At 60.2% G+C, this 111,339-nt stretch carries 113 protein-coding genes and 2 pseudogenes (2 of these 115 running past the window's edge); 83 read left to right on the top strand and 32 right to left on the bottom strand.

Annotated elements, in window-relative coordinates; all coding sequences use genetic code 11:
* Nucleotides 1–170 carry the end of a phosphoethanolamine transferase gene (locus tag FDG13_RS18665; protein ID WP_255435325.1) on the top strand. Its footprint begins 1,495 nt before the window's first position, so 170 of the gene's 1,665 nt are visible here — the last part of the coding sequence; its start codon lies beyond the left edge, outside the window; the stop codon is at nt 168–170.
* A 7-nt stretch (nt 171–177) separates the two neighbouring features.
* Here FDG13_RS18665 and FDG13_RS18660 read toward each other — a convergent pair whose 3' ends face one another.
* Nucleotides 178–792: a YceH family protein gene (locus FDG13_RS18660; RefSeq protein ID WP_370528267.1), complete on the bottom strand. Its 615-nt coding sequence runs from the start codon at nt 790–792 to the stop codon at nt 178–180.
* 112 nt (nt 793–904) lie between these two features.
* Here FDG13_RS18660 and purN point away from each other — a divergent pair, with 112 nt between their 5' ends.
* Together purN and FDG13_RS18650 are read left to right on the top strand one after the other, a co-directional pair.
* Nucleotides 905–1,495, top strand: coding sequence for a phosphoribosylglycinamide formyltransferase (gene purN, locus FDG13_RS18655; protein ID WP_180131981.1), 591 nt, complete (start codon nt 905–907; stop codon nt 1,493–1,495).
* 299 nt (nt 1,496–1,794) lie between these two features.
* Entirely contained in the window at nt 1,795–2,658 is an 864-nt protein-coding gene (locus FDG13_RS18650) for a PEP-CTERM sorting domain-containing protein (RefSeq protein ID WP_180131979.1), read from the top strand.
* A gap of 169 nt (nt 2,659–2,827) precedes the next feature.
* Here the strand turns inward: FDG13_RS18650 and FDG13_RS18645 are convergent, their stop codons facing one another.
* Genes FDG13_RS18645 through FDG13_RS18630 form a run of 4 tightly spaced genes read right to left on the bottom strand, consistent with a single transcriptional unit; the run spans nt 2,828 to nt 7,542 of the window.
* Complete coding sequence (locus tag FDG13_RS18645) at nt 2,828–4,033, bottom strand: ABC transporter permease (RefSeq protein ID WP_180131977.1); 1,206 nt, start codon at nt 4,031–4,033, stop codon at nt 2,828–2,830.
* Nucleotides 4,033–4,779 carry an ABC transporter ATP-binding protein gene (locus FDG13_RS18640; RefSeq protein ID WP_180131975.1) on the bottom strand — a complete coding sequence of 249 codons (747 nt, stop codon included), beginning with the start codon at nt 4,777–4,779 and terminating at the stop codon, nt 4,033–4,035. Before FDG13_RS18640 ends, FDG13_RS18645 begins: the two co-directional genes overlap by 1 nt.
* Nucleotides 4,776–6,089 (bottom strand): efflux RND transporter periplasmic adaptor subunit, encoded by a 1,314-nt coding sequence (locus FDG13_RS18635; RefSeq protein WP_180131972.1) that lies wholly within the window; start codon nt 6,087–6,089, stop codon nt 4,776–4,778. Before FDG13_RS18635 ends, FDG13_RS18640 begins: the two co-directional genes overlap by 4 nt.
* 49 nt (nt 6,090–6,138) lie before the next feature.
* Nucleotides 6,139–7,542, bottom strand: coding sequence for an efflux transporter outer membrane subunit (locus FDG13_RS18630; protein WP_180131970.1), 1,404 nt, complete (start codon nt 7,540–7,542; stop codon nt 6,139–6,141).
* Nucleotides 7,543–7,741: 199 nt separating this feature from the next.
* On the opposite strand from FDG13_RS18630, the gene FDG13_RS18625 reads away from it, so the two are divergent.
* Both FDG13_RS18625 and FDG13_RS18620 read left to right on the top strand, forming a co-directional pair.
* On the top strand, nt 7,742–9,013 hold the full coding sequence (locus FDG13_RS18625; protein ID WP_180131967.1) for an RsmB/NOP family class I SAM-dependent RNA methyltransferase: 1,272 nt from the start codon (nt 7,742–7,744) through the stop codon (nt 9,011–9,013).
* A 129-nt stretch (nt 9,014–9,142) separates the two neighbouring features.
* Nucleotides 9,143–10,276 carry a fatty acid desaturase gene (locus tag FDG13_RS18620; RefSeq protein ID WP_180132581.1) on the top strand — a complete coding sequence of 378 codons (1,134 nt, stop codon included), beginning with the start codon at nt 9,143–9,145 and terminating at the stop codon, nt 10,274–10,276.
* Between the two features lie 421 nt (nt 10,277–10,697).
* Here FDG13_RS18620 and FDG13_RS18615 read toward each other — a convergent pair whose 3' ends face one another.
* The 13 genes from FDG13_RS18615 to FDG13_RS18555 form a co-directional block, all read right to left on the bottom strand.
* Nucleotides 10,698–11,318 (bottom strand): phage virion morphogenesis protein, encoded by a 621-nt coding sequence (locus FDG13_RS18615; protein ID WP_180131965.1) that lies wholly within the window; start codon nt 11,316–11,318, stop codon nt 10,698–10,700.
* 87 nt (nt 11,319–11,405) lie between these two features.
* Nucleotides 11,406–12,710, bottom strand: a complete 1,305-nt coding sequence (locus FDG13_RS18610; RefSeq protein ID WP_180131962.1) for a PBECR2 nuclease fold domain-containing protein — start codon at nt 12,708–12,710, stop codon at nt 11,406–11,408.
* A complete protein-coding gene (locus FDG13_RS18605; protein WP_180131960.1) occupies nt 12,703–13,212 on the bottom strand; it encodes a DNA N-6-adenine-methyltransferase in 510 nt (169 codons plus the stop codon). Before FDG13_RS18605 ends, FDG13_RS18610 begins: the two co-directional genes overlap by 8 nt.
* Nucleotides 13,209–14,768 (bottom strand): DUF935 domain-containing protein, encoded by a 1,560-nt coding sequence (locus FDG13_RS18600; protein WP_180131958.1) that lies wholly within the window; start codon nt 14,766–14,768, stop codon nt 13,209–13,211. The genes FDG13_RS18605 and FDG13_RS18600 overlap by 4 nt, the downstream gene beginning before the upstream one ends.
* A complete protein-coding gene (gene terL, locus FDG13_RS18595; RefSeq protein WP_255435324.1) occupies nt 14,758–16,518 on the bottom strand; it encodes a phage terminase large subunit in 1,761 nt (586 codons plus the stop codon). The genes FDG13_RS18600 and terL overlap by 11 nt, the downstream gene beginning before the upstream one ends.
* Nucleotides 16,508–17,008, bottom strand: a complete 501-nt coding sequence (locus FDG13_RS18590) for a DUF1804 family protein (RefSeq protein ID WP_180131955.1) — start codon at nt 17,006–17,008, stop codon at nt 16,508–16,510. Before FDG13_RS18590 ends, terL begins: the two co-directional genes overlap by 11 nt.
* Before the next feature lie 9 nt (nt 17,009–17,017).
* A complete protein-coding gene (locus FDG13_RS18585) occupies nt 17,018–17,392 on the bottom strand; it encodes a hypothetical protein (RefSeq protein ID WP_180131953.1) in 375 nt (124 codons plus the stop codon).
* A 55-nt stretch (nt 17,393–17,447) separates the two neighbouring features.
* Complete coding sequence (locus FDG13_RS18580) at nt 17,448–17,984, bottom strand: hypothetical protein (protein ID WP_180131951.1); 537 nt, start codon at nt 17,982–17,984, stop codon at nt 17,448–17,450.
* Nucleotides 17,984–18,577, bottom strand: a complete 594-nt coding sequence (locus tag FDG13_RS18575; RefSeq protein WP_180131948.1) for an N-acetylmuramoyl-L-alanine amidase — start codon at nt 18,575–18,577, stop codon at nt 17,984–17,986. The genes FDG13_RS18580 and FDG13_RS18575 overlap by 1 nt, the downstream gene beginning before the upstream one ends.
* A gap of 1 nt (nt 18,578) precedes the next feature.
* Nucleotides 18,579–18,932, bottom strand: a complete 354-nt coding sequence (locus FDG13_RS18570; RefSeq protein WP_218942789.1) for a putative holin — start codon at nt 18,930–18,932, stop codon at nt 18,579–18,581.
* A 125-nt stretch (nt 18,933–19,057) separates the two neighbouring features.
* The gene (locus FDG13_RS18565) at nt 19,058–19,519 is read right to left on the bottom strand and encodes a zinc ribbon domain-containing protein (RefSeq protein WP_180131945.1); all 462 of its coding nucleotides are present in this window, start codon (nt 19,517–19,519) and stop codon (nt 19,058–19,060) included.
* 42 nt (nt 19,520–19,561) lie between these two features.
* Nucleotides 19,562–20,005: a PBECR2 nuclease fold domain-containing protein gene (locus FDG13_RS18560; protein WP_180131943.1), complete on the bottom strand. Its 444-nt coding sequence runs from the start codon at nt 20,003–20,005 to the stop codon at nt 19,562–19,564.
* Entirely contained in the window at nt 20,002–20,334 is a 333-nt protein-coding gene (locus tag FDG13_RS18555) for a helix-turn-helix domain-containing protein (RefSeq protein ID WP_180131941.1), read from the bottom strand. Before FDG13_RS18555 ends, FDG13_RS18560 begins: the two co-directional genes overlap by 4 nt.
* Before the next feature lie 109 nt (nt 20,335–20,443).
* On the opposite strand from FDG13_RS18555, the gene FDG13_RS18550 reads away from it, so the two are divergent.
* The 39 genes from FDG13_RS18550 (at nt 20,444) to FDG13_RS18360 (ending at nt 48,293) form a co-directional block, all read left to right on the top strand.
* The gene (locus FDG13_RS18550) at nt 20,444–20,680 is read left to right on the top strand and encodes a helix-turn-helix domain-containing protein (RefSeq protein ID WP_180131938.1); all 237 of its coding nucleotides are present in this window, start codon (nt 20,444–20,446) and stop codon (nt 20,678–20,680) included.
* The gene (locus tag FDG13_RS18545; protein WP_255435323.1) at nt 20,677–21,138 is read left to right on the top strand and encodes a helix-turn-helix transcriptional regulator; all 462 of its coding nucleotides are present in this window, start codon (nt 20,677–20,679) and stop codon (nt 21,136–21,138) included. The genes FDG13_RS18550 and FDG13_RS18545 overlap by 4 nt, the downstream gene beginning before the upstream one ends.
* Nucleotides 21,139–21,211: 73 nt before the next feature.
* Nucleotides 21,212–22,153, top strand: a complete 942-nt coding sequence (locus FDG13_RS18540) for a hypothetical protein (RefSeq protein ID WP_180131936.1) — start codon at nt 21,212–21,214, stop codon at nt 22,151–22,153.
* Between the two features lie 3 nt (nt 22,154–22,156).
* Nucleotides 22,157–23,890, top strand: a complete 1,734-nt coding sequence (locus tag FDG13_RS18535; RefSeq protein WP_180131933.1) for a DDE-type integrase/transposase/recombinase — start codon at nt 22,157–22,159, stop codon at nt 23,888–23,890.
* Nucleotides 23,887–24,831 carry an AAA family ATPase gene (locus FDG13_RS18530; RefSeq protein ID WP_180131930.1) on the top strand — a complete coding sequence of 315 codons (945 nt, stop codon included), beginning with the start codon at nt 23,887–23,889 and terminating at the stop codon, nt 24,829–24,831. Before FDG13_RS18535 ends, FDG13_RS18530 begins: the two co-directional genes overlap by 4 nt.
* Before the next feature lie 28 nt (nt 24,832–24,859).
* Nucleotides 24,860–25,249, top strand: coding sequence for a hypothetical protein (locus FDG13_RS18525; protein WP_180131928.1), 390 nt, complete (start codon nt 24,860–24,862; stop codon nt 25,247–25,249).
* On the top strand, nt 25,246–25,704 hold the full coding sequence (locus FDG13_RS18520) for a hypothetical protein (protein ID WP_180131925.1): 459 nt from the start codon (nt 25,246–25,248) through the stop codon (nt 25,702–25,704). The genes FDG13_RS18525 and FDG13_RS18520 overlap by 4 nt, the downstream gene beginning before the upstream one ends.
* Nucleotides 25,705–25,714: 10 nt before the next feature.
* A complete protein-coding gene (locus tag FDG13_RS18515; RefSeq protein WP_180131922.1) occupies nt 25,715–25,951 on the top strand; it encodes a hypothetical protein in 237 nt (78 codons plus the stop codon).
* Nucleotides 25,952–25,970: 19 nt separating this feature from the next.
* On the top strand, nt 25,971–26,480 hold the full coding sequence (locus tag FDG13_RS18510) for a host-nuclease inhibitor Gam family protein (RefSeq protein WP_180131919.1): 510 nt from the start codon (nt 25,971–25,973) through the stop codon (nt 26,478–26,480).
* 2 nt (nt 26,481–26,482) lie between these two features.
* Nucleotides 26,483–27,349 (top strand): hypothetical protein, encoded by an 867-nt coding sequence (locus FDG13_RS18505; RefSeq protein ID WP_180131916.1) that lies wholly within the window; start codon nt 26,483–26,485, stop codon nt 27,347–27,349.
* A gap of 2 nt (nt 27,350–27,351) precedes the next feature.
* Complete coding sequence (locus tag FDG13_RS18500; protein WP_180131914.1) at nt 27,352–27,735, top strand: hypothetical protein; 384 nt, start codon at nt 27,352–27,354, stop codon at nt 27,733–27,735.
* Nucleotides 27,732–28,127, top strand: a complete 396-nt coding sequence (locus FDG13_RS18495) for a hypothetical protein (protein WP_180131911.1) — start codon at nt 27,732–27,734, stop codon at nt 28,125–28,127. The genes FDG13_RS18500 and FDG13_RS18495 overlap by 4 nt, the downstream gene beginning before the upstream one ends.
* Nucleotides 28,127–28,555 (top strand): zinc ribbon domain-containing protein, encoded by a 429-nt coding sequence (locus tag FDG13_RS18490; protein ID WP_180131908.1) that lies wholly within the window; start codon nt 28,127–28,129, stop codon nt 28,553–28,555. The genes FDG13_RS18495 and FDG13_RS18490 overlap by 1 nt, the downstream gene beginning before the upstream one ends.
* Nucleotides 28,552–28,758 (top strand): hypothetical protein, encoded by a 207-nt coding sequence (locus tag FDG13_RS18485; protein WP_180131905.1) that lies wholly within the window; start codon nt 28,552–28,554, stop codon nt 28,756–28,758. Before FDG13_RS18490 ends, FDG13_RS18485 begins: the two co-directional genes overlap by 4 nt.
* Nucleotides 28,759–28,760: 2 nt before the next feature.
* A complete protein-coding gene (locus FDG13_RS18480; protein ID WP_180131903.1) occupies nt 28,761–28,928 on the top strand; it encodes a hypothetical protein in 168 nt (55 codons plus the stop codon).
* Nucleotides 28,925–29,398, top strand: coding sequence for a phage protein GemA/Gp16 family protein (locus tag FDG13_RS18475; RefSeq protein ID WP_180131900.1), 474 nt, complete (start codon nt 28,925–28,927; stop codon nt 29,396–29,398). The genes FDG13_RS18480 and FDG13_RS18475 overlap by 4 nt, the downstream gene beginning before the upstream one ends.
* 4 nt (nt 29,399–29,402) lie before the next feature.
* Nucleotides 29,403–29,891, top strand: coding sequence for a DNA-binding protein (locus FDG13_RS18470; RefSeq protein WP_255435322.1), 489 nt, complete (start codon nt 29,403–29,405; stop codon nt 29,889–29,891).
* A 226-nt stretch (nt 29,892–30,117) separates the two neighbouring features.
* Complete coding sequence (locus FDG13_RS18465) at nt 30,118–31,107, top strand: phage protease (protein ID WP_370528253.1); 990 nt, start codon at nt 30,118–30,120, stop codon at nt 31,105–31,107.
* 36 nt (nt 31,108–31,143) lie between these two features.
* Entirely contained in the window at nt 31,144–32,043 is a 900-nt protein-coding gene (locus FDG13_RS18460) for a Mu-like prophage major head subunit gpT family protein (protein ID WP_180131897.1), read from the top strand.
* A gap of 15 nt (nt 32,044–32,058) precedes the next feature.
* Nucleotides 32,059–32,586, top strand: a complete 528-nt coding sequence (locus FDG13_RS18455) for a hypothetical protein (RefSeq protein WP_180131894.1) — start codon at nt 32,059–32,061, stop codon at nt 32,584–32,586.
* 1 nt (nt 32,587) lies between these two features.
* Complete coding sequence (locus tag FDG13_RS18450) at nt 32,588–33,091, top strand: phage protein Gp36 family protein (RefSeq protein WP_180131891.1); 504 nt, start codon at nt 32,588–32,590, stop codon at nt 33,089–33,091.
* A complete protein-coding gene (locus FDG13_RS18445) occupies nt 33,088–33,603 on the top strand; it encodes a hypothetical protein (protein WP_180131888.1) in 516 nt (171 codons plus the stop codon). Before FDG13_RS18450 ends, FDG13_RS18445 begins: the two co-directional genes overlap by 4 nt.
* On the top strand, nt 33,600–35,072 hold the full coding sequence (locus FDG13_RS18440) for a phage tail sheath subtilisin-like domain-containing protein (RefSeq protein ID WP_180131885.1): 1,473 nt from the start codon (nt 33,600–33,602) through the stop codon (nt 35,070–35,072). The genes FDG13_RS18445 and FDG13_RS18440 overlap by 4 nt, the downstream gene beginning before the upstream one ends.
* A 60-nt stretch (nt 35,073–35,132) precedes the next feature.
* Nucleotides 35,133–35,489: a phage tail tube protein gene (locus tag FDG13_RS18435; RefSeq protein WP_180131882.1), complete on the top strand. Its 357-nt coding sequence runs from the start codon at nt 35,133–35,135 to the stop codon at nt 35,487–35,489.
* 2 nt (nt 35,490–35,491) lie between these two features.
* Nucleotides 35,492–35,971, top strand: a complete 480-nt coding sequence (locus FDG13_RS18430; protein WP_180131879.1) for a hypothetical protein — start codon at nt 35,492–35,494, stop codon at nt 35,969–35,971.
* Between the two features lies 1 nt (nt 35,972).
* The gene (locus FDG13_RS18425) at nt 35,973–37,322 is read left to right on the top strand and encodes an SGNH/GDSL hydrolase family protein (protein WP_180131876.1); all 1,350 of its coding nucleotides are present in this window, start codon (nt 35,973–35,975) and stop codon (nt 37,320–37,322) included.
* A 20-nt stretch (nt 37,323–37,342) separates the two neighbouring features.
* Nucleotides 37,343–38,269 carry a tyrosine-type recombinase/integrase gene (locus FDG13_RS18420; RefSeq protein ID WP_180131873.1) on the top strand — a complete coding sequence of 309 codons (927 nt, stop codon included), beginning with the start codon at nt 37,343–37,345 and terminating at the stop codon, nt 38,267–38,269.
* Nucleotides 38,270–38,481: 212 nt separating this feature from the next.
* Nucleotides 38,482–38,853 (top strand): phage tail assembly protein, encoded by a 372-nt coding sequence (locus tag FDG13_RS18415; protein WP_180131869.1) that lies wholly within the window; start codon nt 38,482–38,484, stop codon nt 38,851–38,853.
* On the top strand, nt 38,850–38,987 hold the full coding sequence (locus FDG13_RS18410; RefSeq protein WP_180131867.1) for a hypothetical protein: 138 nt from the start codon (nt 38,850–38,852) through the stop codon (nt 38,985–38,987). Before FDG13_RS18415 ends, FDG13_RS18410 begins: the two co-directional genes overlap by 4 nt.
* A 92-nt stretch (nt 38,988–39,079) precedes the next feature.
* Complete coding sequence (locus tag FDG13_RS18405) at nt 39,080–41,143, top strand: phage tail tape measure protein (protein WP_180131865.1); 2,064 nt, start codon at nt 39,080–39,082, stop codon at nt 41,141–41,143.
* On the top strand, nt 41,140–42,297 hold the full coding sequence (locus FDG13_RS18400) for a DNA circularization N-terminal domain-containing protein (RefSeq protein ID WP_180131862.1): 1,158 nt from the start codon (nt 41,140–41,142) through the stop codon (nt 42,295–42,297). The genes FDG13_RS18405 and FDG13_RS18400 overlap by 4 nt, the downstream gene beginning before the upstream one ends.
* On the top strand, nt 42,290–43,351 hold the full coding sequence (locus FDG13_RS18395; RefSeq protein WP_180131859.1) for a phage tail protein: 1,062 nt from the start codon (nt 42,290–42,292) through the stop codon (nt 43,349–43,351). Before FDG13_RS18400 ends, FDG13_RS18395 begins: the two co-directional genes overlap by 8 nt.
* Entirely contained in the window at nt 43,348–43,797 is a 450-nt protein-coding gene (locus tag FDG13_RS18390) for a phage baseplate assembly protein (protein WP_180131856.1), read from the top strand. The genes FDG13_RS18395 and FDG13_RS18390 overlap by 4 nt, the downstream gene beginning before the upstream one ends.
* Nucleotides 43,794–44,201, top strand: coding sequence for a phage GP46 family protein (locus tag FDG13_RS18385; protein WP_180131853.1), 408 nt, complete (start codon nt 43,794–43,796; stop codon nt 44,199–44,201). Before FDG13_RS18390 ends, FDG13_RS18385 begins: the two co-directional genes overlap by 4 nt.
* A 22-nt stretch (nt 44,202–44,223) precedes the next feature.
* Complete coding sequence (locus FDG13_RS18380) at nt 44,224–45,270, top strand: baseplate J/gp47 family protein (protein WP_180131850.1); 1,047 nt, start codon at nt 44,224–44,226, stop codon at nt 45,268–45,270.
* A 4-nt stretch (nt 45,271–45,274) separates the two neighbouring features.
* On the top strand, nt 45,275–45,844 hold the full coding sequence (locus FDG13_RS18375; RefSeq protein WP_180131845.1) for a hypothetical protein: 570 nt from the start codon (nt 45,275–45,277) through the stop codon (nt 45,842–45,844).
* Complete coding sequence (locus FDG13_RS18370; protein ID WP_255435321.1) at nt 45,831–46,766, top strand: hypothetical protein; 936 nt, start codon at nt 45,831–45,833, stop codon at nt 46,764–46,766. Before FDG13_RS18375 ends, FDG13_RS18370 begins: the two co-directional genes overlap by 14 nt.
* Before the next feature lie 6 nt (nt 46,767–46,772).
* The gene (locus FDG13_RS18365; RefSeq protein ID WP_180131842.1) at nt 46,773–47,135 is read left to right on the top strand and encodes a hypothetical protein; all 363 of its coding nucleotides are present in this window, start codon (nt 46,773–46,775) and stop codon (nt 47,133–47,135) included.
* A 291-nt stretch (nt 47,136–47,426) separates the two neighbouring features.
* Nucleotides 47,427–48,293, top strand: a complete 867-nt coding sequence (locus FDG13_RS18360) for a methylglyoxal synthase (RefSeq protein ID WP_180131840.1) — start codon at nt 47,427–47,429, stop codon at nt 48,291–48,293.
* 99 nt (nt 48,294–48,392) lie between these two features.
* Here FDG13_RS18360 and rpmG read toward each other — a convergent pair whose 3' ends face one another.
* From rpmG to trxB, 3 genes are all read right to left on the bottom strand, one after another.
* Entirely contained in the window at nt 48,393–48,563 is a 171-nt protein-coding gene (gene rpmG / locus FDG13_RS18355) for a 50S ribosomal protein L33 (protein WP_180131837.1), read from the bottom strand.
* A gap of 18 nt (nt 48,564–48,581) precedes the next feature.
* Complete coding sequence (gene rpmB / locus FDG13_RS18350) at nt 48,582–48,815, bottom strand: 50S ribosomal protein L28 (protein WP_180131834.1); 234 nt, start codon at nt 48,813–48,815, stop codon at nt 48,582–48,584.
* 145 nt (nt 48,816–48,960) lie between these two features.
* Nucleotides 48,961–49,914, bottom strand: a complete 954-nt coding sequence (gene trxB / locus FDG13_RS18345; RefSeq protein ID WP_180131830.1) for a thioredoxin-disulfide reductase — start codon at nt 49,912–49,914, stop codon at nt 48,961–48,963.
* 137 nt (nt 49,915–50,051) lie between these two features.
* On the opposite strand from trxB, the gene FDG13_RS18340 reads away from it, so the two are divergent.
* The 5 genes from FDG13_RS18340 (at nt 50,052) to FDG13_RS18320 (ending at nt 56,836) form a co-directional block, all read left to right on the top strand.
* Nucleotides 50,052–50,735 (top strand): Crp/Fnr family transcriptional regulator, encoded by a 684-nt coding sequence (locus FDG13_RS18340; RefSeq protein WP_180131827.1) that lies wholly within the window; start codon nt 50,052–50,054, stop codon nt 50,733–50,735.
* Entirely contained in the window at nt 50,732–53,077 is a 2,346-nt protein-coding gene (locus FDG13_RS18335; RefSeq protein ID WP_180131823.1) for a DNA translocase FtsK, read from the top strand. The genes FDG13_RS18340 and FDG13_RS18335 overlap by 4 nt, the downstream gene beginning before the upstream one ends.
* A gap of 11 nt (nt 53,078–53,088) precedes the next feature.
* Complete coding sequence (lolA, locus tag FDG13_RS18330; RefSeq protein ID WP_180131814.1) at nt 53,089–53,745, top strand: outer membrane lipoprotein chaperone LolA; 657 nt, start codon at nt 53,089–53,091, stop codon at nt 53,743–53,745.
* Nucleotides 53,746–53,984: 239 nt separating this feature from the next.
* Entirely contained in the window at nt 53,985–55,427 is a 1,443-nt protein-coding gene (locus FDG13_RS18325) for a diguanylate cyclase domain-containing protein (protein WP_180131811.1), read from the top strand.
* 104 nt (nt 55,428–55,531) lie between these two features.
* Nucleotides 55,532–56,836, top strand: coding sequence for a replication-associated recombination protein A (locus tag FDG13_RS18320; protein WP_180131797.1), 1,305 nt, complete (start codon nt 55,532–55,534; stop codon nt 56,834–56,836).
* A 103-nt stretch (nt 56,837–56,939) separates the two neighbouring features.
* Here the strand turns inward: FDG13_RS18320 and FDG13_RS21215 are convergent.
* Nucleotides 56,940–59,354 (bottom strand): annotated as a pseudogene (locus FDG13_RS21215) (AAA family ATPase).
* 85 nt (nt 59,355–59,439) lie between these two features.
* On the opposite strand from FDG13_RS21215, the pseudogene FDG13_RS18310 reads away from it, so the two are divergent.
* From FDG13_RS18310 to FDG13_RS18290, 5 genes and pseudogenes are all read left to right on the top strand, one after another.
* A pseudogene (locus FDG13_RS18310) lies at nt 59,440–59,826 on the top strand (recombination factor protein RarA); the annotation flags it as partial.
* Between the two features lie 322 nt (nt 59,827–60,148).
* Entirely contained in the window at nt 60,149–61,078 is a 930-nt protein-coding gene (locus FDG13_RS18305) for a branched-chain amino acid ABC transporter permease (protein ID WP_180131793.1), read from the top strand.
* Between the two features lie 11 nt (nt 61,079–61,089).
* Nucleotides 61,090–62,172, top strand: coding sequence for an ABC transporter ATP-binding protein (locus tag FDG13_RS18300; RefSeq protein WP_180131789.1), 1,083 nt, complete (start codon nt 61,090–61,092; stop codon nt 62,170–62,172).
* Between the two features lie 26 nt (nt 62,173–62,198).
* A complete protein-coding gene (locus FDG13_RS18295) occupies nt 62,199–62,969 on the top strand; it encodes an ABC transporter ATP-binding protein (protein WP_180131786.1) in 771 nt (256 codons plus the stop codon).
* Between the two features lies 1 nt (nt 62,970).
* Entirely contained in the window at nt 62,971–63,687 is a 717-nt protein-coding gene (locus tag FDG13_RS18290; protein ID WP_180131783.1) for an ABC transporter ATP-binding protein, read from the top strand.
* Between the two features lie 67 nt (nt 63,688–63,754).
* On the opposite strand, the gene FDG13_RS18285 is transcribed toward FDG13_RS18290, so the two are convergent.
* A complete protein-coding gene (locus FDG13_RS18285; RefSeq protein WP_180131780.1) occupies nt 63,755–65,197 on the bottom strand; it encodes an 8-oxoguanine deaminase in 1,443 nt (480 codons plus the stop codon).
* Between the two features lie 182 nt (nt 65,198–65,379).
* On the opposite strand from FDG13_RS18285, the gene FDG13_RS18280 reads away from it, so the two are divergent.
* Nucleotides 65,380–66,003, top strand: a complete 624-nt coding sequence (locus FDG13_RS18280; RefSeq protein WP_180131776.1) for a Crp/Fnr family transcriptional regulator — start codon at nt 65,380–65,382, stop codon at nt 66,001–66,003.
* Between the two features lie 78 nt (nt 66,004–66,081).
* Here FDG13_RS18280 and xdhB read toward each other — a convergent pair whose 3' ends face one another.
* Together xdhB and xdhA are read right to left on the bottom strand one after the other, a co-directional pair.
* On the bottom strand, nt 66,082–68,400 hold the full coding sequence (gene xdhB, locus FDG13_RS18275; protein ID WP_180131773.1) for a xanthine dehydrogenase molybdopterin binding subunit: 2,319 nt from the start codon (nt 68,398–68,400) through the stop codon (nt 66,082–66,084).
* Complete coding sequence (xdhA, locus tag FDG13_RS18270; protein WP_180131770.1) at nt 68,397–69,863, bottom strand: xanthine dehydrogenase small subunit; 1,467 nt, start codon at nt 69,861–69,863, stop codon at nt 68,397–68,399. The genes xdhB and xdhA overlap by 4 nt, the downstream gene beginning before the upstream one ends.
* Before the next feature lie 210 nt (nt 69,864–70,073).
* On the opposite strand from xdhA, the gene FDG13_RS18265 reads away from it, so the two are divergent.
* The 5 genes from FDG13_RS18265 to FDG13_RS18245 all read left to right on the top strand — a co-directional run bounded on the left by FDG13_RS18265 (nt 70,074) and on the right by FDG13_RS18245 (nt 76,041).
* Complete coding sequence (locus FDG13_RS18265) at nt 70,074–71,651, top strand: ABC transporter ATP-binding protein (RefSeq protein WP_180131767.1); 1,578 nt, start codon at nt 70,074–70,076, stop codon at nt 71,649–71,651.
* Nucleotides 71,638–72,705 carry an ABC transporter permease gene (locus tag FDG13_RS18260; RefSeq protein ID WP_180131764.1) on the top strand — a complete coding sequence of 356 codons (1,068 nt, stop codon included), beginning with the start codon at nt 71,638–71,640 and terminating at the stop codon, nt 72,703–72,705. The genes FDG13_RS18265 and FDG13_RS18260 overlap by 14 nt, the downstream gene beginning before the upstream one ends.
* Nucleotides 72,705–73,625: an ABC transporter permease gene (locus tag FDG13_RS18255; protein ID WP_180131761.1), complete on the top strand. Its 921-nt coding sequence runs from the start codon at nt 72,705–72,707 to the stop codon at nt 73,623–73,625. The genes FDG13_RS18260 and FDG13_RS18255 overlap by 1 nt, the downstream gene beginning before the upstream one ends.
* An 80-nt stretch (nt 73,626–73,705) precedes the next feature.
* Nucleotides 73,706–74,872, top strand: a complete 1,167-nt coding sequence (locus FDG13_RS18250) for a BMP family ABC transporter substrate-binding protein (RefSeq protein WP_180131758.1) — start codon at nt 73,706–73,708, stop codon at nt 74,870–74,872.
* Nucleotides 74,873–75,000: 128 nt separating this feature from the next.
* Nucleotides 75,001–76,041, top strand: a complete 1,041-nt coding sequence (locus FDG13_RS18245; protein WP_180131755.1) for an adenosine deaminase — start codon at nt 75,001–75,003, stop codon at nt 76,039–76,041.
* Nucleotides 76,042–76,098: 57 nt separating this feature from the next.
* On the opposite strand, the gene FDG13_RS18240 is transcribed toward FDG13_RS18245, so the two are convergent.
* Nucleotides 76,099–76,644, bottom strand: a complete 546-nt coding sequence (locus FDG13_RS18240) for a VUT family protein (protein WP_255435320.1) — start codon at nt 76,642–76,644, stop codon at nt 76,099–76,101.
* Nucleotides 76,645–76,721: 77 nt separating this feature from the next.
* Here FDG13_RS18240 and guaD point away from each other — a divergent pair, with 77 nt between their 5' ends.
* The 5 genes from guaD to FDG13_RS18215 all read left to right on the top strand — a co-directional run bounded on the left by guaD (nt 76,722) and on the right by FDG13_RS18215 (nt 82,252).
* On the top strand, nt 76,722–78,044 hold the full coding sequence (gene guaD / locus FDG13_RS18235) for a guanine deaminase (protein ID WP_180131751.1): 1,323 nt from the start codon (nt 76,722–76,724) through the stop codon (nt 78,042–78,044).
* Between the two features lie 126 nt (nt 78,045–78,170).
* Nucleotides 78,171–78,851 carry an AraC family transcriptional regulator gene (locus tag FDG13_RS18230; protein ID WP_180131747.1) on the top strand — a complete coding sequence of 227 codons (681 nt, stop codon included), beginning with the start codon at nt 78,171–78,173 and terminating at the stop codon, nt 78,849–78,851.
* A gap of 56 nt (nt 78,852–78,907) precedes the next feature.
* The gene (locus FDG13_RS18225) at nt 78,908–79,816 is read left to right on the top strand and encodes a DMT family transporter (RefSeq protein WP_180131744.1); all 909 of its coding nucleotides are present in this window, start codon (nt 78,908–78,910) and stop codon (nt 79,814–79,816) included.
* Nucleotides 79,817–80,009: 193 nt separating this feature from the next.
* Nucleotides 80,010–80,582, top strand: coding sequence for a dCTP deaminase (gene dcd / locus FDG13_RS18220; protein ID WP_180131741.1), 573 nt, complete (start codon nt 80,010–80,012; stop codon nt 80,580–80,582).
* 227 nt (nt 80,583–80,809) lie between these two features.
* Nucleotides 80,810–82,252 (top strand): DEAD/DEAH box helicase, encoded by a 1,443-nt coding sequence (locus FDG13_RS18215; RefSeq protein WP_251140597.1) that lies wholly within the window; start codon nt 80,810–80,812, stop codon nt 82,250–82,252.
* Nucleotides 82,253–82,258: 6 nt separating this feature from the next.
* Here the strand turns inward: FDG13_RS18215 and FDG13_RS18210 are convergent, their stop codons facing one another.
* On the bottom strand, nt 82,259–83,107 hold the full coding sequence (locus FDG13_RS18210) for a symmetrical bis(5'-nucleosyl)-tetraphosphatase (protein WP_180131734.1): 849 nt from the start codon (nt 83,105–83,107) through the stop codon (nt 82,259–82,261).
* Nucleotides 83,108–83,131: 24 nt separating this feature from the next.
* On the opposite strand from FDG13_RS18210, the gene FDG13_RS18205 reads away from it, so the two are divergent.
* Nucleotides 83,132–84,430 carry a hemolysin family protein gene (locus FDG13_RS18205; protein WP_180131731.1) on the top strand — a complete coding sequence of 433 codons (1,299 nt, stop codon included), beginning with the start codon at nt 83,132–83,134 and terminating at the stop codon, nt 84,428–84,430.
* Between the two features lie 11 nt (nt 84,431–84,441).
* Here FDG13_RS18205 and FDG13_RS18200 read toward each other — a convergent pair whose 3' ends face one another.
* On the bottom strand, nt 84,442–85,212 hold the full coding sequence (locus FDG13_RS18200; RefSeq protein WP_180131728.1) for a YdcF family protein: 771 nt from the start codon (nt 85,210–85,212) through the stop codon (nt 84,442–84,444).
* Nucleotides 85,213–85,409: 197 nt separating this feature from the next.
* Here FDG13_RS18200 and FDG13_RS18195 point away from each other — a divergent pair, with 197 nt between their 5' ends.
* Genes FDG13_RS18195 through FDG13_RS18180 form a run of 4 tightly spaced genes read left to right on the top strand, consistent with a single transcriptional unit; the run spans nt 85,410 to nt 88,958 of the window.
* Entirely contained in the window at nt 85,410–86,963 is a 1,554-nt protein-coding gene (locus FDG13_RS18195) for an acyl-CoA carboxylase subunit beta (RefSeq protein WP_180131723.1), read from the top strand.
* A gap of 24 nt (nt 86,964–86,987) precedes the next feature.
* On the top strand, nt 86,988–87,314 hold the full coding sequence (locus FDG13_RS18190) for a hypothetical protein (RefSeq protein ID WP_180131720.1): 327 nt from the start codon (nt 86,988–86,990) through the stop codon (nt 87,312–87,314).
* Nucleotides 87,315–87,328: 14 nt separating this feature from the next.
* Nucleotides 87,329–87,727: a biotin/lipoyl-containing protein gene (locus FDG13_RS18185; protein ID WP_180131717.1), complete on the top strand. Its 399-nt coding sequence runs from the start codon at nt 87,329–87,331 to the stop codon at nt 87,725–87,727.
* Between the two features lie 25 nt (nt 87,728–87,752).
* On the top strand, nt 87,753–88,958 hold the full coding sequence (locus tag FDG13_RS18180; protein ID WP_078363735.1) for a sodium ion-translocating decarboxylase subunit beta: 1,206 nt from the start codon (nt 87,753–87,755) through the stop codon (nt 88,956–88,958).
* Between the two features lie 15 nt (nt 88,959–88,973).
* Here the strand turns inward: FDG13_RS18180 and pbpC are convergent, their stop codons facing one another.
* The 4 genes from pbpC to argH all read right to left on the bottom strand — a co-directional run bounded on the left by pbpC (nt 88,974) and on the right by argH (nt 99,371).
* Nucleotides 88,974–91,277, bottom strand: coding sequence for a penicillin-binding protein 1C (gene pbpC, locus FDG13_RS18175; RefSeq protein ID WP_180131714.1), 2,304 nt, complete (start codon nt 91,275–91,277; stop codon nt 88,974–88,976).
* A complete protein-coding gene (locus FDG13_RS18170) occupies nt 91,274–97,255 on the bottom strand; it encodes an MG2 domain-containing protein (protein ID WP_180131711.1) in 5,982 nt (1,993 codons plus the stop codon). Before FDG13_RS18170 ends, pbpC begins: the two co-directional genes overlap by 4 nt.
* Nucleotides 97,256–97,296: 41 nt before the next feature.
* Nucleotides 97,297–97,821, bottom strand: a complete 525-nt coding sequence (locus tag FDG13_RS18165; protein WP_180131707.1) for an anti-sigma factor — start codon at nt 97,819–97,821, stop codon at nt 97,297–97,299.
* A 98-nt stretch (nt 97,822–97,919) separates the two neighbouring features.
* Complete coding sequence (gene argH, locus FDG13_RS18160) at nt 97,920–99,371, bottom strand: argininosuccinate lyase (RefSeq protein ID WP_180131704.1); 1,452 nt, start codon at nt 99,369–99,371, stop codon at nt 97,920–97,922.
* Nucleotides 99,372–99,476: 105 nt separating this feature from the next.
* Here argH and FDG13_RS18155 point away from each other — a divergent pair, with 105 nt between their 5' ends.
* The 13 genes from FDG13_RS18155 to folE all read left to right on the top strand — a co-directional run.
* Nucleotides 99,477–100,526: a histidine kinase gene (locus tag FDG13_RS18155; protein ID WP_180131701.1), complete on the top strand. Its 1,050-nt coding sequence runs from the start codon at nt 99,477–99,479 to the stop codon at nt 100,524–100,526.
* A 19-nt stretch (nt 100,527–100,545) separates the two neighbouring features.
* The gene (locus FDG13_RS18150; RefSeq protein ID WP_180131698.1) at nt 100,546–101,289 is read left to right on the top strand and encodes a LytTR family DNA-binding domain-containing protein; all 744 of its coding nucleotides are present in this window, start codon (nt 100,546–100,548) and stop codon (nt 101,287–101,289) included.
* Nucleotides 101,290–101,419: 130 nt separating this feature from the next.
* Nucleotides 101,420–102,151 (top strand): bifunctional demethylmenaquinone methyltransferase/2-methoxy-6-polyprenyl-1,4-benzoquinol methylase UbiE, encoded by a 732-nt coding sequence (gene ubiE / locus FDG13_RS18145; RefSeq protein WP_078363729.1) that lies wholly within the window; start codon nt 101,420–101,422, stop codon nt 102,149–102,151.
* 41 nt (nt 102,152–102,192) lie between these two features.
* On the top strand, nt 102,193–103,182 hold the full coding sequence (locus tag FDG13_RS18140) for a Tim44 domain-containing protein (RefSeq protein ID WP_180131695.1): 990 nt from the start codon (nt 102,193–102,195) through the stop codon (nt 103,180–103,182).
* Nucleotides 103,183–103,218: 36 nt separating this feature from the next.
* Entirely contained in the window at nt 103,219–103,770 is a 552-nt protein-coding gene (locus FDG13_RS18135) for a hypothetical protein (protein WP_180131692.1), read from the top strand.
* Nucleotides 103,767–105,332, top strand: coding sequence for a ubiquinone biosynthesis regulatory protein kinase UbiB (gene ubiB, locus FDG13_RS18130; RefSeq protein ID WP_180131689.1), 1,566 nt, complete (start codon nt 103,767–103,769; stop codon nt 105,330–105,332). The genes FDG13_RS18135 and ubiB overlap by 4 nt, the downstream gene beginning before the upstream one ends.
* Before the next feature lie 54 nt (nt 105,333–105,386).
* Complete coding sequence (locus FDG13_RS18125) at nt 105,387–105,707, top strand: FmdB family zinc ribbon protein (protein ID WP_180131684.1); 321 nt, start codon at nt 105,387–105,389, stop codon at nt 105,705–105,707.
* 19 nt (nt 105,708–105,726) lie between these two features.
* Nucleotides 105,727–106,368, top strand: a complete 642-nt coding sequence (locus FDG13_RS18120; RefSeq protein WP_370528252.1) for a DUF502 domain-containing protein — start codon at nt 105,727–105,729, stop codon at nt 106,366–106,368.
* Between the two features lie 48 nt (nt 106,369–106,416).
* Nucleotides 106,417–108,231, top strand: a complete 1,815-nt coding sequence (gene aspS, locus FDG13_RS18115; RefSeq protein WP_180131678.1) for an aspartate--tRNA ligase — start codon at nt 106,417–106,419, stop codon at nt 108,229–108,231.
* 71 nt (nt 108,232–108,302) lie between these two features.
* The gene (gene nudB / locus FDG13_RS18110; RefSeq protein ID WP_180131676.1) at nt 108,303–108,779 is read left to right on the top strand and encodes a dihydroneopterin triphosphate diphosphatase; all 477 of its coding nucleotides are present in this window, start codon (nt 108,303–108,305) and stop codon (nt 108,777–108,779) included.
* The gene (locus tag FDG13_RS18105; protein ID WP_180131673.1) at nt 108,776–109,522 is read left to right on the top strand and encodes an endonuclease/exonuclease/phosphatase family protein; all 747 of its coding nucleotides are present in this window, start codon (nt 108,776–108,778) and stop codon (nt 109,520–109,522) included. The genes nudB and FDG13_RS18105 overlap by 4 nt, the downstream gene beginning before the upstream one ends.
* Before the next feature lie 9 nt (nt 109,523–109,531).
* Nucleotides 109,532–110,731 carry a cardiolipin synthase ClsB gene (gene clsB / locus FDG13_RS18100; RefSeq protein ID WP_180131670.1) on the top strand — a complete coding sequence of 400 codons (1,200 nt, stop codon included), beginning with the start codon at nt 109,532–109,534 and terminating at the stop codon, nt 110,729–110,731.
* Nucleotides 110,732–110,835: 104 nt separating this feature from the next.
* Nucleotides 110,836–111,339 carry the 5' portion of a GTP cyclohydrolase I gene (folE, locus tag FDG13_RS18095; RefSeq protein WP_214938297.1) on the top strand. The gene runs 198 nt beyond the window's last position, so the window shows 504 of its 702 coding nt (coding positions 1–504); the start codon lies at nt 110,836–110,838; the stop codon falls past the right edge of the window.

The following is a 111,339-nucleotide window of genomic DNA, read 5'->3' as shown; positions in this document are numbered from 1 at the left end:
CCCTGCAGCAGGAGCGTGGCCTGCAAATGGCTTGCGCCCAGGCCCAGGCCAGCAAACCCTGGTCACACGACAACCTGTTTCACACCGTGCTGGATCTCTCGGGCGTACAAACCCGGGTCGCCCAGGCCAAGCTCGACATGCTATCTGCGTGTGAGCACAAGCTTTTATAGCGTTTGATCAATCCGCTGTGGGGGTGGTTGCCATCCCCAGCTCCGCACACAGCCGGTTGACTGTGGCCCGCAGGTCGGCCACCTCGGCCTCCAGGCGTGCCACACGTTCCAGTGCCAGGCCCTCGGTCTGACGTGCTGAGCCCGCGCTGGCCCACAAAGCCTCATCCACCGGCCCACACAGCAGATGCGCCCAGCGTTGTTCCCGCGCGCCCGGGGCCTTGGCCAGTTTCACCACCAGCGGGCCACCTTTTTCGGCGGGGCGGTCCTGCAGTTCTTCCAGAAAACCCTCCACCGAGGAGATGTCGGCAAACTTGTACCAGCGCTCGCTGTTCAGGCGCAACTCGGCGGCGGTTTGTGGGCCGCGCAGCATCAGCAGGCCTAGCAGCACCGCCGACTGTTCAGGCACACCCAGGCCACGCTGGGCGTTGTGCTCAAAACGGGTGACCCGGCTGCCACTATTTTCTCGCACCAGCTGGTGTTCTTTGAGGCTGCTGACCGCGTCGGCCACCTCGGCCTCGCTCAGGTTCATGAGCGGGTCGCGGCTGCTTTTCTGGTTGCAACCGAGCATCAGCGAGTTGAGCGACAGCGGGTAACTGTCGGGCACGGTGCGGGCTTTCTCCATCAAGGTGCCGAGCACACGTGCCTCGGTCGGGGTGAGCAGGACAGCAGGCGCAGGTGGGGTGACCGGTGCGCTGCCAAAGGGGGGAGGGGTCAAAGTCATAATTCAGCCAAGTATGAAAAACATCGTTATTTTGATCTCAGGCGGCGGCTCCAACATGTTGGCCATCCTTAAAGCCGCACAGCGCGAGCACTGGGCCACCCAGTATCAGGCCCAGGTGGCGGCGGTGATCAGCAACAAAGCCAGCGCGGGTGGGCTGGCTCTGGCACGATCGCATGGCGTGGCCACCGAGGTGCTTGACCACACCAGCTTTGCCAGCCGCGAGGACTTTGATGCGGCGCTGATGCAGCGTATCGACAGCTACGCCACCCCCGGCAACACGCCGCTGGTGCTGCTGGCGGGCTTCATGCGAATTCTGACGCCTGGGTTTGTCAACCACTATGCCGGGCGGCTGGTCAACATCCACCCCTCGCTGCTGCCCGCTTTTGCCGGGCTAAACACCCACCAGCGCGCGATTGATGCGGGCTGCCAGGTGGCCGGTGCCACGGTGCATTTGGTGACCCCCGAGCTGGACCACGGCCCGATCCTGGCGCAAGCGGTGGTGCCGGTGTTGCCGGGGGACAGTGCGGACACACTGGCGGCACGGGTGCTCACGCAGGAACACCTGATCTACCCACGGGCGGTGGTGAAGTTGCTACAAGAATAGTAGTTCTTTGCGAGTATTGCTTTTGTGCAGCATGCTTAGCCACTTGACGCTCCGGCTCACAGTAATTCTGTTTCAGACATTTGATGGGTGTTTTTTTTGTCGAAGAATTTGACAGTTGGCGTCTTGGTCTTCAGCATGTAGGGTGCCCCATTTGTTGTAACTTGTTGATCTGGATTGGATTTACCACGGGTTGAAGGTTCGTGGCTTAAAAAGTGCTTTGTCCTTCAATGTGGTGTGGTTAATAGCATTGTTTACACCACATCATGTGTGAATCAACAACTTGCAGGGAACTACTCAACATGTCAAAACAACTCACATGTCGCGCCATCAGTGCGACGATCACCACACTGGCCGCTGCGGTCATTTGGTCGCCAACTGCATCAGCGGATGTCATTTTTTCTAATCTTCCAACCGTTTTACCAGGCAATCAGGCCAGCATTGGCTACCAAGCTACTGGCACATCTGAGATGGGTGACCATATTCAGTTTGCCGGTGGCGCGCGCAATCTGACTTCGGCCACTGTGACGATGAGCAATTGGGCGCTTGCGTCCACTTACAGCTCCAGTGCTTCGGGCTATGAAAAAACGCTGACTTTTAACATATACCAATATTTGGATGACACCGGTCCTGGCCCACTGATCGCTAGTAAAACCATCACTACGCTGATTCCGTGGAGACCTGAGGCTGATGGCGTAAATTGTTCAGGTACAACGCGGTGGTACTCGGTGCAGGATAAGCAGTGTTACAACGGGTTGGGTTTCAATGTCACGTTTGACTTTTCCGGACTTGGCGTAGTACTTCCTGACGATATCGTTTTTGGATTGGCGTTCAACACACAGAGTTACGGCGCAAATCCAACCGGTACTGGCGGGCCATCCAACTCTTTGAACTATGCCCTTGTTGGCGATCCAAACGACCCTATAACCGCAGAGCCCTCCACTGGCACAGATGTTGATCCAGACAGCTGGTTCTGGAAGACTGCGAACGGTGGCAAATGGCTAACAAATGAGGACAATGCCAATAAATTTGCTCCTGATGCAGGCTGGTCGGGCTGGGGCACTCCGGCAGTCGCTTTTGAGGCAGTTCCTGAGCCCACAGCGCTGTCACTTTTTGGTCTTGCTTTGGCTGGTTTGGCGATATCACGCCGACGCAAGTTGCTTTGATCATCTCCACCTTGATTGCGGCACCTTCTGGTGCCGTTTTTACGTCTGCTCAGGGTATCCAGGCTGACGTTGAACTGTCATGTTTTCCGACAGCTCAACCGTTTTCATACTAAAAAGTGCTTCCATCCCTTATGAAATATCGGTGTATAGCTATCAATATCGAAACGCTTCATTCGTGCCGAAGCGCCTCGATCGGGTCTAACCGGGCTGCGCGGCGGGCCGGCACGTAGCCAAATAAGACCCCAATCGCCGCTGAAAACACGAAGGACAGCAGGTTGACGCCCACGTTGAAGACGTAAGGCACATCCATCAGTCGCGCCAACCCGATGGAAGCACCTGTGGCCAGCACAATGCCGATCAGCCCACCCAGGGCGGACAGAACCACCGCTTCTATCAAAAACTGCAGCAGCACCTCGCCCTCCAGCGCGCCAATCGCCAGGCGCAGGCCGATCTCGCGGGTGCGCTCGGTCACACTCACCAGCATGATGTTCATGATGCCGATGCCACCCACCAGCAGGCTCACGGCCGCCACCGCACCCAGCAGCATGGTCATCACCTTGGTGGTGCTGGCAAAAGTCTCGCCGAGTTGTTTGGTGTCAAGCACATTGAAGTTGTCTTCATCGGCCTCGGCCAGTTTGCGCCGCTCGCGCAGCAGCTCGGTCAGGGTGGCTTTGACGCGTTCGGGGTCGGCGCCGTCCACCATCGACACCAGCAAGGTGTTGATACGCAGGTTGCCGGTGATGCGCCTCTGCAGCGTGTGCAAGGGCACCAGCACCACATCGTCCTGGTCGTTGCCAAAAGCACCCTGGCCCTTGGACGCGAGCACACCAATGACCTCGCAGGTGATCTGTTTGACCCGGATGAAGGCGCCCAGCGCGCTGTTGCCGGAAAACAGCTCGCGTTGGATCGTTTGGCCCACCAGACAGACCGAGGCGCCGCCGCGTTCTTCGTCGTCGCTGAAGCTGCGACCCTCGCTGAGTTTCCAGTTGCCGGTGACCAGCCAGTCGTTGGTGCTGCCAATCACGCTGCTGCCCCAGTTGCGCCCGTCGGCGACGATGGTGGCCGAGGTACGGCCCTCAGCGGCCACCGCCAACAGGCCGCTGACCTGGCTGCGGATGGCGATGGCATCCGCCTCGCGGAACGACGGTGCACCACCGCCTCCGGGTGAGCCCATGCGCTGGCCGGGCCGGATTTGCAGCAGGTTGGTGCCCAGCCCGGCGATCTGGTTCTGCACCGACAGGGTGGCGCCGTTGCCCACGGTGACCATGGTGATCACCGCGCTGACACCAATCACAATGCCCAGGATCGTCAAAAACGAGCGCATCAGGTTGCGCCGGATCGAGCGCAGCGCCAGCAACAAGGTGTTGAGCCACATCAGATGCTCTCCTCGGTCTGGGTGACAGTCGTTTCGGTCAGTGCCAGCGGATGCGGGTTGCGCACATCACTGGCCACCAGACCGTCGACAAAACGCACGATGCGTTTAGCGTAGTCGGCCATATCGCTCTCATGGGTGACCATCAGCACGGTGATGCCGTGGTCCACATTGAGCTTCCAGAGCAGGTGCATGATCTCGTGGCTGCGTTTCGTATCCAGGTTGCCGGTGGGTTCGTCGGCCAGCAACACGGCGGGCTCGGTGACGATGGCGCGGGCAATCGCCACGCGTTGTTGTTGACCGCCCGAGAGTTCCGCCGGCGTGTGGTGCTCCCAACCCGCCAGGCCGACCGAGGCCAGCGCCTTTTTGGCGGCGGCATGGCGCTTTTGGGCGGGTTCACCCCGGTACAACAGCGGCAGTTCGACGTTTTCTTGTGCTGAGGTGCGCGCCAGCAGGTTAAAACCCTGGAACACAAAACCCAGGTAGTTCCGCCGCAACAACGCGCGCTGGTCGCGCGAGAGGTGTTCCACATGCACACCGTTGAAGATGTACTCGCCCGAGGTGGGTGTGTCCAGGCAACCAAGGGTGTTCATCGCGGTGGATTTGCCTGAGCCGCTGGGGCCCATGATGGCCACAAAATCACCCGCCTCGATGGCCAGGTCCACCCCTTTGAGGGCGAGCAGGGCGGTGGCGCCCTGGCCGTAGACCTTGGTCACCTGTTTGAGCTGGATCAGCGGCTCGCTGCTCATGGTTTTTTGGCGCTGGCGTTGCTGCGTTGTTCGGTGATCACCGCCAAACCTTCGGTGAGGGCACCATCGGTGATCTCGGTCATACGACCGTCGCTGATGCCGGGGGTGACCGTCACCGCCTCGGGCACACCGTCACGCAGCACCCACACCTGTTTGGTCGCGCCGCCCGAGACACTTTTGCTGCGCCCCGGTGGCATACGCGGCATCATGCTCGACATGATGCCACCACCCGATTTGGCCGCTGCTGTGTTGGTCTTGGCCGGGTTAAAACGCAGCGCGGTGTTGGGCACCAGCAGCACCCCCTTGCGTTCAACCGCGGTGATGGTGCTGGTGGCGGTCATGCCTGGGCGCAGGCTCAGGTCGGCGTTGGCCACATCGAGCTGGGTCACATAGGTGACCACGTTGTCGGTGATGGTTGAGCCATAGGACACCGTGGTGATGGTGGCCGGAAAACGCCGCGTTGGGAAGGCGCTCACCGTGAAGCTGGCTTTTTGCCCGACCTTGACCCGGCCCACATCGGCCTCATCCACATTCACTTTCAACTGCAGCTGGCTCAAATCTTCGGCAATGGTGAACAGGGTCACCGCTTGCAGCGAGGCCGCCACCGCATTGCCCGGGTCGACACTGCGGGTCAGCACCACACCGTTGATCGGTGAGCGGATCGAGGCTTTGGACAGGTTGGTCTCATCGGTGGATAACGAGGCACGGGCCGAGTCGACACTGGCGCTGGCACTCAGTTCGGCGGCCACGGCGCGCTCCATGCCCGCACGCGCGGTGTCGAGTTCGGTGGCCGAGGGCACTTTGCCACCCGACAGCCGGGCCACTTCTTCGAGCCGGGCCAGGCTGGCGCGGTTTTCCTTGACGGTGGCCGTGGCCTGGGCCAGTTGCGCCTGCGCCACCGCCAGTGCGGCGCGTGAACGAGTCACCTGGTCACCCAGCTTGGCGGTGTCGAGCTCGACCAGCACCTGGCCCTGTTTGACCCGGTCGTTGATGTCCACCAGCACGCGGCGCACGGTGCCCGAGAGTTCACTGCCAATGCTGACCGAACGTGTGGGTTGCAGGGTGCCGTTGGCGGTGACGTTGAGCGTCAGGTTGCCTTTGGTGACTGGCTCGGTGATGTAACTGGGTGCCGCATTTTTTTGCTGATTGAGGCTCCAAGCCCAATAACCGCCTGCCCCTGCAGCTATCAATACAACAGCAGCCCAGAGGCTGCGGCGCTTCCACCAGGTCGGTTTGGGTTTGGCGGCCAGCAAGGCCTGCAGCGCGTTGGGCTGGGGTGTGGTTGGGGTGGGGGAGATAGGGGTGTTCATATCGGTGCAGATAGGGGATCAGATTCGGCGGCCTGGGGTTCGCGCAGTGTCAGGGCTGTGTCTGCCAGCCGCCACCCAGCGCCTTGACCAGTCGGACATGGTCGGCGCCCAGGGTTGCCTGTTGGTTGGCCACACTGTCCTGGGTGCTGAGCAGGGTGCGCTGGGTTTGCAGCACGGTCTGGAAGTCGATCAGGCCGCTGGCAAAGCGGTTTTGCGCCAGCAGGTCGGCGTTGCGCGCAGCGGTCGCGGCCTGTTGTAACAAGACCAGCCGCTCGCGGTCATTTTTGAGGGCCATCAATGCGTCTTCCACTTCTTTGAGGGCGGTCAACACCGTGTTCTGGTAGCTCGCTCGGGCCTGCTCCAGTGCGGCTTCCTGCGCCAGCACCCGGCTTTTGGCGGCACCGCCGTCGATCAGCGGCACCGAGACCGAGCCCAACAGGCTGCTGACCAGCGTGGCGCCATTGCCCAGGCCCGCCAGGGTCAGCGCGCTTAATGACAGCGAACCGCCCAGCTTGAAGCTGGGGTAACGCGCGGCATCTGCCGCATCCACCCGAGCCAGTGCGGCGCGGATGCGGTACTCGGCGGCACGCACATCGGAGCGCTGGCGCAGGGTCTCGGCGGGAATCTGTTGGGTCATTGTGCTGTTGGCTTGGGGCACAGCACGCTCTGGCAGCAGCAGGGCATCCAGATCCAGCGGACGTTGGCCGGTCAACACCGCCAGGCTGTGGCGGGTCTGGGCCAGGCTGGTCAACAGTGAAGGGATTTGCGCGGCGGTCTGCGCGGCGGCGGTTTGCGCCTGCTCCACCTCAAGCGAGGTCACCAGACCGGCCTGAGACCGCCACTGGGTGATCTGCAGGGTTTGTTGCTGGCTGGCCAGGTTGTTCTGGGCAATGGTCAGCTGGCTCTGGGTGCCACGCAACTGCAAGTAAGCCAGCGCTACCTCGGCCGTGATGCTGACCTGCACATCGCGCAGGCTGGCTTGGGAGGCGAGTGCGTCGGCCTCGCTGGCCCGGATGCTGCTGCGGTTGGCACCAAAAATATCAACTTCCCATCCGGCGTCCAGGCCTGCCTTGAAACTGTTGCTGGCGTCGTTGCCCTCAGATTTGCTGCGTTGGCCCGAGCCCGACAGGTTCACATTGGGGCCCGCCGTGGCCACACTCACGTCACGCAGGGCGCGCGCTTGCTGCAAGGCCGCTTGCGCCGAGCGGATGCTGGTGTTGGCCTGCAAAGCCTGGTTCACCAGTTGGCTCAACAAGGGGTCGTGAAAATCGTCCCACCAGGCGCTGAGCTGCTGGGTCGTTGCGCTGCTTGCCTCCCAAACCGGCTCTGGTGAATCAGGAGTTGTGCTCAGATTGGCGCATCCGGCCAATGCCAGGCAGGTGGTCAGTGTGAGCAACAGGCTGGGGCGGGCAGACGGGCAGAAGCGGGCGGTGCGAAGCGGTGTGGGGTGCATCAAAAAGGGATGTGTGGGTGGCAGGCGGAGCCGGACGGGCGGATTGTGCGACATCTTGATGAAAGCTTGGTCTCAGAGCAGTGAAGCTGTGTAAAGTTCCCGCTGGGGCCTACCGCCACCGGCTTGACAAGGCGTGATCTGCGGGTGATATGGCGGCTTTGCACCGCTTGACAGTGGCTCATGGGACAATGCGCGCCCTATGCATCCAAAAGCCCTGCTTGACGCCTGTTCTGAACTGGTGCGTCTCACCCTCAAATTTGATCACCCGGCGGACGCCATTGTGTCGCGCTTTTTCCGCGACCACCGCGGTCTGGGGCCGCGTGAGCGAGCCACCCTGGCCGAAACCGTCTACACGGTACTGCGCAAAAAAAACCTGTTTGACCATTTCGCGCCTTCGGGCAGTGGCCCCAAAGAGCGGCGCCTGGCGATTCTGGGCTTTTACGGCCCGGGCGACTTCCTGCGCAGCGCCCTGAGTGATCAAGAAATCAACTGGCTCGACCAGTGTGAAAAGATCCAGCCACAAGATCTGATGGATCGCCACCGTCACAACCTGCCCGAGTGGTTGGTGCAGCCGCTCAAGGACCAGCTCGGTGACGGTTTCTGGCCGCTGGTGGAGAGTTTTAACAAAGGCGCCGGGCTTGATCTGCGCGTCAACACCTTCAAGGCCAAACGGACCGATGTGCAAAAAGCGCTGGCCGAATCCGGCATCAAGGCGCTGCCCACACCGTACTCCCCCTGGGGCCTGCGTATTTCGGGCAAACCAGCGCTGAACAAACACCCTGCCTTTGTGGCTGGCGACTTCGAAGTGCAGGACGAAGGCTCGCAACTGCTGGCGATGCTGCTGGACGCCAAACGCGGCGAGATGGTGGTCGATTTTTGCGCCGGTGCCGGTGGCAAGACGCTGGCGATTGGTGCGGCCATGCGCAGCACCGGTCGGCTGTATGCGTTTGACACCTCGGCCGGGCGGCTGGATGCCTTCAAGTCGCGCCTCGCCCGCAGTGGGCTGTCCAATGTGCACCCGGCTGCCATTGCGCACGAGCGTGACGACCGCGTCAAACGCCTGTCAGGCAAGATCGACCGGGTGCTGGTGGATGCACCCTGCACCGGCATGGGCACGCTGCGACGCAACCCGGACCTCAAATGGCGCCAGGACATGAAGGCCGTCGACGAGATGGCGGTCAAACAGACGGCCATTTTGCAAAGCGCCGCACGCTTGGTGAAGTCCGGTGGCCGCTTGGTCTATGCCACCTGCAGCGTGTTGCCGCAGGAAAACGAGGTCATTGCCCAAGCATTCTCCGAGGCCAACAAGGACTTTGAACCGCTGGATGTGGGTGAAGTGTTGACCCAGCTTAAAGTCGAGCAAGCGGCTACCTTGTGCAGCGGTGGGGACAACGGCCAGCGGTATCTGCGCCTGTGGCCTCACCAGCACCAGACCGACGGCTTTTTTGCCGCAGTCTGGCAGCGTAAATAAGCCGCGCTGTCGCAACCCGGTGCCAGTGATCCACTGGTAGCGCGGGATATTTATAAAGAGGGACAAAGCTTGACGACTTTTTTGCTCGATTGGGCCAGTGTGGGCCTGTGGGACATCAGTGCCTGGGCCATGGTGCTTTTCACGCTGGTGATGACCCACATCACCATGATTTGCGTCACCATCTTTTTGCACCGGCACCAGGCGCACCGCGCGCTGGATTTGCACCCGGTGGCCTCGCATTTTTTCCGCTTCTGGCTCTGGCTGACCACCGGGCAGGTCACCAAGGAATGGGCGGCCATCCACCGCAAACACCACGCCAAGTGTGAGCAGAGCGACGACCCGCACAGCCCCCAGGTGTATGGCATCCGCACCGTGCTGCTGCAAGGTTACGAGCTGTACCGCAAGGAAGCACGCAACCTCGACACCCTGGCGCGTTATGGCCACGGCACACCCGACGACTGGCTGGAGCGCAACGTCTACAGCCGGTTTTCGTCGGCCGGTGTGATCCTGATGCTGCTGATTGATCTGACTTTGTTTGGTGCGGCCGGGTTAGCCGTGTGGGCGGTGCAGATGATGTGGACCCCGGTGATGGCGGCCGGCATCATCAATGGCGCGGCGCACTACTGGGGTTACCGCAACTTTGAGGCGCCCGACGCCAGCACCAACATCTCGCCCTGGGGTGTGCTGATTGCGGGTGAGGAGTTGCACAACAACCACCATACCTACCCGACCTCGGCCAAGCTGTCGGTCAAGCCTTATGAGTTTGACATCGGCTGGATGTACATCAGCCTGCTGCAGCGCCTGCACCTGGCCAAGGTCAAAAAGACGCCGCCCCGGCTGGCGCTGGGCAGCGTGCGGCCCGTGGCGGACGAACAAACGCTGGAGGCGCTGATCCACAACCGCTTCGAGCTGATGGCGCGTTACGCCCAGGGCATGCGCAGCGCGTTCAAGCAGGAGGTCAAAGCCCTGCGCGCGCGCCAGGCCGATGCCAGCATGATCCGCGCCGCCAAAAGCTGGTTGCACCGCGATGCCGAGAAGATCCCTGCGGCGATGGCCGCGCAGCTGGCGGCAGCCCGTGCGGCCTCGCCGGTGCTCGACAAAATGGTGGTGATGCGGGAAGAGCTGCGCCAGATGTGGCTCAACCGTTTGCACACGCGCGAGCAACTTGCCACCGAACTGCAGGCCTGGTGCCAGCGCGCCGAGGCCAGCGGCATTGCGGCCTTGCAAGAGTTTTCAAAAAAGCTGCGCGCCGTGCAAGCCTGAGGCTGCTGCAAAAATAAGCAAGGAAATAGCCTTCTGGCCCTTTTTCTTGTTGGGTAGAATGCTTCTCTATTCATAGCGTCCATTGGTCCTCTGATCTGAGTCACCCCGCCCATGCACCCTCCGCACCAGGGCTGTGTGTCCTGCGGTCAGTGCCGCATGTCATACTGGGGTTAACCCTTGGATGCAGTAGGGGGGTACGGGAAATAGGATGAAAGTGGGTGGGTCAAAATGAACGTAAACCCGCGTGGCATATAGAAAAATTGGGATTTGAGGAAAACTCTGAATTCAGGACAGTTTCGGGGTATTTCTGGGGGTTCTGAGGGGATAAATTGCGGGAAATTCGGTTTGGGTGTGCGGAATTTCCCGTACATGGGGCCTTCAATTGAGCCTCAAGCGTTCTTTAAACGGGCTTTGAAGAACGCTACTTACTGCTGGCCTGTTGGGCCACATGCGTGATGTGATCGGATACGACCTCACTCACAACGTCGCGATCAGAATCGGGGAAGCCGACCAGCTGCCGGGCTGGTACACCGGGATGCATCACACGCTTTCTGACCAGGCCACCAAAAGCCAGAGCTTTGGCCGCCTTGGGCCGAATTTCGTAACTTGCACCTTTGGGGCCATGTGTGCCGGTGCCGAAGTGGTGCCACGCGGCCTTGCGTTGATCCATGGTGCTGATGATCACCTCGGAGCCATTGGCTCGGTAGTAGAAGCGCAACAAATCACCGCGATCAAGCAGGATCCGTTTACCGGCCATGATCTTTTGGGCAGCTCTGAAGTCGGAACGTGCACCGTCGCGCTTGCCTGCCACTCGGGTGATTTGATGCTGCCGCCGCTCAACAATTGCATGCACCGTAGACTTTGCCAGTGGCGTCCAGCTGGAGCCGTCCGGCGCTTGGCCCACATCGTGGCGCTGCTGGTTTAGGCGTAGCACAGTCGCGCCAATGGTGCCCATCAAGGCGTGGGGCCGCTTCACCGTGCCATTGATGGCACGTAGGGTTGCATACAGATGACCTGCTTGGACATCGGCGGTGAATTGCATATACTTGCCCTGTGGTGAGGTCAGACGGCGCGAAAGTGCTACTGCACAGTATCCGAATCACACTCGCGGCCCTCTTGAGGGCCGTGTTTATTTCTTGCCATATACCAGCCTGCCAACGCGTAATTTTTCAAAGTAGCGCAGGCGGGCTTCGTTGTTTTTGGGGCTGGCGGTGAAGGTTGTGGCGCCGGTCCAGCCTTTGTCGCTCCATTCAAAAATGGCAATGCCGTATTCTTTGGAGTCGTCGATCTCAAACGACCGCAGGTAACGGCGTTTAAGACGCCAGCGGCCTGTTTCCTTGCCTTCTGGCGTGGCGTCTTTGACCCACTCCCACCAGATTTCGTCCGGCTGCGCCAACGTCATGGCCAGCAGGTTGATGTTCTCCAGGCGCTTGGCCTTGTCGGGCGCGGATAGCCACTTGAAGTTGTCGCCGCCCTTGTCCTGGCCTGAGACAAACAGGGATTTGCTGACGGCCAAGGCAGTGTCTGCCGCGTCAAAAAACACAGAACCTTTGTCGAGCGTGGCATCAAAAACAGACAGGAAGTCGGTGACCGCCTGGATGGGGGGCGTGTCTGCAGGCAGGCGCACGCTGCCAGGCACTCGGGTGGGGGTGGGCAACGCTGGGCGCTGCACACCAGTTGGCCATGGTGTGGCGCGTTCTTTCAGCACCGCTTCGTAACCGGTGAGTGGCGGCACGCTGTGCGGATCCAGGTAGGCGCGGCCTGGGTTGTGGGCAAAGCCAGGGTCTATGCCTTTTGGGGTGCGCACGGTGCGCGGGTTGCTGCCGTTCTTGCCAACGGTGACCTCCTCCCACTCAATCACCGGTTCGGAATCTGGGCCGGTTTTACCGGCGGCTTTCCAAAGCGCCTCGGCTTGGGATTGGGTCAGGCTGTCAGTGCGGCACTTGCAGCCGTAGCCATTGGGTGTGTAGTGGGTGATCCACCAGTCGGACGTGATGGGCAAGATTGTGCCGTTCCATGCCTGGTGCCAGGGGCGCGGATGCTCCAGGCTGGTGTGCACGTATTTCAGATACGGCATCTCGTCACGTAGGGCCCATTGCTGTTGCCAGCGGCCCGAGTTGTAGGCCGCCTGCATGTTGGTGTCGTAGATCACCCGGCTGCGCCACCCTGGTGAGCCGTTGTGGGCCCACTTGTTTTTGGCGACGATGCTGTCGAATTCGCTTTGAAAGGCGGCGTAGCCGGTGCCCTTTTCCTTGGCTGTCAGCAATGCGTTGTAAAAGTCGGTGACTAAGGCATCGGTTTGGCCTCCGGCCACGACAAACGCCAGGCTGTGCTGCTCCTGCCAGACATCGGTATAGCCGGAGGTCGGCAGCTTGATTTTCTTCTTGAAAAAATCAATGGCCTCGGAGAAAGGGAGCTGCGCCGGGTCAGTCATTCACTGCTCTCGGAATAAACACACCAAAGCTTTCCATTTTTTTAAGCGCTAGAACGCACTCATTTCCAAATGCAAACAGCACGGTACCGGCGCCGCATCGGCTTTTTTTATGCTGATTTTCACGGCCTGGGACAAACTCAATCCGACCTCTCACAAATAACATCGCATCAGCAAATTGCATCGCAATTTGACACCAGCGCGCGTCGGTACGGCTAAAAACCAACGCGATGCCATTTCCATGATTTACCATTCTTTCCATCCACTTGGGAGTCTCTGGACCATAAGGTGGGTTGAGCCAAACACGCCCTGACCATGGGCTGTTTAGCCCATCATCAAAAACGGTGTATTTCTTCAGGGCTGGCACTGCGGACTCCATGTCATGGGGACTTGCTGGGTCCAGATCAAATGTGATGTCCAGCGCTTCAAAGATCCATGAAGGCGTGTACCACTCGACACTCTTGTGAGTAGATACCTGGCGCACCTCACCGAACATGCCACTCATACGCTGGCCTTCCCCGCCAGATTCGCAGTGGCCAGGCCCAGGGCGATGGTTTCGGCCAGGGCCTTGGGTCTGGTGGTGATGGCGAGTTGCTCCAGGGCTTCGATGGCTTCGTCGTAGCCACCGGCATCAGCCACCAGGGCGGCGATCTGCTGGACCATGGCTTGCTCATGTGGTGCGGCCAGGGCTGTGAGCTGGGCAATGTAGGCGGGCATGGGGTCGGCCTCGCCGCTGTCTTTGGCCTTGTTGTTGGCCAGCGCCACCAGGCGTGTCAGTGCGGCACCTGCGCCGCCAGCGTTGCCCCTGGTCGACCCTTTGAGCAGGGTTGCACCTTCTGCAGCTTTGGGGATCTGCAGGGCCTGGTGGGCAAATGACACGTCAATATCCAGCCCCATGTCAGCGGCCTTGCTGAGCACCTCGACCATCATTTTTTGGTCGACGGTTTCAGCTGTGTCAAAGGCAAAGCCGGGCATCCGGTCTGGCGTGAACATGCCGTTGTAAGAGGCCATTGGCGTGAGCCACTGCTGGCCAATGGTGGGCTCCAGTTGGCGAACGTCATGCAGCATGATCTCGCGGCGAACCTTGTCATGCACCACGCCCAGCGCGTTGGTCGCTGTTTTGCCGTCGGCCTGGCTGGTGAGTGTGCCGCCCAGGATGGCCATGCTCTGCTTGCGCTCCCAGTAAAGGATGGCGCTCAGAAAGTCGTCAATGGTGCCGCTCTTCATGGCTTGCACAAATTCGATACTCATAGTATCAGGCACCACGCCTGCACCGTCAGAGCCGATGTTTCGCACAGCCTTCAACAAGGTGGCTTGCTGGTCTTTGCCAATGCCAGAAGGGAACCTGCCAAGCCTCAGGGGCATGCCGTATTTCTCCAGGAACTTCTGCATGTCCATGGTGTTGTAGGCCTTGTAGGCATACGTCCAGGCCAGCACCCGAAACAGCGCGGCCTGTTCGATGTAGCCGCTTTTGCTGCGGTGTTCGTGCACCACCCACCCCGACGGTCGTAAGGGCTCGGGTATGCCGTTTTTGAGGTACAGCATCTGGCCAGTGGTGCGCTCAATACGCATCAGCCGCTGGGGCACCCAGTGCATGGCCTTGGGTGTCCACTCTGCACCCAGCCGCCACTCAATCTCCAAGGCTGCAAAGCCTTTGCCAATGCCATCGGTCAGGTCATACAGCGCATCTTCAACGCGCGGAATGGCGCGGAACATGTCGGTGAGTTCTTTGCACCTGTCCAGCTCGCTTTGTGGCGCATCGTCCTTTGGGTGCAGCTGCCAGCCCAGGCCAGTGACGGCCCGGCGGCGCTTGGCCAGCTCACTGAAGATGTGCGGGTCATGCTCTTCAATCAACTCAAACAGCGTGGCCTGGTGGGTGATGTCGCCCTGGTCGGCCGCTGCAAAGGCGTTGGCCAGGCGAGCTGGATCCAGCGTTTGCACCGACATGTAATTGAGCGCCCCATCCTGGCCTGCGCGGGGCCCCGCCTGGGTGTTGGTGTCTGGTTTGCCAAAGCCAGGCAGCTTGGCAGCCAGCGCGGCCAGAGTGGATTTAATCGTCATCGTCGTCCCATCCAGAATCGTTTGAAAAGCCTCCACGGCCCGTGTTGCGGCGCTGACCGCGTGATGAGCCTGCGCCGGTGTAGCTCCACTCCCCGCCGTATTGGCGGGAGATGTTCCACAACATCTCCAGCGCATCCGGCCCTTCGTCGTGGTCGGCTTCGGGCCAGAATTTCACATGCTCAATCAGCGTGGTTTGTGAGCGGTGCAGCCGAATTTGGCCGTTGTTGGTGTACGGCTGCAGCGACAAGATGGCCAGGTCTTTAATACGCCCAGTTGGCCCAGGCACACCTGGGAAGGCGATGCCAGCCAGCGCCGCACGCTTGATCAGCTCGGTGTGTAAGAACTCTTGAAACGCCACCGTTTCCACCTGCCAGGCCAGGCAGTTGTATTCACGCTGCAGCTCAATGGCACGCATGATGATGATGTCGGGCACGCGGCGGGCAATCTCGGCCTCTACCACGTCCAGAACCATCGTCTCTCGGTTGAGGCCACCCACCAAAATAGCCGATGGGTCGCGCGATTTGGCCTGCTTGCCCATGGATGGGTCGATGGCGCCAAAAAACAGCCAGTCGGCACGCCGGTCTATCCAGAAATGCAAGGTTTTGAACGGCGCACTGTCGTCATTGCCCGCCTCGTTCTGATATTCCTGGTTAAACGAGTCGTGGTTGGTGGCGCGGATGCACATCAGCCGGTACAGCGGGCGCACCTGGGGCCAGCTCACCACGGCGCCCGCATCCATAGCGGCTTTGTTGGCCTCGTAAAAGGCCTTTGCAGCGGCTTCAAACTCGACTTTTTCTTCATCGGTGCCGGTGCTGGTGTACAGCGCCTCCCAGCGCTCCCACAGGGCCATGTCATCGGGCCATTGCATGATGGCCTTGAACACACGCCTACGCCAACCAGGCGCACGGCTCACCCGGTTGATGGCCGCGTCATAGTGCAGGCTGGTGCCGGGCCAGAACACATCCATGCCACCCTGTGGCGGGGCCAAGCCCAACACGGCCGACAGCACAAAGTTTTGCGTCTTGGTGCGCTGCGCTGGCTGCTTGACCTGTTCATCATTCTCCAGATCATCCAGAAAAATCAGGTCAGGCCGGTAGGGGCCATGCTTCATACCGCGCAGCTTTTTGCCTGTGCCACCAATGCGCAATTTAATGTTGTTGGCGGTCAGAACCGTGGTAGCCTGCCACACGCGGCCCTGGCCCACGGCCTCGGGGAAGTCTTGCGCCAGGCGGGGGTTGCTGTCCAACTCGGCCTTGATGCTCTCCAGCATCTCGGCGGCCTGCTCTTCGGTGTTCATGACAATGCCGATCAGGTGCTTGCGCGCCTTTTTGGCAATGCCATGTTTGGAGCCGTGTTTGTCCAGCCAATTGGCCCGGCAAATGCACCACAAGCTGCCAAGCTGGGTCTCGTAGGTGGACTTTGCCTCGCCACGGGGGGCCTGGTGCACTTCACGCCCATCGGCAGCGCCGTCTATGACCTTGGGCAGGCGTTCAAAAATGAACTGCTGAAACAGCGAAAAGTGCGGCGTGGGCACATAGTGTGGAAAGTACGTCTGGCAAAAAAACTGGTAGTCCAGCATTGCCCGTTCGCGCCTGGCCTGGCTGGCCTCGGGGTCAGTGGGAAAGGCCTCGCACTCCAGCTCAATCGTCTGGCGCAGCTCTTCACCCAGCTTGGCCAGCTCGCGCTCAAATTCGCGCCAGGTGCGCACGTCCTGGATGTCCAGCGGCTCGTCCCACTCATCATTTGCCATAGCGTTTACCCAGCACGGCGCCGATGCCGTCGATGTGCGGCTGCAAGGCGCGCAGGCCAGCAGGGTCATTGACCTTGAGGTACTCAATGATGGTCTTGAGCGTGTCCAACGCCACAGACAGGCCGCTGTACTGTGGATTGAGTCGGCTGAAAGACTTGCTGAACTTGCTGTATGCATCGGCCAGCTGGGCCAGCATCTGAGCCTTGTCGGCGGCCTGGATGGTTTTGGAGCCCTCCAGCTCGCGGGTGGTCACAATGACTTGTCGGGCAAAGTCCTCTACCAGCTGCTTGTTTAGGTCATCAATGCCCTGGTCGCTGACCCGGTAGGCGGCGCGGGCGGTGTCCCAGTTGTCGCCCTTGGCACGGGCTTTGGCCGACCAGTCGCGGGCCGTGTCGTAGCTCACGCCACAAGTGGCCGCTGCGCCAGACAGAGGCAAGCCCTCAATGTAGAGCTGGCGAACACGGTCTCGGGTTTCTTGGCTGTGGGCCATGTGGGTGCCCTAATTGCCGATATGTTTGAAAGCTTCAACGGCACCGGCAATCAGCGCGCCAGAGATACCCCCGCCCATCGCGGACACCTTAGCCACCTTTTCAATCAGGCGCTTGTCTTCGGCCTCCAGGTCTTTCACACGCTTGTCGATACCGTCGACGCGGTGTTTGAAATGTTCACCCTGTTCGCGAATCTGGGTGGACAGCGCTTGCTCAGTGCGGTTCATACGCTCATTACCAGCCTGTTCCAGGCGTGCAATGTCGCGGCGGATGTCTTCAATGCGGGCGGTGGTGCCTTCGTGCATGGCGCGCACTTCGCCGGTGAGCTTGCCGATGCTGTGCATGATTTGCGACAAGTCGCTGGAAGTGGGGGTTTCTGGTGGCATTGCTTGGCACTCAAAGGTAGTTGGCTTGAAAAGCGGGGATGGGTACAGGTGGCCGTTACTTGGTGGCCTGGGGTTTTTGTATGCCTGCAAGCAAATCATCTTTGTCGCGGCTGCCCCGGCTGGACCCAAATTCAAATTGATGAGCGTCGCGCAGACACAAACCGAAGATGCTGGCAACGCTTGAGAGCAAGCCGACCACCTCGCCCGGGATGTCCTTGCGAAACAACGAAAGCACCACCAAACAGGCAATCAGACCGACCACGTCACACAGCACCATCAAATCGGCGCGCTTGTTGGTGCGCCCGGATGTAACGTAGGCAATGTCACGGGCCCGCGCGCTTTGGCGATCTGTCAGGTACGCCTTTTCCAGGTCTGTATCAGCAGCCAGCACAGCCAGGTTAAAGGCCTGGGCCAGCTCGGCCTTGGCGCGGATGGCAGCCAAAGCTTCTTGAGGGTCAGCGGCACCGGTCAAGTTCTGGGCGATGTCAACCACCTTTTGCGCGGTGTCTACCGAGCTGGAACCAGCGCCCATGTATTTCATGATGGACGGCGCAAACTGAGCCAGCGCCAGAGCTATGGAGATGGGGTCCATCAGACGGCACCTCCCAGCACGTTTTTGGCGGCAGGCGCCAGATTGGTCGACAGCCAGGCGCCAACGTCGAAGCCAGGGCAGGTTTTGAGCCACTCGACGGCAGTGACCTGGCCGTCTCCATTGGCATCGGGCGATAGATCGCGGTGCCCACAGACGCCGCCAGAGACTGTGTCCCCGTTGCGGGTGGGCAGCTTGAGCTGGATGGCGTAGGTGTCGGTCAGCTCGCGCACCACGTATGCCAAGGCCCGCCATTGGGCGGTTGTGTATTTGCCGTCGCGCTCGGTACCGCCGATCATGCAGATGCCGATGCTGTTGGCGTTGTGGCCTTGGGCGTGTGCCCCCACCTCGGCCACTGCGCGGCCACTGTGGATGGTGCCGTCCAGGTCAATCACGAAGTGGTAACCAATGGCCGACAGCTCCGGGTTCTGGGCCCGGCGGGCCTGGAAAGCACGGTGAAACCCGCGTGCCGAGTGCCACTCGTCAATGATCTGCACACAGTTTTTGAAGCCGGGCTGACCAGGCAGACCGCGCGTAAGTGGCCGCCCGGATGGCGTGGCAGAGCAGTGGATAACCAGCAGGTCAATCAAGCGCATGCTAGGCCCCCAGTGCCACGCAAATCAGGCAGGCTGCCACCACAATGGCGCGCCGTAGCGTAGCCTGTCCGAATGAGCCATATTGAAAGAACCCCGTGACATATTCACCGGGCAGTCCATCAGACTCGGTAGGGTCTTCTATCTCCTCAATTTCCCGGTACTTGTGGGGCCTGTCATAGGGGAAAAGCATCCGGTCAAGCCAGTAACCGCCCCAGCCGCCCAACGCCATCAAGTGCGCTTTGTAGAGGGTAATGGTCAGCAAACTGCCTGGCATAACCTGCTGCAACACCAGACACAAAACCAGCGCTGCCAAGCCCAGCACCAGGCACAACACCATTCGGGGAGAAGTAAACATACCAACGCTCCTAAAGCCCGGCATACGCCGAAAAGACACCGCGCGAAGATGCGGTGAACAGGCTTTAGTGTGTTGATTTAAGGCGCGTGGGAAACCGCGCGAAACGCTTCAGGGGGGTGCGTGGCTCAGTTGCTCGGTTGGAATAAAAACGTATGAACGGGCAGCCAAAACTTTTCGTTGGATGACTCCCAGGAACCCGTCACAAGGTTCGCGCGAAAAGTCTCCTTCTTGGCTGTGCTGCGCCAATAAATCACCATGCCAACACCGCCCAGAGCAGGACCAAAAATCGACGTAAACAATGAGGAAAACAAGATGGCCACCAGGATGCCAACCATGACGAGGTAGGCCACTGGGGAGTGGTACACGGACTCACCCCACACCTCTGCACCCTTACCCCAATATTGAAACCGCCGCTCTACAGTGAGCTTGTCCGCACTGCTCATTGCCTTTGCAACCACTGGATGCATCCAGCTATTCGGTGAGCCGCATTGCGGGCATGTTTCAGCCTGCGGGCCAATGAGGTGCTGGCAAGTCTGGCACGGGATTAACTGGGCGGGTTTTGCTATTTGCTGAGTGGACTCGTTCATCCGCATGCTCCCTTTTTGGGGTGATTAAAACTGGCTATTGAATCATTGCGTGCCAAGCGGGTGCTTGGCTTTTTCAGCGGAGTACATCAAATCACCCTGCCGGAAAACTTCATCCATATTGCCTGATACATTGACCAAAGAACTCGGCAAAAGATGTACGCCGCTAAGTTCCCAGCGCATGGAGTAGATGAACTCAACAGCGATGCCTAAGGCGTCCCCTGTCAACTCCTGCTCAACTGTCCGAAGAACACGCAAGTAGGTTCGCTTCTTTACCCAGCCATCCGAGTTTTTCGGGTCGCGTACCCACTGCTGCCATATTTCTGAAGGTGTGGTGATAGTTTCGGCTACGACGCGAAGCTCTCGCCTTTGCTCTGGCTCCATGTTATTTGCAAGTCTAAAAATGTCTTGCTGGGTGAAGTGCACCAGTACACCAGTCACATCACGGTGCTTGATGAGGTCTCGGGCACCCTCCAGGCTGGAGGTCATTTGATTTCGATTCCCTTGGACTGGCGAAGAAACGTCAAACCATCAAGCCCCAGCTTTGCCATTTTGTGCTCAGCCAGCGCACGGCAGTTGCGCAAATAGGCCAACTCGGTTGGCGTAGACGCAACGTTCTCAACCCGCTCACCGGTAATTACATAGGCCACATCCACCCCCCACTTAGCCACCTCAGCTAAGTAATTTGCCTTTGGCGGTGTTCGGTCCGTCTCGTAATCAATTTGAGTCTTTTTGGTTGTGCCTGCAGCTTCGGCTAAGGATGTCTGGCTGAGGGTGAGGCGCTCACGCTCCTCTTTCAATCGTTTTCCAATGGTCACGAAATATTCTCCAAAAACGTATTGCAAGGTAACAAAATAGTGACTATGATTCACCTAACGCACTCGCCATGTGCGGATACCAAAAAAGTTAGGCGAAAGGTTAACAGATATGCATCCAGAACAAATTAAGGCAGCCATGCGAATGAATGGCGTCACGTCCGCTGTACTCGCTGACGAACTCGGCGTGGCTAGTAGCACTGTCAGCCAGGTGATCAGCGGGCGCGCCACATCGACGCGTATCGCCAAACGAATTGCGCAGATCGTTGGCCAGCCGGTGGAAGTGCTGTGGCCACCAAAACCTCGCCTGGTGTTGCGCCGCAACAAGTCGGCGGGAGCACTGGCATGACCCCGAACACTGAGTTTGAAAACACCGCTTTGCGTCTGAAGTTAGCGCTGAGCGTCTATGACGACAAAGACCTAGCTTCGATGCTTGGCCTAAGCCAGGCGGCGTTCTTTGACAGAAAAAAGAGAGGGTCCTTCCCAGTGAAAGAACTATGGGCTCTCAAGGGTAAGAGACCTGATTTGAACTTGAATGTTGACCACATCCTGGGCAAAGCCACGCCGAATCAATCAGTCATTCCCGCGCCGGCTGACTTGATAGACCCCCACGGATTTGGTGAGCGACTCAAGGTGGAACGCTCCCGACTTGGGTTGCGCCCGGAGGAACTTGCCGAGCTATGCGGCGTGGGCAAAAGCTCGCAGTTTCGGTACGAAACAGGCGAAGCATCCCCCAATGCTGACTATTTGTGCAAAGCACGAGCCGCTGGTGTGCGCTTGGAGTTCCTTTTCGCAGAAACAAACTGAGGACTGAATCGTGAGTAAAAAAGATACAACACCGACAGAAATTTCAAATGTCCGAACTGTGCGGACATTTGACTTGACGGTTGAAGACACCGAAGCCGCTCAATCAATCGGTGTGGTGATGACCGGGCCAATTGGTGATCGCATTACCCGCGCCGTACAGGCACACAACATGGCGGCGCGTCTGGCGGTAGAGGCCGGTTACTTGCTGCTGGGAATCAAAGCAGAGTCGGCTCACGGTGAGTTTGAGCGCGGGATTGAGGCGATGGGTCTATCACGGCAGCGCGCAGCCGAACTGATGACTACAGCCAAATTCGTCACCAGCCTGCCCGCAGCACAGCGCGCTGAGCTTCTGATGCTGCCAAAAACCAAGGTGTTGGCACTGGCCAGCGCAGACCCCGAAGTGTTGATTGATTTGCTGGATATGCCAGACGCGGACCTATGCAACTTGTCGGTGCGCGCGCTGCGGGCCCGCATCAAGGAACTGGAGGAAGAAGCGGGCAAACGCACCAAGCGCCTTGAAGCCGAGCTGGAACACCGAGACGCCGTGATCCAGAAGCTCAAAAAGAAAGACGTACAGCGCGACTTTGACCCGCTGACCCACATGGTGCGTGATGAATGCCTGGCCTACCAGGCGGGCGTAGAGATCAACCTGCAGAGCCTGTCCGCCCTGTTTGACGAAGTTGTGGCAGATGATCCACAGGCTCCCGAATGGACTTTGCGCCTGGAACAAATCTGGTTTGCAACCCACGCCGCAGCGGCACGCGTCACGGCCCTGCTTGACAAGGTGCGCACCACCATGCCCCGGCAGATGCCCCAGCAAGCTGCCACGCCCAACATGCTCACGCCCGACGAGGTGATGCACTGGACGCTGGAGTGGGAAACCATGGTGAGCCAGGCCAAGGTATCTGCAGCCACCCGTGCCGATCTGCGCGCCCAAGAAGGCCCGCGCGGTGTGGGTCGGCCAAAAGGGGCCAAGACTGGCGCCAAGCTGGACGGGAAAGCCAACAAGGCATAAGCCATGGCACGCACCGCAACCGCATTTATGCAGCCCCTTGACCCTGCCCAGCCGCTGGCACTGCGCCCAGTGGGCCAGGTGGTGGCTCTACGCCAGCGCGACCCCTGGCGTGAGGCCAGTGACGCGCAGCGCACTGTAGCCATAGCCCGCCATGATGTGGTGAGCTATGTGCTGGAGCTGGAGCGCACCGGCTTGTCTGCCAACCGCTCCATAGAACTGATGCTGACCCGCCACGAGCTGGGTCAACTGCACCCACACATGGTGCTGGCCCTGAAAGCTTGCGCCAAGGCCGGGCGCACTGCACCCACCCGCAACCCGATTTTTGAGTGGCGCAAGGTCATTCAAGACGGTGGCTCACGGGTGGACTTGATAGAGCACCACAAAGGCAAGGTCACCAACGTGCAGCCCGCCTGGTGGGGGCCAGCGCTGGAGTACTTCAACAACCCGAGTAAGCCCGACATGAGCACCGTGTGGCGCAGGCTGACCGAGGTGGACGGCTTTGCCTGCACCTATGAGCAGGTGCGCGGCTACCTGACCAGCGTGCCCGCCATGGTGGGGCGCAACAGCCCGGCGCGCATTGGCCGCAACCTGTACCGCTTAACCGAAAAAGCGTTCATGAAACGCAGCACCCAAAACGCCCTGCCGGGCGACGTGTACGTGGCCGACGGCTACCGCGCTGACGTGTATCTGGCGCACCCGGTCACTGGCAAGCTGTTCCGGCCAGAGCTGACCGTGGCCATTGACCTGCGCAGCCGCATGGTGGTGGGCTGGCGGGCTGATGAACACGAAGGCACTACTGCAGTGCAAAACATGTGGGCCGAGTGTTTTAGCCGCCACCGGCATGTGCCGCTGTTCCTCTACATCGACAACGGCTCTGGCTACAAGAACAAGCTGATGAGTGACGAGGTGGTGGGCTTCTACAACCGCGCAGGGGTGCAGCAGATCATTCACGCCATACCGGGCAACCCGCACGGTAAAGGATGGGTGGAGCGGTTTTTCAGGATCGTCAAAGATGATTTTCTGAAGCTGTGGATGCCGCAGTTTTACTGCGGTACCGACGCGGCCCCTGAGGCACTTAGCCACACGGTGAATGAGGTGCGCGCTGGGCGCATGCAGCTACCCAGCCTGGCGCAGTTCACCGATGCGTTTAACCAGTGGCTGAGCCGCTACGCCCAGCGCCCGCACCCAGAGGATGCCAGCCGCACCCGCGCCAGCCTGTGGGCTGAGCTGGTGCCTGTGGCACCGGCTGGCGATGTGAGCGAACTCAAACGCCAGGCCGCACTGCTGACAGTGCGCCGGGGCATGCTGCAGCATGGCAAGTGGCGCATTTACCGCCACCCGGATCTGCAGGCCTACAACGGCACCAAGGTGCTGCTGGAATACGACCTGATGGACAACACCGTGGCCGTGGTGCGCACCGAGCAAGGCCGCTGGATCTGTGATGCCCAGCTGGTCACAGCCATTGACGCTGTGGACACCACACGCATGGAAGAAAAGCGGGCCAACCGCGCGGCCGATGCCGTCAAACGCCTGGAAGAAAAGATTGCCGAGCAAAGGGCACGCGCTGGCCAGGTGATCGACGTGGAGGCCACCGCTCAAGCGGTTATCGAGAACGACCTCGACCTGCTGCTGGACCACGCTGGCCTTTTCCTGGCCGATGCGCCCCTGGACTTTGATGACCTGTTTGAGCGCAGCAACACCCCCACCGACGACAACCCTGAAGGAGAACTTGCATGACCACCACCGCATGGCCAGGCCACTACACGCCTGCCGACGCAACCCTGATTGAGCGCATGCGCGCCTGGATGGATGAGCGCAAATACAGCCAGGCCAGCCTGGCGCGGCTGGCCCGCATCAGCAGCAGCTCGCTCAACCAGATCCTCAAAGGCAGCTACGCCACCAGCCCGAGCAAGCTGCTGGCCAATGTTGAGAGCGCCATGCGCAACTTTGACGAAGGTGGCCGAGACACCAGCGTGGCGGTGGAGACCAGCGTCTACAAAATGGCTTTTGCTGCCTGCAGCATGGCCCGGCGCTACCGCAACTTTGCGGTGTTCAGCGGCTTTGTGGGCACCGGCAAAACCTTTGCGCTCAAGCGCTACGCCCGCAAGAACCCCAACACCTTTTTGATTGAGGCCACGCCCACCATGACACCGCAGAGCCTGGTGCGGCTGCTGAGCCGCACGGTGGTGGGGGTGGATGCCAAAGGCAGCATTGACGACAAGTTTCGGGCCGTGGTGGACGCGCTGCGCAACACGGACAGCTTGCTGATCGTGGACGAGGCCGAGACGCTGACACCCCACCAGCTGCACACCCTGCGCCGCCTGCGCGACCTGGCCAACATTGGCATCGTGCTGGCGGGCACAGAGTACCTGGCTGGGCTGATCAAGCCCGAGCGGGGCCAGTTTGACCAGATCCGCAGCCGCTGTGGCTTTTGGCCCGAGACCGTGCGTGGCATCACCGAAGACGATGCCGCCGCCCTGGTGCAGGCCAACCTGGGCACCGAGGAAGTGCCTGACGCGGTGGTGCAGCGCCTGTATGCCCACAGCCGTGGCAGCGCCCGCATGCTGGTTGAGGGGCTGCTGGCGGGGCTGAAAGAGTTTCGCCGGGGCCGCCCTTTGAGCGTGGCCCTGGTGGACAGCGTAGCCAAAGACGCGCTGTGCCTGCAAAGCGCAGCCTGACACCCACACACACACCAGGAGGCTCATCATGAAGAAATTTGCCGTAACCATCACCCTGGCCAATGGCACCACCGTGCTGCGCGAAGTGCAAGCCAGCGATGCGCTGGACCTGTATGACAAGGCCCGCGAAGTTTCCAAGGAATACCCGGACTGTGTGGGTTACCACAGCAAGCTGGCCGTCACGCCAGGTGAGCGCCAGCGTCGGTTTACTGACCGGCCAGGCGTGGCCCGCGAGGCCTACCCCCAGCCCACCCACCCGTTTGCACCTGGCGTGATCCAGGGCCCGCACTGGAGGCCAGATGGATTTACCGAGCAGGATGAGCGGTTTGGCCTGACGTTGCTGCAAACCGGCCAGCTTGTGGTGGTGCTGTTTGTACTGGCGCTGATTGCTGGCTACGTGGTGGGAGTGCGGTCATGAGCACAGTCTCCCGCACCCACCCAAGGCAGTCGCAAGACACACTCGACCTGCTCAATTTTGTGAATGCCAGGCAGTCTGTGACTTATGCCGAGTTGTTTGACCAATTCCGGGACGATGGCCATGAAGGTGACAACGATGCCGATACACATCGCCGCTTTGGAACTCGGATGGCGCACCTTCTGGAGAAAGGCCAGCTTGCCTGCACTGGCCGGGGGCGCAGCCGCATGTTCACGCTTGGGCCAGATGCAGTTGACCAACCAGCCAGCGCTGCCGGTGTTGAGCGCAACCAGAAAAAGAAGCCAGCTGCCAAAGCTTGCAGCAGTGCCCCCCTTGCGCCACTGCCATACCTCAACTTGAGCCGCCTGCCAGCCACCGTGCTGCCCAGCCGCAGCCCAGTGTTGCGCCCCGGTGCCCTGGACTTCCAACGCGTGGCCTCCCGTGGCTTTGCCTGCTGAAAGCACTGCCATGACCACCTCTTTTACCCGCGCCGAGGCCGAGGACGCCACCCGCCAACTGATTGCTCTGGCCTTGTCTTTGGGCAAGGTCGATCTGTCCATGACTGCGCTGTTGAGCGCCTACGCAAGCATTGCCACCAATGGGCCGCCACCGTGCCTACCCGCCGCCATCGAACCCCTGCAGCGCACCGCCCAGGTGCTGAAAGACATCGACCAGGTGCGTGCTGTTTTTGTGAAACCGTTTTAACTGAAAGGAACTACCCCAAATGGCAACCCGTATCAAAACCAAAGCCGCCGACGCCCCCCAGACCTTGGCCCAGGTGCAAAGCGACATCCGCCAAATTGGCGACCTGCAGCGCGAGCATGCCCGCATGAGTGCGGACCTCAACGACAAAGTGGCCCAACTCACCGAAGCCGCTGCCCCGCTGCTGAAAGACCTGCAGGAACGCAGCGCAGCCCTTCAGAAGGGCGTGCAGATCTACTGTGAAGCCAACCGCGAAGAGCTGTGTGGCAAAGGGAAAACCGCCAACCTGGTTACTGGTGAGGTGCAGTGGCGCCAGCGCCCGCCCAGCGTGAAGGTGACCGGTGTGGACGCTGTGATCGCCTGGCTCAAGAACATGAGTCTCACTGCCTTCATCCGCACCAAGGAAGAGATCAACAAGGAAGCCATGCTCAATGAGCCCGAGAAAGCCAAGGGTGTGCCAGGTGTGACCATCGTCACAGGCGTCGAGGACTTTGTGATCGTGCCGTTTGAAGTCGACACAGAGATGGCCTGATCATGAACATCACAAAACTACCAATCAAGCCACGCCGCATCTATTTGGCCTCCAGCTGGCGCAATCCTACCCAGCCCGCAGTTCTTGAGGCCTTACGTGCCGCTGGACATGAGGTCTACGACTTCCGCAACCCAGCACCCGGGCAGAAGGGGTTTGCCTGGCGCGACTGCGGCGGCATCGCCGCCCAGGACGGCCCCGGTACCGGCGCCAAGACCATTCCGGCCTATATGGAGGCCATTCGCTCTGAGCGCGCCGCTGACGGCTTTGCATTTGACAAGGCCGCTCTGGACTGGTGTGACACCTGCGTGCTGGCCCTGCCGTGCGGGCGTAGTGCCCATTTGGAGCTGGGTTATGCATGTGGCCAGGGAAAAGACACCTACGTGCTACTGCACGAAGACAAGTTTGAGCCGGAGCTGATGTACTTGCTGAACACCGACATCTGCACCGACGTGGATCAGATCATCGACCTGATGGCCACCCGACAGCCCTATGACATTGGGCGCTGGTTCGCTGAGTCTGGTGGACGCTATATCGTGCCGTCTGCGCACGCTTTACGCCTGCTCCATGAAGTCGTGGAGCTGTGCGTGGCGGCCGGTGCAACTGAGGAAGAAATCATCCAATGTACTGCCGGTGAGCTTGGAAAGGCTGCGTATCGAAGCGAGTACGGAGGCAATCCTGACGAGGTTCCCATTGAGTGGGCAGACTGCGCCATCCTGCTGAAGGTCTTTGAGAACCTGGCCAACATTAATGGCCACCAGGTCATGCGCAACAAGCTGAATGTGCTCTGGGACCGCAAGTGGGCGCCTGATTCTGGTGGTGCTCTCTATCGTCCTGCCACTATCGGTCAGGAAACGGGTGGAGAGGTCTGATCATGCCCGCGATCAACTTCTACCCACGCTTTGCTGACCAGGTCGAAAGCGGTCAGAAACGCCAGACCATCCGCCTGAGGCAATTCCACCCAGGTGCCACCTTGTACTTGTTGACCGGCCAGCGCACCGCCTGGTGCCAGCGCCTGGGTGTGGGCACCGTGACCCGCTGCCGCCCGGTGGTGGTGGACTTCTACAACTATGTGCCACGCATCGTGGTTGATGACGTTGCGCTGTCAATGAAGCAAATGGAAGCCTTTGCCCGTGCAGACGGCTTCCCGGATCTGGACTCGTTCATGGACTTTTTCGGCGACCACCACACCCTGCCGCTGGCGGCCTGGGTGACTGAGTGGGATCTGGCTGAGCAGACTGAGGAGACACCCGCATGAGCATGACCCAAGAACACCTGGACCTCGCCATGAAGGCGGTGGCCCATGTCATCAAACGCATGCAGTCAGACCCACGCCTGGCCTACCTGATGGGCCCTGGCACAGAAGCGTTTGACTTGCTCATCGCAGCAGCTGCCGCCCCATCTGGTCTAGATGAGGATTTTTTAGGTGAGCAGATCACGGGGACGCTTGCACCTCAGCCGGTTGCAGCCATCGGTGTAGCTGCTGCCGAGGTCGACCAGGAGCTGCTGGCCCGAATCGCGCTGTATGACGACGGTGTCCACGACCGCGACAACCAAAACGATCTGAACATGCTGGTCAATCACTTTGTCAGGCGCGGTCTGGAAGTGGCCGAGGCTGAGCGCGACACCATTACAAAGGAGATTTTCTGATGAGTACCACCATTCCATCGGGCCCACGAACCAGTCGCGGTCATCGTCACGCCGAGGCCTTTTGCCTCATGTGGTACGCCTGCCAATCCTGTGGTCACACCGAGCAGTTTTGGAACTCGCGCGACGGAGTGACGCCATTCAGTACGGCATGCCCGAGTTGCGGTAAGCCCGATCTGTTTCACGTCAACTTCTCCCGTGACAAGTACGCGCCGAAACACGTTCCGCACGTGGGGCAACGGGTCTGGGTGTCTATGACAAAAGATCACGCGCAGGCTTTCGCCAAGAAACGGTTCGAAGCACTGAAGGCCCATCGCCGTGTTGAGCCGAGCGAAGAAGAATCGATATATCAGGCGGTGTTTGAGTCAATTTATCGAGATGGCCACGAACCAAACATGGTGGTCACTGGCTATTCGTGGAGTCAATCATGATCATGACCCCAAACCAACTGCGCAACCTTGCAAACGCGCGCCTGACCACCAGGCGCAAATCCGCGTGGGCCGAACAGGCTGAGCAAGCGCTGAGATCTGCAGCCGCCGATCTGGAGCGCTTTCAGCGCGAGCACCAAGCCCGGCACCAGGTTGTACTGCGGTCGTATGGCGAAACCACTCAACCCGTTTATTTGGGAAGTTGACCATGAACACCGTCGCCCAATTCATCGGTTACGCCTACCTGGTGGCCTGTTTGCTGAGCCAATTCGGCCTGCTTGATGTGTTTGTCTGCATTGGCAAGCCAGGCTCCTGTCTCGTCGTTCCGGCCTCGCCTGCAAAGACAATAGGCACCCCCAGGGAGAAGAGCGCATGACCGCTTTGAACAAACACAAACTACAACTGCTGGGCATTGCCAAGACGTGGGCCTGCAAAACGCTGCCGGGCTGGGATGACACTGCACACCGCGATCTGCTGAGCCGCCACGGTGCTGTGGCACTGCCATCTACTGAGGGGCGGGTGTCTGCCACCAGCATGAACTTGGTGCAGCTGGAGGCTGCGCTGGCCGATTACGAGGCACGGGGCTGGAACCGACTGCACCGGCAGTTTGTTCCTGCAGGTGCAGCGCCTGGTGCAAAGCGGCCGGTGCCCAAGCACATCGCCCACCTGGTGCGGCTTTGGGGGCGGCTGGGTCAATCTGACAAAGTGAAGGATGCGTCTCGGCCCGCGCTGCTGGCCTGGTGTGAGCGCCAAACGCAGCACACATTGCCCAATCTGGACGCCCTGACGACGAAAGAGAGCCAGAAGATCATTGAAGCGCTCAAGTCCTGGCTGGGGAGGGACTGAGCACATGGCCAAGCGCCCCGCCCGCCAACCGGTGCATCAGGACCGCAGTGCGCCCGTGCCCACGCACTGGCCTGCGGTGGACGATGAACTGATGCGCACCCTGCCGCCTGTGCTGCGCGCCATTGTGCGTGCGCTGGGCTTTGGCAGGGCGCGGGAGCTGCTGGAAGAACGGGGCGGTGCGCCGATCTGGATACCGGTGCAAAAGCTGGCGGCCTTTGGCCTGCAGCCAGATGAGATGCAGCGCCTGCGGGTGGCGCTGGAGCCGCATCTGAACGAGACCAGGCGCATCACCCTGCCCAAAGTGGACAAGCTGTTTCTGCGCTACCGTAACGAGCAGATCCTGCGCGACCGGGGCAACAGGTCGGCGCGTGAGATTGCCCAGATACATGCCCTGACCACCCGCCAGGTGCTGAACATTTTTGCCCAGGGTGATGGGCCAGTTTCTTGCCGTGGGCAGGATGAAGATAGCAGACAGCCCGATTTGTTTGCATAGCCAGGGACAGCCTGGCGCGTTATTGGCCCGCCAAGCCATTTAAACGCATTCAAAACGCTATGTGCAGGCTTGGTACATAGCAGCGCCGCAGAAAACCTGCCAAGCGGCCACAAGCCATTTTGTTGGGTAGGCCAACAGAACCAGCGCGAAACATTTCCCGCGTATTCGCACCCCCCCGCAAATCTGACACTGCCTCCATCGCATTTCTTTGCATGGAGCACACACGGTGGCAGGTCAAACCCAATCAGCGCAGAAACCCAAGGTCAGTCTGGCCAGCATGTCGTTCGTGTTGGAGCTGGGTGCGCCGGATGCTGCTGGCCTGGCACCGGTGCCTACCGAGGCGCATCTGCTGCCACCGGGGCCTTTCCGCTCGACGGATGGGCGCCCGGAAGATTGTGAAGCCTGGCAGCTTGACGCCACGATTGCCGCCCGGGTGATCGACCGGGCCAGCCAGCGCAAAAACGATGTGCTGATCGACTACGAGCACCAAAGTCTGTACGCGTCCATGAACGGTCAGCCAGTGATCGCGGCTGGGTGGTTTACAGGCCCGTCGCTGGTGTGGCGAGAAACCGGGCTGTTTGCTACAGGCATCGACTGGGTAGCTGAAGCGGCCGAGCGCATCGCTGGAAAGAAGTACCGCTACATCAGCGCCTACTTTTCTTATTACGCCAGCACTGGCGAGGTGCTGGAGATTTTGTCTGTGGCATTGACCAACACCCCAGGCCTGGATGGCCTGAACGCCCTGAGTGCGCGGGCGGCTTTGTCGCGCTCTGTTTTTGCAACCCCTCCCACCGACTCAACCAAGGATGAAAAGGTAACCATGGACCCAAAAGACGAACAAATTGCGGCGCTGACCAGCAAAGTGGCCACGCTCGAGCCCGAGGCCGCCAGAGTGGCCGCACTGACCACCGAGCGCGATACGGCTGTGACTGCTTTGGCCGCACTGACCAACCAGGTGGAAAAAGACAAACACACGGCGCTGCTGACGGCTGCGCTGTCTGATGGCCGCCTGGCCCCGGCGCAAAAGGCCTGGGCTGAAAAACAGAGCCGGGCTGCGCTGACTGAATACCTGGATGCCAGCAAGCCGCTGGTGGACCAGTCTCGCCAGGTGGACCCCAAAGCCGAACAAGGCGGCCACGGCCTGACCGAGGTGGAGCTAGCCGCTTGCACCCGCATGGGTGTAACGCCCGAGGCTTTCCTGGCGGCCAAGAAGTAGCCAACCCAAACACCCATCACACAAAAGGAACAGCACATGCTTACACAAGCACAACTTGATGCACTGAAGACCACTCTGGTGGCCCGCTTTACCGCTGGGCTGGCACTGAGCCCTGACGATTGGAAGAAGGTGGCAGGCCTCATCCGCAGCAACGGCAAAAGCAACACCTACGCCTGGTTGACCCAGTTCCCGGCTTTCCGCGAGTGGGTGGGTAGCCGCCTGCACAAGAAGCTGGCTGAGAAAGCCTACACGGTGGTCAACAAGAAGTTTGAAACCACTATCGATGTCGAGCGCACAGACGTTGAAGATGACTCTTTTGGGCACTATGGCGATGTTGCCGAGGGCCATGGCCAAGCCGCCAAGGACCTGATGAATGACATCATTTTTCAGGCGCTGGCTGCCGGGTTTACGGCGACTTGCTATGACGATCAGTTCTTTTTTGACGCTGACCACCCGCTGTATGCCAACGAAGATGGCACCGGTACCGTGACCCAGCAAAGCAACATGCAGGCAGGCGCTGGTGCGCCTTGGATCATGCTGTGCACCAAACGTGCACCCAAGCCGATCTATTTGCAAGAACGCGTGAAGCCCACCCTGGAGTCGGTGACTTCGCCGCAAAACCAGTCTGTGTTTGACCTTGATGTGTACAGCTTTGGTGGACGGTGGCGCGGTAATGCTGCCTACGGCTTCTGGCAGTGTGCATTTGGCAGCAAGGCGGCTCTGACCAAAGCCAACTTTGACCTGGCTTACAACGCCATGATGGACTTCAAGGGCGACGGCGGGCGCAAGCTGGGCCTGATGGCCGACACCCTGGTGGTGGGCTCCACCAACCGTGTGGCGGCCGAGGACATTTTGCTCAAGCAGAACCTGGCCAACGGCGAAAGCAATACCAACTACAAGCGCCTGGAGCTTGTGGTGACCCCGTGGCTGGCGTAAGGGAGTGCACGCATCATGAGCAATACCGTTCTTTTTGTACGCATCGGGCCGAAAACCGGCCCTGAGAAGTTCTTTCGCTGTGCGATCCAGTTCGCCCGCACCTGGAAGCGGGTGGAGGTGGACGGCGCCACTGCCGAGCGCCTGCGCGGTGAGCAGATGCTGGAGGTGACAAGTACCCGCCCTGCTGACTATGTGGAGACACCTGAGGAGGCCGAAGCTGCGGCAGATGCACAGGCAGCCCAGGCGCAACAGCTGGCGGCTGTGCAAGCCACCACTGAAGCCCTGGCGCTGGCTGATGCTGCCACGGCGGCTACGGTGGCCACTGTTGGCGCTGGTGCTGCTGACGTGTTGGCTGATGCAGCCACTGTGACCACTGTTGGTGCTGGTGCTGCTGACGTGTCGGCTGCTGTGGCCAATGCCGGCACTGATGCCACCGATGTAGCTGCGGCTGGCTCAGTTGCGGGAGATCCTGCTGCTGACAAGGCACAAACGCCTGCCCCAGCTGTGGCCAAGCCCAAGGCAGCTGCAGCCAAGAAGCGCTGACATGGGCTACGCAACCCGCGCCGATCTGCTGGCCCGCACCAACGCACGCCGTCTGGCGCAGTTGGCGGTGCCTGCAGACGTGGCCATGGTGCCGCTGGAGGTGATGCGTGCCGCCCTGGACGGCAGCGCCACCGGCACCCTGGACACGGCCACGGCGCAAGCTGTTGCGCTGGCCCTGCAAGCGGTGGACAAGGCGCTGGGCGATGCGGACGCGCTGATGCAAAGCTATGGTGTGCCAGCAACGGCCACCGGCACCATGCTGACGCGCATTGCATGCACGCTGGCCATGTACTACTTGCAGGGTGCAGAGCGTCTGGAAAAGGATGAGATCAGCGCTTACGACGGTGTGATCAGCCTGCTCAAGCAATATCGGCGCGGTGAGATTGACTTGACACCTGGTGTGCCTGCCGACCCGGCCGAGCCCGAGGGTGACCTGGTGAGCATGGAGTCTGCCCCTGCGCGCTATGGCTCCAGCGGCGAGTCCTACGGCTGGAGCGAGACATGATCTCTCTGACGCCGCTGATTGTGCTGATTCGCACGGGCCAGCCGTCTGGCTTTGCTGATCACTGGTTTCGCGAGGTGGGCGGTGCGGCTGAGTTTGCCAAGACGGCCACGATCAAATCCTTGCCGTTGCCCGCGTGCTGGCTTGTGCGTGATGCGGATACCGTGACGCCCAAGGGTGAGCGGGCCGAAGACGTGGCCCTGGCGTTTGATGTGGTGATTGCGATCACCAATGTGCGCATGCAGTCAGCTGGCGAGACGGATGACGCGCTGCTGCGCTACCGCCGGGCTGTGCATGCGCTGCTGCTTGGTTGGCGCTACCCCCAGGAGCCGCTGGGTACGCATAACCGGACCTGGATTCGGTCGATCAAGTTTGCGGGCGGCCAGGTGATTGAGTACACCGATGGCGATTTGTGGTGGCGCGACCGCTACACATTTGACGCGCACCTGACCAACTACCTGCCCGACCCACCGCCTTTTGACAGATTGCAACCCGTTACTGGAGAGAACCTATGAGCGTTTCGTTTGACAACATCCCCAGCGCCCTGCGTTATCCAGGTGCGTACATCGAGATTGATGGCAGTGCTGCTGGCTTGTCTGGTGGCTTGGGCAGCGTGCTGATCGTGGGCCAGAAGCTGGCGGCTGGCACGGCCCCGGCCGGTGAGATCACGCTGGTGAGCAGCGTGCAGGATGCCAAAACCAAGGCGGGCGCTGGCAGCATGCTGGCCCGCATGGTGTCCCGGTACCGGGCGATTGACCAGGCGCTGGATGTGTACATGCTGCCCTATGCCGACAACGTGGCCGGGGTGGCCGCGACAGGCACGCTGGTGGCCACTGCTGTGCCCAGCGAGGCGGGCACGCTGGGCCTGTACATCGGTGGTGACCTGGTGAGTGTGGGTATCACGGCTGGCATGGCCACCACGGCTGTGGCTGCGGCCATTGCGGCGGCTATCACGGCCAGCACCTTGGACTTGCCGGTGACAGCTGCGGTGACCGCCAGCACGGTGACCCTGACCGCCCGGCACAAAGGCACTTGTGGCAACGGTATTGACCTGCGCACAAACCTGTATGGCGAGCGCACGCCCGCAGGCCTGGGGCTGACCATCAACGCCATGACCGGCGGCACGGGTGACCCGGCCCCTGGTGCGCTGACCAGCATCATTGGACAGCGCTGGTACAACTATGTGGCGCTGGGCATGAATGACCAGGCTACGCTGGCCGCCTGGCACACCGAGAGCGTGCTGCGCTATCGGCCACCGGTGCAGGCGGGCTTCCGGGCGTTTGCGGCCATGCGCGGGGACTATGCGGCTGCGGTGGCTTTTGGCGCCACGGGCAATTACGAGCACATCAGCACACTGGCGCTGGGTATCAACCCGGTGAGCCACTGGGAGGCTGCGGCCATCGTGGCGGCAGCTGCTGCACCCAAGCTGCGCAACAACCCGGTGGAGAGCCTGGAGGGGCGCACGCTCACCGGCCTGGTGGGTGTGAGCTACTTTGACTGGACGCAAGCCAACAGCCTGCTTTACAAGGGTATGAGCGTGCTGCAGATGACACAGGACGGCACTTGCAGCGTCAAGCGTCTGATCAGCATGTACCAGTACCGGCCAGACGGCAGCGCAGATGACGCTTACCTGGACATCAACGCCGCAGAGGTGATGGAGCGCATCCGGTACGAGCAGCGCATTGGGGCGATCCAGCGCTTTACCGGCACAGCGGCGGCCAAGACGAACGAGGGGTATCGCCCTGGGCTGCGCATTACCACTGAGGCCGATGTGCGCGCCTATTTGCTGAGCCTGTACCAGTTCACCCTGATGCGCGAAAAAGGCTGGTGCCAGGCGTATGACTACTACAAGAGCACCCTGGTGGTGGAGCAAGACCCCACGAACCCAAGCCGTTTCAACTATGTGGATCAGCCGGTGGTGTTGAGCCCGTTCTACATCTTGGCTGGGCGTGCCAAGTTCCGCAAAGCGGTGCCGGTGGCGTGATTTGAAGCCGCTTTGAAGCCCGTTTGACAGACCATTTTGTGACCATTGAGGAGCTTTTGAATGAGCATGACCAACATTGAAACGGTGAGTGTGCCCAGCGTGGGCAAGCTTGCCCTGGCTGACAAGCCCGGCACGTTCACCCCCAGCGGCAAGAAGCGCGAACACAAGCCGGGCCGTCTGCCAGAAGACGGTGGTTTCACCGAAAGCGGCACACCTGCGCGCCTGGAGCTGAATCTGAACTTGACACCTGGTGTGGACGTGGTGGCCCTGGGGGCCATCGTCAATGAGGATGTGACGGTGCGCTTGTCTGATGGGTCGGTGCATTTGATGGCAAGGGCGTTTGCCACAGATGCGGTTGGCGTGGCCGATGGCGATGCCAAGCTGACCCTGATCAGCAACACCAGCGAGAAGATGTAACCATGGGCGGCCCAGCTACCAGCGACGGCATCGTCAACCTGCGCGGGGTCATTCGCGGCAACAAGCTGGTGTCGATCCTTGACCATGAGGGCAAGGACTTGGGTGCGCCAGTGACGGCAAAGGAGAGTCTCACCGGGGCGATTGAAATTATTGACCCGAGCACGGGTTTGCCGATAGAAATGGGCGGTGGTGGCAGCAGCACTTCAGTGGCCTTAACCGCCACTCGCGCCACGACATCGGCGGACAACGGCGCGATTCTTGAGAACAGCACCAGCAGCACATTTACAGTCACCCTTACGGCCAGCACCGTTGCCAAGGGCCTGACCTTGATGAATACAGGCACAGGGCAGATTGTTGTCGCTGTGGGCTCTGGGGTGACGCTTGTAGACGGCTCGACATCAGTCTCTGCGCCATTTCAAGGCCAGATGATCCACATCATTCCCACCACGACACCCAATAAATACCTAGCTAAGGTGGGCTGATATGCACTCAGCAGCAGCTATTTCAGCTCCCAAAGGCATCTACACGGGCTATTCGTACCACATCACCGGAGCCGTCACGGGGGTGGCAGATGGCGGGGTTGGCGCGCTGTCCGCTTTTGGGAAGCACTTTGACAACTTGAACGGCGTATCACTGCGCTACGCTGTTAAATGCACGCCCATCACGATTGGCCTCAACGGAACCGAGTTTCTGACGATCAGCTTGGTCAATGGCGCCAACAGTCTGTCAGCGGTCAGCACCTCGTACCAAATGCTTGCGGCGAACGCCGAAGACCACATTGTGGTTGAGTGGGACACCAACGCAGCGGCAGGTGCAAAGCGGCTAAAGGCTTATGTCAATGGCGCTGAAATCGCTTTGACCATCACAGACGCCAGCCCTGCATTCACACTGGCGTATTCAACCCTTGCGCCAAACGTGTGCTACCAGTCGCCGCTTGCGATTCGTGAATTCATGTTGTGGCTCAATACCATCCCATCCTTTCCGGCTGCATTGAGCCAGCTGCGCACAGCGGCCAACGCCCCGGCTGATGTTGGTGAGCGAGGGCAGTATTTGGCTGTGCGCCCTGATGTGTATCTGAGCCTGCGTGGAGCCGCTGCAGCAAAAGCATTTGCGTCCAACCGCGGCAAATCTGCTGGTACTTGGTCGTTTGCATCTGGTATTGCGTATCCCAACCGGACGCGCATCATGGGCTACGGCGACAGTAACGGGAGCGGAAATGGGCAGGCAACCCCTTACATGTCAAAGCTCGGGGACTTGTTCACCATAAAGCTCGCTTTTGCTAACCACTGCGTAGCAGGCGCTACGCTGGGGGCAATTGCCAGTTACATCCGCAATGGAGGCATCCAAGGTCGGCCATCTATGGCTTACGTCAAAGCTAATTGGCCTGACGCCATTTTTGTGCTTGAAGGCGGCGGGAACAGCTTGCCGACAGATGGCACGGGTGGCGTGACAGTCGCCACACTGACGGCGCTGTGGCATGACATTGTTCTGGCTGTTACTGAGTCCCTGCCCGATGCTCGGTTCATTGTGCAGGGCATTTCGTCACGGGTCACATCCGAGGTTGGCACATACAAATACGACATGCTGCATGGGGTGAACGCCAACCTCGCGGCAACTTACGGGGCTCGATACTTTGATGTTGACGACTATTTGCGATCAGATCAAGCATTTACGGATGCCGGGTACACAAAGACCGCACAGGACATTGCAGATCAGGCAAACCAGATTATCCCGACAGCGTTCCGTGCAGACGTGACCCACCTTAACCAAAAAGCGCACGATTTGCTGCTGCCACGTGCTTTCGCGCTGATGCAGTCTCTTGGCTATGTTTGAACCCAATCCCCTCTGCACCCATGTCCGTTATCTCGTTTGCCCTGTCCCATACGGTCGGTGTAGTGCTTCCGCGCTACAGGACCCTGGGGCAGTGGTCTGAGGTCTACGACCAAATCATCGAAGGCCTTCCGGTCACCGACAAGACCAAGGCAAACCGCCGGTGCTCGACCGCCCATGTGGTGCGAGGCCTGGGGCGCGGTCGGATCATTTCCCGCATCAGACCACATGACGTTTCGGCCTTCATCGGGCGGATCCACAAAGACCATCCGCCGCTTTCCAAGCGACTGCTGATTGAAACCAAGTCGATGTTCAACGGTGCTCTCGATTACGGCTGGCTGGACCGCAACCCAGCGGCGCAGATCCGGGCGCAGCATGTCACCGTCAGGCGTAATCGGTTGACGCTGGAGCAATGGCTCGCCATCTATTCATACGCGGTCGAGCACATGCCACCTTGGGTGGCACACATGATGGTGCTGGCCCTTGTCACCGGTCAGCGCCGCAGTGATCTGGTCAAAATGCGGCCGGAAGATGTCTGGGATGGCCACCTTCATATCGAACAAGCCAAGACCGGAGCAAGGCTGGCCATCCCGCTGGACTTGCGCATGGATGCCATCGGTGTCAGTGTTGGCGAGGCAATTGAGGCCTGTATTGGATACGCCAAAGGAGACGAATACCTGTTGCGCAAATCAACCGGCAAGCGTCCGGGCGCCGCTAGCCTGTCAGCCCGGTTTGAGGAAGCACGGGAGGCGTCCATACCGCCGCCAAAAACTGGCACTCCCGTGTCGCTGCATGAAATCCGCTCGCTGTCTGAGCGTCTATATCGCGTTCAGGGCATCAACACCATGGTCCTTCTCGGTCACACGACCCAGCAAATGACGGACATGTACAACGATGACCGGGGCCTGTCAGCGGGCAGCTGGAAAACTCTTGAACTGCAATCAGCATGACGACCTCTCACAAAGCACCAGATCCGCTTGCTGATGCCCTGTCTCGTGTCGCGGAACTTGAAAAACAGCTTGCTGCTGAGCAGCTGCGGCGCTGGGCTGCTGAGCAGCGCGTTGTTCAACACGCTCAAGGCATACCTTCACGTTACGCCAGGCCGAGCCCCCGGCCGGGCTCTTGATTGCTCCATTTTCATCAATCCAAAAGGACCAGAAGCATGAAATTTCCCCTGTTACACCCCATCACTATCGGCAAGGCTATCGTGTCTGAGCTGACTTTTCGCGACCACACAGTGGCAGGCGACTATCTGGCTTTTGACCAGCGCGGTGGCGTGGCGCAGCGCATTGCGCTGATTGCCAGCGTGGCAGGCACCGATGTGGCGCTGATCCAGCGGCTGCACGGCGCTGACTACCAGCGGGCTGAAAAAATCATTGATGCCCTGCTGACGGCTGACGAAGTGGCGGCTAACCCGAAACCGACGGCGATGGCCGTAGCGAGAGATGATGCTGGCACCGGAACGACCAGTGCCGAGGATTTGATTAACGGGATGGCCGATACCATTGAAGCCGAGGTATTGAAAAAAAAGTGATACGGGTGGTGCAGGCGGTGGCCCTGGTGACCAGCGTGATGCACCAGCCGCTGCCGGTGGTGAAGGCTCTGACACTGAGTGAGTTGTTTGCGTGGGCCCAGGTGAGCGCGGTGATGGCGGGCAAAGAGTTTTAAGGCACCCCAGACCCCAGTGAATCGTTTCCGGCGGTGGCCCATGCCGGGCTAAAAATTAAGCTCCATGCACTTCGGTGTTTGGAGCTTTTTTTATGGGCAATGCGGCGGTAGATGTATCGGTGCGGCTTGGGCTGCATGACAGCGCCACGCCTGGCATTGACAAGTTTGCTGCGCGGGTGAAGCAGGCGGCTGAGAAAACCACCCAGGAGGTTGAGCGCGGCAATGCCCGCCAGCGCACCAGCTACGAGCGCACCAGCCAGGCCCGTGAGGTGCTGGGCGTGCGCAGTGAGCAGCGCATTCAGCGCGAGATTGCGCAGACCGAGGCGGCCTACAACCGGCTGATGCGCGCTGGCAAGCTGAGCGCCCAGGAGCAAGCCCGCGCCATGGATGCCACGCGCCAGAAGGTGACTCAGCTGACCAATGAGATGGGCAAGCTGACCGCTGCACAAGAGAAGTCTGCCCGTGCGGCTGAGCTGCAGGCACGCGGGGTGAAGGCCTTGCAAGTGGGTGGCGCGGTGATGGCCGGTGGGGCGGCGGCGGCATACACGCTGCGCGACCCGGTGCGCAGTGCACTGGGGTTTGATGAACGGGTGGGCCTGCTGTCGAACACGGCCTATGCCGAGTTTGGACCGACAGGGCGCAGAGCTGGGGATGCTGAGATAAAAGCTGCCATTGCAAATGCTGTGAAAACCGGCATTACGAAAGACGCGGCTATGTCGGCGTTGGAAAAGCTGGTGGCTGACAACCAGGTAGGCGGCGTGCAAGGGGCACTGCAAATATTGCCCTACATCGGGAAGGTGTCGACCGGGTCTGGCAGCGCGGCCGACCAAGTGGCCACCATGATGGGCAGCTTTATTGGCAGCGGCTACGCCAAGGATGTGGCTGGGGCGCAGCGGCTGATGGGCATCAGCAGTGCGGGTGCAGTGGCCGGGGCGTTCGAAAAAAGCGACATGGCCAAGCACTTGCCCGCGCTGTTGCCAGCTGCCAAGGCGGCGGGTTTGACGGGCGAGGCTGGCTTTAAACAGCTGATTGTGCTGCTGCAACAGGCACGCACCACGGCGGGGTCATCAGACCAGGCGGCCATGAACGTGGCCAACTTGCTGCCCAAACTGGCGTCTTCAGACACGGCCAAGGATTTTGAGAAGGCAGGCCGGGGTGACTTGGCCAAGTACCTGATGATGCAACGGGCACAGGGTGTTGACCCGTTGACAGCCTGGCAGAACGTGATCGACTCGGAGATTGAAAAAAACCCGAACCTGAAGCCCGCCATGGCCCGGCTAAAAGCGGCCAAAACCTCCGAGGATCAAGCAGCGGCGATTGAGTCGATCAAGGGCATGGCCGAGGGGCAGAGCATTGGCAGGTATTTTCAGGACATGCAGGCGCGCGGCGCGCTATTTGGGCTGCGCAACAAGGATGTGGCCGACAAGGTGAATGCATCGTTTGGCATGGCTGGCTCAGTGGTGGACGGCGACTATGCGCATATGCGCAACAGGTCGGGCGTTGAGATGCGTGTGGCTGGTGAGCTAAATGATCTGGGTAAGAGCAAGGCGCTGGACAGTTTGACACCGGCTATTGGCTCAATGGCCAGTGGTTTCTCTACTTTGTCAGAGAGGTTCCCGGTGCTCACTGGGAGCGCCACGCTGGCTGCCACAGCGCTTGGCGCAGCAGCGGCTGCAGCTGGGGTGTTTACCCTGACTGCCGGGGGTGGCGGTGGCAGGGTTGGCAAGGCCATAACCAATGCTGCTGGGCGCGCTGTGCCGTATTTGCCGTCTGGCAAGACGGTGGGTCGGGCGGGTTTGTTGGGTGTGGGCGCTTTGGTGGGTGGCGCTGGTCTGGATGCGGCGGCTGGCGAAGGATCTGCGGTGGCGCGCTATGGGTCGAGCATGCTCAATGGTGCAGCCACCGGGGCGATGGTGGGCAGCCTGGTGCCAGTGGTGGGCACTGTGGTTGGTGGGGCTGTGGGTGGTGCGTTGGGCGGGCTGGTGGAGTGGTTGCGCACCGATGCCAAGAAAGAGCCGCCCAAGATGCAGGGCGAGATTAAGGTGAGTGTGAGCGATGACCGGGTGCGTGTGACACAAACCAGCATGAATGCCACCGGCATGGTGGCGAACATGTCAGCTGGCACCGGCAACATCATGACAGGGGCACCAGGATGAGCTGGCGCACCCGACTTAAACCCGCCCGCTGGGATGGCCTGGAGTTTTTGACCGACAGCCACACGGCAAAAGGGGGCCGCAGATTGGTGGTGAGTGAGTACCCAGGCCGAGACGATGTGGAGGTGGAGGATCTGGGCGCCAAGGCCAATGGCTGGCAGGTCAACGCCTATTTCTTGGGTGATGACTACGACCTGGACCGCAATTCTTTCCTGGAACAACTGCAAGTGCCTGGCCCTGTGTGGTTGCTTCACCCATGGCTGGGCTATGTGTGGGTGCGAGCGCAAGACTGGACGCTGACAGAGAGCAATGCAGATGGCGGGTATGCGCGGGTGGCGGTGGACTTGGTGCCTGGTGGTGGCGAGGCACCCCAGCCCGAACCCGATGTGGCGGATGCGGCCGAGGAGTCTGTGCAGTCTTATGCAGCTGCCGCCAGCGACTACAAACCACCAGCGCTGCCTGGCAACTCGGTGGCCACGTTTCTGGCCCGCATTCAAGGCGCGATGGGTGATGTGCGCAACGCGCTGGCGAGGGCGCGCATGCCGCTGACAATGCTGGCGGCTGTGCTGAACACGGTGGACAGCGCGCGCGCCCTGCTGGCCCAGGTGCTGGAGCTTCCAGGGGCCTATGCAACGGCGTTGAGATCCATAGGCGGCGCGTTGGGCTTGTCTGATGCTGACTTGACCGACGGTGCACGGGTGCGTGTGGTAGCGGCGCTGACCCGGTCGGCCGTTGCACCTGGTGCGGCAATAACAGCGGGGGCGTTGGGTGCGGGTGACTCACCCGCCCTGCGCCGGGCGCTGGCAGCCGAGCAGACTGCACGCGGGCACTGGCTGGTGGCCACGGCAATGCAGGTGGCACTGGCTGACTACACCACAGTGGGTGCGCGTGACACGGCGCTGCAGCTGGTGCTGAGCGCGCTGGATGAGCTGCTGCCCGGGGCCGATGATGGGGTTTTTGAGTCGGCAGTGGATGCGCGGCTGCGCTTGCAGCAAGCGCTGAGTCTGCAGGCGCTGGAGGCCACCCAAACACGCCAGGTGGTGGCGGCGATGCCCGCCACGGTGCTGGCTTACAGGATGCAGGTGGACGAGGCGGCGCTGGTGGAGCGCAATGCGGTGCGCCACCCGCTGTTTGTGCGGGGGCAGATTGATGGCTGATAACTCTGGCGTGGTGGTGAAGTTTGACGGGGTGATGTTTGACGCCTGGCAGTCGGTGAAGCTGCGCGAGAGTGTGGATGACTTGTGCGCGCAGTTGCAGATGGGGGTGGCGCTACCTGGCACAGGCAATGGGCTGGGGCTGACACCGAACACGGTGATGACGGTGTGGGCCGATGGTGAGCTGGTGGCCACGGTGCGCAGCGACGTGCGCAGCCGGGACGTGGGGCCAACCTCGCACGCGATCAGCGTGGCCGCCCGCAGCCTGGGGCGCGAGCTGGTGGACTGCCAGTACTCGGCCACTTACTCAGGGCTGAAGCTGGGCGAGATTGCAAAGCGGGTTTGTAAGCTGTTTGGGGTGCCTTTGCAGGTGGTTGGAGACACGGCTGTGGTGCCGCAGTTTGCGATGCAATGCGAGCTGCCCGCCAATGCGCTGATCAATGCGGCGCGGTCTGCCAACAAGCTGATTTACCCAACGCCCGAGGGTGGGCTGCTGCTGACCGAGCCCACGGCCGCTGCGCCGGTGGCCACGCTGACCTATGGGGTGGATATCAAGCACTACAGGGTGGTGGACGAAGACCGGCTGCGGTTTTCTGAGTATGTGGTGAAGAGTTTTAACTATGGATCTGGCGCTGCGCTGAAAGGGGCGGTGAAGGACGTGGGCATTGAGTTTTTCAGGCCGATGCACATTGTGGGTGACCGGGCAGGCAACAGCACTGGTGGCTGTGACCGGCGGGCGCAGCTGGAGCACAACCGGCGCCTGGCGCGCAGCCACCGGCTGGAGCTGGAGCTGAAGGGCTGGCATTACCTGGGCGCTGATGGCAAGCCGCGTGTTTGGCGGATCAATGAGCAAGTGCGGGTGGTGATACCGCACGAAGGCATTGACCAGGTGCTGCTGGTGGGTGATCGGGATTTGGAGCTGGACGATAAGGCTGGGCGCGTGACGAGGCTGACACTGATGGAGCGCAGCGCGTTTGTGGGTGAGCCCAAGAAGACCAAGAAGCGGGCCGCTGGTGTGGGCGCGGCAACGGGCAAGGCTACCGGAGCAAAACGATGATTGGGCAGGTGTGGCGGCGGCTGCAGCTGCTGGTGGCCCAGGGTGTGGGCCGCCTGGTTGGCGCTGAGTTTGTGCAGGTGGGGGTGCTGGACGGTGAGACGGTGCCCAAAGCGCGGCGGGTGGAGCCGTATGGGCTGTCATACCGGCCCAAGCCGGGCTGCCAGGTGTACCTGGTGTTTCCCGGTGGCGACCGGGCCGAGGGGATTGCACTGGTGATTGGTGACAAACGCTACCAGATGGATCTGGCCGAAGGTGAGGTAGCGCTGCACGACGATGAGGGCAACTTTGTGAAGATGGGCCGGGGTGGCGTGGTGACGATCAAGGCCAGTGGGCATGTTAATTTAGAGACGCCATCGGTACGCCACAACGGCATCGAGATCGGTACGCCACACACCCATGGTGGGGTGTTGCGCGGCGGGGCCAGCACATACGGGGTGCACGGATGATCAACTTGATAAGACTGCCAGGCGGTGGTTTTGACGTGGCGCTGGCTGACCAGGCTGATGCAGCTGCTGCGGTGGCGACGGTGGTTTATGCGGCGCTGTACACAGACGCGCAGGCACCGTCTGCAGTGGAGGCTGACGCCTTTGATGCACGCGGCTGGTGGGCCGACCCGGCAGCGGGTACCGGCCTGTGGTATCTGCGCCGCACGGCCCTGGATGACCAGGCGCGAGCTGATGCCGTGCGGATGGTTGAGCAGGCGCTGGCCCGCTCCCCGGCGCTGACAAGCGTGGTGGTGGACGTGCTGACTGATCGCGGCGATGGGGTCGCGGGAAACGTTTCGCAGGTGTCTCTGTCGATCAGTGGCCAACACAATGGAATCTCGTTTTTGGTGAGCATTCCGCTCTGAAACAGATCGCCAAATTGGATTGATGGACACCTACACCCGCCCCACTTATGAGCAGTTGCGAGACCGCATTTCGGCCGACCTGGCCGCCATGCCTGCGGTGCTGCGGGGGCCGTTGTCTGCCGCCTGGGCACGGGCTTGCCATGGGGAGCACGGGCATCTGGATTGGTTGCATGCGCAGTGTTCGCCGCTGACATGTGACGAGGAGCGACTGGCTGACTGGGCGGTGCTTTACGGCGTGGCCAGGTTGGCCGCGACTTATTCAGTGGGGCCGGTTGACTTTGGTGGATCTGCCGGTGCCACGTTGTTGACAGGTGCGGCAGCGCGTGGTGCCAATGGTTTGGACTATGTTGTGGTCACGGCGGTGACGCTGACCGGTGCCACCGATGTGGCGCAGGTGCAGTGCACCACGGCGGGTGCTGTGGGCAATTTGCCCGCCGGTGCTGTATTGACCCTGATTGACCCGCTGAGTAGCGTGGATAGTGACCTGGTGGTGGGCGCGGCTGGTTTGAGCGGCGGTGCTGCCCAGGAGCTGGTGGAGGATTGGCGGGCGCGCGTAGTTGAAGAGTGGCAGACGGTGACCACTGATGGCGCACGTGGCGGGCGCAAGGCTGACTATGTTTATTGGGCCAAGGCAGCACACCCATCTGTGACAGGCGCGCTGGTGCAGTTGCACGCGCTGGGGGTGGGTACGGTGTTGGTACGGCCTATTTGCAATGGGTTGTCGCAGCGTTTGCCCACGCCAGCGGTGGTGGCTGCTGTGTTGAACAAGCTGTTGGCCTTGGCGCCAGCGATGCCAGACAAGTCAGTGGAGGTGCCCGACCTGGTACCTGTAACGGTGCAGATTGATCTTTTGCCTGGTGTAGATACCGGCCCGAATAGGGCCGCCATTTTGGCCGCGCTGGTGGCTTTGGTGGATGCAGAGCAGTCTGAAGGTGCTGTTTTGCAAGTGGCTGAAATTGATGCAGCCATAGCAGTGGTGACCACCCAGTACACGCGGCTGGCTCCCATGGCCGATTTGGTGTGTGGAGCTGGACAAGTGTTTGCGCCACCCACGGTGGTCTGGGCCTGACAGTATGCGGGTTGATTTACACACGGCCGCTGATTTTGCGCAGGCGCTGCGCGCACTGTTGCCACCAGGTGAGGCCTGGGACTGGCCAGCTGGTGGGATGGGTGATCAGCTGCTGCGCGGCACTGCCGTAGAACTGGCGCGGGTAGATGCCCAGGTGCCGATTGCTCTGGATGCGGCGGTGGAGTTGCACCGGCCGGTTTCAAATTCATGGCGTTTGGTGGACTACCAGCGGGTGGCTGATGCGTCACAGGCTGGCATAACCGAGGCGCTGCCCCGTAAACCTTTTGTGGCTGGTAGCGGCTCTGGGCAGCGGCTTTGGAGTGGTGTGCCGGGTACGTTTGCGGTGTCTCTGACCAAATTGTCTTTTGCCAAACCATTTGTGGCGGGCAGCGGTGCCGGGCAGCAGCTTTGGGGCCCGCGTGCGCGGCATGTGCTGGTGGTGCAGTACTACAAGACTGTGGCAGACGTGCAGGCGTTGTGGGACGCGCTGATGGCTTTCAAACAGGCGCACGTGTATTTGCTTTTCATGGATATCACCGGCAGCGGTGGGGAGGTTTTGAATGGACAGAGTTAACGGGGCCGGTCATGTTGGCAATATGTTTGTTAACGAGGATGTGGCGTCTTCAAGGCCGCCGACTGAAGTTACACCAGACTGGCTAAATGGGGTTCAGGAAGAGATTTTGAGTGTGATTGAGGGTGCAGGTCTGGCGCCCAATAGGGCGACTGTCAATCAGCTGCTGCAGGCTATACGGTTGCTATCCACCGGCGTTGTCGGATCAACTCGCAATTTGACAATGCTGGTGGCGGCAGCATCGGCAGGTGCCAACATCACAGCTGATGAAATTGTTGTTGCAGCGGCGCTTGGCGGCACTAGTTTTCGTCTTGGGGGCTTTAACAAGTCAATCAATCTTGGGGTGGTGGGTGTTGGCGGTATGGACACCGGTGCCGCGCCTGCGTCCGGCTATGTGGCTATTTACGCTATTTACAACCCATCCACTAAGGCAGCTGCTTTGCTGGCTACCAACGCCACAAGCGCGGCGCAGCCCGAGGTCTATGGTGGCGCTCATATGCCTGCGGGTTTTACGGCGTCCGCACTGGTGAGCGTTTGGCCTACCAACTCGAGTGGACAGTTTGCTGTTGGGTATCAATCGGGACGAAAAGTTAGCATAGTCGGCGCTCAGGTGTTGAGTACCTCTACACAACAAGTTGCTCTGACACCATTGTCAATTGCTGGTGCCGTACCTAAGAATGCAAAGATGGTCGGCGGATTTGTCGGCGTCAGCTCTACGGCTGTCGGGTCGGGGTCGATGAGCGTAGCGACAACCGCCTCGGTTGGCCAACTGTTGGCAAATGTTTCTGTTGGCCAGGCGACTACCTCTTATTCCTCGCCATTCGCGGATTTGCAGATTGCGACGGTGCAAACGATTTACTACACCATGAGTGTTAATTCGGGAACGATGACGGGCATCGTCTACATCTCTGACTACACCTTCTGAGGTCTTATGACAACTGTATTTGTTCAATTTTTTGACGCCTCAGAACTTAAGGTTGTTGCGGTGTTTGGCTGCGCGCAAGATGAGTTGGTGTGGCCATATCAGGGTCAGGTGGATGATTCCGATCCTCGTTACTTGGCTTTTATTAGCTCGCAGCCAACTTCGTCAACCGAGCCAGATCAGCGGCTTGAAATATTGGGGGAGCTGGCAAAAATTGACCTTGCTGCCGTTCGGCCTGCTCGGGCTGTGTCAATTGCGCTTGCGAAAGGACTGGATTTGCCCTCCGATAACGCTGATCTGGTCAAACTTGTGGCCTTGGAAAACCAGGCAATCCAGCTGCGCGCCGATCTGGCCGCATTGCCCGCCGAGTAAAAAATGACTTGGCGAGTGATTGAGGTGGCGGTCTGGAGTGTTAGAAGGTTTTGCAAGCAGCGTTTGAAGCTGGTTTAAACGCTGTTTTCTTTGTGATGAAATTCATGTCCTGAATTCAACGGCGTACTGTCCTGAATTCAAGGCCGCTTTACTGATGCAAGCTTTTTTGTGAAAGATGTTGACCATGACCCTCTGTGCCTTTCTGACCTTGCCGGCTGCGCTCTGGCCAGCCACTGACCACTCTGTGGGGCAGCCCACCACGCCATGGCTGTTTCACACCGGGAGCGCAACATGAACTTTGGACTCGCAGCGCATCGCCTGCACCGCATGGGAACAGATAGCACCTTGCTGCGTTGGGCGCGTGTGTGTGAACCGGCTCTGCCGCTACTTGGCCTCACCTGGCACGCCACCGGTGGGGCACATGACACGCTGGTGGTCAACGACTTGTTTCGTGGCCAGTTGATGTCGGTGGGTTATGGCCGGGATGGTGGTTTGATGCGGCTGGTGTCGCGTATTGCGGGTGGCTTGACGCCTGAGGCGGAGCTTGATGGGGTGTTCTTTTTCATCGACCCGGTCAACCCGACTTCGATTTTCCCGGAGGCGCAGGCCCTCAAGCGTCAATGTGTGATCCATGGCAAACCCTTTGTGGCGACCTTCGCTGGCGCGGTGGAGTGGGTGGCCTTGGAACTGGTGCGTGCGGGTGTGGGCACGGGGCTGGTGCCGATGGCGGCACCGCTGCTGGCGCTGGAGTCGCAGGTGGTGGCGCTGATCGCCCACGATGCACTCAAAGAGGACATGGTCGACTTTGCCATGAAACACTTTGACACCTTGTCGCGTTTTGCCGGGCGGGTTGCCACCGGTACCACCGGCAGTCGCCTCAATGCCATGGCCTGGGCGCGTGGCTGGCCAGCATCCCAGCCCTGGGTCACCTGTTACCAGAGTGGCCCGCTGGGTGGGGACTCGCAGATTGCCGAGCTGGTGCTGAACCGGCGTTGCCAGAAGGTCATCTTTTTTGAGGATCCGCATGTGGCGCGCCAGCATGAGGCCGATATCCAGCTGCTCGACCGTGCGGTCTACAGCGCGGGTGATGTCACCACCTGCTTCAACACACCTGCCATGGCCGGGCGTTGGGCTGAGGCCATATCAAAAAACAGCTAAATTGGCCTCTAGCCCTTGATATACAAGGACTGATAGCTACAGTTATAAAAGCAAAAAGCCCGCTGAGAGCGGGCTTTTTGGTACTCAGAAACAACTGAATTACTTCAGCTTCATTTCTTTGTAGTCCACATGCTTGCGAGCCTTGGGATCAAATTTCTTGATCAGCAGCTTTTCGGGCGTGGTCTTCTTGTTCTTGTCGGTGGTGTAGAAGTGACCGGTGCCAGCGGTTGATTCCAGCTTGATTTTTTCGCGTCCGCCTTTGGTTGCCATGATGATTCCTTCGTGAAATTAGGCTTGACCACGTGCGCGCAGGTCAGCGAGCACAGCGTCGATACCGTTTTTGTCGATCAAACGCAGACCGGCGTTGGAAATGCGCAGGCGAACCCAGCGGTTTTCAGTTTCCACCCAGAAACGGCGGTATTGCAGGTTCGGCAGGAACCGACGTTTGTTTTTGTTGTTGGCGTGGGAAACTGTGTTCCCAACCATCGGGCCTTTGCCCGTGACTTCACATACGCGTGCCATGTGGACACTCCGATATTTTTAACGGCCCCGACTGACGCCAGGAGCCTCACCTCGCCAAGAAAAAGGGTGGCGGTAACCCGATTGCCGTCCGATCCCCTCACGGGGGCGTTCAGCAAAGCCCGGCATTATAGCCCGCTATTTGTGCTCAGCCCTGTTGCTCCAGAAAACGCTGGGCATCCAGCGCCGCCATACAGCCGGTGCCGGCGCTGGTGATGGCCTGGCGGTAGACGTGGTCCTGCACGTCGCCAGCGGCAAAAATGCCGGGCACACTGGTCTGGGTGGTAAAACCCTTGTTGCCACCTTGGGTGATGATGTAGCCGTTTTCCATGGTCAACTGGCCCTCAAAAATGCCGGTGTTGGGGGAGTGGCCGATGGCGATGAAACAGCCTTTGAGCGTCAGGTCCTCCAGCGCGCCGGTGGTAACGTTTTTGATGCGAGCACCGGTCACACCACTCTGGTCACCCAATACCTCTTCGAGTGTGCTGAAGGTGCGCAGTTCGATCCGGCCCGAGGCCACTTTTTCCATGAGTTTGTCGATCATGATCGGCTCGGCGCGGAATTTGTCGCGGCGGTGGATCAGATACACCTTGCTGGCGATGTTGGACAGGTACAGCGCTTCTTCCACAGCGGTGTTGCCACCACCCACCACACAACAGACCTCATTGCGGTAGAAAAAGCCGTCGCAGGTGGCGCAGCCGGATACGCCGCGGCCCATGAAAGCCTCTTCCGATGGCAGGCCCAGGTACTTCGCGGACGCGCCGGTGGCCAGAATCAGTGCATCACAGGTGTAGCTGGCGCTGTCACCGGTCAAGGTGAACGGGCGTTTGGAGAAGTCGACCTGGTTGATGTGGTCAAACACAATCTCGGTCTTGAAACGTTCGGCGTGTGCCAGAAAACGCGCCATCAGGTCCGGGCCCTGTACACCGTCCACGTCGGACGGCCAGTTGTCGACCTCGGTGGTGGTCATCAGTTGCCCGCCCTGGGCCATGCCGGTGATCAGCAGTGGCGACAGGTTGGCGCGGGCGGCGTAGATGGCGGCGGTGTAACCGGCGGGGCCAGAACCCAGGATCAGAACTTGTGCGTGGCGTTGGCTTGTCATTTGTTACCTTTTAAATACGGGGGGTGACGTGTACAGTCGAGATAAGTTTTTAAACTATCGGGTTGCTTGAGGAACGGAAATTGTGCGTGTTTCGATGCTATCTGTTCTTTGGATCTGCGTTTTTTTAGGGTGATGAGATGGCTATGTTGACAACATCAGATTTATTGCGCAGGGTGCCTATTTTTGCGGGGCTCACCCCGGCGCAGATGTCTCAATTGTCTGGCAATGTGGCCAAACAGCGCTACAAACGGGGTGAATTGATTGTTGAGCAGGGCAAAAAAAGTGGTGCCTTGTTCATCATCCTGTCGGGTCGGGCCCGGGTCGTCATGACCGACCGGCGCGCCAAAGAAGTGATCCTCAACACCCTCGGGCCGGGGGACTGTATTGGTGAGATGAGCCTGATCGACGGTCATAGCCACTCGGCCAGTGTCAAGACCGATATTCAGACCGATGTGTTGGTGCTCAGCCATGCCGAGTTTGTGCGCTGCGTGGCTGAGAACCAGAGCATCGCCTTCTGGATCATGAAGGGCTTGGTGCAGCGTTTGCGCAAGTCGGGCGAGATGGTCAGCTCGCTGGCGCTGATGGATGTTTACGGGCGCGTGGCCAAGGTGCTGGTGGATGCCGCCCAGCCCCAGGGTGAGGGCGATCTGGTGATCTGCGCAAAAATGACGCGCCAGGACATTGCCAAAATGGTGGGCGCCTCGCGTGAAATGGTCAGCCGGGTGATGCGTGATTTTGAAGAGCAGGGTTTCATCCAGACCAATGAAGCTGGCTGCTTTGTGCTGAAAGAACGTCGTCTGGCTATGCGCCAACTCCCATGACCTATTCCCTCAATACCCTCAACTCATCCCGCAACGAGGCACCCAAGGCGAGCCGCTCTGTGCTGGGCCGTTTTGCGCAGGAGCTGTGGCTGCTGATTGGTCTGGTGCTGCTGGTGTTGTGGCTGCTGGCGCTGTTGAGTTATTCACCGCTGGACCCGGCCTGGTCCACCTCGGGCAACGGCGAGCCCTTGCACAACTACGCCGGTCATGTGGGCGCCTGGTTGGCCGACGGCAGTTACTTCCTGCTGGGGTATTCGGTGTGGTGGTGTGTGGCCGCCGCCCTGCGTGCCTGGTTGTCGGCCCTGGCGCGTTGGTTGCGTGGGCATGAGGAGGTGCTGGCACCAGCCAAACCCGGCGCAGAGGCTGCGTCGGACGAAGGCGGGCGGGCCCTGTTCTGGCTCGGCTTGCTGCTGTTGATGTGCGCCAGCGCCACGCTGGAGTGGACGCGTTTTTACAGCCTGGAGGCACACCTGCCGGGCCACAGCGGTGGTTTGTTGGGTTATTTTCTGGGCCCTTTGGGGCTGCAGGGCCTGGGGTTCACCGGATCGGGCCTGGTGGCGATTGCCACGGGGGTGATTGGTTCGTCTCTGGTGTTTGGTTTCTCTTGGGGGCTGGTGGCCGAACGGCTGGGTGCCTGGATGTTTGGCCAGATCGAGAACCGCCGCGAAAAAATCGCCCAGGACGAAGACCTGGCGCTGGGCCAGCAGGCCGCGCAGGCGCGTGCCGAGGTGCTGGTTGAAGAGCGCCAGGACCAGGCAGTGCACCACCCCAAACCGGTGGTGGTGGTGGAGCCGGTGGTGATGGAGGTGCCCAAGAGTGAGCGCGTGGTCAAAGAGCGCCAGAAACCGCTGTTCCAGGAAATCGACAGCAAGCTGCCACAAGTGGACCTGCTTGACGCCGCCCTGTTGCGCCAGGAAACCGTGGCCCCTGAGACGCTGGAGATGACCAGCCGCATGATCGAGAAAAAGCTCAAGGACTTTGGTGTCGAGGTGGCGGTGGTGCTGGCCCAGCCCGGTCCGGTGATCACCCGTTACGAGATCGAACCCGCCACCGGTGTCAAGGGCTCACAAATTGTGGGCCTGGCCAAGGATTTGGCGCGCTCCCTCAGCCTTGTGTCGATCCGCGTCGTGGAAACCATTCCCGGCAAAAATTTCATGGCGCTGGAGTTGCCCAACGCCAAACGCCAGACCATCAAACTCAGCGAAATCCTGGGCTCCAAGATCTACAACGAAGCCAAGTCGATGCTGACCATGGGCCTGGGCAAGGACATCATCGGCAACCCGGTGCTGGCCGATCTGGCCAAGATGCCGCACGTGCTGGTGGCCGGTACCACCGGCTCGGGCAAGTCGGTCGGTATCAACGCGATGATCCTCTCGCTGCTGTACAAGGCCGAGGCCCATGACGTGCGTTTGTTGATGATCGACCCCAAGATGCTCGAAATGTCGGTCTACGAAGGTATTCCGCATTTACTGTGCCCGGTCGTGACCGACATGAAGCAGGCCGCTAACGGCCTGACCTGGTGTGTCGCTGAGATGGAGCGTCGTTACAAACTCATGAGCAAAATGGGTGTGCGCAACCTGGCTGGTTTCAACACCAAGTGGGACGAGGCCAAGGCGCGTGGTGAGTTCATTTACAACCCGTTCAGCCTGACGCCTGAGGCGCCCGAGCCGATTGAGCGCCTGCCCCACATCGTGGTGGTGATCGACGAGCTGGCCGACCTGATGATGGTGGTGGGGAAAAAGATCGAGGAGCTGATCGCCCGCCTGGCGCAAAAGGCTCGCGCCGCCGGTATTCACCTGATTTTGGCCACCCAGCGCCCCAGCGTGGACGTGATCACCGGCCTTATCAAGGCCAACATCCCGACGCGCATCGCCTTCCAGGTCAGCAGCAAGATCGACAGCCGCACCATCCTCGACCAGATGGGTGCCGAGGCCTTGCTGGGTATGGGTGACATGCTCTACATGCCCAGCGGCACCGGTTTGCCCATCCGTGTGCACGGCGCCTTTGTGAGCGACGAGGAAGTGCACCGCGTGGTCAGCTACCTCAAAAGCCAGGGTGAACCCAATTACATCGAAGGGATTCTGGAGGGTGGCACGGTCGACGGTGAAGACGGTGCAGGCACACTCGACGGCGGTGGCGGTGAAAAAGACCCGATGTACGACCAGGCGGTCGAGGTGGTTTTAAAGAACCGCAAGGCCAGCATCTCGCTGGTGCAGCGCCACCTGAAAATTGGTTACAACCGCGCCGCCCGGCTGGTGGAAGACATGGAAAAAGCCGGCCTGGTCAGCAGCATGAGCACCAGCGGCCAGCGCGACATCCTGGTGCCCGCGCGCAACGAATGATGGGTCCCACAATGCATTTCAAACGACTTTTGATCACTACGGCTTTGATGGCTATCGGGGCAGGTAATACCTGGGCTAGCGGCATAAAAAGCTTGGAAGACTTCGTCAAAACCGTGAAAACCGGCAAAGCCGACTTCACCCAGGTGGTGACTTCACCGGCCAAGGACGGGCAGGCGCCACGTGTCAAAACCTCGAGCGGCCAGTTTGAATTTGCCCGGCCCAACCGCTTCAAGTTTGTCTACGTCAAACCCTTTGCCCAGACCATCGTGGCCGATGGCCAGACTTTGTGGCTGTATGACGTCGACCTGAACCAGGTCACGGCGCGCCAGCAGTCGCAAGTGCTGGGCTCGACCCCGGCAGCGCTGATCGCCTCGGCCGCTGATCTGAAGGCGCTGCAGGCCGACTTCACCTTGACTGATGCGCCGGACAAGGACGGGCTGCAATGGGTGCTGGCGACACCCAAAGCCAAAGACGGCCAGTTGCAGTCGGTGCGGATCGGCTTCAGGGCCGGTGGCGCCGAGGTGGCCACACTCGAAGTGCTGGAGATTCTGGACAGTTTTGGCCAGCGTTCGGTGCTGAGTTTTGCGGGTTTCCAGGTCAACCCGGCCTTGCCTGCCAAGGGTTTTGAGTTCAAACCCCCGCCCGGTGCGGATGTGCTCAAGCAGTGAGCTTTGGCCGTATGTGCTCGCGCCGTTTGCTTGAGCTGAGTGACCGGGCGGTTTCCCGCAGCAGGTGTCAAAAGGCTGCCCCAGGCGGCCCGGGTCTGTATCTGCACTGGAGTTGATCCAACTGGGGCTGTGTGTGGCGACCCGGATGGAAAATGTCTCTGTTGTTGGCTGAATATGGTTGCCGCGTTAGCGGGCGACAGGTTCACTCTCAAGAAATCAACCTTTTTACCTTCTTGTTTATGCCAGTCCCTTTGCCGTCTGACCGCTTGTCGACCATCCGGGCTCTTTTTGATGACTACATCGCGCAGTACGCCACGCGTGATGACCGGTTGACCACCCGTTTCAGCGACAACTTCAGTGGGTACAGCGGCGGCGGGGATGTGCTGGTGAAGGACCGCGCCGAGTGGGTCAAGATCACCCGGCAGGATTTTGCCCAGGTGCCTCAGCCCCTGCGCATCGAGATGCTCGACATTTGCCTACAAGACCTGTGTCATGAAGTGGTGGTGGTCACCGCGTTTTTCCACATCCACCTGCCCGGTGAAGAGCAGGTCTTGTCCCGCGAAACGGCGCGCCTGGTGCTGATTTTTCGGCTGGAGCAGGCTGACTGGAAAATTGTGCACAGCGGGATCTCCATCCCCTACCACCTGGTGCAGGCCGGTGAGGTCTACCCCTTGAAAGGTTTGCAGGACCGCAACAGCGCGCTGGAGAGTCTGGTCGAGCAGCGCACCAAACAGCTCCAGGACAGTGAGGCGCTGTATCGCCTGCTGACCGAAGAAACCCTGGACGTGGTCTGGAAGACCGACCGGGACTTGCGCATCACCTACATCAGCCCGGCCGACGAACGGCTGCGTGGCTTCAAGGCCGAAGAAGTGCTGGGCCAGCATGTGTTTGAGTTGTTCACCGAAGACGGTGTGGCCACGGTCCAGAACATCCTCAAAAACCAAGCCCAGGCCGGTGAGGGCAAAAGGTCCCCCGAAGGCTTTTGGATCTTTTCTGTGCAACACCGCGCCAAGAACGGCCGGGTGTTGTGGGGCGAGGTGCTGGCCAAGCCGGAATATGACGCACAAGGCAACATCCTGGGTTACCACGGCACCACGCGCGAGTGCACCGACCGTGTCCGCCTGGAGAACGAGGTACGGCAACTGGCTTTTTTTGACCCGCTGACCAGTTTGCCCAACCGGCGCCTGCTCGATGACCGGCTTGGGCAGAGTCTGGTGGTGAGCAAACGCAGCGGCAACTACGGTGCGGTGTTGGTGCTGGACCTCGACAACTTCAAAACCCTCAATGACCTGCACGGCCACCATGTGGGTGATTTGCTGCTGCTGGAGGTGGCCCAACGGCTGGTGGACTGTGTGCGTCAGAAAGACACTGTGGCGCGTTTTGGTGGCGACGAGTTTGTGGTGATCCTGGGGGAGCTGAGTGCCGACCGGCCGCGCTCCATCCAGCAGGCCAGTGAGGTGGCCGAGAAAATCCGTGCAAACCTGGTAGCGCCTTACCTGCTGACGGTGTCCCAGAGCGGGCAGCCGGACACCCTGGTGGAGCATCACTGCTCGGCCAGCATCGGTCTGGCGCTGTTTCTGGGCCAGGACGCCAGTCAGAATGACCTGCTGAAATGGGCCGATGCCGCGATGTACCAGGCCAAGGCGGCGGGTCGTAATGTGATCCGTTTGGCCGACGGCTGAGCGGGCAGCGGGCTGATCAACCCGCCTGGTCAAGCCACAATAGGGCCATGAGAATCGCTCCCTCCACCCCCTACTCCAACGCTTGCGTTTTGTGAGGACAGGCCATGTCTGATTTGTTCACACAAACGCCTGTGGCCCCTCTGGCCGAAGCACTGCGCCCCAAGACCCTGGACGATGTGGTCGGACAGTCCCATCTATTGGGTGAGGGCAAGCCATTGAGGTTGGCCTTTCAGTCGGGCAAGCCCCATTCCATGATCTTCTGGGGGCCTCCGGGCGTTGGAAAGACCACTTTGGCACGGCTGACAGCCTCGGCCTTCAAGTGTGAGTTCATCGCGTTGTCGGCGGTGTTCTCTGGTGTCAAAGACATCCGTGCCGCCATGGAGCAGGCACAGCAGAACTTGGCGCTGGGCAAACACACCATTTTGTTTGTCGACGAAATTCACAGGTTCAACAAGTCCCAACAAGACGCTCTTCTGCCCTACGCGGAAAGTGGTTTGGTGACGTTCATCGGCGCAACCACCGAGAACCCTTCGTTTGAAGTCAACTCTGCTTTGCTCTCACGTGCGCAGGTCTATGTTCTGAAGTCTTTGACCGACGAGGAGCTGAAAGAACTGTTGAGGCGTGCGCAAGAGAAGGTGCTCGGCGAACTGGAGTTTGATGGTCTGGCGCGAGACACCTTGATTGGTTATGCCGACGGTGACGCAAGACGGTTTTTGAACCTGTTGGAGCAGACAGGCACAGCCGCTAAGGCCTCGGGCTTGACGGTGATCACCGCAGACTTCCTCCAGAACGCCTTGACCCTGAACAGTCGGCGTTTTGACAAGGGTGGCGACAACTTTTATGACCAGATTTCAGCCTTGCACAAGTCGGTGCGTGGCTCCCACCCAGACGCTGCCCTTTACTGGCTGACCAGAATGTTGGACGGCGGTGCCGACGCACGTTATCTGGCAAGACGGATAGTGCGCATGGCGTGGGAAGACATCGGTCTGGCCGACCCCCGGGCCATGCAGATTGCCAACGATGCAGCCTTGACCTATGAACGTCTGGGTAGCCCAGAAGGTGAGTTGGCTCTTGGCCAGGCCGTGATCTACCTGGCCGTGGCTGCCAAGAGCAATGCGGGTTACAACGCCTACAACCAGGCTAAAGCCTTCGTGAAGCAGGACAAAAGCCGTGAAGTGCCAGTCCATCTGCGCAATGCGCCGACCAAGCTCATGAAGGAGCTGGGTTACGGGCATGAGTACCGGTATGCCCATGATGAGCCCAATGCCTATGCCGCTGGCGAAACCTATCTGCCTGATGGCATGAAAGAGCCGAGTTGGTATCAGCCCGTGCCAAGGGGCTTAGAGACCAAGATTGGGGAGAAGCTGGCCCAGCTGAAGAAGTGGGATGAGGAAGCGGGCGGGAAATGATCAAAAAGCTGTTGCAGGTTGACATCTATGACGACGGTGAGCGAATGTTCGGTGCTTGTATAGCTTGTTACGCAACATGAAGAACGGTCAGAAGTCCCTTTCTCTATTGTGTGCGCTCTGGTTCTCCAATGCTCTTCAATAAAGCGTTGTATTGAACAGAATCGGAGTCATATATCTTGTCCAACACGTAATTGGCTACCTTCGCGATCTCAGGAATCTCCACTGGCTTGAATCCACGGTCTGGCACGGCTTCAAGGTGAGAGAACTCATTGTTGAGACGATTCACCAGCGCAATAGCTGTGTCTTCCTCGTCCCCGAAGAACTTTTTAATCCGTTCAAAGGCGTCGTTTCTGTCGTCGTGATAGGGGTACTTGAAGAACAAATATGCCTCAAGAAACTTGCGCAAATTGTTGCCAAAGCCGAAGAATGGCTCATGGCAAATCTGAGCGGCAGCTTGATCCTTGCATTTGTATATCTGATGGAAGAGGTAATGAAATTCGGTGATGTAGTCTTTTAGGTAGGATGGCATGAGCAAGATGTTGCTTGATGCGCCGTTTCGCTCAATCATGAAATGCTCGTGATCATCAACACTCTTGGTCTTGCCTTCACCCGCCGGAATCTTCTTTTTCGGAATGGACAGGCGCTTGAGATATTTCAAGAAATCCAAGTTGTGGGGTGAGATAAAAAGCTGCTTGTAGCGATAGGTGTTGGCCCCATTAGCATTCTTGATAGGCTTGGCAATCAAGCTGAACATGAAGAAGATATGGTTGCCGTCCAAACTTGAGATTGGATCGTCAATATAAATAATCAGTTCTTTGCCTTTGCTTTCTGGGTCATCCAGCTTCGCAATGAAGTAGCAAAAGGCAATCAAGCTGCATTCGCCTTCGCTGAGGTTGTAGGCAGACTTGCCGTTTCTTGTGATCTCAAACTTGACCGTTGCTTTGTCGGCCCCGTCTCTGGCTTCAAGCTTGATGCTGTCATGACCAAAGAAGTTGTTGAGCAGCGAGTTGACCCGTTCGGCACCTTTGCGCTCGTCCTTCTGCTTTGCTCTTAAGGTTTGGACTTCTGCCTCGGCGTTACGGATATCTTTTTCCACGTCCAGATAAGCCTTGCCCGCCGTCTCGGCCCCGGTTTTTAAGGTATCTATGCGGACAAGCTCCGTGTCGTATGTGATCGCATCTGCAAACGCGTACACGTCAGCCAAGCGAAGCGCGTCCCTGGCGGCAGTCTTGTCTTTTTCCAGAGTCTTTGTCTTGCCGTTGTTTGTGGCAATCAAAGCATTGATAGCGTTTACGTGCTTCTGAACTTCTTTGGGATCGTGCAGTGACGGCTTCAGCGCCACAGACTGGAACAGGTTGATCTTGCGGGTTTCCAGTGACTTCTTGAGCGCTTCCAGGTCTTTCTTGTAGACACCCAATCCCTCGGCAAGTGCCTTGCTGCTCGTGTCAAAAGCAGAGCGTTCCTCCATGTAGAACTGATCGCCTCTCAAGGAGACGAAGCCAGCAACGGCCGCAATCTCGTCCTTGACTGACGTGATGACACTGTCCAAGGACATTTCAAGATCACCCGACTCTTTGCTGAAGTGCTGGTCCAACGTCTGCTAAATGTCATAGGGCAAGCTCTGGCGACAGAAAGCACAGGTGTCGCGTTTGTCACGGTGGTGGCCGATACCTTGCTTGACCCAGAGCCGCAAAACGCTGTCGTTGAGCAGTTCTTGAATGGGCTTAGTTGGCGTAATCTCCTTGGATAGAAGTGGCTCGGCTGAGCCCTTCAAGGAGTCAAACTGAAGGGCAACGGTAAGCATGCCAGTGATGTCTGGCAGAGCTTCTTGCTTGAGCAGCGCAAGCTTGCCAGGCTGTTCCTCAAGCGCTAGAGCAACGAAGCCAGGCTTCTTGGTGGCGGCAATGTCGCGTCTGATGTGTTCGATGGTGTAGACGGGCACGCCGTACTGGCGGTTCTTCTTGATCTTGTCAGCGGCATGCGAGCGCAGCTTGTCTTCCAGTGCATTGGACGCTGTGCTGTGATTGGTCTTGGTGCGATCGCGCTCTTTTCTCTTGGCCTCAAGGTCAAAGCGAAGGCCAGTCTTGCTTTCCACGCCTCCAAGCGTGGCTTCGATCAGTGCGATGGAGTCGTCGATTTCCTTATTTTGCTCACCGACGATGGCGAAGGTCTTGATCTCGCTGCCAATCTGCTGATTGACCAAGAAGCTCAGGTTGTCGGTTACGAAGTCGCGGTTGTAGACCCGCACGTCATAGTTGTGAGCCAGTATGCCTGCTTGGGTGACATTGCCCTTCTCTCCGTAGACGGTGAACGAGGGGCTGACGTAGTTGAAGGGAAGCTTGCCAGTCTCCAGTGCACGAAAGACGCGAGAGAGGGTTGTCTTGCCAGAGTAGTTGCGCCCGTAGAGGATGTTCAGACGCTGGAAGGTCTTAACAGTTTTGCCGTTGTCCCGAACGGTCTTCTTCCAATCCAGCCCGGAAAAGCTCCCAAAGCTTGCGATGTCAATCTGATTGATCACGGATCCGTTCCTCCCTTAGTTGCCTCTCGGCGGCTTGCAACATATTGTTGCCTCAGTCTACAAGGAACGGGGAGGCAGAGTGGGAGTCTACGAGCGCCTGGGCAGTCCCGAAGGTGAGCTGGCGCTGGCCGAATGTGTGGTCTATCTGGCTATCGCACCCAAGAGCAACGCGGTCTACAAAGCCTTCAACGCGGCCAAGGCCTTTGTCAAACAGGATGGCACCCGCCCGGTGCCGATGCACCTGCGCAACGCCCCCACCAAACTCATGAAACGGCTGGACTACGGCAAGGGTTACCGTTATGCCCACGACGAGGCTGGCGGCTTTGCGGCGGGGGAGTCCTATCTGCCCGAAGGCATGGCCGAGCCCGGTTTTTATCAACCGGTGGAGCGTGGTCTGGAGATCAAAATTGCCGACAAGATGCGTGTCCTGCGTGCGCAAAACCAAGCCGCTGCGTCCGCTGGCAGGGGCTGAGCTTTGCTGCGACGACTCCTGCGTCATTTCGCACCCAGACCCCCAGGTCTGCGTACCCACGGTGTCTGGATGAGACATCGTCATCCCCGATTAGCTGATCTGATGGAGCGCAAAACCGGGGGTAAACCCGCGCCAGCACTGGGGCGGTGGGCCATTTGACCTTGACTACAATCGCGGCCACTTCCGCCCCCCGGTGCTTTGTACTGGCAGGCTTATTGCTAGAGAAACCGGGTTGCTTGTAGTGCATGGTTTTGCAGATCCTTACCCAGGATCGACGTACCGGCCGACACAATTATTCGGCTTATTTCGGAGAAAAATATTTATGGAAACCTTGATACAGCAGATCATCAATGGTCTGGTGTTGGGCAGCATGTATGCCTTGGTGGCGTTGGGCTACACCATGGTGTACGGCATCATCGGATTGATCAATTTTGCCCATGGCGAGGTGTTGATGGTGGGGGCACTCACCAGCTGGAGCATCATCGGTTTGATGCAGGACGCGATGCCCGGCACACCCGGCTGGCTGATCCTGCTGGTAGCGATGGCGATTGCTGCGGTGGTCGCTGCGGTCTTGAACTTCTCGATTGAAAAACTCGCGTATCGCCCCTTGCGCAACAGCCCCCGGCTGGCGCCGCTGATCACCGCCATTGGTATGTCGCTGCTGCTGCAAACGCTGGCCATGATCATCTGGAAACCCAATTACAAACCCTACCCGAACCTGCTGCCGATGGTGCCGTATGAAATTGGCGGCGCGGTGATCACCCTCACGCAGGTGCTGATCCTGGGCATGACGGCGATCTCGCTGGCGGTGCTGATGTGGCTGGTGAATTACACCCGGCTCGGGCGCGCCATGCGGGCCACCGCCGAGAACCCACGGGTGGCGGCGCTGATGGGTGTCAAGCCCGACTTTGTGATCTCGGCCACCTTTGTGATTGGTGCGGTGCTGGCTGCGATTGCCGGGGTGATGTGGGCCGCCAACTACGGCACAGTGCAGCACACCATGGGCTTTTTGCCGGGTCTGAAGGCCTTCACGGCGGCGGTGTTTGGTGGCATTGGCAACCTGGCCGGTGCGGTGGTCGGTGGCATTGCGCTGGGCCTGATCGAGTCGCTCGGCGCCGGTTACATCGGTGCCCTCACCGGTGGTGTGCTGGGCAGCCACTATTCAGATATTTTTGCGTTCATTGTGTTGATCATTGTGCTGACGTTGCGGCCCTCCGGCCTGCTGGGCGAGCGCGTGGCTGACCGCGCTTGAGGAGACGGGTCATGAAACAGAAACAAATCATCGTTTTCCTGCTGGCGGCCGTGGGCCTGCTGGTCACACCGCTGATCCTGCAAGGCTTCGGCAACGCCTGGGTGCGGATTGCCGACATGGCGCTGCTGTATGTGCTGCTGGCCTTGGGCCTGAACATTGTGGTCGGTTACGCTGGTCTGCTGGACTTGGGTTATGTGGCGTTTTTTGCCATTGGCGCCTACATGTACGCGCTGCTGGCCTCACCCCATCTGACCGAAAACTTCCCGGCCATCGCGGCCATGTTCCCGAACGGCTTGCACATGCCGATCTGGGTCATCATCCCGGCGGCGGCAGGTTTGGCAGCGCTGTTTGGGGTCTTGTTGGGCGCACCCACCTTGCGTTTGCGTGGTGACTACTTGGCCATTGTGACCCTGGGTTTTGGTGAAATCATCCGCGTGTTCATGAACAACCTGGACCACCCGGTCAACATCACCAACGGCCCCAAAGGCATGGGCGAGATCGACTCACTCACGTTTTTTGGCATGAGTTTTGGCAAACGCATCGACATTTTTGGGTACGACATCTCATCGGTGACGCTCTACTACTACCTGTTCCTGGTGCTGGTGGTGTTCAGTGTGCTGATCTCGCACCGGCTGCAACTCTCGCGTGTAGGTCGGGCCTGGATGGCGATCCGCGAGGATGAAATTGCCGCCAAGGCGATGGGCATCAACACCCGCAACCTGAAACTGCTGGCTTTCGGCATGGGTGCCACCTTTGGTGGTGTCTCGGGTGCCATGTTTGCCTCGTTCCAGGGCTTCATTTCGCCCGAGTCCTTCAGCCTGATGGAGTCGGTGATGATTGTGGCGATGGTGGTGCTCGGTGGCATTGGCCACTTGCCCGGTGTGATCCTGGGCGCGGTGGCGCTGTCGGCCATGCCTGAGGTTTTGCGTTATGTGGCCGGGCCGCTGCAAAGCATGACCGGTGGCCGGCTCGATGCCTCCATCCTGCGCCAGCTGCTCATTGCCTTGGCCATGATCAGCATCATGCTGCTGCGCCCTCGCGGCCTGTGGCCCGCGCCAGAGCATGGCAAATCACTGACCAGCACCAAGCCCTGAGCGGTGTCTCAAAGGAATCGAAGACTATGACAGATACAGTTCTCAACGTCTCGGGTGTGTCCAAGCGTTTTGGTGGCCTGCAGGCCCTGAGCGATGTGGGCATCCAGATCAAGCGCGGCCAGGTGTATGGCCTGATTGGCCCCAATGGTGCCGGCAAAACCACGTTTTTCAATGTGCTCACCGGCCTCTACACCCCCGATACCGGCAGCTTCGAGCTGGCAGGCAAACCCTACCAGCCCACCGCCGTACACGAGGTGGCCAAAGCGGGCATTGCCCGCACCTTCCAGAACATCCGGCTGTTTGCCGAAATGACGGCCCTGGAGAACGTCATGGTGGGGCGCCATGTACGCACCCACTCCGGCTTGCTGGGTGCCATTTTCCGTTCGCCGGGTTTCAAGGCCGAAGAAGCCGCGATCACTCAACGTTCGCAGGAGCTGCTGGACTATGTGGGCATTGGCAAACTGGCTGACTTCAAGGCCCGCACCCTGAGCTACGGTGACCAACGTCGCCTGGAAATTGCCCGCGCCCTGGCCACCGACCCGCAGCTGATTGCGCTGGACGAACCCGCTGCGGGCATGAACAGCACCGAAAAGGTGATGCTGCGCGAGTTGATCGACAAAATTCGCAACGACAACCGCACGATTTTGCTGATCGAGCATGACGTCAAACTGGTGATGGGCCTGTGTGACCGTGTGACCGTGCTGGACTACGGCAAACAGATTGCCGAAGGCTCGCCTGCCGACGTGCAGCGTAATGACAAAGTGATTGAAGCCTATTTGGGCACGGGTGGCCACTGATATGACAAAAACTCTTCTGAAAGTTAAAGGCCTCAAAGTGGCTTACGGCGGCATCCAGGCCGTCAAAGGTGTGGACTTTGAGGTGAACGAGGGCGAACTGGTGTCGCTGATCGGCTCCAACGGTGCGGGTAAAACCACCACCATGAAGGCCATCACCGGCTCGCTGCCGATCAACGACGGTGACATCGAGTACCTGGGCAAGAGCATCCGTGGTCAAGGGCCGTGGGATCTGGTGAAACAGGGCCTGGCCATGGTGCCCGAAGGGCGCGGGATTTTCACGCGCATGACCATTCTGGAAAACCTGCAGATGGGCGCCTACATCCGCAACGACAAGCCTGAGATCCAGATGGACATCGAGAAGGTGTTTGGCATCTTCCCGCGCCTGAAAGAGCGCAAGGACCAACTCGCTGGCACGCTCAGCGGTGGTGAACAACAGATGCTGGCGATGGGCCGTGCGCTGATCAGCCGCCCCAAAGTGCTGTTGCTCGATGAGCCGTCGATGGGCCTGTCACCGATCATGGTCGACAAGATCTTTGAGGTGGTGCGTGATGTGTATGCCCAAGGTGTCACCGTGCTGCTGGTGGAGCAAAACGCCAGCCGGGCGCTGGCCCTGGCGAATCGCGGTTATGTGATGGACTCGGGCCTGATCACCATGACCGGTGAGGGCAAGACCATGCTCAAAGACCCTAAGGTGCGCGCCGCTTATCTGGGCGAATAGTTCAAGCCTTTTATGCCTCTAGCCCTTATGTAACAAGGGCTGGTAGCTGCATAAAACGCAGCACGTCTCAGTGCACCAAATTAGCCAGTTGACGGGCCAGTTGGTTGTGCCGCTCGACCAACGGGCCCGGTTCCAGCGTGCTGAGCTGCCCTTCTCGCACCACAACGGTGCCATCGACGATGGTGTAAGCCGCTTGCGGGCTGGCGCACAACAACAGTGCGCCGACCGGGTCATGCACCGCCGCACCGGCAAATGCCAGCGTCTCCAGATCAAACAAAGCCAGATCGGCACACATGCCCACCGCCAGGTGGCCAATGTCGGGCCGACCCAGCACCTGTGCGCCACCGCGTGTAGCGATCGTCAGCGCGTCACGCGCGGTCATCTCGGCTGGCCCCAGATCACAGCCAAAAAAAGTGCGCTGTGAACCGTCCGCCTGGGTCCGTGTTTCTGGCGGCAACATGGCACGCCCCACACGCGCCAGTAACAAGGCCTGGCGCGCCTCAAGGACCATGTGCGCCGCGTCGTTGCTGGCGCTGCCGTCCACCCCCAAACCCACCGGTACACCGGCATCGAGCATCTTGCGGATCGGTGCAATGCCCGAGCCCAGGCGCATGTTGCTGCATGGGCAGTGCGCCACACCGGTGCGGGTGGCGGCAAACAGGCTGATGCCAGCCTCGTCGAGCTTGACGCAGTGGGCATGCCAGACATCGGGGCCGAGCCAGCCCAGGTCTTGCGCGTATTGCGTAGGGGTGCAGTTGAACTTCTCGCGGCTGTAGGCCAGGTCGTGGTCGTTCTCGGCCAGGTGGGTGTGCAGTCGAACCTGGTAGTTGCGTGCCAGCAGGGCCGACTGGCGCATCAGGTCTTGACTTACGCTGAACGGTGAACACGGCGCCACCGCCACATTCACCATCGCACCATGACGTGGGTCATGCCAGGTCTCGATCAGGCGCTGGGTGTCTTTGAGGATGGCCTCCTCGTTCTCGACCACGGCATCGGGCGGCAATCCACCTTGCGACTGGCCCACACTCATGCTGCCCCGGCTGGCCACAAAACGCATGCCAATGGCTTGTGCTGCCTCAATGCTGTCGTCCAGCCGCACCCCATTGGGGTAGATGTAGAGGTGGTCGCTGCTGGTGGTGCAGCCACTCAGCAGCAGCTCGGCCATTGCGATCTGGGTGCTGACCCGCACCATCTCGGGTGTCAGCCCAGCCCAGATCGGGTACAGGCCACGCAACCAGCCAAACAACTCGGCGTTTTGCACCTGGGGAATGGCCCTGGTGAGGCTCTGCGTCATGTGGTGGTGGGTGTTGATCAGGCCAGGCGTCACCAAGTGGCCACGCGCGTTGATCACCTCGTCGGCTGTGTGTGGCAGGTCTGCCGCTGGTCCGATGGCTTCGATGGTGTTGCCACGGATGAACACCGAGGCGTCCTTCAACTCGCGCGCGGCCAGGGGATCGGCGTTGTCAAAGGTGGCGATGCAGTGGGCGTTGTGGATCAGCAGGGTCGGCATGGTCGTCGGAATCGGTGGAGTTCAAAGGGGGTCATGTTCGCATCAACGGCGTGGTCCCGATGCTGGGCAAAGCAGGCAGAAGCCCGACGTTGTGGGTGAAGATGTGGTTGTTTCGCGTCAAATCAGGTCTTGTTTGATCTATCTCAAGGTTGTCAACTTGGGATTACGGCACAGTCACTCCCATGTTCTCAGTACACACCATCAATCCGCAGGCGCAAATGCGCTCCCTTAACCGTGGTCAAGTCCTGCTGCGCCGCGGGTTTGAGGCGGATCAAGTTTGTTACATCGAGTCTGGTCGCGTGGCGCTGGGTGTCATGGGCGCTGAGGAGATGGAACACCAGATTGGTGTGTTGGAGGGCCCGTGCTGGCTCGACGCCAGCTCGGTGGTGCTGGGTTTGCCGCATCTGGTGGATGCGGTGGCAGACACCCCCTTGCAACTGTGCTCGGTGGCCACCAAAGATTTCAAAAAAGCCATTGCTGACATGCACGGTTCCGCCCAGGCAGTGCTGACCGATGTGGCGATGGCGCACCGCCGCCAAACCGAATTTGCGATGAGCCGCCTGGCCAAAGACGCCGAAGCACGTTGCGCCGAATGGTTGCTGAGCCATGCCCGTTTTGGCGCCAAGGGTGATCTGGCGGTGGAACTGCAGCAGCGCAAACGCAGCATTGCCGCCCAGCTGGGTATTGCGCCCGAGACCTTCTCGCGGGTGTTGCGCACCCTGCGTGAAAAACGCCTGATCAGCGGTTCGGGTCGGGTGTTGAACCTGGTCAACCCGAGTGCCTTGCGCTCTCTCGCCGGTTTCTGAGTCCAGCCCCAAACCATCCAAACGCCGCAGCTGCGGCGTTTTTCGTTTCTGACAGGTCTGTGCACCCAGGCTGGCCATTCAGCGTGCTTGTGTCAGGGCTTTGAGCAGTTTTTCCGGTGTCACCGGTGCGTTGAGCTGCACCACCTTGCCATCATCCCGCGCACGCGCCACCGCGTCGCGCAGCGCCTCAAACACACTGATGGCGAGCATGAAGGGCGGTTCCCCCACGGCTTTGGAGCCACCGACGTTGTCCTCGGTGTTGGGCGCGTCCCACAAATCGACCTTGAAATGGGCGGGGATGTCACCCGCCGTCGGGATCTTGTAGGTGCTGGGCGCGTGGGTGGTTAACAAACCCTTGTCATTCCAGACCAGCTCTTCGGTGGTGAGCCAGCCCATGCTCTGCACAAAACCGCCTTCGATCTGACCCACGTCCAGCCCCGGGTTGATGGAGCGGCCCACGTCGTGCAGGATGTCGACACGTATCACCTTGTTCTCGCCAGTCAGGGTGTCGATGGCGACTTCGGTGCAGGCGGCGCCATACGCAAAGTAATAAAACGGCCGACCACTGAGCGTGGTTTTGTCGTAATGGATCTTGGGCGTGCGGTAAAAACCATCGCTCCAGAGCTGGATGCGGTTGGCGTAGGCCAGTTGCACCACCGCATCGAACGTGCGCGTGGACGTGGGGGTGAAGACTTGACCCCCCTGAAAAGTGACCGCGCCCGCACCCACACCGTCGAGCCCGCCGACAAAAGCCGCCAGGTTGTCGCGCACATGGCGCGCCGCAAACTGCGCGGCGCGGCCATTTAAATCGGTGCCTGCTGATGCTGCGGTGGCCGAGGCATTGGGGATTTTGCTGGTGTCACTTGCGGTGGCCAGCACCTTGTGCAGTGTCACACCGAGTTCGTCGGCCACGATCTGCGCCACCTTGGTGTTGAGGCCCTGGCCCATCTCGACCCCACCGTGGTTCACCTGCACACTGCCGTCCAGGTAGACATGCACCAGCGCGCCGGCCTGGTTGAACAGCGTGGCGGTGAAGCTGATGCCAAACTTGACCGGTGTCAGGGCGATACCACGCTTCAAGGTGTGGTGCTGCTTGTTCCATGCCGAAATGGCCTCCAGCCGTTTTTGGTATTGGGCTGATTGCTCCAGTCTTGAGAGCAAGGGCTGCAGGATATTGCCTTCCACCTGCATGCCGTAGTGGGTGGTGTCGCGGCGCAGGTTTGGCTCGGCAGGGTTCAGCGGCTCATCGCTGTAGAGGTTGCGCAAGCGCACGGCCAAGGGATCGAGGCCGAGCTGGCGCGCGATGTTGCCCAGAATCGTTTCGGTGACGATCATGCCCTGCGGTCCGCCAAAACCACGAAACGCGGTGTGGCTCTGGGTGTGGAGCTTGAGGCGGTAGGAGGTGATGGCCACATCCTGCAGGTAATAGGCGTTGTCGGCGTGGAAGATCGCACGGTCAGCCACCGGGCCGGACAAATCGGCGCTGAAACCACAGTGCGCCGCCATCATGAGTTTCAGGCCGCACAGGCGGCCTGTGTCATCAAAACCGACGGTGTACTGGTAGCTGAATGGGTGGCGTTTGCCGGTGATTAAAAAGTCGTCATCGCGGTCCAGCCGCAGCTTGACCGGGCGTTTCACCTTGGCCGCGGCCACCGCCGCCCACACCGCCAGATGGCCAGCTTGGGTTTCCTTGCCACCAAACCCGCCACCGAGTCGGCGGCATTCGACCCGCACCGCGTGGTTGTCCAGCCCCAGCGCATGCGCCACCCAGTGCTGTACCTCGCCGGGGTGCTGGCTGCTGCTGTAGATTAACCACTGGTTTTGCTCCTGCGGCAGCGCGTAGGCGATCTGGCCCTCTAGGTAAAAGTGTTCCTGACCACCGACTTCGAGCGTGCCTGTGAGTTGGTGCGGCGCGCGAGCCAGCGCAGCCTCGGCATCCCCACGTGCCACCGTCACCGGCGGCAACACATAACTCTCGGCGGCCAGCGCGTCGGGCACCGTCAGGATCGCGGGCAGGGGCGTGATATCAAGCTTGACCAGCCGCGCAGCACGCCGGGCCAGCATCACGTCGTTGGCCACCACCAGGCCAATCACCTGGCCGATGTGATGGACGGTGTCACGGGCGAACACCGGCTCGTCCCCGGCAAACGCCGCCAGCATGGGGTCTCCCGGCACATCACTCGCCAAAACAATAGCAACTACCCCAGGCAGGGAAAGGGCTGCAGCCGTATTGATGCCATTGATCTTGCCGTGCGCCACGGTGGAGAGGATCGGCGCGGCGTACAAGGTGCCGCGTAGCTCGGGCAGGTCGTCGATGTAGGGCGCGGCACCGGCGATTTGTGCACGGGCGCTTTCGTGGGCCACGGTGTGGCCGATGCTGTGGGTGGTGGTGCTCATAGACCCTCCAGCGTCAGATCAGCCAGGGTCACAAGGGTTTGCCCCTGGCTCTCCAACCAGAAACGCTGCATCAGGTTGCCCAGCACCTGTCGGCGGTAGTCGCTGCTGGCGCGCATGTCGGAGATCGGCTGGAACTCTTGGCGCAAGGTGGTGGCAGCGGCCTCCACCGTGGCCGCAGTCCAGGCTTGTCCAGTCAGTGCCACTTCGGTCTGAACGGCGCGCACCGGGGTGGCTGCCACCCCGCCAACGCCGATGGAGGCTTTGCTCACCACACCGTCCCGTACCTGCAGTCGAACCGCGAGGCAAACCGCAGAAATATCGTCTTCCTGGCGTTTGGAGATTTTGTAGACCCGCAGCAGTTCCTCGGGTTCGGGCTTGGGCACGATGATCTGGGTCAGCAGCTCGTCGCTGGCGATCACATTCTGGCGGTAGCCGGTGTAGAGCGCCTCCAGCGCCAGCTCGCGGCTGCCACGCACACTGGCCAGTTGCACACGCGCCTGCAGCGCAATCAGCAGCGGCATCGAGTCGCCAATTGGTGAACCATTGGCCACATTGCCACCGAGCGTGCCCGAGTTGCGTACCGGTGCCCCGGCAAAACGATTGGCAAAAGCCGAGAGGGTAGGGCGATCCTGGGCCAGCGCGGCAAAAGCGTCGGTCAGCGTCACCGCCGCGCCGATGAGCAAATGGATGTTGTTGATGCTGATCTGGCGCAATTCTTCAACCCGGGTCACATCAAGCACCTGGGCAAAGTCCTTGTGCAACTTGTTAATCCACAGCCCGACGTCGGTGCAACCGGCCACGATCTGCGCCTGTGGCTGGGCTGCGCGCTGGGCCAGCAGTTCAACCAGTGTGGTGGGCGATTTATAGGAAAAATCGGCCTCCAGCCCTTTGTTTACATGGGCTATTTGCTCCATTTTTGAGAGTATTTCGGTCTCGTCGATCAACATCTGCGGCAGCGTCTGCATCTGCTGTGCGGCATCCAGAATCGGGCGGTAACCGGTGCAGCGGCACAGGTTGCCCGAGAGTGCCTCCTGGGCACCTTCACGGCTCACCGTTTTGCCCTGGCAGACCTGGTTCTGGTAAAGGCCAAACAGGCTCATCGCAAACCCCGGTGTGCAAAAGCCACATTGGCTGGCGTGTTGGTTGAGCAGCGCCTGTTGCACCGGGTGCAAGGTGCCGTCGGCCGCGCTCAGGTCCTGCGCGGTCCACAGCGCCAGTCCGTGGATGGAGTGCGCCAGGCGGATGCAGCTGTTGACCGCGCTGTAGTGCAGGTGGTCGCCACGTTGTTCACCGATCACCACGGTGCAGGCGCCGCAATCGCCTTCGTTGCAGCCTTCTTTGGTGGCGGTCAGGCCCAGGTCGTCGCGCAACAGTTGCAGCAGGGTGCGCGTGGGTGGCACCTCGCGCAAGTGAATGATCTGACCACGGTGCACAAAGGAAAGCTCGGGATGGGGCATAAACATGGGGCCACAAGGCGGAGGTTGGTGTCAGGTAAAAAGAGCGTTTTTAGCAGGTTTGGAGCAAGATCCTTGCCAAGGGTGGCATTGTCCTTGCTTCGAATTGATTGTTGCTTTGGGCGCTGAGTGGCCCGGTTTATTCAATACACTTCCGTCCAAAATCATTTCCCGCCCACCTTTGCTCGGTTTTCTGAAACACATCTTGCGCGTCCGTCCATGACCACTCCCCGACTCCAACTCAGCGGCATCACCAAGCGTTACCCCAGCGTGGTGGCCAACAGTGAAGTCAATCTGGTGGTGCTTCCCGGCGAAACCCATGCGGTGCTCGGTGAAAACGGCGCTGGCAAATCGACCTTGATGAAGATCATCTACGGCTCGGTCAAGCCCGACGAGGGCTCGGTGCTGTTCAACGGCCAGCCGGTGCACATCAAAAACCCGCAAGAGGCGCGGGCTCTGGGTATCAGCATGGTGTTCCAGCATTTCAGCCTGTTTGACACCATCACCGTGGCAGAAAACGTCTGGCTGGGCTTGAGCAAGACCCTGAGCCTGGCCGAGGTCACCCGCAACATCGAAGTCAAGGCCGCTGAGTACGGGCTGGATATCGACCCATCGCGCCCGGTGCATACCTTGAGTGTGGGTGAGATGCAGCGGGTGGAGATCATCCGTGCGTTACTGACCAACCCGCAACTGCTGATTCTGGATGAGCCAACCTCGGTGCTCACACCGCAGGCGGTCGACAAGTTATTTGTGGTGCTCAAGAAACTGGCCTCCGAGGGCTGCAGCATTTTGTACATCAGCCACAAGCTGCATGAAATCCGCGAGCTCTGCAATGCCTGCACCGTGCTGCGCGGTGGCAAGGTCACCGGTGTCTGCAACCCGGCGCAGGAAAGCAATGCCTCCTTGTCCAAGCTGATGATCGGCGCCGAGCCGCCGCAGCTGACCCACCGGGCACAAGACCCCGGCCCGAGTGTGCTGCGGGTCAGCAATCTGACGCTGGCGCGTGAAGACCAGTTTGGGGTCGACCTGGAGGCGGTGTCGTTTGAGGTGCGTGCCGGTGAGGTGGTGGGTATTGCCGGTGTCTCTGGCAATGGTCAGAAAGAACTGTTGTGTGCCCTGTCGGGGGAAGACACCCGCGCCAAACCTGGCAGTGTGCGCATGGGCCGCATCGATGTAGCGGCGATGCACCCGGGGCGCCGGCGCAAGCTGGGTCTGCATTTTGTGCCCGAGGAGCGGCTGGGTCGGGGTGCGGTGCCGACCTTGCCCTTGGCGCACAACCTGTTGTTGACACGCCAGGAAGCGATTGCCTACCCGCGTTTCCTGGGGGGCTGGGTGCGGGTCAACCAGCTGGAGGCGCAGGCGGACGACATCATCAACCGTTTTAAGGTCAAGGCCGGTGGGCCGCGTTCGCTGGCGCGTTCACTCTCTGGCGGCAATTTGCAGAAGTTCATTGTCGGGCGCGAGATTGATGCCAAACCCAAGCTGTTCATCGTGTCGCAGCCGACCTGGGGTGTGGACGTGGGTGCCGCCGCGCAGATTCGTGGCGAGATTCTGGCGATGCGCGACGCCGGTTGTGCGGTGCTGGTGGTGAGTGAAGAACTCGACGAGTTGTTTGAGGTGTGTGACAGGCTGCATGTGATTGCACGCGGCCAGTTGTCACCCTCGGTGCCAGTGGCTGAGGCCACGGTTGAAAAGATTGGGGAATGGATGAGTGGTTTGTGGGATGTGGAGGTGCAGGCGCATCTGGCCGAGATGTCGGGGGTGGTGGTGCAGGGGGCGGGTCATGCTGAAGCTTGAAGCACGTCCCGAGCCATCCAAAATCTGGACCTTTGCCTCGCCGCTGCTGGCGCTGGTGATCACGGTGCTTATGGGTACGCTGATGTTTGTGGCGCTGGGCAAAGACCCGGTCAAAGGGCTGCAAATGTTTTTCTGGCTGCCCATCAACAGCGGTTACGCCTGGGGTGAGCTGCTGGTCAAGGCGACACCGCTGCTGATCATTGCGCTGGGGCTGGCCGTGTGTTTCCGCTCGAATGTCTGGAACATCGGCGCAGAGGGCCAATACATCATCGGTGCGATTTTTGCCGCTGGGGTGGCGCTGCTGGCTGAGCGGGACACCAGTGCCTGGATCGTGTTGCCGATTTTGCTGGCGGGCATGCTGGGGGGCATGGTCTGGGCCGGTATCACCGCTTTGTTGCGAGACCGATTCCATGCCAACGAGATTCTGGTGAGCCTGATGTTGGTCTATGTGGCGGTGCAGCTGCTGAGTTATCTGGTGGGTGGGCCGTGGAAAGACCCGATGGGTTTTAACTTTCCGCAGAGCAAGACCTTCGAGGCGGTCACGCGTATTCCGCGCCTGTTCACCGGCTCACGTGTGAGCATTGGGGTCTTGTTTGCGTTGCTGGGTGTGGCTGGGTTGTGGGTGTTTTTGTTTCGCACCCGCGCGGGCTTCTCGCTGCAGGTGGGTGGGCTGGCACCGGCGGCGGCGCGTTATGCAGGGTTTTCTTCGCGCAAGGCCTTGTGGACGGCGCTGTTGATCTCGGGCGGTGCGGCCGGGCTGGCCGGGGCGCTGGAGGTGGCCGGGCCGATTGGCCAGCTCACACCCTATGTACCAGCCGGTTACGGGTTTGCCGCGATCATCGTGGCCTATGTCGGGCGGCTGCATCCGGTGGGCATGGTGTTCTCGGCTTTGCTGATGAGCATGTTTTACATTGGGGGTGAGCTGGCGCAGTCGCGTCTGGGCCTCACCAAATCCCTCACCGGTGTGTTCCAGGGCCTGCTGCTGTTTTGCCTGCTGGCCTGCGACACACTGATGAATTACCGCCTGGTGTGGCAAAAGAACAGGAGCCTGTGATGGAGTCTTATGCGCTGCTGTTGGCGGCCACATTAAATGCGGGCACGGTGCTGGCTATTGCCTCGCTGGGGCTGTTGATCAATGAGAAGGTGGGCATTGTTAACCTCGGCGCCGAGGGCATGATGCTGTGTGCCGCCATTGCCGGGTTTGCCACGGTGGTTTCTACCGGGTCGGACTGGCTGGGTTTTGTCGCTGGCATGGCGGCGGGTGCGGGGCTGGCAGCGGTTTTTGGTTTGTTGGTGATCTGGCTCAACACCAACCAGTACGCCACCGGCTTGGCGCTGACCTTGTTTGGCACCGGTTTTTCCGCCTTTGTAGGCACCAGTTTTGTGCAGGCCCGGATTCCCGAGCGTGCTTCGTTTGCCATTCCCTACCTGTCAGACATCCCGTTGGTCGGCCCTGCGCTGTTTCGTCACCACCCGCTGGTGTACCTGACGGTGCTGTTTGCGCTGGCCTTGATCTGGTTTTTGTACCGCACCCGCGCCGGGCTGATTGTGCGCAGTGTGGGTGAAAGCCCCGAGTCTGCCCATGCGCTGGGTTACCCGGTGCGCCGCATTCGCCTGGCTGCAGTGGTGGTGGGTGGGGCCTTGTGTGGCTTGGCTGGTGCCTACATCTCGGTGATCTACACACCGCTTTGGGTAGAAGGCATGGTGGCGGGCAAAGGCTGGATTGCGTTGGCCCTGACCACCTTTGCCACCTGGCGCCCGGCACGGGTATTGCTTGGTGCTTACCTGTTTGGTGGGGTGACGATGTTGCAGTTTCACCTGCAGGGCATCGGCGTGGATATTCCGAGTCAGTTCCTGAGCATGTTGCCGTATGTGGCAACCATTCTGGTGCTGGCGCTGATCTCACGCAACCCGCAGTGGATTCGCATCAACATGCCCGCCAGCATTGGTAAACCTTTTTATCCAGGCGCCTGAACCTTTAGAAACAGTTCGCGCTGGGCCCATAATCACTGTTTTCTTTAACCCGTCGTTACCCCCTTTGATAAGGATTAAACATGACTGATCTGCAAAAACGTACGCTGCTCAAGGTAGCTGCGCTGACCGCCGTGGCTTCTGCCGCGCTGGTAGGCTGTGGCAAAAAAGAGGAACCGGCTCCTGCGCCCGCACCGGCACCCGTGGCCTCTGCACCGGAACCGGTCAAACCTGAGCCGCTGAAAATCGGTTTTGCTTATGTGGGTCCGGTGGGTGATGGCGGTTGGACCTTTGCCCATGACAATGGTCGCAAAGCGCTGGAAGCCGAGTTCGGCGACAAGATCGTGACCTCGTTTGTTGAAAACGTGCCCGAATCTGCTGACGCTGAACGCGTCATCCGCGACATGGCTGGCCAAGGCAACAAACTGGTGTTTGGCACCACCTTTGGTTACATGGAGCCCATGCTCAAGGTGGCAGCCGAGTTCAAGGACGTCAAGTTTGAGCATGCCACCGGTTACAAACAAGCCGAGAACATGCGCACTTACGACAGCCGCACCTACGAAGGCGCCTACATGGCGGGTGTGATCGCTGGCAAGATGACCAAGAGCAACACCCTGGGTGTGGTGGCCTCGGTGCCAATCCCGGAAGTGATCCGCAACATCAACAGCTTCACACTCGGTGCCCAAAGCAGCAACCCCAAGATCAAGACCAAGGTGGTTTGGGTGAACACCTGGTTTGACCCACCGAAAGAAACCGAAGCAGCCACGAGCCTGATCAACGGCGGCGCTGACGTCTTGTTCCAGAACACCGACTCGGCGGCTGTCTTGAAAACCGCTGAAGCCAAGGGCAAACGCGCCTTCGGTTGGGACTCTGACATGACCGCTTATGGCCCGAAAGCCCACTTGGCATCCGCCGTCATCAACTGGGGTCCGTACTACATCAAGGCCACCAAGGAGGCTTTGGATGGCTCCTGGAAGGCTGGCGAAGGTAGCCACAGCTGGTGGGGTGTGAAAGAAGGTGCGATCGACATCGTCTCCATCGCTGAAGACGTGCCTGCTGACACCAAGACCAAGGTCGAAGAAGTCAAGAAGGGTCTGGCCGACGGTTCTTTTGTGATCTGGAAAGGCCCGTTGAAAGACAGCGCTGGCAAGGAAGTGCTGGCCAAGGACGCTGTGGCAGATGACAAGTTCCTCAGTGGTATCAACTTCTACGTCAAGGGCGTGGAAGGCAAAGTGCCCGGCGCCAAGTAAACTCTGGTGTCCCCACCCAAAAAAGCCGCCTGAGGGCGGCTTTTTTGTTCTTCAGCCGGTCGGACGCGATGCGACCTTTTTTTGTACCCGCGGCCACCGGGTCTGACCCCCACCTCAAACGGACTGCCATGAACACCGTCAAACCCATTCCCGCCCACCGACTGCCCGACCTGCTCAAACGTTTGCCCAAAGCCGAGTTGCACATGCACATCGAAGGCTCGCTCGAACCCGAGCTGATGTTTGCGCTGGCCGCACGCAATGGTTTGAGCCTGCCTTATGCCGATGTTGCGGCGCTCAAACGGGCCTATGTGTTTGGCAATCTGCAGGAGTTTCTGGACGTGTACCACGCTGGCACCCAGGTGCTGCGCACCGAACAGGACTTCTACGACATGACCTGGGCCTACCTGGAGCGTGCGGCGGCAGATCAGGTGCGGCATACCGAAATCTTCTTTGACACCCAAACCCACACCGGCCACGGTGTGGACACCGACACCGTGATCAACGGCCTGCACCGCGCCTGTGTGGATGCGCGGTCCAAACTGGGCATCAGCGCCGGGCTGATCCTGTGTTTCTTGCGCCATCTGAGCCAGGCCGAGGCCTTTGAGGCGCTGGAGCAGGCCACGCCACACCTCGACAAGTTGCTGGGTGTGGGACTGGCCTCCAGCGAGCTGGGGCACCCGCCCGAAAAGTTCACCGAGGTGTTTGCCAAAGCGCGCCAACTGGGCCTGCGCTTGGTCGCCCATGCTGGTGAAGAAGGGCCGCCCGCCTATATCTGGAGCGCCCTGGATGCTCTTAAAGTTGAACGAATTGACCACGGCGTACAAGCCATGAAGGACCCGGCGCTGGTGGCTCGGCTGGTGCGTGAGCAGATTCCGCTCACGGTGTGCCCGCTGTCCAACCTGAAACTGTGTGTGTTCCCGACGCTGGCGCAGCACAACCTGGGTGCCATGCTGGACGCCGGTCTGGTGGCGACCATCAACTCGGACGATCCGGCCTATTTTGGCGGCTACATCAATGAGAACTTCACCCAGACCTTTGCGGCATTGGGTCTGAGCTCGCAGCACGCCTACCAGCTGGCAAGCAACAGTTTTGAGGCGAGTTTCATCGATGCGTCAGCCAAACGGGCCTACCAGGACCAGTTGGCTGAGCTGTTTGAAACGTTCGAATGAGGGATGTTTGAAATGGTGACCGGCAACTTGCTGGTTGCCGGTCGGGTGGCCAGGTGCTTAGCGCACCGGCACCCACAGCTGCAGGCGCGGCAGCATCACGCGGTAGGGTGCCAGCAGCACGGCGGCCATCAGCCACTTGATGCTCAGGTCGCCAGCGGCGAGCATCAGCCAGTTCATGTCGGAACCCGCAAACGCCAGGAAGAAGAAGATGCCGGTGTCGACCACCGACGCCACGGCCGAGCCAATCAGCGGTGCTTTCCACCAGGAACCAGCGCGCAGGCGGTTGAAGGCGACGATGTCGAGCAACTGGCCCACAATGAAGGCCACACCGGAGGCCACGGCAATACGCCAGGGCGCCAGGGCAAACGACACCACCACCGCAATCGCAAAACCGGCCCAGGCCACACGGCGGGCTGCCGCATTACCGACCGCGCGGTTGGTCAGGTCGGTCACCAGAAAGGCCACCGGGAAGGTGAAGGCGCCCCAGGTCAACCAATCGTTGAGCGGGAACTGCACCAGGTAGTTGGACGAAACGATCACCACCAGCATGGCCAAAATCGGCCGCCAGAGGGTCAGAAGAGGGGTAGTGGGCTGGGAATTCATCGCGCGATTATCGCAGTTGGCCCCCAAGGCCGCCTGCTGGCGACGATTTCCAGACAAATTGGGTAAGCTCAGCGCCTATGAAAGCTTACCGTGCCGCCCTTCTTTATTTCAAGCCAGATGCCGATCCGCGCCAGTCTGTGGTCTATGAGCCCGATGGCTTGCTGGTGGTGGGGCCCAACGCCAGCGGCACGCATGTGGTGCAGGCTCTGGGACCGTATGACGCGTTGCAAGCCGACTACGCGCAGCTGCCGGTGCAACACTGGCCGGGGCGCATCATCGCGCCGGGTTTTGTCGATCTGCACAGCCACTATCCCCAGACCAATGTGATCGCCTCACCCGCCGATGGCTTGCTGCCGTGGCTGGAGGATTACACCTTTCCTGAAGAAAATCGCTTCTCAGATCCCGAATACTGTGCGCAGGCAGCTCAGTTTTTTGTAGCGGAAATGTTGCGCAACGGCGTCACCACCGCGCTGACTTTTGCCACCTCGCACCCGGCCTCGGTCAACGCCTTGTTTGCGCAGGCACAAGCCCAGCACCTGCGCTGGATGACCGGCCTGTGCCTGATGGACCGCCATGCGCCGTTAAGCTTGCTGAACCAGCCGTCCCAGCCCGGCCGGGTCGACGCCACCGAGCAAAGCCTGATCGACTCCGAAGACCTGTTGCAGCGTTGGCACGGGGTGGATCGCCTGGGTTACGCGATCACGCCGCGCTTTGCACCCACCAGCACCGATGCCCAGTTGCGCGGCGCGGGTGAACTGGCCGCCAAGTACCCGAGTGTCTGGATTCAGTCGCATGTGGCCGAGAACAAAGATGAAATCGCCTGGGCGCGTGCGCTGTTTCCGGCCTCCAGCAGCTACCTGGCCACCTATGCTGACTTTGGCCTGCTGCGCCAGCGCGCGGTGTACGCCCACTGCATCCACTTTGACGACGCCGATCGGGCCCTGATGCGTGACAGTGGTGCCGCAGCAGCGGTTTGCCCGACCAGCAACCTCTTTTTGGCCAGCGGCTTTTTTGACTACGCCAGTGCCGACCGTGTGGGTTTCAAGTACGGCCTGGCCAACGACGTCGGTGGGGGCACCAGCTTCAGCCCGTTTCACACCATGCTGGCGGCCTACTATGTGGGGCGTGAGGGGCGCGGCAAAACCGGTTTGTCGCTGTCACCCCAGCAACTCTGGTGGCAACACACGGCAGGCGCGGCGCAGGCGCTCGGGCTCTCTGGTGTGGTGGGCAACCTGTTGCCGGGCTGTGAAGCGGACTTTGTGCTGCTCAACCCGCAGGCCACGCCCTTGCTGGCGCGCCGCACCGCACAAGCGGCCACGCTCGATGAGCTGCTGTTCTCGATGATCGTGCTGGGTGATGACCGGCTCGTGGAGCGCACCGTGATTTCACAAGCGGTTTGAGCCTCTAGCCCTTTTGCAAAAAGCACTTATTGCTATCTAAGTCGTAGTTAATCATGCCACCCCTCACACCCCATCCCGCTTGGTTTGCCTTGGTTTGCGGCTGGGTTGTGATGTTGTCGTCTGTCCATGCAAGTCAATCCAGCCCGGTTTGATGGCGTGAGCAGTGGTGTGCGCCGTTACAACGGCGAGTACCAGAGCCACGCGCACGAGCATGTGCAAATCATGTTTGGCTTGCAGGGCCGCATGGAGCTGGAGGTGGCGGGGCACAGTGCTTTTGCCGATGCCTCGTGTGGTCTGTTGATTCCGGCCGGTGTGCAGCATGGTTTTCTGGCCAGCAAAGACACCCGCATGTTTGTGATTGAACTGCCCGCACAACATGAACTTGGCCGCGCCCGCAGTTTTGCAGTCACCGCCGCTTGCCGTGACAGTGTGGCTCGGGGTGATGCCAGCTTGCAACTGGCGTCGGTGTTGCAGGCCCCGCGTATTCTGGCGCGTCGCGGCATCGATCTGGCGCAGCTGGATGCCGCACTGACCAATGCCTTGTTTGAAACCTGGAGCACGCAACGCATGGCGGTGCTGTTCTTTTTGAGTCCACAGCGTTTTCACGCACGGCTGCTGGAGCTCACCGGGCAGACGCCACAGGACTACCTGCGGCGTCTGCGCCTGGATGCGGCCGAGCGCCTGCTGCGCCAGGGCCTGGCGCTGGAGACGGCCGCTTTGCAGGTGGGCTACCGCTCCGCCAGTGCCTTGAGTTATGCCCTCAAACGCGACCGCCAACTCGGTGCCCGCGACTTGCGCCAGGGCTGAGACCAGGTCAAGAGGATCTCGCAAGTTGGCGCGCCACCCGGCGCCACTATGCGGGTATGAAACATCCAACATTTGCCGGTATCGCCATGGCCGTCAGCGCCGCTGCCTTGTGGGGAACCACCGGCACCGCACAAAGTTTTGTTGCGTCCCAGATCTCGCCGTACTGGGTTGGTGCGTTGCGGCTGGCCATCGCCAGTGCCTTCTTTGCGGCTTATCTGCTCTTGGGGCGATGGCGCCGGGGCGCTGCCGCGACGTTGCCGGAAGCTGTTTGGGGGTGGGCGTTGCTGGGTGGCATCACCATCGCGGCCTACAACCTGAGCTTTTTTGCTGGTGTCAAAGCAACCGGGGTGGCGGTGGGCACCGGTGTCGCCATTGGCAGCGGACCGGTGTGGGTCGGGGTGTTGCAGGCGCTGATGAGCAGAAAAGTACCACGACCGATCTGGTGGCTCGGGTCCGGCTGTGCGGTGCTGGGCATTGGCCTGATGCTGGGCGATGGTGGTACTGAGACCCGGTTCGATGGGATCGGCTTGGGTCTGTGTCTGCTGGCTGGGCTGGCCTACGCCAGTTACACCCTTGTTGCCCAACATCTGGTGGGTTTGACCACACCGCCGATGGCGACCTTTTTGATCTTTTCGATGGCTGCTGTGATCGCGGTGCCGGTGGCGGCGCTGGTGTCGCCGGGCCTGACGAGTTCACCAGCCGCCTGGGTGATGGTGACTTACCTGGGTGTGGTGGTCACCGGCGTGGCGTATTTGTTGTTCAGCCATGCCTTGCGCCGGGTGTCGGCGGCCACCTGTGTGACCCTGACGCTGGCCGAGCCGGTGACGGCTTTTGTGCTGGCGATTGTGGTGGTGGGTGAACAACCAGGCACCCTGGCCTACGGCGGTCTGGCGCTGGTGTTGCTGGGCCTGTTGTGTGTGGTGTGGGGCGAAACCAGGCCACAAGCTGCGGGTAGTTTGCCGTGAAGCCTGCGGGTTGTCGCGCACAGCGGATGATGGTATGACAAGCCTTTTTGGCCTCTAGCCCTTTTATATAAAGGGCTGAAAGCTATATTATTGATAGTTTTCTCTGTTGATTTGCGACACTTGTGCTGCCGCCCCTTTGGTCGCGCCCGGTGCCTGCTTACAATCCGCTACCCCTCCAGGAGACTGTATTCCCATGAGCATCAAAAGCGACAAATGGATCCGCCGCATGGCTGAGCAACACGGCATGATCGAGCCGTTCGAGCCCGGCCAGATCCGCCAGCGTCACGGCAACAAAATCATCAGCTACGGCACCAGCAGCTACGGCTACGACATCCGTTGCGCGCCTGAATTCAAGGTGTTCACCAACATCCACAGCACGGTGGTTGACCCGAAAAACTTTGATGAGAAGAGTTTTGTCGACTTCAACGACGATGTCTGCATCATCCCGCCCAACAGCTTTGCGCTGGCACGCACCATGGAGTACTTCCGTATTCCGCGCAATGTGCTGACCATCTGCCTGGGCAAAAGCACCTATGCGCGTTGCGGCATCATCGTCAATGTCACGCCGTTTGAGCCCGAGTGGGAAGGGTATGTGACGCTGGAGTTCTCCAACACCACCCCGCTGCCCGCCAAAATCTACGCGGGTGAAGGCTGCGCCCAGGTGTTGTTCTTCGAGAGTGACAAGGACGACGTCTGTGAAACCAGCTACAAGGACCGTGGCGGCAAATACCAGGGTCAACGCGGCGTGACCTTGCCCAAGGCCTGACGGGGCCGCAGCCCCGCCGATTGCTGGTGGGGCGGGTTCACCCGGGCCGTGGTTTTGGCCGGGTTCCAGGCCGCTTGCCAGCAGGATGTAAGGCTTGGGCGATAATGAGGGTTTGCTCCAGCTCGTGGGGCTGCACCAGCTATCGGATGGGTAGCAACTGACACTGGCTCTGAATGACCGACCTGACTCCTGATATTTCGAACGAATTAACCGCTGACACGCTTCCGATGGCGTTTGCGCAACTGCAATTGTCGGCACCGCTGGCCCGCGCTGTGGCCGAAATGGGCTACGAGTCCATGACCCCGATCCAGGCACAAGCCATTCCCGTGGTGCTGCAAGGCCGCGATGTGATGGGCGCGGCCCAGACCGGCACCGGCAAAACCGCTGCCTTTGCGCTGCCGCTGCTGCAACGCATGCTCAAGCATGAAAACGCCTCGACTTCGCCTGCGCGCCACCCGGTGCGTGCGCTGGTGCTGTTGCCCACGCGTGAACTGGCGGATCAGGTGGCCGAGCAGGTTCGTCTGTATGGCAAATACACCAACCTGCGCAGCACCGTGGTGTTTGGTGGCATCGACATGAAGCCCCAGACTGCCGAGCTGAAAAAAGGCGTCGAAGTGCTGGTAGCCACCCCAGGGCGGCTGTTGGACCACATCGAGGCCAAGAATTGCGTGCTCAACCAAGTGGAATACGTCGTGCTGGACGAAGCCGATCGCATGCTCGACATCGGTTTTCTGCCCGACCTGCAGCGTATCCTGAGCTACCTGCCCAAGCAGCGCACCACCTTGCTGTTCTCGGCCACCTTCTCACCCGAGATCAAGCGCCTGGCCAACAGCTACCTGCAAGACCCGGTGACGATCGAGGTGGCGCGCTCCAATGCCACCGCCTCCACTGTCGAGCAACACTTCTACAGCGTGGGGGATGACGACAAACGCCACGCCTTGCACCAGATTCTCAAACAGCGTGAGCTCAAACAGGCCTTTGTGTTTGTCAACAGCAAACTCGGCTGCGCCCGCCTGGCGCGCTCGCTGGAGCGCGAAGGCCTCAAAACCACCGCCCTGCATGGCGACAAGAGCCAGGATGAGCGCCTCAAGGCGCTGGAGTCCTTCAAATCAGGCGAGGTGGACTTGCTGGTGTGTACCGACGTGGCCGCACGCGGGCTCGACATCAAGGACGTGCCCGCGGTGTTCAACTTCGACATACCGTTCCACGCCGAAGACTATGTGCACCGCATTGGTCGCACCGGTCGTGCCGGTCAGTCCGGTCTGGCGGTCAACTTTGTCTCCAAGAGCGATGCGCGCCTGATTGCCGACATCGAAAAACTGCTCAAGACCAAGATTGAACTGGAAGCCATCGAGTTCGAGGAAGACCTGCCCGATATCCGCAAACAGGGCCACATCAACGATGGTCGGCGTCTGTACAAACAAGAGAGCGAGACGTCCGGGCGTGATGCTTATGTGGCGCGTGCGCCGCGTGAACCACGCAGCGACTACAAGCCTAGAGCGCGCGCAGCCGCACCGGCCGATCCCTTCTTTGACAAACCGTATGAGCCATCCTTGCCGCCCGAAGCCGCGCCCCCGTGGGAAGCTGCAGCGGCGCGGCCCGGAGTGCGCACCATTTCTGGCAACATCCGCTCCAAACGCAAGGTCGCGGCACTGTTCACCCCGGTTTAACCGGGTTCAGTCTCCGGGGCGTTGCGCTTGCGGGCAAGACACCTGGATCAGTTCATGGGCGGCCTGACGGCTCTCGCCGAGCTTGAGGGCGCTGAGAGCACCACCCCAGACACAGCCGGTGTCCAGTGACAACACATCGGTGCGGCCCAGCCAGCCCAGGGTGGACCAGTGGCCAAACGCCACACACACATCGGCGGTCTGGCGGCCCGGCACCTCAAACCAGGGCAGGTAACCGGCTGGCGCCGCAGCCGGGCCGTCGGTGACAGAGAACTCCATCTCGCCCTGTGGCGTACAAAAACGCAGCCGTGTCAACGCGTTGACGATGACACGCAGCCTATCCACACCGCTCAGTGAATCGCTCCAGCCAGCGGGTGTGTTGCCATACATTTGGTGCAGGAATTCTGGCAGCCCAGCGCTGCGCAACACACTTTCCACCTCGCTCGCCAATGCCATGGTTTTTGTAGCACTCCAGCCAGGCAGGACACCGGCGTGAACCATCAAATACTCTGAACCTTGGTGCTGTAGATGGATCGCCAGGCGCTGCTGGCGCAGCCAGTCAAGCAGTGCGGTCCGGTCTGGTGCGTTGAGCACCCCCTCCAGGGTGTCCTTGCGCCCCGGTTTGCGGGCGCCGTGTGTCGCAGCTAGCAGATGCAGGTCGTGGTTGCCCAGAATGCACTGCGCAGACTGGCCGTAAGCCATCAGTCGGCGCAACACGCCAGCAGAGTCCGGCCCCCGGTTGACCAGGTCGCCCAGAAGGTAGATCGTGTCGCGGCTGGGTGAGAAAGAAATGGTGTCGAGCAGGTGTTGCAGAGCGCCATCGCAGCCCTGCACATCACCAATCAGGTAAAGTGCCATGGTCTTGATTGTCGTTTGTACCGCATGGAATTTTTGCTGATAGTTTTTCTGACCCTGCTCAATGGTGTGTTTGCCATGTCCGAGCTGGCCCTGGCCGCGAGCCGCAAATCGCGCCTGAACGCCATGGCTGAAGGGGGGGACAAGGGCGCACAGGCCTCGCTGACGCTGCTGGCCAACCCCAACCAATTTCTCTCCACCGTACAGGTGGGCATCACTTCGATTGGTGTGCTCAACGGCATTGTGGGTGAGGCTGCTTTCAGCCAGGGGCTGGCGCATTGGTTGCAGTCGTTGGGTGTGGCGGAGAAAGCGGCAGCCCTGTCGGCCACCGCGCTGGTGGTGACACTGATCACCTTCACCACCATCATTTTTGGGGAACTGGTGCCCAAGCGCATCGGCCAGCTTTACCCGGAGCTGGTGTCACGCTGGGTGGCTCGGCCGATGTTGTGGCTGGCACGGGCGGCGGGGCCGTTTGTGAAATTGCTGTCGGGGTCGACCGCTGCTGTTCTGCGGCTGCTGCGCATTGACACCAATACCTCGCGCGCCATGACCGAAGAGGAAATCACCGCCAGTCTGGAAGAGGGGGTGGATGCCGGTGTGATCGAAGAACACGAGCACCAGATGGTGCAAAACGTGTTCAGCCTGGACGACCGGCCCCTGACCTCGCTGATGGTGCCCAGTGCAGAGGTCGACTGGCTCGACGCCAGCATGACGGTGGCCTTGAGTCTGCAGAAAGTGGGTGTTGATGGTGCAGAAAAGTCGCACTCCTGGTACCCGGTGTGCCGGGGCTCCCTGGACGATGTCATCGGCAAGATCAGCGTAGCGCACTTGCTTGAACTGGGCGTCAACAGCCCGGGCACGCTGGCAGACTATGTCACGCCTGCGGTGTTTGTGCCTGAGACGCTCAGCGGTATGGCCTTGCTGGAGCAGTTTCGCGCCAAGGTGGGGCGCCTGGTGCTGGTGGTGGACGAGTACGGTGTGGTGCAGGGGCTGCTGACGCCTTACGACCTGCTCGAAGCCATCACCGGTGAGCTACAACCCGGTCTACAGGCCGACGCCTGGGCGACTCAGCGGGAGGACGGCAGCTGGTTGCTCGACGGCATGATGCCCATCAATGAACTCAAGGCCCGGCTTGACATTGATGACCTGCCTGACGAGGACCGGGGTCGTTACAACACCGTGGCGGGTTTGTTGATGGCCGTGAGTGGCCATTTGCCATCCATCGGCGAAAAAATTGTGTGTGACAACTGGTCGTTTGAGGTGATCGACCTGGATGGCAAACGCATTGACAAGGTGCTGGCCAGTCTGTTGCCCAGCGCAGAGTAAGTGGCCCGGTGTCAGGCGCGGCCCGCCAGGCGGTAGGCCAGTTGGCCTAACAGTTCATGCAGGGCCAGGCGCCATTTCGCCACCCCCTGATCCATCGAATACTGTGACCAGGGTGTGCTGACACCACTGCGAAAGTCCACCGGATACGCCGAGACGTTCCAACCCGCGCGGCGAAACGCTGCCATGGCACGTGGCATGTGGAATGCCGAGGTCAGCAGCAGCCAGGGTTGCGTGGCATCCACCCCCGGGAGTTGGCGGCTCAACACCGCGTTTTCATAAGTGGTGCGCGAGGCAGACTCCAGCAGCAGTTGGCTGGAGGGCAGCCCTTGGCCCAGGAAGAACCGGCTGGCGCGCTCGGCTTCCGACAGGCCATTGGCAAACAGCTCACCTTCGCCGCCGGTGAACAGCACGGTCAACTGAGGTTGCTGGCGCAGCAGAGGGATCACCTCCGTCATGCGTTCGGCGGCGCTGTTCAATGCGCTTTGCTGCGGTGCGGTCCAGACATACGCGGGCTCCAGGGCGCCGCCCAGAACAATCACACCCACATAGGTTGAACCCGTTGTGTTGGGAGTGACGGCGGGGTACTGCGTCTCGAGTGAGCGCAAGACAGCGTCAGGCAAAGGCTCCCAACCCAGCAGCATCAGCAAGCCCAATGCGATGGCGCACAAACGTTTGGCCCAGCGGGGTCGGGCGTTGATCAACAACAGACCAACCAGCAGCAGGGCTGCTACCCAAGCCAGCGGTTGGGTCAGGAAACTCAGCAATTTGGCAGCCAGGAACATTGGGTTAGAGGTGTGTGTTTGAACACGTTAGAACAAAAAAGCATGATCAAAGTCAATGCTTTGTTAATGAATAATTAATGATTGTGGCTGAGGGATATACTGAACAGCAACAAAACACAGCGTGAAATCAGAACCTGATTTTGACGCCTCAGTGTATTGGTGCCGCATGACACACAGCCACATAGACGGGAACTACGATGACCCTACCGATTGAAGCCATGAACACCTTGCGCGATCGGCGCGCGAAGATCACCGACCACATCAACCCGGAGAAGCTGGCTGCTTTACATGCCAAAGGCATGTTGTCGGCGCGCGAACGGGTGGAGAACCTGTTCATCCAGGGCAGCTTCCAGGAAATGGGCATGCATGCCCACCACAACGCGGTGTCATTTGGCATGGCAGGCCGTGAGTTGCCGACCGACGGTGTCATCACCGGCACCGGTTATGTGGGCAACATGCAGGTCGCGGCGTTCAGCCAGGATTTCCAGGTGCTGGCAGGCACCATGGGCAAAATGCAGGCCCGCAAAATTGTGCGCCTGATGCGCCATGCCTTGCGTGTGGGTGTGCCGATGGTCGCGTTCAAAGACTCGGGCGGCGCTCGGATTCAAGAAGGTGTGGATGCCTTGTCGGGGTATGGCGACGTGTTTTATTACAACGTGGCGCTCTCGGGTGTGGTGCCGCAAATTGCCGTGGTGCTGGGCCCCTGCGCGGGTGGTGCGGCCTATTCACCCGCCTTGATGGACTTTGTCATCATGGCGCGGCACAACGCCTACATGTTCCTGACCGGCCCCGAGGTCATCAAGGCCGTGACCGGGCGCACCACCACCATGGACGAGGTGGGCAGTGCCGAGATGCATGCGTCGGTCAGCGGCAATGTGCATTTCATTGCCGAAGACGACCAGCACGCGATTGCCCTGGTCAAAAATCTGCTGTCCTACCTGCCCTCCAACAACACCGAAGAGCCGCCGCATGACCTGTCGGTGCCGATTGAGGAACAGGCCGACCTTGGCATGGCCGAGCTGATTCCCTCCGACTCATCGGAGCCCCTGGACATCCATGCGGTCATTCGCCGGCTGGTGGACCGCGGTGAGATGCTCGAAGTGCATGCCAACTTCGCCCGCAATGTGGTAGTTGGGTTTGCACGCATTTCTGGCGCGGTGGTGGGCATCGTGGCCAACAACCCGATGGTGATGGCTGGCGCTCTGGACATGGACGCTGCCGACAAGATTGCGCGTTTTGTGCGCACCTGCAATGTCTACAACATTCCGCTGGTCACGCTGGTGGATGTGCCCGGCTTCCTGCCTGGTGTGGATGAGGAGCGCGGAGGCATCATCCGCCATGGTGCCAAGATGTTGCATGCGTTTGCATCGGCCACCGTGCCCAAACTCACGGTCATCTTGCGCAAGTCCTACGGTGGCTCTTATCTGGCGATGTGCAGCCAGGAAATGCGGGCCGACATGGTCTACGCCTGGCCGTCGGCAGAAATTGCGGTGATGGGGGCAGAGGCCGCCGTCAAGATTTTGTACCGCAAGGAACTCAAGGAAGCCGCCGACCCCAAGGCCAAGGCGGTGGAACTGACCCAGCAGTACCGCGATGAGTTTGCCTCGCCTTATGCCGCCGCGTCCAACTTCTACATCACCGATGTGATTGACCCGGCTGACACCCGCTGGACCTTGGCGCTGGCCTTGCGCAAGACGCTGGGTAAACGCGAACTGCGCCCGGGCAAAAAACACGGCAACATGCCGCTGTAAACCTTCACCACAAGAAGTTTCACGATGAATCAGCCCGTTTTATTTGCACTGCAGGTCTACGGCATCGCCATCGTCATCGCGATGCTGGTGGCGGTGTTGATCAAGGTGATGGTGTCTGTCACAGGTCGGTTAGAACGCATCACTGCGTCCAAGACGGTGCCTCAGGGTGAGGTCTGCCCGGTGGCCGAAGGTATCCCCGAAGAGGATGTCGCAGCCTTGTCGGCAGCCATCTTCGCGGCGATAGGTGCGCACCACATTTTGCATATTTCGCCGACCCATCGGACTTGGTCCAGCCACGGTCGGGCGGCACAACATACATCCCATGCCGTGTTGCAGCGGCCTCAACATTAAGGCAGGAAATCACCATGACCCGATTGTTCAAAGTAACTGTGAATGGCCGCGAATACGATGTGGCGGTTCTGGAACTCACCCCGGGCGCCGCGCCCTCGACCGCACCCGCGTTATCGGCCCAGCCAACAGAACCGGTGGCCGGCGGTGTGGCTGCTGCTGCGCCCAGCCGCACGCCCAGCGTGGCGGCTGCGTCGGCTGGCGCTGGCGACGAGGTGGCCCAGATGGGTGGGGTGATTGTCCAGGTCAATGTCAAGGTGGGCCAAACGGTGGCCGTGGGTGAGAGTTTGCTGGTGCTGGAAGCCATGAAGATGAAGAACCATCTGCTGGCCAGCCGCGCTGGCACCGTGACGCGGGTTCTGGTGGCTGCGGGCGACGCGGTGGAAGGTGGTCAGCCTGTGCTGACCATCCAGTAATCTCGCAAGGCCTGAGTCACACGCCATGGAAAATTTGAGTTTTCTCGATCTGTTCCAGGGCATTGCGACCCTGGTCGCAGCGGACCCGTCCATCATGTATGGGCGCATCTTCTTGATGTTGCTGGGCTTCTTGCTGATTTATCTGGGGTCACGCCAGGTGCTGGAGCCCTTGTTGATGATTCCGATGGGCTTGGGCATGTCGGCCATCAATGCGGGCGTCATGTTTCTCGACAGCGGCAAAGCTGGCACGCTGTTCATTGACCCATTGATGTCGAACCCGACCGACCTGGTCAACATCCTGCAGATCAACTGGCTGCAACCGATCTACACCCTGACCTTCAGCAACGGTCTGATCGCCTGTTTTGTGTTCATGGGCATCGGTGTGCTGCTGGACGTGGGGTATGTGATGGCACGCCCCTTCCAGAGCATGTTCATCGCGTTGTTTGCCGAGTTGGGCACGATTGCCGTGTTTCCTATCGCCATCGCCCTGGGCATGGCGCCGGGTCAGGCGGCGTCGGTGGCAACGATTGGTGGTGCGGACGGGCCGATGGTGCTGTTCACCTCGCTGATTCTGGCCAAAGACCTGTTTGTGCCGATCACCGTGGTGGGTTACCTCTACCTTGGCCTTACCTACGGTGTCTACCCGTATTTGATCAAGTGGCTGGTGCCTGAGCACATTCGTGGCATCAACATGTCTGCCGACCTCGGGCCCAAGATCAGCCGATCCCAAAAAATGGTTTTTGCGGTGGTGGTCTGCACCCTGCTGTGCCTGCTGTTTCCGGTGGCCGCGCCGTTGTTTTTCTCGCTGTTTGTGGGGGTGGCAGTGCGTGAAAGCGGGCTCGAGTCCTTCACCAAACTGTTGGGTGAAACCTTTTTGTACGGCGCCACATTCTTCCTGGGCCTGACCCTGGGGGTGTTGTGTGAAGCCAGCACCTTGCTCGACCCGGTGGTGCTCAAGCTGCTGTTGCTGGGTATGCTGGCGCTGCTGATTTCTGCCCTGGGTGGTTTGGCGGGCGGCTACATCCTGTACTTTGCCACCGGCAAAAAATTCAACCCGATCATCGGCATTGCCGGGGTGAGTTGTGTGCCGACCACCGCCAAGGTGGTGCAGAAGATTGCTTCACAAGCCAATCCCTCGGCCATCATCCTGCCGCAGGCGCTGGGTGCCAACATCAGCGGGGTCATCACCAGCGCCATCATTGCCGCGACCTTTGTGAGTGTGTTGCGCTGAGTCAAGCCCGTTTCATCAAAACACGCACGCACGGGCTGCGGCCCGAGGTCGCGGCTTGGTGCGGGTATCGGGTGTATTCACCACACCCGCGCCGCGCACCTCCAGCTGGATGTTGTCAAGAACGCAACCCCTGGCATCTGTGATCTGCACCACGTGTCTACCGGGCCAAGGCAGCCACTGCGCAGAGGTGCCGGTGGCGAACACCTTGCCATCCACCAGCCAGCGTCCCCCGCTACCCGTGGCCTTGAAAGTGATGCGTTGGTGGCTGGGTGGAATATCAGGGTCCAGCGCGACGATGGTGCCGTTGGTGGGGGTGGTGATGCGGGCGCCGGGGTGGTCGGCAGATTTCAAGCCTTTTTGGCTTTTAGCCCATGTTTTATATGGGTTAGTAGCTTCGTTATCAATAGCGAAGTGGGTTTGTTGTGTGCCTTGAATAAACCACTCCGACCGCTTTGCCTCCAGCGGCAAAGTGTTGTGGGGGTTGGCATTGGGTTCTGCAAACTGCACCGGCACTTGCACCACACCCGCCGGTGGTCTGGGCGCGTGGCTGGGCTGGCTTTGGTGCAGGTAATGCATCACCGCAGCCCAGATGGGCGCCGCGCCGCTGGTGCCGCTCACATCCCACATCGGTGCGCCGCTGGCGTTGCCCACCCACACGCCCACCGTGTAGTGTTGTGAATAACCCAGTGCCCAGTTGTCGCGCATGTCTTTGCTGGTGCCTGTTTTGACGGCACTCCAGAAGCGCGTGGCCAGGATGCTGTCGGCGCCAAACGTGCGCGCGCGTGCCATTGGGTCGCTCAAGATGTCGCCCACGATGAAGGCAGCGCGTGGGTCCAGCGCCGCGCGCATGGTCGGTTTTGCGCCCAGCATTAGAGTCGTTGCACTGGTGCGCCCGCCATTAGCCAGCGCACGGTAGGCGTTGCTCAGTGCCAGCAGCGACACCTCGGCACTGCCGAGCGCCAGGCTGTAGCCGTAGTAGTCGCCACTTTCCTTCAAAGGCAGGCCAAGCCCGACCAGCTGTTTGTGAAAGGCGTCGGGCGACACCATGACCAGCGTGCGCACGGCGGGCACGTTCAGCGACGCACCCAGCGCGGTGCGTGCTGACACCCAACCTTTGAACTGGTGGTCGTAGTTTTGCGGAATGTAGAGCCCGCTGGTGGTCTGGATTTGGGCGGCCGAGTCTTCCAGCAGGGTGGCCGCAGTGATGCGCCGCTCGGCCATGGCTTGCGCGTACAAAAACGGTTTGAGGGTGCTGCCGGGCTGGCGCAGCGCGGTGACACCATCAACCTCGGCGGCGTTGCTTAACTCGCCCGACGAGCCCACCCAGGCCAGCACCTGGCCGGTGGCGTTGTCCAGCACCACTAACGCGCCGTCCTCCACATGGCGGCTGACAAGTTCGCGCAAATGTTGTTGTAGCGTTTGCACGGCAAAACGTTGCAGCGGGGCAGACAAGCTGGTGGTGATGCGGGTCGGTGCGGCTTGGCCCACGGCGTCGCGCAGCACCTGGCGTGCAGCGTGCGGCGCAACACCTTCGCTGGCGCCATAGTCGCGTCGTTGCAGGGCGCCCGTGGTGAACATCTCCAGTGCGTCGCAAGAGGCGGGTGCATTGCGGTTGTGCAAAGCTTTTAATACCCCACAAGCGCGTTGCGCCACCAGCTTAGGGGCGGCATTGGGCGCACGCACCAGCGCGGTTGCCACGGCGGCCTCACGCTCATCCAAACCGTGCGCGGCTTTGCCAAACAAGGTCTGGCTCAGGGCGTCGATACCCACCAACTCACCCTTGAGCGGCACCAGATTCAGATAGGCCTCCAGAATTTGGTCTTTGCGCCAACGCCGCTCCAGCCACTGGGCGGACACGGTTTGATGCACTTTCTGAAGCACACTGCGCCCGCCAGAACCGCGCTTGAGGTCATCGTCCAGCAAACCCGCGAGCTGCATGGTGAGGGTGGAGGCACCGCGTGTTTTGGTGTTCCACAGATTGGCCCAGGCGGCGGCCGACACGGCTTGCCAGTCCACACCGCTGTGTTCATAAAAACGTTTGTCTTCTGACAGCACCAGCGCGCTGCGCATGGCCGGCGAGATGTCAGCCAGCGCTAGCCATTGACCACGGCGCACGCTCGCGTCTGTGCGCACACGCTGCAGCAGTTGACCATGGCGGTCAAGGATCTGCGTGTCAGACGGCTTCCAGGCTGCTTTGACATCGTTAAAACTAGTGCTAGCCCAGGCAGAAAAAGTACAGCCAGCTATCAAAAAAGATGCAGATGCACGGCTGGCCCAGCGTCTGAGCGTGGCACGTCTGGCCCTCTCACGGCCAGTCATTGGACGGCCTCCACCTTCACCCGCGCATTCGGCACCTCGCCAAACATCTCGGGCGCGTACATCGCTTCGACGCGCGAGGGCGGCAGCGAGAACTCGCCGACGTTGTTCAGGCGGAGGGTGTAGGCCATCTTGACCGTGCCCTTGGGCAGAAACTGGTAGTAGCTGCGGAAGGATTCGAAGCTGCGTTCTTCAAACGCGGGCCAGCCGTCGCCTTCGCTCTTTTCGCCCTGCGTGGCAATTTCGCTGTCGCGGCCCAGACCGCTGCCCAGAATGGTCGCGCCGCCGGGCACCGGGTCGGTGATCACGGCCCAGCTCATGTCGGCGCTGGCGGTCACTTCCAGTGTGATGCGCAACACGTCACCGCGGGTGTAGCTGCCAGCGGGCAGACTCTTGTTGGCCTGCTCAACCGGTTGAATAGTTTTTTTGATCTGGTAACCGGCAAAAAACGGCTTCTTGAGCTGGATCGCTGCGACCGACTGCAGTGTCAGCCAGGGTTTACCGGTGCCTTGGTGGGTGACGCTCAAGGTGTCCTTCTCGGCCGTCTTGCTCCAGGGCAGAAACATGCTGTTGTTCTTCAGGTTGCCAGGGGCCGCCGGTGCGCCAAACCAGGTGGTCTGGTGCGCTGCACCTGATGCGTCGGTGGTTTTGATGCGTTCGACCTTGTTCCAGTCCACGCTGGCCACACCTGTGCTCATCGAAGCCTTGGTGCTGCCCGTCACCGGCACGGCCTCAAACTTGGCGCTGAATTTCTCAAGTGCCAGCCCACCCCACAGGTTGGCAGTGGTGGTGTGCCAGGCGCCGTTTTGCTGGCGGGCAATAAAACCGTTGGCCAGGCGGCCCATGTCGTCTTGCCAAGCGGGGTCGTTCATCACTGCCAGCATCAGGCGGGCGGTATTGACGTCGCCGTTTTGCATCAGCCACCACCAGTAGTCGTCACGTTCGGTGCTGAAGACCATTTTGGTGCCCTGGTAGCTGATGCGCGCGCGCAGGATCTGGTTGGCCTCTTCCAAGCGTTTGTCGTGGTCAGGTACGTCTGGCACCCGTTTCAAAATATTCAGCCAGTCGATCACCGCGTGGGTCGGCCACTGATTGGGTGCGATGGTGATGCTGCCAAGCCAACGTGCCTGGGCTTTGCCGTAGCGCGACAGCGCCTCAATGGCCGCGAGTTTGCGCACGTCCAGGTCTCCACCTTTGCCTGTTCTTGGGCTCCAGAAGTTGCGCTGGATCTTGCCCTCCACAAAATTGATCAGACCACGTTCCATCGGGGCACGTGCATCGTCGCTCAAGGCAAATGCGGGGTCGATGTCGGCGGCCTCCTGGGTGGCGGCCAGCAGGTAGGCGGTGAGGGTGTCGCTGCCGTGATCGGCCTCGCTATCACGCGGCGGGAAGTAGCTGGCCAGGCCGTCGCGGTCCAGATAGCTGGGCAACTGCGCCAGCACGGTTTGCCACAGTTTGCCGTCGCGCAGGCCAATCGCTTTGCTGGTTTTTTGCTCCAGGCAGGTAAACGGGTAGTTGGCAAACCAGTCTTTCACACCGGGTAGCCCCTCGGCCAGCTTGGGTTGCAGCGACATCTTCAGACCACCGCGCCCAGGCAAGGCGTCGGCGGGTGGCGCCACATCCAGCGCGAAGGTTTTGTCGATCTGCACCAGCTTGGCCTGCTGCACCGTGAGCGGCACGGCCGGGATGATGCGCTGGCTGGCCTTGAGGGCATCACGTGCGCCGCTGAGGGTGTCCTTGGCCTCGATCTCCCACAGGATGGCCTCAGATCGGGTTTGCGCCAGTTGTGCCGGGGCTTTCACGGTCCATATGGCCTCACGGGCTTCTAGCCCTGGTATGTCAAGGGTTTGTTGCTCTAAATTCAGGAGAGTGGCGCGTGGTGTCACCTGCACCTTCATGGCCTGCTTGGTGGTGTTGCGCAGCGTGATCTGGGCGCGGTAGACGTCGTCTTCACGCACCAGCGGTGGCAGGCCACTGATGATTTGTAAGTCTTGTGTGGCGCGGATGCTGGTGCTGCCGGTGCCAAACAGACCGGTGCTCGCATCGGCCACGGCAACAATTTTGAAGCTGGTCAGCGCGTCGTTGAGGGGCACGGTCACCGTGGCGCTGCCCTTGGCATCGAGCTTGACACTTGGGTTCCACAGCAACAAGGTATCCAGCAGTTCACGTGTGCCGCTGTGTCCGCCACCACCACCCGCTGGCACGGCTTTGCGGCCATAGTGGCGTCGGCCAATGATTTCCATCTGTGCCGTCGACGTTTCCACACCCCAGCTGCGGCGCTGCAGCATCGCGTCGAGCAGGTTCCAACTGGTGTTGGGCATCAGCTCCAGCAGGGCTTGGTCGACGGCGGCCAGCGCGACTTCGGCGTTGGCAGCGGGCTGGCCGTTGGGCAACTTGACGTTGATCGTCACTTTGGCCTGACTGCGTACCGCGTAGCTGTCTTTGTCGGTCTTGACGCTGACTGCCAGTTGGTGTGCTTGGGTGCCAACACGGATCTCAGCCACGCCCAGGCGGAAGGCCGGTTTGCTCAAATCGACCAGCGCGGTCGGGGCGACGTATTCGCGGCCTTCATACCAAAAGGATGTCCACCACTCGCCTGGTGCCTTGTAACCCCAGGTGAAGAAGCTGTACCACGGCACCTCGCGCAGGCGCCCACGCAGTGCCAGCACACTCACATACACATTGGGGCCCCAGCTGTCCTTGATCTTGAGTTCCACCGTCGGGTCCTGGCCGTTCAAGGTCACCACCTCGGTTTGCAGGATGCCTTCGCGTTCCACCGCGACCAGCGCAGTGGCAAACCGGAACGGCATACGCACCTGAAACTTGGCGGTGTCGCCGGGCTGGTAGCTCTTTTTTTCAGGCAGCAAGTCGATGCGGTCGGTGTTTTCGCCACCAAACCACAACTCACCTTGTTTGGTGACATAAACGCTGGCGGCGGCCTGGATGCTGTTGCCAGCGCTGTCTTTAGCGGTGACAACCAATTCCACCTCACCGGCTTCGTTCAGACTGGTGTCACATAACAACAGACCGCGTGCATCACTTTTGCCGCTGCAGACGCTGCCCAGGTCTTTCAGGCGGGTCTGGTTGTCATAGGTGTAGAAGCCGCCGACCATGCGTTTGCGGCTGGTGGTGGTGATGCGGGCAATCGCTTTGACCTCCAGCGCCACGTCGGCCTGGGGTTTGCCGCCCAGGTCGAGTGCCAGCGCCTGGAACTTGATCCTCTGGCTGCTGGACACCCAGCCCTCGGTCTTGATGCCGGCCACCACGTTGGCTGGCCACAGTGTCTGGGTGCTGCGCAGGGTTTGCACCTCGCCATTGGGGTCGGCGTAGCTGGCTTCCAGCAGCAGGTCTTGTGGCTGGCGGCTGCTGGGCACCGGGTCGATGCTGAGTTTGCCTGCGCCGTTTTTGTCCAGGATCAGTGGCAGTTTGTCGGCGATCACCTTGGCATCCTGGCCGGTGTTGGCTTCTTCCTCGTCGCGGCTGGCCGTGGTGTTGCCTTGTGGCGGTGCGAAGCTGAAGCCTTCAAAGTCGCTGAAACTCACCGCTTTGCTGCGCACCAGGGCCGACACACGCATCGGCAGCTTGCTGGCGCCGCCACCCGAGACGTAATTCACCTGCACGTCCACTGGCACTAGCTTGGCATTGACCAAGGGCTTTTTGTCGCTGGAGGTGATGCGGCCCTCCAGCACCGGCAGGCGGAACTCCTCGACACGGAACTGGCCGCTGTCAAAGCTTTGGTGATGGTCGCCACCGCGCAAAACCACCTCATACACCCCCAGTTTGGCCGCTGGCGGTATCGCAAACGTGCTCTCGGCGCTCTGGCCGCCGGTGGCGGTTTTGCGCCAGACCAGCGGCTGGCTGTACTGCTGGCCGCTGCCCACATGGGTGATCACCAGGGTGTCGGGCTGGTTGTTGGCCAGGCCAAAGCCTTCAGACGTTTCGCTGCGCAGCAGGTGTTTCATCGACACGGTTTCGCCAGCGCGCAACAAGCTGCGGTCAAAAATGGTGTGTGCACGCTCATCAGGCTGAGCTTCAGAGCTGGTGGGCAGGTTGAAGCGCCAGGGTTCGATGCCTTTGTTCCAGTCACTCCAGGTGAAGGCCATGTCCAGCACACCGGCTTGTTGGGCGCGGGCGCTGACAAAGTAGGCATTGTTGTAGCCCTCGTCACCGCTGCACACCGGCGCGCGCGGGCTGATGTCGGTGAAGCTGGCAATGCCTTGTGCATTGCTGGTGGCTATGGCCACTTCACGGCCGTGGCAGTCAGACACCACCACCCGAGCGTTGGCCACGGGTGTGCCTTTGTCCAGCGTGGTGACCCAGGCCAGGGCGTTTTCGCGGCCTAGTTTGAAGTGCACACCCAGGTTGGTCACCAGCGCCGAGGTACGTACATACATGGTGCGCTTGGCACCATAACGTTCGTCCAACAGGGACTCACCCAGCTTGGGTGACGCGACTTCCACCACATGGAAGCCGGGGCTCAAGGGAATACCCACCACCTCAAACGGACGTGGGTCGTTGTTGGTCGGTTTGGGGAAGTCCAGTGTCTTGACGCCAGCGTGCCCTTGCAGCAAGGACACCATGCGGGTCTGCACCTCGCTATTTTTTTTTGGATCACCTGGTAGCTGAGGCAGCGGCGTGTGAATGTCCTTTTTGGCCTGCTTGCGCGACACGTTGTAATCGTCGTAGCGCTGCACTTTTCTGAACCAGGCAATGATGTCTGCGTCGGATGTGGGGTTGAGGTCGCTGACTTTGCCAGTGCTCGGCGGGCTACCCGGGCTTACCGCCTTGACCGACAGGTTGGCTTCCACGCGGCGCAATGTGATCGGCAGCATGGCCAGGCCATCTGGCTCGGCGAAGCGTTCCAAAATGCCAAAAGGCGCGGCGGCAAACTTGGCAAGCGGTGGCATGGGCCCGGTGGCCACCTTGAGCGGGAAGCCGTCGGCATGACGCAGGGTACGACCCGATGCGTCTTGAAAGCCGTTGGGCAACACCAGTGAGAACGCGGTCAGCTCCGGCAGCATGGGTTTGAAGCTGATGCTGCTGACCACGCTGTCGTCGTCACCTTCTTGCTCATCAAAACTGGGTTTGAATGTGTCTTTGGCCGATGTCAGGCGGATGCCTTCGAGCAGCTTGCGCGCCACCGGCGCATTGAAGCTCAGGCGCAGCGGGCGTATCGGCAGGCAAGCCGACTGTGCGTTTTCACGCTCACACGTCAGGTTGGCGGCAAACGGCTCACGCACCTGGAAGACGAAGCGCGACTCCACTGAATTGAGAATGCCCTTGGCAACGCCGGTGGCAGCTGGGCTGGCCACCCCCTTGCCATACACCAGCGTGACTTTTGCACCCGGTGTCAGGCGCCGGTTGCAGGCCAGCGTGACAAAGCTCAAAGGCTGGCTGGCCGCTTGCTCCGTCAAACCTTGGGAGGCCAGCAAGGCCTCGCGGTCTTTGCCGCTGATCAGCCGCACCGCCAAGCGTTCACCGACACCATCGGCGCTGCACCACATGTTGGCCTGCAGACTGGCCAGCGTGGCCGGGCCGCTGAGCTGCAGGATGAAAAATTGTTCTTCATCGATGCGCGAGTTGGGGTTTGGCTGGATGCTGCGTACAAACGGACCACCACTATTAAAGTTGTAGCTATCAGCCCTTGTGATAAATTGGCCAGAGGCCGATTTGAGTTCTTTTTTGAGCTGAGCGGTGCAGCTCACGCCCGGCGGTAGATCAGCAGCCAGGTCGAAAACCCACTGCCGGTCACTGAGCCAGCGCCCCGTGCCTTGGCTGGCCCTGGCATCGCTGCAACGCAGATCCAGCGGCGCGCTGGATTTGGGATCGCCGAAGTTGACAACCGCAGCATCAAACTTCACCACCACCTGGTTGATGCGCGCCACTTCACCTTGTGGTGAGAAGCTGACCACCTGGAACGCGTGGCTGAAAACAGATGTGGCCAGCAGGCTGCCTGCTGCCAGGAGTTTGATGAGGTTCACTGGGAGTCCTTAGAGTGATCACTCATCCTAGCCCAAGCGATTTACAACGCCTTTTGTACCAGGGCTCCGGTGTACAGGTAGGGCAGACGTGGCATCCGGCCCGCTTCAACGCCACCTTTGTTCTCGACACTGATCGCCAGGCCCACCGCCTGCGACAGGATTTTGTCGCTGACTGGGACCTGCGCGGTTTTTAACTTGGTGGGCAAGACACCCAGAGACAGGGGGCGCCCCTCGCTGTCGAGTGCCCACAGTTGCATGCTGTCCTCTTGGCCTTCTTTGACGTCATTGAGGCGCTGCACCTGAAGGTAGGCATCCTGCAGGTCAAAGCTCAGCAGCATCGCGGGCTGTTGTTTGTCATCGAGCAAGACCGACACGTATTTGATCTGCTGCGTGGTCTTGAGCTTGGTTTGCAAATGGCTGACCTGGGCCTTGAACTGCTCCATCATGCTGGCCATGGTGGCGGCAGCCACCGCCAGCAGGATCACACAGGCAATCGTGGCCAGTCGCCAGCGTTGCAGCGTCCAGTTGTAAGGTTTGGGAGGGGTGTTGTCGGGGGTATCAGTCATTCAAGAGCTCGATGTAGGTCAGGGGAGGGCGCAAGCCGCGCTCTGGGACGCATTAGACCGCAGCCTGGTGGCTGCGGTTGTTCGGGTGACCCGGCTGCTTAGGCCAGGCGTTGCTGATGGCGTGCGATCTGGGCTCGCACCTGCACCGGTGCGGTGCCCCCCAAGACTTGGCGGGCATTGAGTGAGCCGCGCAGCGACAACACATCAAACACGTCTTTGCCAATGTGGGGGTTGAACTCCTGCAACACTGCCAGTGGCAGCTCGGACAGGTCCACCTGGTGGCTGACCGCTGCTTTGACAGCGTGGGCCACGGTTTCATGGGCGTCGCGAAACGGCAGGCCTTTTTTGACCAGGTAGTCGGCCAGATCGGTGGCGGTGGCATAACCCTTCAGCGCGGCCTGTTCCATGGCCTGGGCATTGACGGTGATACCACCTTCTTTTTTACCGGTCGCCGGGTTGAGCTGGCCGCCGATCATTTCGGCAAAGATGCGCAGCGTGTCCTTGAGCGTGTCCACCGTGTCAAACAGCGGCTCCTTGTCTTCCTGGTTGTCTTTGTTGTAGGCCAGCGGCTGGCCTTTCATGAGGGTGATCAGGCCCATCAGGTGGCCAACCACGCGGCCGGTTTTGCCACGCGCCAGTTCGGGCACGTCGGGGTTTTTCTTCTGCGGCATGATGGAGCTGCCGGTGGTGAAACGGTCGGCAATTTTGATGAAGCCGAAGTTCTGGCTCATCCACAGCACCAGTTCTTCACTCAAACGGCTGATGTGCACCATGCACAAGGAGGCGGCTGCTGTGAATTCAATCGCAAAGTCACGGTCGCTCACCGCATCCAGGCTGTTTTGGCAGACCTGGGGGCGGCCTTGTTCGTCGACCATTTGCAGGGTTTTGGCCACACGCTCACGGTCTAGCGGGTAGCTGGTGCCGGCCAGGGCGGCAGCGCCCAGCGGCAGGCGGTTGACACGGCGGCGCACCTCGGCCAAACGTTCGGCATCGCGGCTGAACATCTCCACATAAGCCAGCATGTGGTGGCCAAAACTCACTGGCTGCGCCACCTGCAGATGGGTGAAGCCGGGCAGGATCACCTCCACATGTTGTTCTGCCACCGCCAGCAGGGCTTTTTGCAGCTCGGTCAGCAGCTCAGAAATCAGGTCCATCTCACCACGCAACCACAGGCGCACATCGGTGGCCACCTGGTCGTTGCGGCTGCGGCCGGTGTGCAAGCGTTTGCCAGCATCACCCACGAGTTGGGTCAGGCGCGCCTCGATGTTCAGGTGCACGTCTTCGAGGTCGAGTTTCCATTCAAAGGCACCGGATGCGATCTCAGAAGTGATTTGGGCCATGCCCTGCTCGATGGCGGCCAGGTCTTTGGTGCTGATGATGCCTTGGGCGGCCAACATGTCGGCATGCGCCAGGCTGCCTGCGATGTCGGCCTGCCACAGGCGTTTGTCAAAAAACACGCTGGAGGTGTAACGCTTGACCAGGTCACTCATGGGTTCAGAAAACAGGGCCGACCAGGCCTGGGACTTTTTGTCAAATTGGTTTTGGCTCATGGTGTGTCAAGGGTGAGTAAGCGGGAAGTTTAGGCGGGAGCTTGTGACCGGGAATCATCAATAATGGGCGGCGCAAGCAACCTGTCCGCCGCAACCCGCTGGTCAATGAAAGATTCTCAAATTTTATCGGTCTTCCAGGAGACCTCCTTGCAGACCGCTCCCAAGCTGCCGTCAGCACCCGACCGCCTGGTGTTTGACGCCTGCCGGGTGGGCGTGGTCTTGCGTGCGGTCCTGTTTGTGGAGACGGCGGTGGCGGTGGTGGTCATGTTTGGTGCGGCCGATGCCTTGCAGTGGCTCACGCGGCTGTCCCTGGTCACAGGTGCCGCCTTGCCAGCCACCCTGGTCTGGTTGCTGCTGGCCTGCAGTCTTAAAAAGCTGCTGGCGCGTCTGAGGCCTGCTTTGCAGCAGCTGGCCGGTGTGCTGCTGGGTGCGCTGGCGGGGCTGTATGGCTGTGGTCTGTTGTGGTTCATGGGGCTGCTGGAGAGCGCCCCCTGGTGGGCCAGCGCCTGCAGCGGGGCCTTGTTGTCGGCGGTGCTGGTGGCTGTGCTGGTGTTGCGCGCCAAAGGCAAGACACCGGCCGCCACCACCGCGCGCCTGGCGGAGTTGCAGGCGCGTATTCGGCCACATTTTTTGTTCAACACCCTCAACAGCGCGATTGCCCTGGTGCGCGCCGAGCCGCGCCAGGCCGAACGCCTGCTGGAAGACCTCAGTGACCTGTTTCGCTACGCACTCACCGTGCAGGCGCAAAGTGTGACGCTGGCTGACGAGATTGCGCTGGCCCAGCGTTATCTGGCGATTGAACAGGTGCGTTTTGCCGAGCGCATCCAGGTGGAGTGGGCCTTGGATGCGCAGGCGGACGGTGCCCGTTTGCCGCCACTGCTGCTGCAGCCCCTGGTTGAAAACGCGGTCAAACATGGGGTGGAGCCCAGTCCCGGCGGCGCGCGCATCCGGGTCAGTACCCAGCGCCGTGGCGATGTGGTGGTGATCAAGGTCAGCAACACGGTGGCCGCCACGGCGGCGCCCAGTTCACCCGGGCATGGCTTGGCGCTGGACAATGTGCGCGAACGCCTGAGCCTGTTGCACGATGTTCAGGGGCGTTTTCAGTGTGGTTTAAAAGACGGTGTGTTTCAGGTCAGGATCGAGGTGCCGGTATGAGGGGCTTGGAGGTGTTCACATGGTGTTGAGGGTGCTGATCGTGGATGACGAAGCTCTGGCCCGTTCCCGGCTCAAAAGCTTGCTGGCCGATTGCACGGCGCCCGGTGCACGGGTGGTGGGTGAGGCGGCCAACGTGGCGCAGGCCCTGCAATGTGTGAGCCAGCAGGTGGTGGATGTGGTGCTGGCCGACATCCACATGCCGGGCGAGGACGGCCTGGCGCTGGCGCAGCGCTTGCGTGCTTTGCCACAGCCGCCTGCCGTGGTGTTTGTCACCGCCTACACCGAACACGCGCTGCAGGCGTTCGAGTTGGCCGCGCTGGACTACTTGACCAAGCCGGTGCGTCTGGAGCGCCTGCAGGCATCACTTCAAAAAGTAGAGCGATTTACCCAGATAAATAAAGGGCTTGAGGCTGATTTTGTTCATGATTTTCTGGTGATTCAGGAACGTGGCCGGACCGAGCGTCTGCCACTCGCCGAAGTGTTGTACCTCAAAGCCGAACTCAAATACATCACGGTGCGCACCGCCAGCCGCAGCTACATCCTGGAAGGTGCCTTGAGCGAGCTGGAGAGCCGCTATGCCGAGCGTTTCGTGCGTATCCACCGCAACGCGCTGGTGGCGCGCCAGGCGGTGCGTTCGCTGGAGCGCCATCACGACGCCATCGAGGGGGATGGCTGGGCGGTGCGACTGGACCGGATCAGCGAGCCGCTGCTGGTGTCGCGTCGGCAATTGGCCGCGGTCAGGGCACTGGTCGAGGCACGCTGACACTTTTTTGGAAATGCCGCGCCTTCGGCTGGGATAATCGCGCCCAGCACCCTTGTTTGTTCGTGCTTGCGCCGGGTCTTGTGAGACCCAGCCAGCCGAGCCGTTCATCACTCCGACACCCGAACACACCATGAGCACCACACATTTTGGATTCAAGAACGTTGACGAAACCGAAAAAGCCAGCCACGTCAAGGGCGTGTTTGACTCGGTCGCACCCAAATACGACCTGATGAACGACCTGATGTCGATGGGTCTGCACCGCGCCTGGAAGGCCTACACCGTGATGGTGGCCAACATCCAGGAAGGAGACAAGGTGTTGGACATTGCGGGTGGCACTGGCGACCTGTCGCTGGCTTTTTCCAAAAAGGTCGGTCAATCGGGTTGTGTGGTGCACACCGACATCAACGAAGCCATGCTTAGCACCGGGCGCAACCGTCTGGTGGACCTAGGGGTGTTTCTGCCCACGCTGGTGTGTGACGCCGAGAAACTGCCTTTCCCGGACAACCACTTCAACCTGGTCAGCGTGGCCTTTGGCTTGCGCAACATGACCCACAAGGATGTGGCGTTGACCGAGATGAACCGGGTGCTCAAACCGGGTGGCAAGCTGCTGGTGCTGGAATTTTCCAAGGTGGCCAAGCCGCTCGAAAAAGCCTATGACTGGTATTCGTTCAACATCCTGCCCAAGCTCGGTGAGTGGGTGGCGGGTGACGCGTCCAGCTACCAGTATCTGGCCGAGTCCATTCGGATGCATCCGAGCCAGGAAGAGCTCAAAACCCTGATGAAGGCTAGTGGCTTTGGGCATGTGGATTACCACAACCTGACCGGTGGTCTGGTAGCCTTACACGTCGGGATCAAATGTTGACCCGAATCAACGCACCGTATTTTGTAAAAACAGGAGATGTTATGAAAAAGTGGCTTTGGGTTTTGACAATGAGCATGGCACTTTTTGCCGGTCAGGCCGAAGCTGCCAAACGCTTGGGGGGTGGCAAGTCTTTTGGACAGCAATCCAGCAATGTGACGCAGCGCCAGGCCACACCGCCCGCAGCTGCGCCCACCCAAGGTGCGGCCAATTCAGCGGTCAAAAACCCCGCAGCTGCTGCAGCGGCTGCCCCCAAGCGGCCTTGGGGCGCGATGCTCGGCGGCTTGGCAGCGGGCTTGGGCTTGGCCTGGTTGGCCAGTTCGCTGGGTTTGGGTGAAGAAATGGCGCAGTTCATGATGTTTGCCCTGCTGGCTTTTGTGATCATGGCGGTGGTCGGTTATGTGATGCGTGCGCGTAAAGCACGTAGTGCGGCACCGAGTGCCTCTCCGTTTGCGTTCCAGGGTGCCGGGGCATCCGGTCACACTGCCACACCAGCCAGCTACCGTCCGGAAAACGTGGGCAACGATGCGTCAGCCCGTCCATGGGAACGCACAGCCACTGCCTTTGACAGCAACAAGGCAGGCGGTATCGGTGGCGCAAGTGGTTCCATCATTGGCTCTGGCCTGTCGGGTTCCCAGTCCTGGGGTATTCCTGCTGGTTTTGATGTGGATGGTTTCTTGCGTTCTGCCAAGGCCAATTTTGTGTCTTTGCAAGCGGCCTGGGACAAGTCCGACGTGGCCGCCCTGCGTGTCATGATGACCGACACCATGCTCAAGGAAATCCAGGCCCAACTGGCCGAGCGTGAGGCCCACACCGGCGGTCCGGTCAACCTGACTGAGGTGGTGATGATTGAAGCGCATCTGCTGGGTATCGAAGACCTGGGTGGTGACTACATGGCCAGCGTCGAGTTCTCCGGCATGATCCGCGAGGAGCCATCAGCTGGTCCTGCACCGTTTCGCGAAGTCTGGAACATGACCAAGTCCAAGAGTGGCCCCAGCGGCTGGTTGGTGGCAGGGGTTCAAGCGCTGCAATAACCGTTGCTTCATAAATTTCAGGAATAATCGGGGACTATGGCAACACAGTCCCCTTTTTCTTGGCTGGAGGGTCTCCTCCCGCACCTTCCCCTCCCCAAACTGCAAGCCCCCGAGTGGGCCGTTTCCGAGGCACAGCATCGCATTGTTTTGCTGCTCAACCATGTGTTGATGCAGGAAAGTGAAGCCACCGCCCGGTTGGTTCGCCAAAAAGGCCGTGTGGTGTTGGTGCAATGGCGTCATTTTTCCTTCAAGTTGCAGGCGACACCTGCGGGTTTGCTGGATCTGGCACCAGCCCATGCAGCCGCTGATCTGGTCCTGACTGCCACCGACGAGTCACCCTTGAGTTTGGTTCAGGGTGTTTTGCGGGGTGACAAGCCAGCGGTGCGCATCGAGGGTGATGTGCAACTGGCGGCCGAGGTCAACTGGCTCACCGAACATGTGCGCTGGGACATCGAGGAAGATCTGGCACGTATCCTGGGTGACGTACCGGCGCGTGTGATGTGCCAGTGGGGCATGAACCTGGTGATGGCTGTGCGTCAATTTGTAGCCAAGTCATCGACCCTCGTTCCTGGTCAAGCAGCCCGATGAGGCGTCTTATTCGCGGTGTTTTTATCCTGTGGGTGCTGTTGCGGCACGGCTTGGATGAACTGGTGTTGTCCAGCCAGAAGGCCCCTTGGCTCAAGCGGCTGGCCCGTACCCTGTCCTGGGGGCGCGATTTAAGCGCCCCGCGTGGCCAGCGCATTCGCCAGGCGCTCGAGAGCCTGGGCCCCATTTTTGTCAAGTTTGGTCAGGTGATGTCCACCCGGCGCGACCTGCTGCCAGTCGATATCGCCGACGAGCTGGCCAAGCTGCAGGACCGTGTTCCACCCTTCCCGAGTGGCGTGGCGGTGGCCATCATCGAAAAGGCCTTCAAGAAAAAACTGGAAGACATTTTTGTTTCGTTCGAGCGTGAGCCGATTGCCAGTGCCTCGATTGCCCAGGTGCACTTTGCCGTCATTCGCGACCGCGATGGTCGCCAGCGAGATGTGGCGGTCAAGGTGCTGCGCCCGGGCATGCTGACGGTGATCGACAAAGATCTGGACCTGATGCGCATGATGGCCGGCTGGGTGGACAACCTGTCTGACGATGGCAAACGCCTCAAACCGCGCGAGGTGGTGGCCGAATTCGACAAGTACCTGCACGACGAGCTGGATCTGGTGCGTGAGGCCTCCAGCGCGGCCCAGTTGCGCCGTAACATGGCTGATCTGGATCTGGTGCTGATCCCGGAAATGTTCTGGGACTACTGCATGCCCGACGTGATGGTGATGGAGCGCATGAAGGGTGTGCCGATCAACCAGGTCGAGCGGCTGCGTGCGGCGGGTGTGGATATTCCCAAACTGGCGCGGGACGGGGTGACGATCTTTTTCACCCAGGTGTTTCGTGACGGCTTCTTCCATGCCGATATGCATCCGGGCAACATCCAGGTGAGCCTGGAGCCCGCCACCTTTGGCCGGTATATCTCGCTGGACTTCGGCATTGTGGGCACCTTGACCGAGACCGACAAAGAATACCTGGCGCAGAACTTCACCGCATTTTTCAGGCGTGATTACAAACGGGTGGCCGAGTTACACATCGAGTCCGGCTGGGTGCCCGAGTCGACCCGGGTGGATGAGCTGGAGTCTGCCATCCGCTCGGTGTGTGAGCCGTATTTTGACCGGCCGCTCAAAGAGATTTCTCTGGGCTTCTTGTTGATGCGTCTGTTCCAGACCTCCCGTCGTTTCCAGGTCGAGATCCAGCCGCAGCTGGTGTTGTTGCAAAAGACATTGCTCAATATCGAGGGTCTGGGGCGCCAGTTGGACCCGGATCTGGACCTCTGGAATACCGCCAAACCGTTCCTTGAGAAGTGGATGCTGGACCAGGTGGGGCCGAAGAAACTGTTTGAGCAACTGCGCAACGAGGGGCCGCTGTATGCCAAGCTGTTGCCCGAATTGCCGCGTTTGCTGGTCGACTTCCTGCAGACCAACACACGTGGCCGGGGTGAGGATGTGCAGGCGCTGTTGCTGGAGCAGAAAAAGACCAATCGCCTGCTGTCCACCCTGGTTTATGGTGGTGTTGGTTTCATCCTGGGCTTGGTGGTGATGCAGGTGTTGGTTCGGGTGCGGGTGTTTTAGGCTGCCACTTTATAATGACAGGCTTTGCGACTCTTTTCCGGAGGTCTGAACACCATGCCGATTTATGCCTATAAATGTGATTCCTGCGGGTTTGCCAAGGATGTGTTGCAGAAAGTGTCTGATCCTCTGCTCACTGAGTGCCCGCACTGCGGCAAAACCAGCTTTTCCAAACAAGTGACGGCCGCTGGCTTCCAGCTCAAGGGCTCGGGCTGGTATGCCACCGATTTCAAGGGTGGCAGCGGCGCCGCTGTGGCTGCACCAGCAGCTGCGGGTGATGCGGCAGCTGCGCCTGCCAGCACCCCGGCTGCTGCCACGACCGAGACAGCGGCGGCCCCGGCTGCGGGCTGTGCCGGTGGTTGTGCTTGCCACAGCTGATTCCTTACTGAAAGTCAACGTGTCGTTTAAAAAATACCTGCTCACTGGTTTGTTGGTGTGGTTGCCGCTGGCGGTGACCATCTGGGTGCTGTTGTGGCTGATGGGTTTGCTCGACGGCGTTTTTCAGGGGGTGGTGACGGGGCTTCAGGCCATTTCGCCTGAAACCGATACCGCGTTCTGGGAGCAGCTCAAGCATATTCCCGGCCTGGGTCCGGTGCTGGTGTTTGCCGGTCTGTTGTTGACCGGCGCCATGGTGTCGAATGTGGCGGGGCGCTGGTGGCTGGGGCAGTGGGAGCGTTTGTTGACCCGCATCCCGGTTTTTAAATCGATCTACAACAGTGTCAAGAAGGTGTCTGACACCTTGTTCTCCAGCAATGGCAACGCTTTTCGCACCGCCTTGCTGGTGCAGTACCCGCGTGCTGGCAGCTGGACCATTGCGTTTCAGACCGGCTCCCCGAGCGGTGAGGTCGCCAGCCACCTGGGTGATGATTTTGTCAGCGTGTATGTGCCGACCACGCCGAATCCAACCAGCGGTTTTTTCCTGATGTTGCCGCGCTCTGATGTGATCGAGCTCAAGATGAGTGTGGATGAGGCCCTGACCTATGTGATTTCGATGGGCTCGGTGGCGCCCGGCGTGACAACGCCGACCACCCACCCCTAGTTTTTTGACAACCTTGTCACCCGTTGGGGTGACTTTTGAAAGCTGTTTATGGCAATGCGTTCTCATTATTGTGGTCTGGTGACCGATGCCCTGCTGGGCCAAACTGTGACTCTGTGTGGTTGGGTCAATCGTCGGCGCGACCATGGCGGTGTCATTTTTGTCGATGTGCGTGACCGCGAAGGTTATGTGCAGGTGGTGTGTGACCCGGATCGCGCCGAGATGTTCAAGGTGGCCGAAGATTTGCGCAACGAGTTCTGCATCCAGGTCAAAGGCTTGGTGCGTGCGCGCCCGGACGGCACCGTCAATGAGAACCTGAAAAGCGGCAAGATCGAGGTGCTGTGCCATGAGCTGAAGGTGCTCAACCCCTCTGTCACACCGCCGTTCCAACTTGACGAAGAAAACCTCAGTGAGACCACCCGTCTGACGCACCGTGTGCTCGACCTGCGCCGCCCCTACATGCAGAACAACCTGATGCTGCGCTACCGCGTGGCGATGGAAGTGCGCAAGTTCCTGGACACCCATGGTTTTGTAGACATCGAAACCCCGATGTTGACCAAGAGCACACCCGAAGGTGCGCGCGACTACCTGGTGCCCAGTCGGGTGCACGACGGCCACTTTTTTGCCCTGCCACAAAGCCCGCAGCTGTTCAAACAGTTGTTGATGGTGGCCGGTTTTGACCGCTATTACCAGATCACCAAGTGTTTCCGTGACGAAGACCTGCGCGCTGACCGCCAGCCCGAGTTCACCCAGATCGATATCGAAACCTCGTTCATGGAAGAGGAAGACATCCGCGACCTGTTCCAGGGCATGATCAAGACCGTGTTCCAGAACACCTTGGGTGTGGACTTGGGTGACTTTCCTGTGATGACTTACCAGGATGCAGCGCGGCTTTATGGCTCTGACAAGCCGGATTTGCGTGTCAAGCTGGAATTCACCGAACTCACCGATGTCATGGGGGATGTGGACTTCAAGGTGTTCTCGGGTGCCGCCAACATGAAAGGTGGCCGTGTGGTGGCGCTGCGGGTGCCCGGTGGCGCTCGGGAAGGTTCCGGCCTGTCACGTGGCGAGATCGATAGTTACGGTGAGTTCGTCAAGATTTACGGAGCCAAGGGGCTGGCCTGGATCAAGGTCAACGACCTAGCTAAGGGACGCGACGGTCTGCAAAGCCCGATTGTCAAGAACCTGCATGACAAAGCCATAGCCGAAGTGCTGGCACGCACCGGTGCCCAGGACGGCGACTTGTTGTTTTTTGGCGCCGACAAGGAAAAAATCGTCAATGACGCCATCGGCGCCTTGCGTATCAAGATTGGCCATAGCGCGTTTGGCAAGAACAACGGTCTGTTCGAAGACCGCTGGGCACCCTTGTGGGTGGTGGACTTCCCGATGTTTGAGTATGACGACGAGTCTGACCGCTGGATGGCAGTGCACCACCCGTTCACCGCGCCGAAGGACGGGCACGAGGATCTGATGGTCACCGACCCGGGCAAATGCATCTCCAAGGGCTACGACATGGTCCTCAACGGCTGGGAAATGGGTGGCGGCTCGGTGCGTATCCACCGTGCCGATGTGCAGCAGAAAGTGTTTGATGCACTCAAGATCACGCCGGAAGAAGCGCAGCTCAAGTTCGGCTTCTTGCTCGATGCGTTGCAGTACGGCGCACCGCCGCACGGTGGTCTGGCCTTTGGTCTGGACCGCATCGTCACCATGATGACCGGTGCCGAGTCGATCCGCGATGTGATTGCTTTCCCGAAAACCCAGCGTGCCCAGTGTCTGCTGACACAAGCCCCGTCGCTGGTGGATGAAAAGCAATTGCGTGAATTGCACATTCGTCTGCGCAACGCCGATCTGGTTAAACCGGCCTGATACCGGGTCTCTGCCGCTTCAGGCAGAATCAAAGGGCGCTCCTGGGAGCGCCCTTTTGTTTTTTGGAAACCATGACTGCGTTCAAACTTCCTGAGTCCGTGCTGGTGGTGATTTACACCCCGGCGCTGGATGTGTTGCTGATCCAACGTGCGGATGTGGCTGATTTCTGGCAATCGGTCACTGGCAGCAAAGACCATGTGGACGAGAGCTTTGAGCAGACCGCCCGGCGTGAGGTGTTTGAGGAAACCGCGCTGGATTGCCGCGAGGGTGCAGCTTTGCAGCCCCATTTGCACGACTGGGGGCTACAGAACGTTTATGAGATTTACCCACGCTGGCGTCACCGTTACGCGCCAGGGGTGGTGTTCAATACCGAGCATCTGTTTGGTCTGGAAGTGCCTGCCAACAGCCCTGTGCGACTGAACCCCGGTGAACACACCCACTACCAGTGGTTGCCTTATGCCCAAGCGGCTGAACGTTGTTTTTCACCCTCCAATGCCGAAGCCTGTCTGATGTTGCCGCGCCTGGCCAGACGCGGGGTGGTGTCATGAGCCATTCCCCCCAAACCATCCGTGTGGTGACCTACAACATCCACAAAGGTGTGCAGGGGCTCGGGCCCACACGTCGCCTGGAGATCCACAACCTGGCCGATGCGGTGCAGGTGCTCGACGCCGATGTGGTGTGCCTGCAGGAGGTGCGCCACATCAACCGACGTGAAGAAAAGCGTTTCCAACATTGGCCGGCCGGTGGGCAGGCCGATTTTCTGGCACCGCCGGGTTACAGCTCGGTGTACCGGACCAATGCCATCACCCGGCATGGTGAACATGGCAACGCGCTGCTGTCGCGCTGGCCGGTGGTGACCCACCAGCATGAGGACATGAGTGACCACCGTTTTGAACAGCGTGGTCTGTTGCATGTGGAGTTGCTGATCCACGGCCGCAGCCTGCACGTGCTGGTGGTGCATCTGGGTCTGGTGCGTGCCAGTCGGGTGCGCCAGGTGGCCCAGCTCCAGCGTTTTGTGCAGCGCGAAATACCCGCTGACGCACCTTTGCTGATTGCGGGGGATTTCAACGAAGGTGGCTGGCGACTGGGTGCCGCGTTCGCCAGCATGGGCTTGCAGTGTTGGGCCGGTCCAGCGCAGCCGACCTTTCCCGCACGTTTGCCGCTGGCCCAGCTGGACCATGTGTTTTCGCGGGGTCTACAACCGATCAGCCTGGCAGCTCCCCAAGGCCGCGCCTGGTGGCGCATGTCAGACCATTTGCCGCTGATCGCCGAATTTGAGATGGGCGCATGAGGTTCGTGCATGCCTGAGTACACGGCGGGTCACCAACTGACCCTGTTGCAGGGCGCTCAGGCTTTTTTTGATGCTTTGGTGGCTGACATTGATGCCGCCACTCACGAGGTGCGGCTGGAGACCTATATCTTTCAGGTGTATGGCAGCGGCGAGCGGGTGGCACAGGCGCTGGAGAATGCCGCCCAACGTGGGGTGCAGGTGTACCTGGTGATGGACGGTGTTGGCACGCCTGCGTTGCCTGAACCCTGGCCCCAGCGTTTTGACGCGGCTGGTGTGCACTGGCTGATTTTTGCGCCATTGGGCACCTTTGGGCTGCTGCGGCCCAGCCGCTGGCGCCGACTACACCGCAAGCTGTGTGTGGTGGATGGCAAGCTGGCGTATTGTGGTGGCATCAATATCCTGGATGACTGGTGGGACCCGCACTACGGCCCGCTGGAGGCGCCGCGCTTTGATTTCATGGTACGTATCACCGGCCCGCTGGTGCGTGACACCCATGCCGCCATGGCCCAGTTCTGGTGGCGCCGCCAGATGGTGCGCAGTGCCCAGCAGGTGGACTGGGCGGGTGCCTGGCAGGCCCTGCAGCAGGCGGTGCACGAGGAACCCATCCCCAGCCAGTCGCTAGCCAAAGGCCGGGGCGCGCTGGCGCAACTGGTGTTGCGTGACAACGTGCGTTTTCGCGCACGCATCGAGCGGACCTACAGTCAGGCGCTCGGTGAAGCACGCAAAGACATCATTTTGGCCAACGCCTATTTTTTACCGAGTCGCAAAATCCGCCGCAGTTTGGTGAATGCCGCACAACGCGGGGTTCGGGTGCGCCTGCTGTTACAAGGCCGCTACGACTATTTCATGTCTTACCATGGCACGCGCGCCCTGTACGGTGTATTGTTGGCAGGGGGCGTGGAGATTTATGAGTACCAAAGCAGTTTTTTACATGCCAAGGTGGCGGTTGTGGACGGGCGCTGGGCCACGGTGGGCTCATCCAACATTGATCCGTTGAGCCTGTTGCTGGCGCGCGAAGCCAATGTGGTGGTCAACGATGCCACCTTTGCCAGCACGTTAAGCCATGTCTTGGAGCAGGCGTTGACGCAGCACGCGGTGCGGCTCGACACCCACCAGCATGCGCAGCGTTCACTGGGCCAGAAGCTGCTGGATAGGGTGGCTTTGCTGGTGATGCATGCATTACTTTTACTGACTGGCAAGAGATACTAAATTGATAGCAATATGCCCTTTATGGAAAAGGGCTAGAGCCCAATAACCCTTAAAATGAAAGACTGATACCATCATCAGTCAATCAATTGACCACCATGAAACTCATGAATCCTGTTGACGCCGACGAAGGCACCCCGGTATCCGTCAAAATCCGCGAGCGCATTCTGGCCGCACGCAAACGTTTCCACGCCAACGACAACATTGCCGAGTTCATCCAGCCCGGTGAGCTGGAGCTGCTGCTCGATGAGGTTGAAGAAAAGATGAAGGGTGTGCTCGGCAGCCTGGTGATCGACACCGAGCACGACCACAACACCGACAAAACCGCCCGGCGCGTCGCCAAGATGTACCTCAAGGAGGTGTTTCAGGGACGTTATGTCCAGGCCCCGACGATCACCGAATTCCCCAACGCCGAACACCTCAACGAGCTGATGATTGTGGGCCCGATCACCGTGCGCAGCGCTTGCAGCCACCACTTTTGCCCGATCATGGGCAAGATCTGGATTGGTGTGCTGCCCAATGAACACACCAATGTGATTGGCCTGTCCAAATACGCCCGGCTGGCCGAATGGGTGATGGGGCGCCCGCAGATCCAGGAGGAGGCGGTGGTG

Source organism: Rhodoferax sp. BLA1, assembly GCF_013416775.1.
In the GTDB taxonomy this organism is placed as follows: Bacteria; Pseudomonadota; Gammaproteobacteria; order Burkholderiales; family Burkholderiaceae_C; genus Rhodoferax.
Note: the sequence above shows the minus strand (reverse complement) of the source record. Positions and strands in the feature narration are given on the sequence as shown.

What these genes read in the sequence shown, in the direction of transcription:
- FDG13_RS18640 (WP_180131975.1), bottom strand. Translation starts at nt 4,779, where the DNA reads ATGAGCAGCGAGCCGCTGATCCAGCTCAAACAGGTGACCAAGGTCTAC.
- FDG13_RS18645 (WP_180131977.1), bottom strand. Translation starts at nt 4,033, where the DNA reads ATGTGGCTCAACACCTTGTTGCTGGCGCTGCGCTCGATCCGGCGCAAC.
- FDG13_RS18190 (WP_180131720.1), top strand. Translation starts at nt 86,988, where the DNA reads ATGAATCAGCCCGTTTTATTTGCACTGCAGGTCTACGGCATCGCCATC.
- FDG13_RS18240 (WP_255435320.1), bottom strand. Translation starts at nt 76,644, where the DNA reads ATGAATTCCCAGCCCACTACCCCTCTTCTGACCCTCTGGCGGCCGATT.
- FDG13_RS18550 (WP_180131938.1), top strand. Translation starts at nt 20,444, where the DNA reads ATGCATCCAGAACAAATTAAGGCAGCCATGCGAATGAATGGCGTCACG.
- xdhA (WP_180131770.1), bottom strand. Translation starts at nt 69,863, where the DNA reads ATGTTTATGCCCCATCCCGAGCTTTCCTTTGTGCACCGTGGTCAGATC.
- nudB (WP_180131676.1), top strand. Translation starts at nt 108,303, where the DNA reads ATGACTGCGTTCAAACTTCCTGAGTCCGTGCTGGTGGTGATTTACACC.
- FDG13_RS18495 (WP_180131911.1), top strand. Translation starts at nt 27,732, where the DNA reads ATGAGCATGACCCAAGAACACCTGGACCTCGCCATGAAGGCGGTGGCC.
- FDG13_RS18205 (WP_180131731.1), top strand. Translation starts at nt 83,132, where the DNA reads ATGGAATTTTTGCTGATAGTTTTTCTGACCCTGCTCAATGGTGTGTTT.
- FDG13_RS18575 (WP_180131948.1), bottom strand. Translation starts at nt 18,577, where the DNA reads ATGCGCTTGATTGACCTGCTGGTTATCCACTGCTCTGCCACGCCATCC.
- FDG13_RS18615 (WP_180131965.1), bottom strand. Translation starts at nt 11,318, where the DNA reads ATGCAATTCACCGCCGATGTCCAAGCAGGTCATCTGTATGCAACCCTA.
- FDG13_RS18525 (WP_180131928.1), top strand. Translation starts at nt 24,860, where the DNA reads ATGAAGAAATTTGCCGTAACCATCACCCTGGCCAATGGCACCACCGTG.
- FDG13_RS18165 (WP_180131707.1), bottom strand. Translation starts at nt 97,821, where the DNA reads ATGACTGATACCCCCGACAACACCCCTCCCAAACCTTACAACTGGACG.
- FDG13_RS18195 (WP_180131723.1), top strand. Translation starts at nt 85,410, where the DNA reads ATGACCCTACCGATTGAAGCCATGAACACCTTGCGCGATCGGCGCGCG.
- FDG13_RS18605 (WP_180131960.1), bottom strand. Translation starts at nt 13,212, where the DNA reads ATGAGTGGCATGTTCGGTGAGGTGCGCCAGGTATCTACTCACAAGAGT.
- ubiB (WP_180131689.1), top strand. Translation starts at nt 103,767, where the DNA reads ATGAGGCGTCTTATTCGCGGTGTTTTTATCCTGTGGGTGCTGTTGCGG.
- FDG13_RS18565 (WP_180131945.1), bottom strand. Translation starts at nt 19,519, where the DNA reads ATGAACGAGTCCACTCAGCAAATAGCAAAACCCGCCCAGTTAATCCCG.
- FDG13_RS18590 (WP_180131955.1), bottom strand. Translation starts at nt 17,008, where the DNA reads ATGGCCCACAGCCAAGAAACCCGAGACCGTGTTCGCCAGCTCTACATT.
- FDG13_RS18530 (WP_180131930.1), top strand. Translation starts at nt 23,887, where the DNA reads ATGACCACCACCGCATGGCCAGGCCACTACACGCCTGCCGACGCAACC.
- FDG13_RS18185 (WP_180131717.1), top strand. Translation starts at nt 87,329, where the DNA reads ATGACCCGATTGTTCAAAGTAACTGTGAATGGCCGCGAATACGATGTG.
- FDG13_RS18635 (WP_180131972.1), bottom strand. Translation starts at nt 6,089, where the DNA reads ATGAACACCCCTATCTCCCCCACCCCAACCACACCCCAGCCCAACGCG.
- FDG13_RS18390 (WP_180131856.1), top strand. Translation starts at nt 43,348, where the DNA reads ATGATTGGGCAGGTGTGGCGGCGGCTGCAGCTGCTGGTGGCCCAGGGT.
- FDG13_RS18325 (WP_180131811.1), top strand. Translation starts at nt 53,985, where the DNA reads ATGCCAGTCCCTTTGCCGTCTGACCGCTTGTCGACCATCCGGGCTCTT.
- FDG13_RS18225 (WP_180131744.1), top strand. Translation starts at nt 78,908, where the DNA reads ATGAAACATCCAACATTTGCCGGTATCGCCATGGCCGTCAGCGCCGCT.
- clsB (WP_180131670.1), top strand. Translation starts at nt 109,532, where the DNA reads ATGCCTGAGTACACGGCGGGTCACCAACTGACCCTGTTGCAGGGCGCT.
- FDG13_RS18415 (WP_180131869.1), top strand. Translation starts at nt 38,482, where the DNA reads ATGAAATTTCCCCTGTTACACCCCATCACTATCGGCAAGGCTATCGTG.
- FDG13_RS18140 (WP_180131695.1), top strand. Translation starts at nt 102,193, where the DNA reads ATGAAAAAGTGGCTTTGGGTTTTGACAATGAGCATGGCACTTTTTGCC.
- FDG13_RS18320 (WP_180131797.1), top strand. Translation starts at nt 55,532, where the DNA reads ATGTCTGATTTGTTCACACAAACGCCTGTGGCCCCTCTGGCCGAAGCA.
- guaD (WP_180131751.1), top strand. Translation starts at nt 76,722, where the DNA reads ATGAAAGCTTACCGTGCCGCCCTTCTTTATTTCAAGCCAGATGCCGAT.
- FDG13_RS18430 (WP_180131879.1), top strand. Translation starts at nt 35,492, where the DNA reads ATGGGCGGCCCAGCTACCAGCGACGGCATCGTCAACCTGCGCGGGGTC.
- FDG13_RS18435 (WP_180131882.1), top strand. Translation starts at nt 35,133, where the DNA reads ATGAGCATGACCAACATTGAAACGGTGAGTGTGCCCAGCGTGGGCAAG.
- FDG13_RS18230 (WP_180131747.1), top strand. Translation starts at nt 78,171, where the DNA reads ATGCAAGTCAATCCAGCCCGGTTTGATGGCGTGAGCAGTGGTGTGCGC.
- FDG13_RS18150 (WP_180131698.1), top strand. Translation starts at nt 100,546, where the DNA reads ATGGTGTTGAGGGTGCTGATCGTGGATGACGAAGCTCTGGCCCGTTCC.
- FDG13_RS18485 (WP_180131905.1), top strand. Translation starts at nt 28,552, where the DNA reads ATGATCATGACCCCAAACCAACTGCGCAACCTTGCAAACGCGCGCCTG.
- FDG13_RS18125 (WP_180131684.1), top strand. Translation starts at nt 105,387, where the DNA reads ATGCCGATTTATGCCTATAAATGTGATTCCTGCGGGTTTGCCAAGGAT.
- FDG13_RS18460 (WP_180131897.1), top strand. Translation starts at nt 31,144, where the DNA reads ATGCTTACACAAGCACAACTTGATGCACTGAAGACCACTCTGGTGGCC.
- rpmG (WP_180131837.1), bottom strand. Translation starts at nt 48,563, where the DNA reads ATGGCAACCAAAGGCGGACGCGAAAAAATCAAGCTGGAATCAACCGCT.
- FDG13_RS18455 (WP_180131894.1), top strand. Translation starts at nt 32,059, where the DNA reads ATGAGCAATACCGTTCTTTTTGTACGCATCGGGCCGAAAACCGGCCCT.
- xdhB (WP_180131773.1), bottom strand. Translation starts at nt 68,400, where the DNA reads ATGAGCACCACCACCCACAGCATCGGCCACACCGTGGCCCACGAAAGC.
- rpmB (WP_180131834.1), bottom strand. Translation starts at nt 48,815, where the DNA reads ATGGCACGCGTATGTGAAGTCACGGGCAAAGGCCCGATGGTTGGGAAC.
- pbpC (WP_180131714.1), bottom strand. Translation starts at nt 91,277, where the DNA reads ATGACTGGCCGTGAGAGGGCCAGACGTGCCACGCTCAGACGCTGGGCC.
- FDG13_RS18135 (WP_180131692.1), top strand. Translation starts at nt 103,219, where the DNA reads ATGGCAACACAGTCCCCTTTTTCTTGGCTGGAGGGTCTCCTCCCGCAC.
- FDG13_RS18180 (WP_078363735.1), top strand. Translation starts at nt 87,753, where the DNA reads ATGGAAAATTTGAGTTTTCTCGATCTGTTCCAGGGCATTGCGACCCTG.
- FDG13_RS18405 (WP_180131865.1), top strand. Translation starts at nt 39,080, where the DNA reads ATGGGCAATGCGGCGGTAGATGTATCGGTGCGGCTTGGGCTGCATGAC.
- FDG13_RS18400 (WP_180131862.1), top strand. Translation starts at nt 41,140, where the DNA reads ATGAGCTGGCGCACCCGACTTAAACCCGCCCGCTGGGATGGCCTGGAG.
- FDG13_RS18360 (WP_180131840.1), top strand. Translation starts at nt 47,427, where the DNA reads ATGAACTTTGGACTCGCAGCGCATCGCCTGCACCGCATGGGAACAGAT.
- trxB (WP_180131830.1), bottom strand. Translation starts at nt 49,914, where the DNA reads ATGACAAGCCAACGCCACGCACAAGTTCTGATCCTGGGTTCTGGCCCC.
- FDG13_RS18425 (WP_180131876.1), top strand. Translation starts at nt 35,973, where the DNA reads ATGCACTCAGCAGCAGCTATTTCAGCTCCCAAAGGCATCTACACGGGC.
- FDG13_RS18245 (WP_180131755.1), top strand. Translation starts at nt 75,001, where the DNA reads ATGAACACCGTCAAACCCATTCCCGCCCACCGACTGCCCGACCTGCTC.
- FDG13_RS18305 (WP_180131793.1), top strand. Translation starts at nt 60,149, where the DNA reads ATGGAAACCTTGATACAGCAGATCATCAATGGTCTGGTGTTGGGCAGC.
- terL (WP_255435324.1), bottom strand. Translation starts at nt 16,518, where the DNA reads ATGGCAAATGATGAGTGGGACGAGCCGCTGGACATCCAGGACGTGCGC.
- FDG13_RS18510 (WP_180131919.1), top strand. Translation starts at nt 25,971, where the DNA reads ATGGCAACCCGTATCAAAACCAAAGCCGCCGACGCCCCCCAGACCTTG.
- FDG13_RS18370 (WP_255435321.1), top strand. Translation starts at nt 45,831, where the DNA reads ATGGACAGAGTTAACGGGGCCGGTCATGTTGGCAATATGTTTGTTAAC.
- FDG13_RS18580 (WP_180131951.1), bottom strand. Translation starts at nt 17,984, where the DNA reads ATGGACCCCATCTCCATAGCTCTGGCGCTGGCTCAGTTTGCGCCGTCC.
- FDG13_RS18505 (WP_180131916.1), top strand. Translation starts at nt 26,483, where the DNA reads ATGAACATCACAAAACTACCAATCAAGCCACGCCGCATCTATTTGGCC.
- FDG13_RS18600 (WP_180131958.1), bottom strand. Translation starts at nt 14,768, where the DNA reads ATGACGATTAAATCCACTCTGGCCGCGCTGGCTGCCAAGCTGCCTGGC.
- FDG13_RS18340 (WP_180131827.1), top strand. Translation starts at nt 50,052, where the DNA reads ATGGCTATGTTGACAACATCAGATTTATTGCGCAGGGTGCCTATTTTT.
- FDG13_RS18300 (WP_180131789.1), top strand. Translation starts at nt 61,090, where the DNA reads ATGAAACAGAAACAAATCATCGTTTTCCTGCTGGCGGCCGTGGGCCTG.
- FDG13_RS18375 (WP_180131845.1), top strand. Translation starts at nt 45,275, where the DNA reads ATGCGGGTTGATTTACACACGGCCGCTGATTTTGCGCAGGCGCTGCGC.
- FDG13_RS18475 (WP_180131900.1), top strand. Translation starts at nt 28,925, where the DNA reads ATGACCGCTTTGAACAAACACAAACTACAACTGCTGGGCATTGCCAAG.
- FDG13_RS18420 (WP_180131873.1), top strand. Translation starts at nt 37,343, where the DNA reads ATGTCCGTTATCTCGTTTGCCCTGTCCCATACGGTCGGTGTAGTGCTT.
- FDG13_RS18210 (WP_180131734.1), bottom strand. Translation starts at nt 83,107, where the DNA reads ATGGCACTTTACCTGATTGGTGATGTGCAGGGCTGCGATGGCGCTCTG.
- aspS (WP_180131678.1), top strand. Translation starts at nt 106,417, where the DNA reads ATGGCAATGCGTTCTCATTATTGTGGTCTGGTGACCGATGCCCTGCTG.
- FDG13_RS18255 (WP_180131761.1), top strand. Translation starts at nt 72,705, where the DNA reads ATGGAGTCTTATGCGCTGCTGTTGGCGGCCACATTAAATGCGGGCACG.
- FDG13_RS18365 (WP_180131842.1), top strand. Translation starts at nt 46,773, where the DNA reads ATGACAACTGTATTTGTTCAATTTTTTGACGCCTCAGAACTTAAGGTT.
- dcd (WP_180131741.1), top strand. Translation starts at nt 80,010, where the DNA reads ATGAGCATCAAAAGCGACAAATGGATCCGCCGCATGGCTGAGCAACAC.
- FDG13_RS18260 (WP_180131764.1), top strand. Translation starts at nt 71,638, where the DNA reads ATGCTGAAGCTTGAAGCACGTCCCGAGCCATCCAAAATCTGGACCTTT.
- FDG13_RS18450 (WP_180131891.1), top strand. Translation starts at nt 32,588, where the DNA reads ATGGGCTACGCAACCCGCGCCGATCTGCTGGCCCGCACCAACGCACGC.
- FDG13_RS18200 (WP_180131728.1), bottom strand. Translation starts at nt 85,212, where the DNA reads ATGTTCCTGGCTGCCAAATTGCTGAGTTTCCTGACCCAACCGCTGGCT.
- FDG13_RS18535 (WP_180131933.1), top strand. Translation starts at nt 22,157, where the DNA reads ATGGCACGCACCGCAACCGCATTTATGCAGCCCCTTGACCCTGCCCAG.
- FDG13_RS18470 (WP_255435322.1), top strand. Translation starts at nt 29,403, where the DNA reads ATGGCCAAGCGCCCCGCCCGCCAACCGGTGCATCAGGACCGCAGTGCG.
- FDG13_RS18290 (WP_180131783.1), top strand. Translation starts at nt 62,971, where the DNA reads ATGACAAAAACTCTTCTGAAAGTTAAAGGCCTCAAAGTGGCTTACGGC.
- FDG13_RS18215 (WP_251140597.1), top strand. Translation starts at nt 80,810, where the DNA reads ATGGCGTTTGCGCAACTGCAATTGTCGGCACCGCTGGCCCGCGCTGTG.
- lolA (WP_180131814.1), top strand. Translation starts at nt 53,089, where the DNA reads ATGCATTTCAAACGACTTTTGATCACTACGGCTTTGATGGCTATCGGG.
- FDG13_RS18500 (WP_180131914.1), top strand. Translation starts at nt 27,352, where the DNA reads ATGCCCGCGATCAACTTCTACCCACGCTTTGCTGACCAGGTCGAAAGC.
- FDG13_RS18250 (WP_180131758.1), top strand. Translation starts at nt 73,706, where the DNA reads ATGACTGATCTGCAAAAACGTACGCTGCTCAAGGTAGCTGCGCTGACC.
- FDG13_RS18385 (WP_180131853.1), top strand. Translation starts at nt 43,794, where the DNA reads ATGATCAACTTGATAAGACTGCCAGGCGGTGGTTTTGACGTGGCGCTG.
- FDG13_RS18335 (WP_180131823.1), top strand. Translation starts at nt 50,732, where the DNA reads ATGACCTATTCCCTCAATACCCTCAACTCATCCCGCAACGAGGCACCC.
- argH (WP_180131704.1), bottom strand. Translation starts at nt 99,371, where the DNA reads ATGAGCCAAAACCAATTTGACAAAAAGTCCCAGGCCTGGTCGGCCCTG.
- FDG13_RS18585 (WP_180131953.1), bottom strand. Translation starts at nt 17,392, where the DNA reads ATGCCACCAGAAACCCCCACTTCCAGCGACTTGTCGCAAATCATGCAC.
- FDG13_RS18630 (WP_180131970.1), bottom strand. Translation starts at nt 7,542, where the DNA reads ATGCACCCCACACCGCTTCGCACCGCCCGCTTCTGCCCGTCTGCCCGC.
- FDG13_RS18480 (WP_180131903.1), top strand. Translation starts at nt 28,761, where the DNA reads ATGAACACCGTCGCCCAATTCATCGGTTACGCCTACCTGGTGGCCTGT.
- FDG13_RS18155 (WP_180131701.1), top strand. Translation starts at nt 99,477, where the DNA reads ATGAAAGATTCTCAAATTTTATCGGTCTTCCAGGAGACCTCCTTGCAG.
- FDG13_RS18520 (WP_180131925.1), top strand. Translation starts at nt 25,246, where the DNA reads ATGAGCACAGTCTCCCGCACCCACCCAAGGCAGTCGCAAGACACACTC.
- FDG13_RS18265 (WP_180131767.1), top strand. Translation starts at nt 70,074, where the DNA reads ATGACCACTCCCCGACTCCAACTCAGCGGCATCACCAAGCGTTACCCC.
- FDG13_RS18280 (WP_180131776.1), top strand. Translation starts at nt 65,380, where the DNA reads ATGTTCTCAGTACACACCATCAATCCGCAGGCGCAAATGCGCTCCCTT.
- FDG13_RS18660 (WP_370528267.1), bottom strand. Translation starts at nt 792, where the DNA reads ATGGAGAAAGCCCGCACCGTGCCCGACAGTTACCCGCTGTCGCTCAAC.
- FDG13_RS18625 (WP_180131967.1), top strand. Translation starts at nt 7,742, where the DNA reads ATGCATCCAAAAGCCCTGCTTGACGCCTGTTCTGAACTGGTGCGTCTC.
- FDG13_RS18570 (WP_218942789.1), bottom strand. Translation starts at nt 18,932, where the DNA reads ATGTTTACTTCTCCCCGAATGGTGTTGTGCCTGGTGCTGGGCTTGGCA.
- FDG13_RS18545 (WP_255435323.1), top strand. Translation starts at nt 20,677, where the DNA reads ATGACCCCGAACACTGAGTTTGAAAACACCGCTTTGCGTCTGAAGTTA.
- FDG13_RS18610 (WP_180131962.1), bottom strand. Translation starts at nt 12,710, where the DNA reads ATGACTGACCCGGCGCAGCTCCCTTTCTCCGAGGCCATTGATTTTTTC.
- FDG13_RS18445 (WP_180131888.1), top strand. Translation starts at nt 33,088, where the DNA reads ATGATCTCTCTGACGCCGCTGATTGTGCTGATTCGCACGGGCCAGCCG.
- FDG13_RS18440 (WP_180131885.1), top strand. Translation starts at nt 33,600, where the DNA reads ATGAGCGTTTCGTTTGACAACATCCCCAGCGCCCTGCGTTATCCAGGT.
- ubiE (WP_078363729.1), top strand. Translation starts at nt 101,420, where the DNA reads ATGAGCACCACACATTTTGGATTCAAGAACGTTGACGAAACCGAAAAA.
- FDG13_RS18295 (WP_180131786.1), top strand. Translation starts at nt 62,199, where the DNA reads ATGACAGATACAGTTCTCAACGTCTCGGGTGTGTCCAAGCGTTTTGGT.
- FDG13_RS18650 (WP_180131979.1), top strand. Translation starts at nt 1,795, where the DNA reads ATGTCAAAACAACTCACATGTCGCGCCATCAGTGCGACGATCACCACA.
- FDG13_RS18560 (WP_180131943.1), bottom strand. Translation starts at nt 20,005, where the DNA reads ATGACCTCCAGCCTGGAGGGTGCCCGAGACCTCATCAAGCACCGTGAT.
- FDG13_RS18285 (WP_180131780.1), bottom strand. Translation starts at nt 65,197, where the DNA reads ATGCCGACCCTGCTGATCCACAACGCCCACTGCATCGCCACCTTTGAC.
- FDG13_RS18620 (WP_180132581.1), top strand. Translation starts at nt 9,143, where the DNA reads ATGGTGCTTTTCACGCTGGTGATGACCCACATCACCATGATTTGCGTC.
- FDG13_RS18380 (WP_180131850.1), top strand. Translation starts at nt 44,224, where the DNA reads ATGGACACCTACACCCGCCCCACTTATGAGCAGTTGCGAGACCGCATT.
- purN (WP_180131981.1), top strand. Translation starts at nt 905, where the DNA reads ATGAAAAACATCGTTATTTTGATCTCAGGCGGCGGCTCCAACATGTTG.
- FDG13_RS18395 (WP_180131859.1), top strand. Translation starts at nt 42,290, where the DNA reads ATGGCTGATAACTCTGGCGTGGTGGTGAAGTTTGACGGGGTGATGTTT.
- FDG13_RS18515 (WP_180131922.1), top strand. Translation starts at nt 25,715, where the DNA reads ATGACCACCTCTTTTACCCGCGCCGAGGCCGAGGACGCCACCCGCCAA.
- FDG13_RS18105 (WP_180131673.1), top strand. Translation starts at nt 108,776, where the DNA reads ATGAGCCATTCCCCCCAAACCATCCGTGTGGTGACCTACAACATCCAC.
- FDG13_RS18490 (WP_180131908.1), top strand. Translation starts at nt 28,127, where the DNA reads ATGAGTACCACCATTCCATCGGGCCCACGAACCAGTCGCGGTCATCGT.